Source organism: Thermoproteota archaeon (assembly GCA_030130125.1).
Lineage (GTDB): Archaea > Korarchaeota > Korarchaeia > Korarchaeales > Korarchaeaceae > Korarchaeum.
Map to the genome: position 1 here is coordinate 1 of JARZZM010000001.1, position 104,408 is coordinate 104,408.

The window sequence follows — 104,408 nt, forward strand, 5'->3', positions numbered from 1 at the left end:
CGTCAAGGACAGGAAGTGGAGCATAGGATTCCACGAGCTAATGGTTTACTACCTCCACGAATCGTTCAGGGGGCTTAACGAGGAGCAGAAGCTTGCCTTAGCTTCTCTCTTCGCCTCCGCTTACTTGGGTCAGTCCGTCCAGGAGGAGATGATGCTCCCCTACACGTTGGACCTCTACGATCTGGCCCACCGCTTCGATCACTCTAACTCGACCCTCATGACCTCAGGCGCGTTCCTCCAGGTGAAGGTGATACCGTATGTCCAACTGCTGTGGTGGGGGATAATTCTAATGGCCCTTTCAGAGCTCTACCTGATTATAGAGGGGCTGAGGAGATCTAGAACGACCTCAGCTCCCGAGGAACAGCAGACCGACTTGGGCCGGGAGCCAGAGGGAGATGGGAATGGTGAGCCCGGGGAGGGATCTCCCAGCCCTGTAAAGGACCCAGAGAGTCAGTAGGATACCCGCATTAAGGGCTGTCAGGGGTAAGATAGAGAGGTATATGGGAAGGGACCTGAATGAGACCGCTGCAGCCATGGAATAGCAGAACACATCCCCCATCCCCATGGAGACATCTCCGTAGAACACCATTAGGGGATCCAAGGGATCCTCTTGGGAGACCATCAGGAGCTCGCTCAACGGTCCCCTGAAGACCGAATAAGCATCGTATAGGGCGAGACCTCCGAGGAGAAAGTATATGAAGAGGTCATTAAAGAAGACCACGAAGAGGTAGGCTAGCGAAGCCGAGAGGAGCGACTTAGCCAAATTACCTATTAGGTCTCTGCGAAAGCTCAGCCAGGCGATTGCAACGGACAGGAGCAGCTCTAGGGTCCAGGGAAATGATATGAAGGCGCTTATAAGGGTGTCCAAGGAGACAAGCGTCGAATAAACGAAGAAGATACCGATCATTATCCGTATCAGCCGAACCATCTTCCTCCTGACTAGGTAAACCATCAGGACGGCCATACCGAATACCAGCACTATGTAGACTAGGGAGAGGCCAGCAGACTCTTGAACAGATAGTTCGACTTCCGGCTGGGGTCTGGTGCTTAACACCACTAGCCCAGCGAATACCTCGGCCAGAAGGGGCCAGAGAATAACAGAATACCTCTCCACCGCTAACCCTCCTTCCTCCCGATTACCTGTCCACTTGATGACCACAACTGGCCAAGAGGTTTAAATTTCTTTACAAGAGAGTAGGAGCCGACAGGGTGCTTAAAAATATGAAGGAGGAGGTAGTGGCTGCCGAAAACCTCAGAAAAAGCTATGAGACCTACCTTAGGAGGGGGCTGTTCAATAGGGAGAGGAAGGTCGTGGAAGCCCTGAAGGGAGTTTCCTTCCGCATATACCGGGGCGAGGTATTCGGGCTACTCGGACCCAATGGGGCTGGAAAGACGACCACCGTGAAGATACTTAGCACTCTCCTCCTGCCCGATTCGGGAGCGGCCACGGTCTTGGGATACGATGTCGTCAAGGAGGCCGTCGAGGTGAGGAGGAGGATAGGCGTCTCTTTAACGGTGGAGAAGGGTTTCTTCTGGAAGCTGACAGGAAGGGAGAACCTGATGTATTTCGGCATGCTTTACGGCATGGATGGAGCGGAACTCAGGAAGAGGGTTCAGAAGATGCTGGAGCTCGTGGGACTGGAGGAGCTGGGCTCATCGGATAAGCTCTACGAGGAATACTCCCTCGGCATGAAGGCTAGGCTGAGCATAGCGAGGGCCCTGCTCACCGATCCCGAGCTGCTGATACTCGACGAGCCCACCCTAGGGCTGGATCCCCCGTCAGCGCGGCTATTGAGGGAGCTCCTGATAAAGGTGGCCCATCAGGAGGGGAAGACGGTCCTGATAACGACGCACAACATGTTCGAAGCCGAGATAATGTGCGATAGACTGGCCATAATAAACGAAGGAGCTATAGTGGCCATGGACACGGTAGAGGGCTTGAAGAAGCTCGTATCCGATGAGATAACCCTCGAGATGCTGGTTGTGCTGCCAGCTAAGGTCAGCATCAAGCAGCTCAGGGAGGAGATATCCGAAGCTGTATCCAGCAGGGTCGAGGTCGATCCGACGGAGGAAGGCACTAGGATTAGGGTCGTCATGAGGTCCTTAGAGAAGGAGCAGGCCACTCAAGAGATGCTCAGGAGGTTACACTCCATGGGATGCTCGGTGAGGAGGATAGAGGTGAAGGAGCCCACCCTAGAGGACGTCTTCATCGAACTCACGGGGGGGAACTGAGATGAGGCTGTGGACCCTCCTGAAATCGGGACTGGTTCTGGACATATACTTCTTCAAGAACAACAGGGCCCAGCTGGTCTCGATGTTTGCCTGGCCCTACATACTCCTGGCGCTCATGCTAGGGATGGGGTTCCTATTCGGGTCCGCGGAGACCTTCAAGTCCAACGTGGGAGTCGAGGCGGATCCCGTGGTGTTCTTCGTCGCCTCCACGCTGATAGCAATGGCCTCCCTGTCGGTCATGTGGGAGGTCGGGGGCACAGTCCTCTACCACAGGTGGATAGGGACCCTCCCCTATGTGCTGATTGCTCCCTACAGGACATCCATAACGCTGGTGATGTCCTATATACCCAGATACCTCCTCTGGTCCTTCATGCAGCTCGCCGAATTCGTTCCCGTGCTCATATGGAGGGAGGGCCTGGTTGGAGGGCTGGCCGACACACTGATGATGGGCTTGGCCATCGTCATAGGGATGCTCCCCCTGCTGGGCTTCGCAGCGATATTCGGTTCCTTCCTCCTGACAATAAAGGAGGAGACTAATGTGCTCAGTTGGCTCAACCCCATAATCCTGATACTGTCAGGAGCCTTCTATCCTGCCTATCTATTCCCGATCTGGGCTAGGTTCCTCTCCATGCTCCTGCCGACCACCTATACTTTCGAACTCGCCCGTCTCTCATCACTAATCGGGGCGCCGAAGCTCGCTGAAATGACCTTCTTGATAGCCGTGCTGCTAGGAATGTCCTTCCTTTACAACGCTCTGTCGTTCACCCTCATGGGTAAGGCTGAGAGGAGGGCCCTGAAGAGCGGGGCGGTGTGATCCATGTGGGCGAAGGTGAAGGCGGTAATCTGGCTCCACACCTTGAGGCTGTGGAGGTACGGGATGAGCTTCATCAACATGATCCTCTCTCAAGTACTCTGGATCCTCCTCTTCATAATGGGCGTCCTCCTGTTCGTACCTCCCGAGCACCTGACCGTCGCACTGAGGATGGCCTACTGGACCATCGCAGCTTGGAGCGTCATATCCAGCTTCTCCTCACTGGTGGGGGGATGGACCTCCTTCTTCATTCTCATGGGAATGGTCGAGGAGCACCTGCTCAGGAACACCTCTCCCTTCACCACGATCATCGGGAGAGTACTCACAGGGACCACAGTTTCCTTCGCCATAATAATAGCAATGGGCTATGCCTTCAGCTGGATATTCGGTAGGGTGCTCATGACCGTCGAGCGGCCCTCTCTAATTCTCTCGGCCTTCGCTCTGCTCATCGTGGAGAGTCTCTCCTACGCACTCTCGATATCGGCCACCTCCATGAGGACGAGCATATCCGAGCAGTTCTTGGAGATACTCAACTTCGGAATAATAGGGCTGCTGATAATTCCCGTCAGTGTCCTGCCTGAGTATGCTAGGCTGATCTACCTAGCGATCCCGTATGTGGCGCCAACATACATGATCAAGGTTTCCGTGGGTGGTGAGAGCCCCATCCTCATGAGGGAAGCAGCCCTGATCAGCGTTATTGAGTCGATATTGATGGCCTTCATCGCGCTCAGACTCATAAGATCTGTGGAGGAGCATATAAGGAGGAATGGGGTTAGGGCGGTTGGTTTCTGGTGATGTAAACGTTTTAAATCCAAGATGGGTGACTGGATATGTCCGAGCTGACCGAGGGTTCTGAAGCACCGGATTTCTGCCTGCCCGATCAAGACGGACAGGAGGTCTGCCTGGGCGAGTATAGGGGTAAGTGGGTGATCCTGTACTTCTACCCAAAGGACAACACGCGCGGGTGCACTCAGGAAGCCAAGGACTTCACCACCCTAATTGAGGAGTTCGAGAGGCTAGGAGCCGTTGTGCTGGGAGTTAGCCCGGACTCCGTGAAGAGTCATAAGAGGTTCCAAGAGAAGCACGGACTGAGGGTCAGGCTTCTCAGCGATCCAGAGAAGGAGGTGATTAGGAAGTACGGAGCGTGGGGTAAGAAGAAAATGGCGGGTAGAGAGTACTTCGGGGTTATCAGGAGCACCTTCCTCATAGGTCCTGAAGGCAAGGTGAGGAAGGTGTGGCCCAAGGTGAAGGTGAAGGGACACGCTGAAGAGGTCTTAAACACCCTCAAATCCCTCATTTCCTAGCCACTAGGAGGTAACTCCCCATGCCCCCCTCCCTAGCCTCCTCTATCACCAAACCCAAGCCCTCAACTATATCCTTGATCTGATCTAATGAATAGAAGTCCGAGGAGATACCGAACAACCTCTCAACCACCCTCAACAGCTTAGTCGTAAGCTTGCTCCCGTCGAAATCGAACACCGCTAGCAACCCACCATCTCTGAGTACCCTCACTCCTTCCTTCAGGGCCTCGATCCTGCTGGGTATGTGGTGAAGGGAATCGAAGAAGTAGACCAGATCGAAATAGGAATCCCTGAAGGGAAGACTGGAGGCATCTCCCACGACGACGTGGACCCTCGAGGAGCCAAGTCTCTCCCATGCCTTCTCTGCCATAGCCCCCTCGATCTCTAGGAGGAAGGCCTCATCCACATAGGGGGATATCAGCTCTACTGCTATCCCATACCCGGCCCCGACGTCAAGGACCCTTCCCGCCCCCCTCTCCCTCACCAGTTCCACTAGGGGTGTGTATAATCCCTTCACCCTAGGCGTTGAGTAAACCAGCCTATACGCTAGGGGCTCCCTGTCTCTCATGACCCCACCACCAGAGCGCTAGCGAGGCTGAGGCGAACTCCCTGACATCGTCGTACGTTGGTATGCCCACCTCCTCTAGCAAGGACCTCTTCTCCCTCGTGTAGCGGCCGCCCGCTGCGAAAACCAGCAGGGGCTTACCGGCAGTATCGAACCGGGAAAGGACCTCCGCAAAATTGTCCTCCAGCGGGGAATCTTGGAAGACAACGAAGACTCCCAGTAAACCGACCTTCTCGGATTTCGCCAGTACCTCCAAGGCATTAAGGTAGTCGGAAGTGTTGGCGCTTCCTGTGAGGTCTATCACGAAGTCACCCACCAAGACGTAAGGAGGAAGCGAGCCTCTGAGCTCCTCCTTCGTGTCCTCTCTCAGCTGGGCTAGGGGAACTCCCTTCATCACGAGCTCGTCTGCGGCCATGACGCAGGGTCCAGCGCCGTTGGTTACCATGACGACCCCACCATCCTTCATCACCGGCTGCTTGGCCAAGGCCTTTACTGCGGCGTAGAGCTCACCGAAGGAGTCGACCAGCAGGGCACCTGCCTGTCTTAAGGCAGAAGACGCCACCTCGTGCTTGGCCACCATCCTGCCAGTATGCGATATTGCAGCCAAAGAACCTTTCTCCGTTCTGCTAGCCTTGTAAACGACCACTGGCTTACCAGCATCCCTCACCGCTTCCATGAGCTCCCTTCCTCTGGTGAAGCTCTCCACGTAAACCCCGATGACGTGAGTTTTCGGGTCCTCCGCGAAGTAGGATATGAGGTCGGCCTCGTCCACATCTGCCCTGTTCCCCAAGCTCACCATCTTGCTGACGCCTAGATGATCCTCGGCCGCCCAGTCCAAGAAGGTGGCTCCGAAGGTGCCGCTCTGGCTTAGGAAAGCCACGACCCCCGGGCCGGGTCTACCCATCCTCTCATGAGGCTGGAATGAAGTGTCTACCCTGCTGTACCCATCGAACACGCCTATGCAGTTGGGACCGATGATCCTGATCCCTCCCTCCTTGGCCAGCCTCACAACCTCCTCCTCTATTCTCTTTCCCTCCGGCCCGGCCTCGCCAAAGCCGCCCGATATTATGACCACGGCCTTGACACCCTTCTTCAAGCAGTCCTTCATCGCGTCGACGACTGAGCGAGCAGGTAACGTGATTACAGCCAGATCGACTTCATCCGGAACATCGAGGAGGGAAGGATATGCCTTAAGGCCTAGGATCTCGTCAGCTCTAGGATTCACAGGATAGATCTTTCCCGAGTATCCCGTCATCAGTAGGCTCCTCAGAGATTCGTGACCTATCTTGCCTGGCTTGGAGGAAGCCCCTATCAGAGCTACGGCCTTGGGCCTGAAGAAGCAGTCCAAGGAGGGGTCTGATCTTCGCATCATGTGATCGACCCGACTACACGTAAAAACGTAGCATCCGACGACTTCATGGGGATCTCGCAGGATTAAGGTTAAACCTTTCCTTGTTGATGTTTAGAGCGATCATATTTCATTTGAGATGCAGGATCACAATGTTGAGGAAACCGCAGTGTAGGCTCTAAGAACTATGAACTTAACACAAGGGTGGTTGACGAAAAAGGCACTTCCCTGTCCTGCACCGTCGAGATATCGATAAACGAAGTACTGGTCGGCTCGTATGGTGATGGAGATTCCCTGATAATTCAAGAGGGAGCTGAAGTCAAGGCATCTCCATCGGACTGCAGTGGATACTCGTTCGATCACTGGGAACTCGATGGAAACGAGTTGGATGAAACCAGTCCGACATTTACGATGACGGAGGATATGACCCTGAGAGCGATCTTCGCTAGATCTCCCACGAGGAGAAGCATCGCCCCCAAAGCCTGGTACGCGTCGATCTTCCCGGAGAAGTTCAGGTACGTGGCTGAGGGAGCGGATCTAGAGATAAACACGGATTTTCTCTCCAAGACAGCCGGACCGTCGCTACCGGGCCAGAGGAGCATGTTGATAATACTGGGAGGCCCCGATGTCGTTCCTTACAACTGGGGGGCTATTGGCGTGACCTATCGCTCGGGATAGAACTTCCTAGGGCGTTGCTCTCCGTACTCTCACTGCTATTGGTCTCCATGGCAAGAAGAAAGATTTCGAAGAGGGATGGGTCAGTACTCCACAATCCTCTTCAATTTTTTAGCAGCTAGCACCCATGAGGCTACCTGCTTCTTGGTTGGAAGCCTTCTAACGAGCTTTTTCTTCTCGTTAACCTTCACTAGCTCCTCATACAAGTTCTCCGGATTCCTCCTCGCTAGTTCGACCACTGTATCGACGCCAGCCTGCTCGAGGAGGTCAGAGTACTCCTCGCCCACCCCCGGAATTCTAAAGAGATCCGCCCTGTTGACCCACTCGAGGACCCTCTTCTCGGATACACCTAAGGACTTGGCGAGTCTCCTCCTGTCAGACTTCTTGGCCCCCGCCCTGAGTAAATCGTCAACGGTCTTAATCCCTATTTCCTTCAGTTTTTTGGCGTACACGTTGCCTATGCCCTCTATCGCCTCTACAGGGTAGTTCAATCGTCTTCTGGGCATGAGAACACCTGAAGGGTGAAGGCGGGTATACTAATAAAGTTTCCACACGGAAATCCCCATTGCTTCTAGAAGATTTTTCATCCAACATCAGAGCCACTAAAGTCGTTGGAGTGTGCACAGCTGCCGCAGGTCGACACGGATCGTTGTTCGCAAAGCAGTCACCTTTGGTTATCCAAGGGCTTTGGATTCCATCCTTACCTATACTCTCTAGGAGGTTGATGAAACTTTGAGACTAGGCTCGATTCTCAGACCGCTGAAACCTTTATCCTATCTGATGCCTCTTGGTTGTGGGACGGTATATTGAGGATCACCTACGACAGAGGAACCCTACTGATAGAGGGAGTCAGCAAGCTCCCGCACTGCAGGTATGATCCTAGGGTCGGTAAATTAAGGACTCTCGCCTACAGATACAGGGAATTGAAGGAGCTCCTAACTCATGCAACCGATCAAGTTCTCGATCTCCTTCCTCAACCTGATTTGACTGAGAAGGTGACTCTAAGACCCTATCAGGAGGACGCCCTTAACTCTTGGTTGCGGAAGAAGAGGGGGATAATAGTCCTCCCTACGGGGGCAGGCAAGACGTACATAGCGCTTAAGGCGATGGAAATACTGAGAGAACCGACTCTCATAGTCGTTCCAACCCTCCCACTACTCAAACAGTGGAAGGATTTGATAGAATCGATCTACGGTATAAAGGTCGGTGCGATAGGCGGAGGGAGCGAGGATCTGAGGTCTGTTACTGTGATAACGTATGACTCAGCTTACATCAGGGCCTCGGAGCTGGGAAACAAGTTTACCTTCTTAGTATTCGATGAAGTGCATCACTTGGCGGCTGAAGCGTACATAGAGATCGCTGAATATTCCGCGGCGCCCTTCAGGATGGGGCTGACTGCCACGCTGGAGAGGGAAGACGGGAGGCACGTACTTCTCTTCCCCCTAGTGGGCGGTGTGGTCTATCAGATCTCCCCCAAAGAGCTGGCTGGCGAGCACCTAGCTGAGTTCGACACGATCAGAATAAGAGTGGATCTGACTGATGAGGAGAGGGATAGATACGAGACATTGATCAAGGAATACAAGGAGGCACTCAGGCAGGCTGGGATAACCATGAGATCGCTTGAGGATTTCAGAAAGCTTGTCATGAGAAGTACGTCGAACAAGGCGGCTAGGAGGGCCCTGCTTGCATGGAACGAGGCTAGAAAAATAGCTATAAACTCCAAGAGTAAGCTAAATGTCCTTGAGAGCCTATTAGAGAGTCACAGGGACGACAAGGTGATCATCTTCACTGAATATAACGAGATGGCCGAGGAGATAAGCAGAAGGTACCTGATCCCCCTGATAACCCACAGGACGAGCCAGAGGGAGAGGAACCGCATCTTGGACTCCTTCAGGGCGGGTTCGGTCACGAAGATAGTTACCTCGAAGGTCCTAGACGAGGGTATAGATGTGCCGGACGCCAGGGTGGGTATAGTGCTCGGAGGCACTGGCAGCAGGAGAGAGTTCATACAGAGGCTGGGCAGGATACTCAGGAAGAGGGAAGGAAAGAGGGCCGTTCTCTACGAAGTGATATCAAAGGGAACGTCTGAGGTCAGGATATCCAGCAGGAGGAGGAAGGGATTGGGCTGATGCTTCCATCCCAGCTGTTGAGGGCCAGAGTCAGAGGATCGATGCTGTTTCCCCTCTGGGCGAGGGGTACCGACGAGGAGATCGAGCTTGCTAGGGAACTGATAGCCACGTTCCAGCGGGGAAGAAGGCTCAGCGAGATCCACGAGAGAGTCGAGGAGATAGAGGGGATGTACGAACTCTTGGGGGTGGACTATAGGTTTGTCAGGGGATTGGCCCTCCTCCTCGAGAGGATGAGCCAGTTCAGGAGGCCGGAAACCGCTATAGAACCGGAGAAGGCTAGAGAGGTGGTGTTTCGGCTGGTCAATGTCAAATACGGTGGTTTCGTAACTGAAGAAATTAGGGATCAGGCACTGGAGGAGGCTGCCCAAGAGTTGGGGATCTCCAAGGAAGATCTGGAGGGTAGTCTGTGGGCCGACTCCGACGACTTTCAAGTGCTGATCTCTGGGCCTGAGATATCCCCTGAGGATCTCCTCAGAGGATACAACCTCTCACTGCTCCAGACATCCCTCTTCAAGGCCCTACATCTCAAGATAGAGACTAGGGCTCAAGGATGGGAGGTCAAGGTGTTCCTCAGGGCGCTCAAGCGCCTAGGCCTTATGTACACGGCGGAACGGTTTGAAGGGGGCGTGGCAATAGAGGTCAGCGGTCCCGCCTCCATACTCAAGATGACCACTAGATACGGTACGTCCTTGGCTAAGCTGATCTCCTACGTAGTCTCGATGTCCCACTGGAGGATCTCGGCGGGTATCTCTAGGAACAAGAGGGTGCTCTCGCTTAGGCTTGATTCCAGAGCCAGGGACCTGTTCCCGAACGGGGGTGTTGAGGAGCCCCAGTACGACAGCTCCCTCGAGAGGAGGTTCGCCTCAATAGCCGAGGCCGGCGGTTGGAGGGCCATCAGAGAGCCAGAACCTCTGGTGGCCGGGCGTTCCATCCTCATACCGGATTTCTTATTAGTGAAGGGACCAGCTAGGGTTTACGTAGAGGTCATGGGCTTCTGGACCCCAGAATACATCGAGAAGAAGATCAAGAAGCTGTCCCTCCTGAAGGAACCCATACTTATCGTGGCGAGGAAGGACCTCCTCTGTTCTCGAACAGAGAGCCTGCCGAAAGATGTCTTCTACATCGAAGGGCGCATCGACAAGGTGGCTCTACTGAGGAAACTCAACGAGCTGGAGAGGAGAGCTATAGAAGAGATCGCACTATCGGATCGTGATCTCGAGGGAGATATCGTGGATCTCAGGTCTCTAGCGAAGGAGAGGGGTATGAGGATCGACCAGCTGAAGAGGGCCCTCTCGTTGGAGAGATATCAGGTATTGGGGGACTATGCGGTCCGGAAAGAGGTGCTGGAGTCACTTAAGACTAGGAAACTCCCTAGGAAGGTCAAGGAGCTGAAGGTAATGCTCAGGGAGGAGGGCCTGCCCGAGGATGTGGCCTTACCCTTGGCGTCGGCCTTGGGCTATGAGGTGGTGTGGCACGGGCTGGACGAGGATGAGGCCGAGCTGTACCCAGCGGATTGAGAGGAAACTTTTTATATGCACCATTTGGGTTGGGACTGTGATGCCCTTGGAACGGACTCCGTCCTCCTAGTGGTCGATCATCCCAGATTAGAGGAGAAACTCATTTACAGCTCCTTGAGGGAAAAGGGCCTTGAAGTAGGGATCCTTAACGTAACTTCGACCCCGCTGCCGATAAACGGGGTGAAGATCCCGAGAGTAGCTCTCATAAGGACAGTGGGGATGTTCAGGGGAGTCAGATCGTCCGCAGTACTGGAATCCATGGGTTCTCACTCCGTAAACAGCAGCTCGACGATAATGACCTGTGGGGACAAGGTGCTCACCTACTCAGCCCTCTCCAAGTTCGGGATACCGATCCCCAAGAGCGTGCTGGCGCTGGGGAGGGACGCGGTTCTTAAGGCCTACGGGGAGTTCCAAGGAGTGGTCGTGGATAAACCGCCCCTAGGTAGCTGGGGAAGGATGGTTTCACTCATTAAGAACGCGGAGATGGCGGTACAGATCGCTGACGCAAGGGGAATGATGCCCAGCAGCTTGAGGGGGCATGTCATACAGGAGTACATCGAGACCGGGGGTAGAGACATAAGGTGCCTCGTCTTGGGCGAAAGGACGATTGGGTGTATGGAGAGAATGGCATCCGTAGGCTGGAAGAGCAATGTGGCGCTGGGAGGAAAGGTGAGACCAATTAAAGCGACTAGCGAGATAGAAGAGCTCTCCTTGAAGGCAGCTGAGGCTGTGAAAGGGGAATTCGTGGCCGTGGATCTCCTTTCCAACGAGGAGGTTTTAGTGAATGAGGTTAATGGGGTCCCCGAGTTCAAGGGTTTCATCAAGGCTACCGGGATTGATGTAGCCAAAGAACTCGCCTCTTATACATGGGAGGTGCTGAAGTCTTGAGAGTGGCCGTATTCGGGGCTTCAGGCTATACCGGTGGGGAGCTACTGAGAATATTGATCTCCCATCCAGCCTTTACTGTGACAGTTATCACATCTAGGGAGTACGCAGGTAAGCCCGTCTACATAGCGCATCCCCACCTGAAGGGGCTGCTCTCGCTGAAATTCGCCAAGCTGGAGGAGGCCTTAAATAAGGAGTTTGATTACGCGCTTCTCGCCCTCCCCCACGGCATCTCTAAAGAAGTGGTTCCCTTCCTGCTTGAGATAGGGGTGGGAGTGGTCGATCTGGGGGCCGATTTCAGGTTGAAGGACCCTTCCCTCTATGAGACGTGGTATGGGTGGAAACACCCGAATCCTGAACTGCTGGAAGAGGCGGTTTACGGACTGCCCGAGCTGCACAGGGATGAGATAAGGAATGCAAGGCTTGTGGCCTCACCGGGATGCAACGCGACAGCCACGATTCTGGCCTCCGCCCCCTTGGTTAAGCTGGGGGCGAGGAGGGTGCTCGCGGACGTCAAGGTCGGCAGCAGCGAAGCAGGCTCCAAACCATCGAGGGGGACCCACCATCCCGAGAGGAGCGGAGTCATAAGGCCCTATTCACCCTCAGGGCACAGACATCAAGTGGAGGCGTCACAGGAGCTCTCCCTGCTAGCAGGGGAGGAGGTGAGGGTCAGCATGGTACCTCACTCCGTCGGTTCCGTCAGGGGGGCCTTCGCCAGCGCGCACGCGGAGCTGGAGGTGGAAGAGGGAGAGCTTTGGAGGGCATTCGCCAGGTTCTACTCCAAAGAGCCCTTCGTCAGGGTGATGCAGAGGGGATCCTACCCGAATGTGAAGAACGTGCTGGGGAGCAACTTCGCTGACGTGGGGTTCGCATCGGATCCCTCCCTTCCTAGGGTGTCGGGGTTCGCAGCGATAGATAACCTCATGAAGGGGGCGGCTGGGCAGGCCATCCAGTCCCTCAACCTGATGGCGGGCTTAGAGGAGACCACCGGTCTGATGCATCCCCCACTCAGTCCAGCGTAGGTGGTGGCATGATAGTTGTGAAGGTAGGAGGGAGGACCCTCGACAACTTCCCCTCTATAGCCAAGGACTTGGTGAGACATCAGCCGTTCGTGCTAGTCCACGGTGGTGGTGATCTGGTCACCGAGTACTCTAAGAGGATGGGAGTGGAGCCCAAGATAGTGGTATCGCCCTCAGGTATAAGGAGCAGGTACACCGACGAGGACGAGCTGGAGGTATTCACTATGGTGCTTGCTGGCAAGGTCAACAAGGAACTGGTCTCCACGCTCCTCGACTTGGGCATCCAAGCTGTGGGGATTTCTGGCGTGGACGGTCCCACATTGATCGCTAGGAGGAAGAGGAGGATAGTCATCTTGGAGAAGGGGAGAAGGCGAGTGATACCCGGGGGCTACACCGGGAAGATAGAGGAGGTCAGGGTGGATCTTATCAGCCTCCTCCTAGATTCGGGGTACAGCGCGGTCGTAGCCCCTCTAGCCAGGGGAACGGAAGGCGAGATGCTGAACGTGGACGGTGATCAAGCCGCTTCCAAGCTCTCTATCGCTCTGGAACCTGCGTACCTCATCTTGCTGTCCGATGTAGAGGGGGTAATGTGGGAGGAGAATGTCGTGAAGAGGCTGACACCCGTAGAAGCTGAGGAATTGGCTGCTAAGTTAGGGGCTGGCATGAACCGGAAGCTCATGATGGCCGCGGAGGTGGCGCGGTCTGGGGTGCGGGTCGCCATCTCCAGCGGCCTAGTGGACGAACCCGTTACTCATGCCTTAAATGGCGCTGGCACGCATGTCGTTCCAAGCTAGGAATTTTCCATTATTTTCCGATATTCGTCCTGTATAGTTCGAGGATAACGTTTATATTATGAGGTATTCGTATCACATGGTGCGAAGATATGGAGGCCGAGTGTCCTATATGCGGTTCCCCCGTGGAACTCCCCGACGATGTCATGGCGGGCGAGCTCCTCGAGTGTCCCTCCTGTGGAGCCACATTAGAGGTATACGAGCAGAATGGGACGTTTCTGCTGAAGGAGGCTGAGGAAATAGGAGAGGACTGGGGAGAATGAGGGTAGCCTTGGTCTATGAGAGGTTGAGGGAGGAGGAAAGGCAGCTCATAAGGGCCATTGAGGAGCTGGGGCACGAGCCAGTACGGTTGCACCTCAGCTCCAAATTCCTCCCGCTTGATCACGGGGAGACCTTCGAGGCCGAAGCGGCCCTGATAAGGGCGATCAGCGCCACCAAAGCGCACGCGTCGGCTGTGACCTTGTCAAGCTTGGGGGTAAGGGTGGTTAACTCGCCTGGGGTACTGTCGATCTGCGGGAACAAGCTGACAACGACGGCCAAACTTTCAGAGGCCGGAATTCCCACGCCAAAGACGGCGGTAGCGTTCTCGCTTGAGGGTGCCTTGGAGGCAGCGAAGTCCATAGGATACCCCTTAGTGATCAAACCCGTCAACGGGAGCTGGGGTCGACTGGTGTCCCTAGCGCAGGACGAAGAGGAGCTGAGGACCATACTGGAGCATCGGGAGGCGATTCCCTCCCCCTACTACAGGATCCACTATATTCAGGAATTCATAAGGAAGCCCGGGAGGGACATAAGGGCTTATGGAACCGAGGAGGCCTTCATTACGGCCATCTACAGGGTATCAGATCACTGGGTCACCAACACTGCAAGGGGTGCGAAGGCCGTACCGGCTGAGTACAGGGAGGAACTCGCTGATCTCGTTATTAGAACCGCTGAAGCGATGGGAGGTGGGTTCCTTGGCGTTGATATAGCTGAGGACGAGGAGAGGGGACTCGTAGTGATAGAGGTGAATGGCGTCACCGAGTTCAAGAACGCCGCCCGCGTGACAGGCGTTGACATCGCGAGGGAGCTCGTGAGTTACGCGGTGAGATGAATAGATGGTCTCACTGATCTCATTCTACGGGTTCAGAGGACTCAAGCTCGTTAAAGGGGAAGGCCAGTACGTGTGGGACTCGGAGGGTAGACGCTACCTCGATGCCCACACGGGTCACGGAGCTGCTTTCCTCGGGCACAGACCTCCTAGAGTGGTGAAGGCCATCCAGGAGCAGATGGACTCGATAATGGTGGTCACCCCTAGCTTCGTGAGCGAATCTATGGAGAGGTGCCTCTCCTCATTGGAGCGGGTTCTCCCCAAGGGATTGAACCATGTGTACTTCCAGAACAGCGGTACCGAAGCCGTGGAGCTGGCATTGAAGCTAGCCTTCAGAGCAACGGGTAGGAAAGAGGTGGTAGCCTTCACGGGGAGCTTCCACGGTAGGACTCTGGGTTCCCTCTCCGCTACTTGGAACCCGAAGTACAGAGAAGGCTATCCCTTAATCGATGTGAGGTTCGGGAGATTCAACGATTCTTCTTCAGCTGATCTGATAGATGAAGAGGTCGCGGCGGTCATAGTAGAGCCTATCCAAGGAGAGAGTGGCGTCAGACCTTCGACACCAGAGTTCCTCAGGGCGTTGAGGGAGGCCTGTGAGGAGCACAGCTCCGTCCTGATATTCGATGAGGTCCAGAGCGGGTTCGGCAGGACCGGCGAGATATGGGCCCACAGGACTAGAGGAGTCGAACCGGACGTCATGACCGCTGGCAAGAGTATTGGTGGTGGGTTTCCTGTCAGCGTGGTGGCAGCTAAGGAGTGGGTAATCGAATCCCTCAAAGGAGGAGAGCACGGTTCCACCCACGGAGGCAATCCACTGGCCTGCGCTGCTGTCTATGGAGGTGTATCCACCCTGCTAGAGTATGACGTACCCTCCAGAGCCGCCAAGATGGGTAAGGAATTGATTAAGGGATTGAAGGGCATTGAATCGCGCCTAATAAGGGACGTGAGGGGAGAAGGACTCATGATCGGGGTTGAACTCAGGGCTGACGTCGGACCCGTCCTCAGGAGGCTGCAACAGAGGGGGATCTTGGCCCTCAAAGCGGGGAGGACCGTTCTCAGGCTGCTTCCCCCTTATCTGATAACCGAGGAGGACGTTAGGAGGATCGTGGAGGAGGTGGAGAGTGCCCTCATCAACGGAATCGGGAGTCGATGAGATTCTGATCAAACTCTTGAGGGCTTACAGCCCTACCGGCCAGGAGGACAACGCTAGGGACGTAATAGTGGAAATCTGCGAGGATCTCGGATTGAGGGTCGAGATTGACGAGGTGGGAAATGTTCTCGCTAGTAAAGGAGGAGGTGGAAGGGTGTGGCTCGTCGGTCACTACGACACGGTCCCCGGGAGGCTTCCCGTCAGGAGAAGCGGAGGCGTGATCTCCGGTAGGGGAGCCGTGGATGCGAAGGGGCCCCTCTCAGCAATGCTGATGGCGGCATCCCTCTCCAAATCGCCCGTGATGGTCGCGGCCCTCGTTGGTGAGGAGGGGGACAGCAGGGGGGCCAGACACCTGCTTACTAGGGAGCTCCCACCTTTCGTGGTAATAGGGGAACCTTCTAACAAAACCGGCGTCATAATAGCCTACAGGGGAGGGGCGCACCTGACCTTGAGGTGTAAGGCGGAAGGAGGTCACTCATCATCTCCCGGAGTATCTGCAGTGGATCTGCTTGTGGAGTCTATCTCAAAAATGAAAGAGGTGGCTCCAGGCGAGAAGTACGATGTTCCCAGCATTACCACCACCATGATAAGCGGTGGAGAGGCGCCTAACGTTCTTCCAAAGAGGGCCGAGGCAGTACTAGACTTGAGGGTCCCTCCGGGGATCGATCATTCGATGGTACTCGATGAGATAAAATCTAAGCTCTCTGAAGGGTGTGAGGTGGCTGCCTTATGGGCTGTTCCACCTGTAGCGGTCAGACCTAGCGAACCAGTTCCTAGGGCGTTAATTAGGTCCATTATCTCCCTAGGAGGGAAACCCAGGCTCCTGAAGAAATATGGATCTAGCGATATGAACCTGCTTCACGGAAAGGTCTCGAGCATAGCGGCCTACGGTCCAGGCGATGGGAAGCTGGCTCACACCACCATGGAGTTCGTGAATACTAGGGACTTAGAGTTCGCTGTAGAGGTCTACCTAAAAACGATAGAGTACTTATCGAACCTATGACGTGCTGTGGAGCCCCGGAAAGTCACACAGTTTAGCGAGCTGACGCTTAAATTATAGTTTCGACTATTATAGTTGTGACTCGAAAATTCATCGATAGGGAGCCGGAGCTTTCTCTGCTGGAGGATAGTTGGGAGAGAGGGGATCGCCTCATAATAGTGTACGGGAGGAGGAGGATAGGGAAAACAGAGCTCTTGAAGCAATTCATAAGGGATAAGCCAGCCGTCTATTACCTGTGCTCTCTTAGGAAGGTCCCTTACAATTTGAGGAGGTTCTCCCACAAGGTATCCGAATTCCTAAGGATCCCCAAAATCCAGTTTTCGAGCTTTCAGGACGCTTTCGAGGCCCTAAAGGGAAGGGGCAGGTTAATCGTCGTGATAGACGAATTCGGCTACTTGGTCAGGGATGATCCAGGAATTCTGAGCGATTTCCAAGAGATAGTGGACGAAAAGTTGAGGGGTTCGGGGATCACACTGATCTTATGCGGATCCAGCATCTCCCTGATGGAGACGAGGGTGATGGGGGCGAAGTCCCCCCTCTACGGAAGGGCCGACAGGTATTTGAGGGTGAGACCCTTCAACATGAGGCAACTGACCTCCTGGTTCCCGAGTGCCGCCCCCGGAGACCTGATTAAGATATACGCGGTAACAGGGGGAGTGGCCAGATACCTGGAATTCTTTTCCGGAGTAGACGTGGAGGCCGAGATCGAGAAGAACTTCTTCGATCCCTCATCCTTCCTGTATATGGATGCCATGACCATGCTGTCAGAGGAGCTCAGGGACTATGCTACCTACCTACAAGTACTGGAAGCCATAAGCTTGGGGTATAACAAGGTGACGGAGATAGCTAACTACGCGTTCCTCCAACCCAAGGATGTTCACTTCTACCTCAAGGTGCTTTCATCTCTGGGCATAGTAAGGAGGATAGTCCCAGTCCTATCCCCTAGGAAAACTAAGAGGGGAGTATATGAGATAGGAGACAACTATTTCGACTTCTGGTTCGGGTTCGTGTCACCATTCCAGTCCGAGATAGAGTCGGGGTACAAGGGCCCGGTACTGCGAAACTTCAGGGAAAAATTCCCAGCTTACTTGGGCAGGGTGTTTGAGAGGGTGGTTCGGGAATTGATAAGGCCGCTCCTGCCGTACAGACCGATACAGGTGGGTAAATGGTGGCATAAAGACGTGGAGATAGATGTGGTCGCGTACGACGACTCGCACATTGCCTTCTTGGAGGTAAAGTGGTCTAATCTCTCGATCAGAGCTGCAAGAGGGGCCCTAACTTCTCTGAAGGAGAAGGCTTCGAAGGTAAAGTTCGATGGGAGGAGGTATTACGGCCTCGTAGCTAGAAATGTTGATAAGAAGGAGGAGCTGTTGAAAGAGGGCTTTATAGTCTATGATCTCGAGGATATTTTAGCCCTTGGAGACCGTGGCACTCGCGAAAGCACGTAGAGTCGTCAGCGGACTCTGGAGGGATCTATTTGCCTGAAGTGAGGCTATCTGAGCTGCTGAGGGTTAAAATAGCAGTAAGGGAGGAGTTAGCCTCTAAACTAGATAGAAAGGAGAGAAAGGAGGCTCTGGATGATAGACACGCCCACAGAGAGCCCAGACCCTGTGGGCTGACCGTTCATCCGGGTAGGGGATGCACTTACGCTTGCATCTATTGCTACGTGGAGGACATGGGTATGCCCCGGAGGCCGGAGCCGTCCCGCCTGTCAGGCTTGCAACTGGCCTATGCAATCGCTTCAAATCCATACACACTCCTCGGGAAGGGAGGGACATTTTTAGCGTTCGGTTCGGTCACTGAGCCATTTCTGCCAGCTATTAAGGGGAGGACCCTCGAGTACTTGGAGGCCGTATCCCGCTACTTGAGAAACCCGACCCAATTCTCGACTAAGGCCTACCTCAGCGAGGAGGATGCTGAGAGGATCCTGTCCCTCGATCCCTCAGTTAGCGCCTTGGTCACCATCTCGGCACTTAGGTGGGCGGAGAGGCTAGAACCGAAGGCCCCCTCTCCAGAACTTAGGTTCAGGACCCTCAGTAACCTGCTACAGCGAGGAATACATGCATCGCTCTTCCTACGACCTCTGATCCCGGGAGTGAGTGAGGAGGATGGTCCTCTGATACTGAAGAGGGCCGCCAGCTTGGGTGTGAGGGGAGTAGTGTTAGGAGCACTCAGGGTGACCCGTCGCATCCTTAGAGAGCTCGAAGCAGTGGGTCTGAGGGACCTAGCTAGCAAGATGGTCAGGGAACCGAGAAAACCCACTGATCAGGTGCCGCTGAACACAGGGGATCTAAAGAGAATGCTCTCATCGAGGGCAAGGGCCTTGGGCCTCAAGGTATTCCCCTCAGCCTGTTCTGCCAACGTGGATGCCCATGATCTCGGGTGTCACATGTGCGACATGGGTCCCTGCAACGGCCACCTGCCCGATTACGATCCTGAGGAGATAGAGCAGGCCCTAAGAGGTCTAGGAATAGAGGCTAGAATAATCCCAGAGGACAGGAAGATCCTCGCACTGGTGAAAGGGGGGTCGAAGAGAATGAGAAGGGTGAAGCACTTGGTCTCCACCGCTACCAAGAGGATGGTTACCGTTAGGTCGGTGAGGTAGGTATTGGAGGTGTGAGGGAACGACCATCGAACAGCTGCAGTTTGGGGACACATGCCTATTCGGCAAATCCCGTCCTCTTTATAGATCGATTCCGTTTCAATATCCTAGGTATACTTAGTTCCTCAACATCCGCCATGTCAACACGTTTTTCCTCGAGATCCTTCGTTGCATCCATCCCTTACTTATATGTCCATAACACTTACGTCCTTAATACAATAATGCTGAGCGTGAGGATTGGTGAGGACTTGAAGGAGAAGATGTCCAAATATAAGCACGTGAATTGGAGTGAGGTGATAAGGAGGAGCATTAGGAAGGAACTGAAGAATTTAGAGAGGAGAGATCTGGCCAGAGCTCTGTTGTTAAATGAAAGGTACCTAGTAAAGCCCGATGAGGGTTTCTCCAGCGTAAAGGAGATCAGAAAGTGGAGGGAGCTTGGATGGTCAAGAGGGCGATCCCAGATGCTTCTGTCGTAGCCAAGTGGTATCTGCTCGAGGAGGACAGGGAACAGGCATTGAAACTGAGGGACGATTACCTCAACGGCCTAGTACAGATCTCTGTTCCTAGTACATCCTTCATTTCGAGGTCTTGAATGCTCTGAGATGTGTAGCAGTAGGGAGATATCTGAGGAGCAGTTACGTTGAATAGCTAGGAGCCTATCACTCTATGGCTTCGAGGTATACTATCTATCGGATGAGGAATATGCTGACGAAGTAGCCAAATTATCTCTGATAAAGGGGATCTCTGTTCACGATTCAAGCTACGTAGCTCTCGCTAAGATGCTGAAAGCACGCCTACACACGGCAGATGAGAAGCTCCTCGAGAAGTTAGATGAGGAGAGATCTTTCTGCCATCACATACCTGATTACTGAGTATCGAAGGTCATCTCTACCTTTTCATTTTACTCCGTTATCACGCTCTTCAGATAAAACAATTAGCGGATTTATGCGCGCGCTTTGGGTAGGAACTCTTACCGCATATATGGGGTACCTTCCTGATTTGATGGTAAAGACAGATAGTGGACGCCGTTCTAGGCCCCGGTTACACACCTCCTATGGACATATGCACTGCGTCTCGGTTTGCTGTATCCACTAGTGTTATTGCTAGGATTTTGGTAGGATTGCGAATAATCTGCCAAATGTTTAGCGCAAACAACAATCAAACCCCATCATCAGGGTTATCCAAGAAAGTGGAGTTAGGGAACAATGTTCAGACGACAGCCCACTAAGCCCTCTTAAAGGCGATATTCACAATCATCTCGGGACTAGCTTCTTCAATGCCTCCACATTCCATGGATGGACAGTCTTCCTCCTCCTATCCACCGGTATTCCCTTTCTTCTCGCTTCTGTTATGGATATCCCAGCCTCCCTTAGCTCTCCTAGACTGAATCCTCTGCCCAACCTTTTCCTCTTTTCCCTTCTAGTGGAGGTCAGGACCAAGGGGCTCAGCGATCTCATAGGTCATCAGGTAGAGCTGAGAGTAATAAACCTAACAACGCGTCAAAGGGGTAATCTTCAAATAATATTTGATCCTTCCGATGCGAGGTGTGAAGGTAGAAGAGGATTCCCTGGTTTCAAGACTCAAAGATGTACTCCATCTGACGGAGTACGAAGCCAGAACATACCTAGCCCTGATCATGCACGGAAGCATGACTGTAGGAGAGCTAAGCAAGCTGAGCGGTGTTCCCAGAGCAAAATGCTACGAGACCTTGAGGAATCTCGTACGCAAGGGGATGGTGGTAATGGTCAGCAGTAAGCCAGCCAAGTACGCGCCTCTACCGGCAGAGGAAGGGATAGCTAACAGAATGGATCAGCTGAGGAAGGAGCTCGAAAGGAGGTTGATAGAGGCCGAGCAGCTCCTAGAAGAGATAAGAGAGGTAAGCGGCCAAGAATCCGTACGGGAGGTTCAGATGATGATCATCGAGAGCCACGAGGCCATACTCTCCAACTCTGTCAAGGATGCTGTGAACGCGGAGAGGGAGGTACTAGTAGCGCTCTCCAATAAACCTGCTAGGATAGACTGGAGTAAATACGTTAGGGATCTAGTTAGCTGCATGAGGAAGGGGGTGAAGTTCAGGTTCTTAGTGCCTTCCTTAAGTGTGTTCAGCAGTGAATTCAGGGAGGTACTGAAGGGGGACATGGTGGAACCTCCTTCATGGAGCGTTGAGGTTAAGGAAACAAGAGCTGTGAGGATACCTTTCCTAGTCATAGACAGAGACATAACCTATCTATACATATCAGATCCCGGGACGAACACTCTCAGGGCCGCTGTCAGGATAAGGGACAGCAGGATGGCGGATCAGATGAGGGAACTCTTCAACAGGTATTGGGAGATGAGTCGCTAGCTCTTGCCCTCCCGCTTCAGCCTGACGAGCTTGAAGACGACCGTCCCGCCGCATGTGAGTGGAGGTCCGGGATCGGGGCACTGCACGTGACCGATGTCTCCCTCACCTATCCCCAGTTGATCTGCAGGCACCCCGTGGGAGAAAGGGGACAGGAGGGTCACCATAGCAGTCAAGGCGTGGAGACAGATCCTCACACCTCCTGCTCCCTCTATGTAGAAGCCTCTCAGGGTGAAGGAATTGCCCTCGCGGTATCCAGCAGCGCAATGTCCTCGGACCTCCTCCACCTCTATCCTCACATCGTAAAGCAAGAGGCTCACCTCAGGAGTATCTCATCCAGCCTGACTAGGACAGCTCCCTCTCTCACCATCTCGTTCTTGGCCTCCTCCTCGCCACTCGGGTCTATGCCCCTTATCGCATCCTCCACGACGAAGACCTCGAACCCCAACTTCAGCGCATCTAGTACGGTGGCCCTAACGCAGTACTCGGTCGCGACACCTCCTATGAAGAGCCTCCTCACCCTTCTCTCTTTGAGGATCTCCTTAAGATCGGTCCCCTCGAATCCAGAGTAAGCGTCCTTATCTCTATCCGTCGCCTTAGAGACTATCACGGCTTCATCAGGGACAACCAAATCTGGATGAAACTCTGCACCTTGGCTTCCCTGCATGCAGTGAGGAGGCCAGGGACCCCCCCTCTGCTTAAAGGATATGTGGTCAGGAGGGTGCCAGTCTCTAGTGTAGACCACGGTGAAGCCTTTCTTGGCGAAGTGGGAAATCAGGGCGTTAAGGGGTGGCACGACCTCGTCTCCTCTAGGGACTGGAAGGGCGCCCCCAGGCATAAAATCCCTCTGAACATCCACCACTATGAGCGCTGGATTCCGGACCGTCGCTACTCTCATATGATGCATGTGAGTGTGGACCTCATAAACTTAGAAAGGTAAAGGTGAGAGAGGTATGGGGGATCAGACCTCCAGCTCATCTAGGAAGTCGGGAATCCAAGAGAACATGTCTTGAGAGACCTTGGCTACCATGTCCACACCAACTACCTCGCTTGGATAGACTGGGATGTAAGACCTCACTAGGGGCCCAAGGTCCCTCTCTATCTCGGCCATGTAACCGAGCTGCTCCTTGTACTTGTTCCTTACGTATTCGTTTGTCGTCGCCTCAGCTATGGCCTTCGGGATAACCTGATTCACGATGACACCGCCAACGGGTATGTCGAAGCCCTTCACCATCTTAATGAATCTCTTTACCACAGCTATTGGCAGGGACAGGGGCAGTGTGACGAAGAAGAACGCAGTGAGGTCCTCATTCAGCAAGATGTCCTTGACCCTGTTGAACCTGTCCTGCATCGATAGGAGGTCGGCCATGAGGGGGTCCTTCTTTATCTCCTCCATCACCTTCTCCTTGCGGAAGGAAAGCTTCACCCTGAGTGATAGGGCTTCTTTCCTGCTCTCGATCATCCTCTCAAGCCAGAGCCCGTAGATCTTGCTCAAACCTATCAGCCTAGCCGCGTTCGCGACTGCAGCGGTATCGAAGACCACTACATCATACTCCTCACCCTGCTGGAGAACCACATCCATCATCTTGTCGAACATGGCCGACTCTTGGAACGCCGGGTTCGTGGTGGCTATGTCGATGAAGGGCTTGGGATCCATGGGTATGTCCGCCCATTTCAGAAACTCCGAAAGCCTCTTCGCTATGTTCTGTTTGTATTTCTCTACCACGTCGTCTATCTCCACCTCTAGGGCGTGGAGGTTCTGAGCCCCCTCCACAGGCTTTATGACTCCCCCTCTAAGGTCTTGCCCGAAGAGACTTGATAGCGAGTGTACGGGATTGAGAGACACAAGGAGAGTTCTCTTCCCATCTTTAGCAAACCTGTAAGCCAAACCAGCAGCAGATATTGTCTTTCCGACTCCTCCCTTACCTCCGGTGAAGAGGAACTTGAGCTTGGGCTTCTGAGAGAGGAACTCTGGCATTAATACCCTCTCCTCCAAGTTCACCACCATAGTAGATCCCTCCTCGAGTGCATTAGGTCCTCAGCGACCTTCGCAATCATCCCTAACCCCTTTGGCTCCCTATCGTACATAGGAATGAGTGCCGCTACTAAGTCCCCGAATTTATCCCTTATTTCCATAAGATGATTCTCCTGCATCTCTATCTTCTTCCTCAGGAGTTCGGGAAGGTCGGGCTTGTCCAGCAGGTCCCTCGGGTATATCTGGTTGACCACCACACCGGACATCTCTATGTTCAGCTCCCTGAACATCTCCAGCGCGCGCTCCGTGTCCAGTATGGCCATCTTCTCCGGTACCATCACCATAAAGAAGGCCGTCTTCTCAGAGTTTGTCATCAGTTCGGTGAAGGTGGTCATCTTCTTTCTTATCTCCTCCAACTCCTTCAGAACCATGTCCTCGGTCTGCATCCCCCCTTTTAGGGTCGCTGCTACTGCCTCGTACTCGGCGGCCTCCTTTCTGGCCTCAGTTATCTTGTCCACCCAAGCGCTGAGGATCTCCGCCATCGCCACCATCCTGACCCCGTGACCGAATGGGGGCATGTCGAAGACATAGAGGTCGTACTCGCCTGACGCCACCAGATCTGCCATCGCATCGTAAGTTGCGGATTCGTACATCGCAGGCTCGGCGGAGGTGCTGTCTATATACTCCTCGATCTCCTTAGGAAGCTCCTCCAGTCCATACATGTCCAGTATCCTTTGCTTGATCTCCTGCTGATACTCTGCTATCTTCCTGTCAGCATCTATCTCAACCACGTAAAGGTTGGGCGCCACCTCCACTACTCCCTTACCGAAGAGGTCTCTCTCAAAGATGTCGCTGAGGGAAGCTTGGGGGTCTGTGCTGAAGCAGAGGACCTTCTTTCCCTCATTCACGGCCATATGGTAGCTAAGGGCAGCGCTGCTGGTGGTCTTTCCCAAACCGCCCTTCCCAGCGAACACCACCACCTCTATATTCGGCTTCCTCTCGAAGAATTCAGCTAAACCCACCATGGAACCACTCTCCCGCTCCTTAGCCGCTCAGCAGATCGGTGAAGTCCCTCTCCCTAAACAACCTCTCCTTCCACGACTTTATGTTGGGAACGACGTAGGGCAGGATCTTCAGCGAGTAGTAGGGTGGGATTATCGGGAAGCCCAGCATGTCGCCCAAAGTCATCAGCATGAAGAGGTGCTCCATGTGCATCCTAGTCTTCAGGGCCGCGGTAGCCGCCCCGTGGACAGCGAAGCCATAGAGCACGCCCTTAAGGGCCTCGGAAATCCCTTCCTCCTTCTCTTTCTTCTCCTTTCTACTAAATAAAGGGATAGAGATCACCTCCCAATCGAACATGAAAAAGGGAAATAAAAGGTTTAGGGAGAGACGGCCTTAGCCTCTACTTCTCCTTTTCTGACCTTAAAGTAGGCGCTCCAGAGGGCGTAGCTCATATAGATGCCCAGCACGAAGAGTATTATGCCTATGACGAAGAAGAGCGCGTTGAGGGCCCACGCTGCCCCGGGGTACTGGGTCAGCGGCGGCTTGGCCAGCGGCTTCTTTATACCGAAGGTGCTCAGTCCGAAGGTGTATGTCTCCCAGAGGAGGGCGGAGAGTGTAACAACGGTCATGAACGCGGCTGGCACGGCGGAGTACCACGAGGGCTTGTTCATCTTGGCCACGTAGAAGGCCACCAGCGTGAGGGCCATCGCAGCGAGCAGCTGGTTGCTGCCACCGAAGTATATCCACAGGTTTATCCAACTGCCAGTGAGCGCGAATATGATGGGCAGTATCAGACCTACCACGGTGGCCACATACTTGTTCCCGAGCCACTCCCAAGAGCCCTTGAAGAGCTCGGCGCTGAACACACGCCAATACCTTGTGACGAGGGCCTGCACGGTTATAGCGTAAATTACGAGGAATATCGAGAAGAATGTCAATAGATACGCCTTGGAAGCATCTCCTCCGAGGAACGGGGCGGTCAGCAGTGTGGCTCCGTTCACGAAGGCCGATATCTTACCCTTGGCTATGAGGTCCGGTGAGACCACCATGTAAGCGGCGAGGGCCGATGTGGCGAGCAGCCCCTCGGTGAGCATCGCCCCAGCTCCCACAGGCCTAGCATCGGTCTCCACATCGAGCTGCTTTCCCGTCGTGGAGGTGCTGACAAGGCTGTGCCATCCTGATATCGCACCGCATGCTATGGACACGAAGAGTATTGGGAATATTGGACCTACATTCTGGACATACCATCCCTTGAACGCTGGCTGGATGAGCTTTATGCCAGTGGCAGGAGATATAAGGGCCCCGAATATTATCAGGAGGACCCCTCCTATGGCTGGGAATACTGCCACGAAGTTCATCGGAGTGATGAACTTGGGAAGCGGGACTATGGCTCCGACGAAGAGTATTATCGCTAAGATTATCGACCACACCTGAATGGACCACGGGCCGAAGAAGTCCTTCGGCGGCCAAGCCACGACAGTACCTATCCCAACGCTGATCAACGTCAGCGCTATAGCCAAGGCCGTCACACCGAAGATGTTAGCCTTGTACTTGTAGAGGAGCTCTCCCACTATGAGGCCGGTTATTATGATGCCTATGGTGGCAATGAAGGATCCGGGGAAGACGTTCCAGAAGAGCGACACGAGGTAGATGAACACCGCCGAGATTATCAGCAGGTAGAAGAGCAAGTAAGCCAGCAGTATCTTCCTTCCCCTCTCTCCTATGGCGTTATAGACGAGAGGACCCATGGATCTGCCCTCGTTCCTGACTGTGAGCATTATGGTGCTGTAATCTTGGACCCAACCGATGAACATGTTCCCTATCACTATCCAAATGAGCGCTGGCAGCCATCCGTAGGCGACGGCTATGAACGGTCCCAAGATGGGCCCCAAGGCAGCTATGCTCTTGAACTGGAATCCATAGAGGACGTATCTACTTACTGGAAAGTACTCAACTCCATCTAAGTACATGTGAGCTGGTGTAACTCTCTTCTCGCTCACCTCCCAGATGTGCTCGTCGACCCACTTGGCGTACACGTAGTAGGCGAATCCATAAGCAACTAGGGCCCCGATTATCCAGAGGGAGGGGGTCTCCAAGAACGCTACCTGCATATTTACCCCCCTGAAAGTGACCTTTAAGTAGGTAGGGCTAAGGTTAGCTAATTAACTTTGCTATATACGTCTTTTGCTTATAGTATGGAAAGATCTTTCACAAATTGAGTGAATGGATTTTCATACGGTCTCCGGGACCTCCTCCGTTAAGTCCCTCTCCCTGAGCTGCCTCTGCTTCCAACCCTCTATCTCGGGCAACAGATAAGGGAGGAGCCTCAACATGATGGGTGTGGTCATAAGCGGGAGGCCCAGCAGTTCCCCCATGATCAGGAGGTTTACCGCGTCCCTCAGCTTAGCCGCCTCCTTTCTCGTCTCCCAATATAGGTCGAAGTAGAAGAGCCCGAAGAGGAACTCCTTGGCAGCTCTCTTAAACTCCTCCCATCTCATGGCAGAGAACACCCACATCTTCGAGTATCTTCATCACATCTAGATCTGACGGGCCCTTAAACATTATCTGAATGGTCCTATCCGTGACATCGCAGTAATGGACCGTGAACAGATGGTTCTTACTCCTACCCGTTATGATCCCCCTCCCCACGTAGTACGCGGCGGGATGGCCCCCCATCTCCGTTTCACCAGTCTTCTCTATCCTGATCCTAGGTCTCAGATCCTTCCTGCCAGGTCTGACTACGATCCTCATGTCCACGGTGTAGCTTGGGGTCGCTAGTACATGATAGCTCTCCCCGTAGGTCACGTAAGCTAGGTGGCCCCTCCTCTCGTACTGAGTGATGTCCGATCCGTAGGCCGTGGCCATGACCTCCGCCTCATCCGGAACGGTGAGTGTCAGGAAGTCCACCGTACCGAAGAGGGAACTGACTGCCCTTATGTGTGCCCGCTTCATCGCTCTAGCCTCATCGCGGGTAGGCTTTATCCTTTACTCGATGCACTTTGGGATGTATGTACGAAATCGAGGTAGTGATAGCAATATCGGCCGTGCTAGCTGGCTGGTATTTCTTGGGCTCCTACCAAAATAGGAAGCTAACCTCCAAAGTGTGGACCGCAGTGCTGGAACAGATGGAGGAATTCGCCTCCGAGATTACTGTCAGGGAGCTTGGGGGCTCAGCCTTCATAGCCGTGGCTAAGGGAACTCGATTCCCATTCAGAAGGATTGAGATGGCCTATACGAGCCTTCCGAGGGAGATCTTGATCAATTACCTCATATCGAAGGCGATGGGGAGGAAGGACCTCCTCACAGTGGTGGCCGATTTCAACACCACCCCAAAGGGCGAGAGAACCCTGAGGGACTTCCCAGATCTGGCAGTGGATGCGCTCTCCCTAAGGATTCAGTGGAGGAGCCCCAACCTCAGGATAATCATGTCGGCTGAGCAGGCAATGAACGGCTCCCTTAAGAGGGTCCTATCAGCGGTCAGGACGGTATGCAGCTCGGGCCTGTGCTGATCATTCGAGCTCAGGTATGAAGACCCTAACAGAACCCCTATCCTCATAGGAGCTGAAAATCTCTCCTGCTTTCCTTATCCCGCTCAAGATAGATCCGAAGAACTCATCAGCGCTCATTCCCAATCGATCAGCCGACTTGGCGACCTCCCCAGCTCCCCTGACCCAGAAGGTGACCATGCCGGTGTAGATGCCCAGCCTCAGGTGGGTGGGCACGGGACTCCCCATGGGGAGGAACGCGTAACCCTCGGCCCTCCTGCTGGGCAGAAACCCCAGTTTCTCCATTTCTCCCACTAACTTCGATATCAGACCCTCCAGATCCTTGGGATCTAGGTAAGCGTACATCTCCACTTTTATGAGGAAGCTCTCGTAATCCATCTCAATCTTGGATAGGGATGGGACCACCATAAAAATGCAGCTCAGTGGGGGAGGAGATCCAGCATGAGCCCGAATCCCAAGAGTAGGCTCACCACCAAGTTGACATTGAAGGCCTTGGCGTACTCCCCCCTCCTAGCGAGGTAGTGTTGATAACCAAGCAGCCCGGCCGTGAGGCCTATTGAGATCGCAGAGAACACGCCATTGATTGCACTCAACAGCAGGACCAAGACCGTACCCACATGTAAGAGGAGCGAGAGGTTGAGGGCTACTTTCTCCCCGAAGCACGCCGGAACCGATTTAATCCCCAGCCTCCGATCTATATCCACATCCTGCACCGCGTACACCATGTCGAATCCTGCTACCCACATGGCCAAAGCGATAGAGTAGCCCCAAGGCAGGTTGGACACACTGTTCGACATGGCTATCGCTCCCGCAAGCGGAACCGCTCCGAGTACGGCGCCTAGGTGGAAATGAGGGAAGCAGTGGATCCTTTTAGCGAAAGGGTAGGTTACCTCCGCGAGTATTATGGGAAAAGCTAGTAGGAAGGCTAGCCAGTTGAAGTAGAGTGCGCTAAGGGCGAATATGGAGGAGAACAGCACTATAAGTAGGACCACGGTCAGAGCCCTCGCCTCCCCGGTTACGAGGGGCCTGCTGGCCGTCCTAGGGTTCAGGGCATCCAAATCTCTGTCGAAGAGATCGTTAGACAGTAAAGCGACGGATCTAGCTGAGAAGAGGGCGACACCTATCATCAAAGCGTCCAGCCAGTCGCTCAGTCCGAACATCAGCGCTCCGACGTAAGCGAAGGGTAGGCTGAAGAGCGTGTGGTGAATCCTTAGCATCCTCACGTAGGCCCTAAATCCCAAGCTCGGACCACCTCTCATCCACTCTCCTCGCAACCTCTGGATCTGGGGCGACGGGCTCGGGCCAGTCCCTCCCAATCTCCTCCCTTAGCTTCCTAGTCGCATCCATTATCATCTTCCCCCCCATCCTAGGGGCAACGCTCGCGTGGTCTAGCTCGTCGGCGACGGCGTTCTCCACGATCTGCACATCCCTCTGGGGATCCACAGTAGAGGCCACCGCGTACATCACCTGATTCAAGTCGTGCACATCCACATCGTGGTCCACAACAACTAACATCTTGGTCAGGGAGAACTGCCCTAGGCCGAGTAGCCCCATCGCCACCTGCTTAGCATGGCCGGGATACCTCTTCCTGATGGACACTACGGCAATGCCGTGGAAGAGCCCGTACTCCGGTAGGTTCAGATCCACCACCTCAGGCATGAGCATCCTCACGAAGGGTAGGAAGATCCTCTCCACCGCCTTCCCTAGAACGGCGTCCTCGAGCCAAGGATAGCCCACAACAGTGGCGTGAAATATCGGGTTCTCCCTCGTGTACATCCTCCTCACCCTGAAAACCGGGAAGGGGGCTGGTGGAGTGTAGTAGCCCATGTGATCCCCGAATGGTCCCTCTATGCGGGTTTCGCTAGGTGGAACAGTGCCCTCCATTACTAGCTCGGCTGATGATGGGATTAAGAGCCCACTCTCTCCCCTAGCTACCCGTATCGACCTCCCAGCCATGACTCCAGCGAAGAGGTAGCTGTCTATCCCTTCAGGCACGGGTGCCACTGCTGCGAAGGCTACGGCCGGATCAACGCCCACAGCTACAGCTACAGGCATCTCCTCACCGTACTTCTCGTAGTAGGCTGCCCCCCTCTTGTGTATGTGCCAGTGCATCCCCGTAACGTCCTTCCCCATTATCTGCATCCTGTAAACCCCGAAGTGATGTATCCCCGTCTCCGGATCTCTAGTGATGACGATGGGGAAGGTGAAGAATCTTCCCGCATCTTTCGGCCATGTTCTGATTGCTGGCACCTTATTCAAGTCGGGCTCATCCCATTCATTGTCCTTCCATAGGGCTTTGGATATCTTAGGTAGATATCTGCCGAAGCTAGCGGCTTCCCTCAGGGTCCTGACCTTCTCCCCTAAGGTGAGAGGGGGCGGTCCCCTAGCTAGTCTAGTGAACCTCTCTCCAGCATCCTCCAGCCTCTCCACTCCCAGAGCAAGCTTCACCCTCTCTATCTTCGAAAACAGGTTGCCAGCGAGTCTCCAACCCTCGAAACCCTCGATGTTCTCGAAGAGGAGTGCCGGTCCACCTCGTGCGACTCTCCTCAGGATCTCCGCTATCTCCAGCTCCACACTGACCGGAGCTTTTACCTTTCTTAGCTCTCCTCTACCCTCAAGCCTCTCCAGAAAGCTCCTGAGGTCTTCCAACTTTCACTCCCACGGAGTAGTCTCACGTTAAATTAAGTGTTTGCCGATCCTTTCCCTCAGTTCTCAGCTTCCTCCTCAGGAGTATTTTAGCCATCTCGCTCAAATTCCACCTTCCATATCTGTTGTAGAGGACATAGTCCTCCCGGCTCAATTCCCTCAGGAAGGATGCTATCAAGGAATCTACGTTGATCCTGTCTATCAGCACCCTGTAGCCTAGGGCCAATCCTGAGAGGAATGTCCCAGGAGAGAGGTTATCCCTAAAATCACTCAAACCCATTACATGAACATCGATAGGGGGGAGACCTCTCCTGAGGGCCCGTGAGGATATCTTGTACTCGACCTCCATCTTTTCCTTGGGTCTCAAGGATCCTTTCACAACTATCAGGAGATCGACATCCTTGGCATCCCTCCAGTAGATCAAGCTCCCAAAGACAAGTGCCGCTAGGACCCTATCTCCCAGCTCCTCCAGTACGAGATCCTTCAAATCCTTATATAATTCCCTTCTTCGCGAGATACCTCCTCGCAACATCCAATACCTCCCTAGCTCTCTTAAGAGCCTCTTCAGCTACCTCCCTATCGATGAACTCGTCGGGCGACACAACCTCACCTCTTAAGAGGAACGGATACCTGCTCCTAGTGTAGTACTCAGTGAACCACCCTATTATATCCAGAACCCTATCGAACTCATCCCTCCACTCATCCGAGAACGCTTCCGAGAATGCGGTCCCCAGCATTGGCCCGTGATTGTACACGTATTTCTTTTTGGCCTCTATCATAGCCTTCACAGCCTTCTCAACGCACTGTTGCAGGTGGAAAACCGACTCTGAGTAGTCTTCGAACTCAATTGATCTTAAGGCTCTTTTAAGGTCTTTCTCCGCTTCTTCGAAGTACTTTCTGGCGAACTTCTCGTAGAATACCAAACGTGTCCCTTTCTTGTCAGATAAGGCTTCAAACTTATATTTATCGATCGCAGCGGGATGCCACCACCATTATTTTATGACAGAGTGAAGGGAAGGGAAGTGGGGAGAGCATGAGAAGGCTCCTCCACCTACTAGCTCTCGTCGTAATCGTCTTGATAGCCTACGCTCTGATACCCAAGCAGCGGAGCCCCGTCACAGCTGCCACCATACAGGGGGGAATCAGCACACTCGACCTGATGGAGGGCAAGGCCGAGTGGCTAAAGGTGATGAGGTTCGATAAACCCTTGGACGTGGCCCAGGCCCTGTCGAAGGGCGAGGTCGATGTGGCAGTCATAACCTCGGAGATGTACGCGAAGTTCGCCCTCTCCTCCAAGGGGGAGCTGAAGATAATCGCCGCTGAAATGCTGCAGAATCAGGCGGTGGTAGGAGTGAGTGACCTGAAGGACTTGGAGGGTAAGAGGGTAGGCGCCACAACGGCCAGCGGGACCTACGCGATGTTTCAGGCGTACACGAGGCTCGCAAGTGTGAAGGGATATGAGGTGGTGGACATGCCCCCACCCCAGTTAGTGGCGGCACTGGATAGAGGTGATATAGATGCGGCGGTGGTCTGGGAGCCCATGGCCTCCAAGCTCATCGCCAAAGGCTATGAGCACGTAGATTTCGTTGACCTCGCTGAGAGGCATGTGGGTAAACAGCCAATAATGCTGGTGTGGGTCGCCACGGAGGACTTCCTGAGGAAGACCGACGATGTGAAGGCCTTCCTCGAGCTGAGGGAGGAGGCGGCTCGACGGTGGGATGAGGAAGCCCCCTCGATCCTCAAGAAACTCTATGGCCTGAATGACGATGAGGTAAGCATGCTGATGGCGAGGGTGAGGCTGTGGACCGATGATCTAGAGGGGGCGAGGGAGGGCATAATCTCCGCTTGGGAACTGGCTCGTCAGGGAGGATACCTGAAGGTAAGCGAGGACGCCCTAAAGGAGCTCGCATCTAAGGCCTTCTGGGGAGGCTGATCCTTCGACCCCCTCCTCTTTCCCGACCAAATCCTTAAGAGCCTTCTCGATGGTTGCTCCCGTTGGTGAGAGGTCAGGCACCATGACTCAGGGAAGGAAGGGGGCCGGTAAGGGACGGGAAATCGCTTTCAGGACCGGAAGGATACTCGCTGGCCTCTTCGTCTTGGCGATATGGATCTCAGCATCAGCGACGGGCATGCTCCCTGATCCCGCGGAGGTGCTGGCATACCTCCTCAGCATGAAGCTGGAAGATGTTGCGCCTCAGGTGCTCAAGACGCTGTACAACAGCATTACCGGATTCTCCCTGTCTTTCCTGGCCTCCATGGTGCTAGGTCTCCTGTCCCACAAGCTTTCCTTGGTCAAGGGGTTCTCGGAGGCCCTCTCCGAGATATTCAACAGCACCTCCGCCTTGGTCTGGTCTTTGGTCCTAGTGGCCACCCTAGGCGTGTTAAGCCCCCTCCCACCGATACTAGTGGTCGCAGCCGTGACGCTCCCCCATGTACTCACAGCTACGGTATCGGCTCTGTCCTCGGCGGACCCGGGTCTGCTGGAGGCCGTCAGATCGGTAGGAGCCAAGCCCTCTGACGAATTCTTCGAGGTGATCTTACCCAGCTCCGTACCGCTCTTGGCCTCGGCCTCAAGGGTCGGGTTGGGGACCGCCCTGAGGATAAGCGTGGTGGCCGAGGCCTTCGGATCAAGCGGCGGAGTAGGCTACATGATAATCAGGAGCTACAACTTGGCTGATGCCTCGGGGGTACTGGCTTGGTCCATCGTGCTAATTGCTCTGGTCCTAGTACTGGATCAGCTGATCCTCAAACCCCTAGAGAGGAGGGCCAAGAGATGGCTAGAGTGATGTTAGACATCTCCTCGGTATACAAGAGCTTCTCAGAACCTGTCCTAGTTGATATAAGCCTTAACCTGAATGGAGGCGAGGTCTTAGGGGTCGTGGGACCCAACGGATGCGGGAAGACGACCCTCCTGAGGATAATGGCGGGACTGGAGTTGCCCGACAGGGGGAGCGTCAGGAGGGAGGGGAAGGTCGGCATCGTGTTTCAGGAGGACAGGCTCCTTCCTTGGAAGACCCTCTGGGAGAATGTGGCCCTAGGGCTGAAGTATCACGGGATGAGGGGGGAGGAACTCGCCAAGAGGGTTAGGGAGTACTCGAGCATGGTGGGGCTCACCGACTCCGACCTGTCACTCCACCCTAGGAAGGCCAGTGGCGGCACTAGGAGGAAGGCAGCCCTAGTTAGGGCCCTCGTCCTCGAGCCGGAGATACTCCTCTTGGATGAACCGTTCACCGGACTCGATGTCAAGGCTAGGGCCTCCTTGAGGGAAGCCCTCAAGTGGATCTGGGACGAGTACGGACTCTCGACGGTGATAGTCTCCCATCAACTGGAGGAGCTGCTGCTCCTAGCCGATAGGGTCTACGTGCTAACTCCAAAACCAGCTAGAGTAGCTGAGGAGATAGATTTGAGGGGCATGGATTTGGAGAGGAGGCTGGAGAGAGTGAAAGAGGCCCTCTTTCACATATTATCGAGATCTGGAACGGAGTGATCTCCTAAGGAACCACCAGATGACTGGAATGGTGGCTACGACTGTCATGCCGATTCCCGTGGCCATGAACTGGGAAGTACTGTCCTCGAAGGGGATGTAGGCGCCGCATACATCCATCACTGCATGCAGCATGGAAGGACCCGCTATGTTCCATCCGAAGTAGTAGTAAGCGGCCAGCACTATGCCCGCCGCGAAGACCGATAGCAGGTGCAAGCTTACCTCTCTAAGACCGTATTTAGCAACTAGAAGGTCTATTGGAAGGTGACTAAGGGCAAAGAGGAGGGAGCTGAGCGAGGCAGCGGTCCAAAACTTCCATCTCCCCTCATAATCCGAGGCCATCATGGAGAAGTAGTATCCCCTGTCCACCAACTCCTCCGCTGGACCAACGACGAGGAAGAGGTGGAGAGTGCCCAGCAAGTTGAGGTCGGGCTTACCCCCCATCGCCAAGTGTATCGAGAGCAAGGATACGGAACCTAGAGCAGCGAGGGAGAGGGATTCCCCTATACCCCTCCTAGAAACGCCTACATCCTCCCAAGAGTCATCGAACCATCTCAGGAAGAGGTAAACCAGTCCAAATGAGACTGCAAGCTTGACAACGGATTCCACAAGCAGGGGGAGCGGCTCTGGAGTCAGGACCCCCCAACCGAGCATCCCGGTCACATAGCGGTAGGGGGTCCATATCAGGATGAACGCAATGAAGAGTTTCAGGGACTTGACTAGGCCTTCTTTTCCCACAGGAACACCGGGAAATTTGATGGCATCATATTAAAACTGGTCCTGATCGATTTTTGGACGCTTTCTGGTGTAAGAGCATACAAGTATGCTTATATACAAGAACCCCTAGGTATCGTATGCCCTCCACTACCACAATCAGGATCAGCAGATCCACGCTAAGGATGCTGGAGGATCTAAAGAGGAGAAAAAGGGCTCGAAACTACGATGAACTAATTATAACGCTCATTCAAGAGCTCAGAAATAGGGAACTGGACGCTAACTTCGGGATAGACAGGGGAAAGATCTCGAGGTTCACCGAGGAGGATAGAGGGGATGCTAGGATCTAGACCACTTGTGGTGGATAGCTACGCGTGGATCGAATACTTCCTCGGCTCAGACAAGGGGAAAAAGGTGCTAGAAGAGTTAAGGAGGGCAGAGGAAGTGATCACACCTTCCGTAGTCCTAGCCGAACTCGCACACAAGTACTTCAGGGAGGGTATGGACAGGGCTCAGGTTGAGGAGAGGATAAACTTAGTGAGATCGGTCTCCGCAATCCGGGATCTAGATGACCAAGTCATCTTGGGGTTGAGAGAGGCGTACGGCGTGCTGCTGGATAATGCGAGGAGGCAGGGCATGAGACGAAAACCAGCTTTAAACGATGCAATAGTACTCTCAACCTCCTTGATCGTTGAAGGATCCGTCATAACGGGAGATAGACACTTCAAAGGGCTGAATAGGGTTATTTGGGTAGGAGATTAGCTCCCTCAGGGTACTCGCGGCTTATAAATCGAGATGAGTGTCTACATACCATACCCAGAATTAATTTAGATCCACTATAAGAACCTGATCTTCAAATGAGGGTCTTCGGGACATCGGGATTCAGGGGATACGTTAACGGGAAGCTTAATCCTCTGAATGTAATTAAGCTGGCTTTATCCTTCTCTTCATTCCTTTCGGGTGGCAGGATAGCGGTTAGAAGGGATGCTAGGCTGCGCAACAAGATCATCCACCCGACCTTCGTGTCCGGTCTCCTCGCGGGCGGTAGCGACGTGATCGACTTCGGTCTCACCTCGACCCCGGCCCTGCTCCACGGGATGAAGGGGAATAGCGAAGGAGCCGCCATGATAACGGGTTCTCACACTCCTCCGGACATACACGGGATCCTCCTCTTCAGGGGCGATACGGCGGAGATCTTCGGAGATGAAGAGAGGGAGATAGAGGAGATATTCGAGGGTGAGAGGTTTCGATTGGTCGGGTTGGAGGACTTGGGTGAAGTTGAGAGGGGAGATGCCCTCTCCAGCTACAGGGAGGACGTGAGAAGTGAGTTCCCTACCCTGGAGGGCAGGATAATTTTGGACTCAGGCCACTCCCCCGCGGTTAGGGACTTCCTCCATGTGCTGGATGATTTGGAAATGAGGGTTCTGAACGGAGAGATAAGGGGGGACTTCCCCAACAGACCGCCTGAACCGGATCAGAAATCACTGGGACTACTTGGAAGGATCGTCAGGGAGGAGAGTGCGATATTCGGGCTGTCGCTAGATGGAGATGGGGATAGGGCCATATTCGTCGACGAGAGAGGAGAGGTGGTCCCTCCCGATAGGTTGGGAATCCTGTTCGCCTTGGAGGAGGCGAGGAGCAGGGGCATAAGGAAGGTAGCGTGCCCTGTCAACACAACGGGAGCAGTGGAGATCCTGAGGGAGTACGGGATCGAGATTATCTACACTAAGGTGGGCCCGCCAGCGATGGCTGAGGCTATACTGAGGAAGGGAGCGGGTTTCGCGTTCGAGGAGTCGGGGAAGTACATCTGGCCGGGGAACATCCTTTACGGAGATCCCGTCTACGCCACCGCCAAGCTGTTACGGGTATTGGATGGAAGGTCCCTCTCGGAATCGCTCTCATGGATACCCGAGAGGTACACTAGGAAGGGCGCGATTCCCTGCCCTGATCACCTTAAGGGAAGGCTACTCTCCGAGATTGAGGCATTGGTCGAACCGCTCGGAGATCTGATCAAGATAGATGGCGTGAAGGTGATCTTGGACGATGGAAGCTGGATGCTCCTCAGGCCCTCTGGAACTGAACCTGTATTCAGATATCATGTGGACGCACCCACGAAGGGGAGGGCTCTAGAGCTCGAGAGAAAGGCCCTGTCGCTGATCAGGAGTGCAGGGAAAACTGCAGGACTTGAGAACCTTAATTAAGATCCAGTAGCCCTTAACTCGGTGGTCTGCTTGAAGGGTTACGGCCTAATACAATGGGTCGATCTCTCATCGGGAGAGCAAAGACGTGAACCCGTTCCCGACGATCTGGCTCTCAAATTCATAGGTGGTAAGGGTCTCGGAGCAAAGTTGCTTTACGATATGACCGACGAGGGGACCGACCCGCTTAGCCCGGACAACCCTCTCATATTCGCGATAGGTCCCTTCACCGGGACGGCCGTTCCGTACTCCGGTAAGGGGACTTTCATCTTCAGATCTCCCCAGACGGGGATCATAGGAGAGTCCGTCGTGGGAGGTACCTTCGGGGCCGCCTTCAGGTGGGTGGGCTATACTGCCTTGGTAATAACGGGCAGAGCGGAGAAGCCCGTTTACTTGGTCGTGAGGGAGGATGGCGTAGAGGTGAAGGACGCCAGCTATCTCTGGGGGAAGACCATATACGAGACCGAGGATACCCTAAAGAAGGAATATGGACGCAGCTCCGTAGCCTCAATAGGCCCTGCTGGAGAGAACTTGGTGAAGTACGCGGTGATAGGTAATGAGAAGTGGAGGCAGGCCGGTAGGACCGGTGGGGGAGCTGTAATGGGATCAAAGAAGCTAAAGGCCATAGTTATCGATTACGATACCATGAAGTGGGACGCAGCGGACCCGGACGGTGTGAGGAAGTACACCTCAGAGGAGATAATACCTAGGGCTAGGGAGGAGCTGAAATCGTACTTCGAGAAGGGGACGACGGGCTTAGTCGAACTAGCCAACGAGTGGGGGTTCTTCCCCAGCTACTACTGGTCGAGGGGCAGCGTAGAGGGATGGGACAGGATAGCCTGGGATGCAATTGAGAGAGAGGTATTCGTACACGCAAAGGGATGCTTCGGCTGCCCGACCCCCTGCGGAAGGTACAGCAAGGTGAAGGAGGGGAAGTACGCTGGAAGCGAGGTGGAAGTGGAATACGAGACCGTTTACTCGATAGGCGGCCTAGCTGCCGTCACCGACATAAAGGCCATAGTATGGTTGAATGACCTCATTGATGGGCTGGGCATGGACACCATCACAATAGGCAACATATTCGGCTTCGCAATCGAGGCGTACAAGAGGGGCAAGCTTGATCCCGGCTTCAAGCTCGATTACAGCGAGCCCGAATCCCTGTACGAGATCACCAAGATGATAGCTGAGAGGAGAGGAGTGGGAGACCTGCTTGCCGAGGGAGTTAGAGCTGCCGCTGAGAAGCTGGGCCTCCAAGATCTTGCGATTCACGTGAAGGGACTGGAGCCCGCGGGCTACGATCCCAGAACCCTGAAGAGCATGATCCTCAGCTACGGAGTCTCCTCTAGGGGCGCCTGTCACCTGAGGCTCACCGGCTACTTCGCCGACATAAAGGGACTTGGAGGAGACAGGAAATCTGTCACAAAGGAGAAAACTGAAGTGTTAGCGGATCTTGAGGAGAAGGGCGTACTAGAGGATTCCTTCGTGATATGCAAGTTCACCAGAACCCTGATAGACTGGGAGCAAATGGCCAAGTACTACACGCTCATAACCGGAAGGGAAACAAGCATAACTGACCTTAAAACTGCCGCTAGGCGCATAATAAACCTAGTGAGGATGTATAACGTGAAGCTTGGCGTGAGGAGGAAGGATGACAGACTACCTAAGAGGCTGTTCAGGGAGTCCTTCATCCACGAGGGAGAGGAGAGGAAGATAACTGAGGAGGAGCAGGAGAGGTTCCTTGACTATTACTACGAGCTCAGGGGATGGGACAAGGACGGAGTCCCCAAAGAGGAGACCTTGAAGGAGTACGACCTGATCTGATGGTCCTTCTTCACTCTTTTTAGTTCTCGAGAAGGTCTGGACATCCATCTCTACCTCCACTGGCAGGGTGGATCGGTTTGCAAACTGGTCACCATCGACCGTGCCTAGAACCCATTCGTTCCGAAAAATCCGAAGCTCGACTCAACGTAACGCTTCTTTTAATTTTACCTATATAAATCCCAGACAAGCTTATATTAATCAGATCGGAGTGTTCCTTCGCCCCAAAAGGGGGTGTCACAATGAGCGGAAAGGACTGGGGTATAGCGATAGTTCTACTTATTTTAGGCCTACTGATAGGCTATTTCGCAGTTGGACCGGGCAAGACGATCACTACCACCGTCACACAGACATCTGTCAAAACCGTGACGGTCACGCAAACAGCGGGCGCCCCTCCACCCAAGACCACGACAACCCAGACCACGCCACCCAAGAAATACGCTGACACCATAGTGATAGGAGTGACCGATAAGGTTTCCGACCTAGATCCGGCCAATGCATACGACTTCTATACTTGGGAGGTGTTCAACAACATAGGGGAGGGTCCGTTCAAGTACAAGCCAGGAACTACTGAGCTGATTAAGGGAATAATAGAGGACTACGAGGTCCAGGAAGGAGGTAAGGTCTACATACTGAAGCTCAGGAAGAATCTGAAATTCGCAGACGGGACTCCCTGCACCGCCAAGGACCTGAAGTGGTCCATAGATAGGGTGGCTAGGATAGAGGGAGACCCCGCGTGGTTCGTGCTCGACTTCGTCAACAAGACAGAAGTAATCGACGACTACACTCTAAAGATAGTGCTGAACCAGCCCGTGGCCTTCTATCCAGCGGTGCTGGCCGTCCCCACCTACTTCCCCATACCACCGGACAAGTATCCTGCCGATGAGATTTCCTCCGACAACACCGCTGGCAGCGTCGGTCCCTACAAGATAACCAAGTGGGTCAGGGATCAGGTCCTTATACTGGAGGCCAACCCCTATTACTACGGAGAGAAGCCCAAGACTCCCAAGGTTATAGTCAAGTTCTACAAGGACGCCACCACCCTCAGGCTGGCGCTGGAGAGCGGTGAGATAGATATAGCTTGGAGGACCCTGAACCCCACTGATATAAAGGACCTCACGAAGAAGCCCGACATCCAGGTGATAGAGGGTAAGGGCTCCTTCATAAGGTACATCGTGTTCAACACGAAGATAAAGCCCTTCGACAACAAGAAGGTCAGACAGGCCCTCGCCGCCGCCCTCGACAGGAAGGCCATAACCGAGAGGGTCTTCTTGGGCACGGTGGATCCTCTCTACAGCCTCGTTCCCATGGGCATGTGGAGCCACATAGACGCCTTCAAGGAGAAGTACGGGGAGGCCAACATAGAGCTGGCCAAGAAGCTGCTCAAGGAGGCTGGCTACTCCGTGTCCAACAAGCTCAAGGTTGAGCTGTGGTACACGCCTTCCCACTACGGCGATACTGAGGCCGATGTCGCTGCTCTGATAAAGGAGGCTTGGGAGAAGACCGGAATGGTCGAGGTGACCGTGAAGAGCGCCGAGTGGAGCACCTATCTGGAGCTCACTAGGAAGGGCCAGCTACCTGTGACCCTCTACGGCTGGTATCCCGACTACATAGATCCCGACAACTACCTGTTCCCGTTCCTCCACACCGGATCCAACAGGTGGCTCGGTGAGCCGTACAGCAACCCCGATCTTGACAAGATACTGGAGAGGGCCCAAGTATCCCTAGACCAGAAGGAGAGGGAGCGGCTGTACAAGCAGGCCCAGCAGATATTGGCTGATGATGCTCCTATAGTGCCCATATTCCAGGGCAAGCTCTACGTTGCTGCGAAGAAGAACGTGCACGGTATAGTACTCGACCCGATAATGCTGCTCAGGTACTACCTGATATACAAGGAAGCTGGTAGCTGAACCTCCCCTTTCCTTTTTATCTTTCCCGCTAGGGTGGATTCCAGATGTCACTAAGGGCCTACGTGATAACTAGAATTCTTATGACGATCCCCATGATCCTCATTTTGCTGACGTTGGTCTTCCTAGTAATGAGGGTCCTCCCAGGAAATCCTGTGATAGCCATAGTCGGGATGAAGGCCTCTCCAGAGTACATAAAGAAGCTGGAGCATCAGCTGGGTCTCGATAAGCCCCTTTGGCAGCAGTACCTCGACTACTTGGGGAACCTGCTGAGAGGAGACTTGGGAAGGTCGATGATATGGGGGAAGAGGCCCGTCATCCAAGAGATAATGGACCACTTCCCCGCAACTCTTGAGCTGACCATAGGCGGCTTCTTAGTCAGCGTCCTATTGGGCTTAGCCACGGGAATGCTTGCGGGGATAAGATCAGGTGGAAAGGTAGATGCATCCATGAGGATCTACAGCATCGTCGTGTATTCCCTCTTCATACCCCTGCTTGGAATGATGCTACAGCTCGTGTTCGGAGTCTGGCTCCACATGCTACCGGTAGGTGGGAGGATAGATCCGGGTATGGAACCTCCATCGATGACGGGCCTGTATGTCTTGGACTCGATCATAAGCCTGAAGATGGATAGCCTGCTCAACTCGTTGGCTCACTTGGCGCTGCCCTCACTCACCTTAGGGCTGGTCCTCTCCGGCATATACACTAGGTTGGTGAGATCCAGCCTGATGGAGGTGCTGGGTCAGGACTTCATAAGGGCTTGCAAGGCTAGGGGCCTCCCAGGAAGGGCCATCCTGTTCAAGCACGCGCTGAAGAACGCTCTCATCCCAATTCTCACCATGATGGGTCTTCAATTTGCTCTCCTGCTGGCCGGCGCAGTTCTCACCGAGACCACGTTTTCATGGCCGGGAATGGGCACCTTCCTAGTCGAGAGGATAACGTATAGGGACTTCACAACCATACAGGGGGCAATAGTGTTCTACGCCCTCTTCGTGGCCTTGGTCAGCCTGATCGTTGATCTGGTGTACGCGTACGTCGATCCTAGGATAAGGTACTGAGGTGATTTGATGAGGACGTTCAACCTCTCTCGCTTCCTCAGCTCTGTGAGGGATGCCGGGCTGGACGGTTACATGATGGTAGTCGGTCTGATTATGGTGCTGACCGTTTTAGTGATGGCCGTATTCGCCGAGTTCATAGCGCCCTACGATCCTGTCAAGACCGTGGGCATGCCCGTAACCCCTCCGTCCCCCGAATTCCCTTGGGGCACCGATACCATAGGAAGGGACGTATTCAGCCGCGTCGTCTACGGTTCTAGGACCATAATGGTGGTGATACTCATGTCCACCGCCCTGTCCATGGTGGTGGGCATACCTCTGGGCCTCATCTCCGGATACGTCGGAGGCCCACTCGACAGGGTATTCTCCCTAGTGATGGACAGTATATACGCCTTCCCTGGGCTCATACTCGCCATTGCGGTGGCTGCAATGCTCGGGCCCGGTATATACAACACGTCCATATCACTGGCCGTGGTATACATCCCCACTTACTTCAGGATGGTGAGGGGGCAGGTCCTCTCGCTGAGGGAGCAGCTCTTCGTGGAGGCAGCTAGGGCCTTGGGTGCGACTGACTGGAGGATACTCCGCAAATACATATTCCCCAACGTGTTCTTCATCATAGCGGTGGTGTTCTCCCTGAACGTGGCTGATGCCATCCTGACCGAGGCGGGTCTGAGCTTCCTAGGACTTAGCGTCCCGGCCCCAACGCCTGACTGGGGATTCGACCTGAAGAACGGCCAGAGGTACTTCCTATCGGGCAAGTGGTGGCCCGTCGTGTTCCCGGGAACCATGATAATACTGCTGGCCTTGGGCTTCGGTCTCCTCGGTGAGGGACTCAACAGGATGCTTGGGCAGAAGGAGGTGAGATGAGTGCTCTTGGAGATAGAGGACCTCCATGTCTACTACTTCACCAAGAGGGGCGTGGTCCGGGCGGTCGAGGGGGTCTCCTTCGAACTCGACAGGGCCGAGATACTGGGGATAGTGGGTGAGTCGGGAAGCGGGAAGAGCACGCTCGGACTGGCGATAATGAACCTAGTCCCCTCCCCAGGGAAGATAGTTAGAGGGAGCATCAGGCTGGACGGGAAGGATCTGACCAAGATGAGCGAGAAGGAGCTAAGGGATATCAGGGGCAAGGAGATAGCTATGGTCTTTCAGGATCCAATGACCTCCTTGGACCCCCTCATGAGGATAGGCGATCAAATAGTGGAGACTATCTTGGCCCACGAGGATGTGAGCAAGGAGGAAGCTAAGAGGAGAGCCCTTGAACTACTGGAGGAGGTGGGGATCTCCAGGGATAGGTTCAACGACTATCCCCATCAGCTCAGTGGAGGGATGAGGCAGAGGGTGATGATAGCAATGGCCATCTCCCTGAGCCCCAGGCTGATAATAGCTGATGAGCCCACTACGGCCCTCGACGTTATAGTGCAGGATCAGATAATGGAGTTATTCTCTAAGTTGAGGGACGAGTTCGGCGTGGCGATAATCCTAATATCCCACGATCTAGCTCTAGAGTTGGAGGTATCTGACAAGATAGGGGTGATGTACGCCGGGTGGCTCATGGAGCTCTCGAAGTCGGAGGAGCTAGCTAAGAAACCCCTGAACCCATACGCTAGGGAGCTGCTAAAGGCAATACCGAATGTGGAACTTGAGGAGCAGGAGCTCGTGTCCATCCCTGGGTCCCCACCAGATCTCCACGATCCTCCAAAGGGATGTCGGTTCCACCCTAGGTGCCCTGATGCGATGCCTATCTGCTTCAAGGAGGAACCACCCACCAAATCGATTGACGGGAGGCTCGTGAAGTGCTGGCTGTACGGAGGGTGATCGCATGCTGCTAAAGGTGGAGAATCTGAAGAAGTATTTCCCGGTCGCTAAGACCTTCATAGAGCGGCTCCTCACGAGGGAAGAGAGGTACGTCAGGGCGGTGGACGGGATAAGCTTTCACATAGAGGAGGGAGAGGTCTTCTCACTAGTCGGGGAGTCGGGAAGCGGGAAGACCACAACTGGTAAAGTGGTGCTGAGGTTGATAGAGCCCACCTCCGGGAGGGTCATCTTCCAAGGGAGAGACATAACCTCCTTGGGCAAGAAGGAGCTCCGACTGATGAGGAGGCACATGCAGATAATATATCAGGACCCATACGCGTCCCTCAACCCTAGGATGAGGGTCGGAGAGGCCATAATGGATCCCCTGCTCATCCACAAGATAGCTGAGGGGAGAGAGGCCAAGGAAATGGTGCTGGAGATGCTCGAGAAGGTGGGACTCACGCCCCCGGAGACGTTCTTCAACTCCTATCCAGCTTACCTCAGCGGGGGACAGAGGCAGCGTGTCGCCATAGCTAGGGCCATGATCACCAGACCCAAACTGGTGGTTGCTGATGAGCCAGTCAGCATGATCGACGTCTCACTGAGGGCTTCCATCTTGGATCTGATGATGGATCTCAGGAAGGAATTCGGCGTCGCCTACCTCTTCATAACCCACGATTTGGCCGTAGCCAAGTACATCTCTGACAGGATAGCCATAATGTACCTTGGCAAGATAGTCGAGCTAGGAAGGACGAAGGACCTATTCAAGAACCCCCTGCACCCCTACACCAAGGCTCTGCTGAGCGCCATACCCGTCCCTACCCCGGGCAAGAGGAAGGAGAGGCTGAGACTGGAGGGTGAGATCCCTTCAGCTATAGACATCCCTCCTGGATGCAGATTCCACCCGAGATGTCCCATGAGCTTCGAACCGTGCAATAAGGAGGAACCCGAGCTCATGGAGGTGGAGCCGGGTCACTTCGTGGCCTGTCACCTGTACACGTAGAAAAATTTAACACTCCTTTTTTGAAGTAGCTAGCTGAGAGTAAAGCCATTTTGGGATAGTTGAGGCTTCCTAGGATGGCCATCGATCGCCAGAATGAATCTCCCCCCTAGAGTGAAATCCTTGGTGACCTATGCTGTAGCTGCATGTGAACCCTAACTTCTCATCCCTCACTGACCGCTCCGTGTGGTTTCCTTTCATTTGTAAGACCTCAGATATTAAATCCTCAAGATTCACCTTCGCGGCCAACAGGATCCATACCAGACGCTCTCGGCAGCCACTATATATAAACCCCCAGAAAGGTTTAAGAGCCCTAAAATTGATGGAAAAAGAGGAGGTTGAGTGAGAAAAACGGTAAGATCACTCGATGAGATCAGGACCATCCTCAAAAAGCATGAGAGCGAACTGAGGGAGAAGTACGGTGTGAAAAGAATCGGCATCTTTGGATCCATTGTCAGAGGAGAAGCTGGAGAGGAAAGCGATGTCGATATACTCGTCGAGTTCGAGAGGCCTATAGGACTCCTCAAATTTCTCGAGTTAGAGGAGTACATGAGCAACTTGATAGGTATGAAGGTTGATCTCGTATCTAAAAAGGCGCTTAAACCCCACATTGGGAAATACATCTTGGAAGAGGTCGTTATGGTGTGAAGAGGTCTTATAGGGACTACATCCTCGACATTCTCACATCTATTGATGAGATCGAAGAATTTACCGAGGGCATGGATTTCGAAGAGTTTATCGGAGACAGGAAGACTATAAACGCTGTTATCAGAAGCTTAGAAGTCATGGGAGAGGCCGCTAAGAAAATTCCACGCAAGATCAGAGAGAAATATCCAGATATTCCTTGGAAATACCTCGTAGGTATGAGGGATAAACTGATTCACGAGTACCATGGAGTAGACTTGGGGATCGTTTGGGAGGTCGTCAAGACCGAAATCCCCCCTCTGAGGCCGAGGTTTGAGAGGATTTTGAGAGAACTTGAGGAGTAACCTCACTGCTCTCGTGATCTATTTCCTTCTATTCTCTCCCTTGCGCGGGACATCCTCTTGCGGGAATGAGGAGTCAGCTTTCAGGCTGGAGGGAAGTACCGCTGGGAACTCAAAAGATAAGAGGGCTGGGCTCAGTGTTCGCCCTCCCTTCTACCCTCCTTGGAGAGCCAGTCCTTCACGATCTCCATCAGCTCCATGGGTATCAGGAACTTTGTAGCCTCGGAGGAACCTATCACCTTCAGCCCATCCAAGTACTGAAGCTTCATGGTCTTCTCATCCAACGCCTTCGCGACCTCGTCTATGGTCTTGAGGGCCAAGGCGTAGCCCTCAGCCTTGAGTATCTGGGCCTGCCTCTCACCCTCGGCCTTCAGTATGGCCGCCTGCTTTTCGCCCTCAGCTACCCTTATTGCCGCCTCCTTCTTTCCCTCAGCCTCTGTTACCATGGCCCTCCTGTTACGTTCAGCAGCCATCTGCTTTATCATGGCTTCCTGGACCGTTTTAGGAGGTAATATCTCCCTGATCTCTACGTTAGTTATCTTGACGCCCCATCGCTCGGTCACCTCATCGAGCTTAACTCTCAGGATGTTGTTTATCTCATCTCTCTTTGCTAGGACCTCATCAAGCATCATCTCACCTATGACCGCTCTCAGTGTGGTGGTAGCTATTCCTATTGCCGCCCCCTTGAAGTCCGACACGTTGAGGACGCTCGCCATGGGATCCACCACCTTGTAGTAGACGATGAAGTCTATATCGGTGGGGGCGTTGTCCTTCGTTATGCAGGTCTGATGCGGCACATCGAAGTAGCTCTCCCTCAGGTCTATCCATATTATTTGGTCAATTATAGGAACCCTGAATACTATACCGGGCCCTTTCACCCCTAGAAACCTGCCCAGCCTCAGAATTACAAGCCTCTTGAACTCAGGCACTATTTTAATTGCCGAAGCTAGGAACAGGATCAGGATAAAGACGACAACAGCTATAAGGAACTCTGACAGACCCAAAACTACAGCTTGGATCATTCTCTCACCACCTTGACCTTAAAACCTTCAATATCAACTATCCTCACCCTCTCCCCCTCCTCTATGCTCTCATTTGAAACGGCAGTCCAGAGCTCAGAGCCAACGAGTACCACCCCCTCTCTATCCGGCCTTATAGCGACCTTAACTACTCCTGTTTTACCTATTACGTTTTCTGGACTAAGGGGACTTGTTCTTTTAGACAGGATCTCCCTTATCTTGTACAGATAGAACCCGACAAGTCCGGAGAAAACAACTAGAGATACAATCACGGCTTCGACACTTAAGGTGGGTGCTATCAGTGGTCCAGATTCGTACACAAGCAGCAGGCCAATAGCGGAGATCACAGCACCCGTCAGGGCTAGGAAACCGTGACCGGTCTTCAACTCGAGGAATATGGTCGTCGCTCCCATCACCATGAGTATTATAGCCGCTAGACTCGCCCCGATAAGGCCGAACGCGTAGAGGCCCAGCACTATCATTATGGTTCCACCGGCCTCCATCACGAAGGTCGGGTGCGTCAGTCCAAGCAGCACGAGTATTATGCCCAGAATGAATATGACCCAAGCGTTCAGCGGATCCGTTATGACGAGGAGGAGGGATACCCTTACATCCGGGTAATATTCCTCTGTATCTCTGGGCCAGCCCATCCTCTCCAGCGCTTCTAGAGAATTCTTCGCCGTGCAGTCCGCTATTCCGTACTTCGAGGCCTCCTCAGCGGTCAGAGCCAAATTCTCCCTAACGAACAGTTCCGCAGCCGTTGAGTTCTTACCTGAAACCTCAGCTAAGCTCTTCATCCAGCTGGAGAGGGCGTTCACCACCTTCTCATCTCTCGGTCTAGGTTCAGCCGCCCCTATGGAAGATCCAGGTCCCATACATATCTTATCCGCGGACAGTGCTATGAAGGCGCCAGCCGAGAATGCCCTCCCACCGGATGGGATGTAGACGGCCACCCTCACCGGTGAAGAGCTGATTGTCCCGACTATCCGCTCAGTCGGCTGGAGGAACCCTCCATCGGTGTTGAGGACTATGAGCACATCCATGTCCCTGCTCTCAGCAAGCTTCACTCCGGACGCGATGTACTCCGCCACGCCCTCTGTGATGGTACCTTCTATCCTCAGTAAGAGGGCTCTACCACCACTGGAGGCCTGCAGGAGAGGGGGAAGCATGAGTGAGAGCATCAGTAATACGGTAAGCTTTGACCTTCTCATGGCTCTACTCATGAACAGTAAGTATGGAAATTTAACCGTTGTTTTTTGGAGAGCTCCTGATACCACGAGTTCTCCTTAAAGGGACGGGAAGCGTGGATGACACTTAGACACCTAGCTGCGCTAATTCTATGTTACTATGTCGAAAACCTGTCCTATTGATAGAGGATCGTCGATAGATGTATGGAAAGATGGATCTCTCTGAGGCGTACGACCCCTCCCTCGAACCGGAAAAACTTTTTGTTGAAAAAGGGAAAAATACATGATCTATCCAAGCCTGTGCTCCCCTATCTGAGGTCAAGATTTATATTTGTCAGATTTTAGGGCTTATCTAACCACACTGGGTGTTCTAGATGAGTGGGAAAGATTGGATAATCGTTATAGTCCTCCTGATCGTGGGGCTCCTCATAGGGTATTTTGCCGCGGGCCCCGGTAAGACAACCACTGTCACCGTGACACAGACCTCTGTCAAGACCGTGACCGTGACCCGGACTGCTGGCGCCCCTCCAGCTCCCACCACGACTAAGACGACCACCACCCAGCCCAAGGCCCGGATGAAGACCCCCGCTGATACCCTGATAATAGCTATGGATACCAGCGATGCGGTCTCTATGGATCCGGCTAGGGCTTATGAGTTCACCTCATGCTTCGTTGTCAACCAGCTTTATGATAAGCTTGTGGATTTCGAGCTTCCTGATCTGGTCAATGTTAAGCCCGAGGTCGCTGAGAAGTGGGAAGTCAGCGAAGATGGCAAGGTTTGGACCTTCCATATAAGGAAGGGTATTAAGTTCGCTAGCGGTAATCCCCTCACCGCCGATGATGTCGTTTACTCCCTCCAGAGGGTAATCAAGCTTAAGCAGACCGCTTCTTGGGTTCTTACCCAGTTCGTCTCCACTCCCGAGCAGATAGAGAAGATCGATGACTACACCGTCAAGATAACCTTAGATAAGCCAGTAGCTCCGAGCTTCTTCCTCGCTACCCTGACGTTCACGACTTCCGCAGTCGTAGATAAGCAGGTGGTCGAGGCCCATGCGAAGAACGGGGACATGGGAAGCGATTGGATGACCGATCACAGCGCCGGTAGCGGTCCGTTCGTCCTAGAGAAGTGGGATAGGGAGGCCGAAATAGTCCTTAAGGCCAACCCATACTACTGGAAGCCAGGTCAGCCAGCTGTGAAGAGGGTGATCATAAAGCATGTTCCCGAGCCCACGGATCAGCTCCTCCTGATAAAGAAGGGGGATGTTGACATAGCAACTGACTTGACCGCAGAGCAGGTCAAACAGGTTGAGGGTACGCCCGGAATAAACGTGATAAAGGTGGAGAGGACTCACATAGTCTACTTGGGAATGAACGTTGCCGTGAAACCGTTGGACAAGGAAGAGGTTAGGGATGCGATCAGGTACTGTATAGACTATGACAGCATAATAAACGACATCCTGCTTGGAGCAGCGATAAAGTGGCAGACTGTCATTCCAAAGGGTCTGCTCGGAGCGAACCCGAAGACCCCCTACAAGAAGGATGTGGCCAAGGCCAAGGAACTCTTAGCTAAGGCCGGTGTGGCCAATGGATTCACCATAGAGCTGACCACGCCGCCGACCTATCCTCAGATAGACATAGCAACCAAGATACAGGCAGACCTGGCCGAGTGCGGCATCAAGGTGAAGATCGTGCAGATGACCCAGTCCGAGATGTACGAGAAGTATAGAAAGCAAGGTCTTCAGCTTGTGCTCGCAGGTTGGGGATCTGACTATCCGGATCCGGACAACAACGCTAAGGCCTTCGGTGACTACAGGGTGAAACAGCTCGCTTGGAGGAACTCTTGGTACGATGACCACGCCGCCGACCTCGCTGAGAAGGCGGCCGTGGAGTTCGACAACAGTAAGAGGAAGCAGATGTACCTCGAGCTCACTGACTACATACTCGACCACGGACCCTACGCGATCCTCTACCAGACCCTCGCCCAGCACGTAGCGAGGGACTACGTGAAGAACTATCTGCCCGATCCGACGTTCTTCCTCGAGGACCTCTCTAAGGTGTCAAAGGCTGGAGGGAGCTGAGACTCCCCTTCCCTTTTTCTCTTCCGGGGGGTAGCTGTTGGACCTTAAGACGTACATATTGAGGCGTCTGGCCCTAATGTTGTTCGTCCTATTCGGAATAATTGTGATTACGTTTATCGTGTCTCATGTGATTCCTGCTGATCCGATAGGGGCCATTCTGGGACCTCAAGCTCCTCCCGAGCTTATAGAGAAGGTTAGAAGGGAGTGGGGATTCGATAAGCCCCTTCCCGAGCAGTTCGTTGACTACATGGTGAACTTACTCCACGGTAACTTAGGCAAGTCCATAAGAACGAATAAGCCGGTGGCAGAGGACCTCATGAAGTTCTTTCCCGCGACGATCGAACTGGCGACGGCGGCGATGATAGTTGCCATAGTGATAGGGATACCCCTCGGTATAATCTCGGCCGTGAAGAAGGACAAGTGGCCCGACCACATCTCCAGAATATTCGCCCTTATGGGAGTGAGCATGCCCGTCTTCTGGCTGGGTCTCATCCTGCTCTTCGTCCTCTACTACCAGCTGGGGATATTCCCAGGGCCTGGTAGGCTGGATCCAGGGATAGAGACCCCACCCAGAATAACTGGTATCTTAACACTCGATAGCCTGATTACCGGGAACTTCGAGGCGTTCACGAATGCCGTATGGCATCTCATACTCCCCTCATTCGTCTTGGGCTACTACGCATCTGCATCAATCACTAGGATCACTAGGACATCCTTACTCGAGGTCATGACCCAAGACTTCATAAGGACGGCCAGAGCTAAGGGCCTGTCCGAGAGGGTCGTGCTGTTCAGGCACGCCCTGAGGAACGCGCTCATACCCACTACGACCGTCATAGGGATGGCTTACGGAAGCCTGCTAGAGGGTGCGATACTCACGGAGACCATATTCGCTTGGCCCGGATTGGGGAGGTACTCAACAGGTGCGTTCCTGTCCGTGGATTTCTTGGCGGTTATGGGGTCCACCTTGCTGATAGCGGTGATCTACTCAGTGGCCAACTTGGTCGTGGACATACTCTACGCGTTCCTCGATCCGAGGATAAGGTACGCCTGAGGAGGTGCTCTCATGAACGTAGGGGAGAAGATCAGAGGTCTGATGGAGTACTTCAGATCCGAGGACTTCAAGATAACCCTTATACTGGTGAAGAAGAGCCCTCTCACGGTCTTGGGACTCGCTCTGACCATATTTCTAGTGTTGGTGGCGATTTTCGCACCCTTCATAGCACCCTACGATCCCATAAAGCAGGACCTCAAGAACAGGCTCCAGCCCCCCAGCTGGGAGCACCCCTTCGGCACCGATCAGCTCGGAAGGGATATATTCAGCAGGGTGGTCTGGGGATCTAGGATCTCACTGTTTATAGCCCTTATAGTTGTCGCTATCTCATTCACCGTCGGAACTACCATAGGCATAATCTCCGGCTACTTCGGGGGTAAGGTCGACGAGGTTCTTATGAGGATCACGGACATGTTCATGGCATTCCCCAGACTGGTACTCGCCTTGGCCGTGGCTGCCGCTCTAGGACCCGGGCTCTTCAACACCATGCTCGCCATAGCCTTCGTCTCTTGGGTCTACTACGCCAGGCTGGCTAGGGCCAGCACCCTCCAGATAAGGGAGGAGGTGTATATAGAGGCAGCTAGGGCGATAGGGGCCAGCGACAAGAGGATACTATTTCTCCATGTCCTCCCGATGGTCATCGCGCCGGTAGTAGTTCAAGCCACCCTTGACATGGGCGGGACCATCCTCACCGCAGCCGGCCTCGGTTTCCTCGGACTGGGTGTCCAGCCCCCCACCCCGGAGTGGGGAGTCATGGTCAGCGAGGGGAGGAGGTTCATAACTGAGCAGTGGTGGGTTTCCACATTCCCCGGTTTCGCGATACTCTTGGCAACGCTGGGCTTCAACCTGCTGGGCGACGGGATAAACGACATACTGAATGTCAGGGCGAGGAGGTGATTGAGTGAGCGGCAACGGGAAAGGAGAGAATCTCTTGGAGATCAGGGATCTGTACGTTCAATTCCACACCCTGAGAGGCATAGTCAAGGCCATAGATGGCGTCAACTTGGAGGTGGGACATGGCGAGGTCTTGGGTCTCGTGGGGGAGACTGGCAGCGGCAAGACGGTGACGGGCCTCAGTATACTCAGGTTACTGGAGCAAAACGCCGAGATCACCGGAGGGGAGATAATATTTCAGGGGAGAGACCTGCTCAAGCTGCCCCTCAAGGAGATCCTGAAGATAAGGGGGAGAGATATCTCAATGATTTTCCAAGAGCCGAAGGCCGCCCTGAACCCGGTCATGCAGGTGGGTGATCAGGTGGCCGAGTCCTTCCTAGTGCACGAGGAGATCTCCAAGAAGGAGGCGAGGGAGAGAGTCCTAGAGATATTCAGGAGGGTGGGCCTCCCCGACCCCGGAAGGGTGTACAAGAGCTATCCCCACGAGCTCAGCGGGGGAATGGCTCAGAGGGTCGTGATATCGATGGCGCTCGCCCTGAAGCCGAAGCTGCTCATAGCCGACGAACCTACCTCCGCTCTGGATGTGACCATACAGGCCCAGATAATGGATCTCTTTCGCGAGCTGATAGATGAGATGGGAACCAGCGTCATCTACATAACCCACGACATGGCCCTAGCTGCGGAGATAAGCGACAGGATCGCGGTGATGTACGCCGGTAGAATAGTGGAGGTGGCCGACACTGAAACGATATTCGAGAATCCCCTACATCCCTATACCCAGGGGCTGCTGAAATCCATACCCAAGCCTAGATACAGGGGGAAGCTCTTCTCGATGGAAGGGGAGATACCCCCCCTGATAAATCCGCCCTCGGGCTGCAGGTTCCATCCTCGCTGCCCGAAGAGATTCGAACCGTGCGACAAGGAGGTGCCCAAGCTGATAGAGGTAGAACCGGGGCATAAGGTGGCCTGCTTCCTGTTCGGGGGTGCGTCCAAATGATGCTGGAGGTTCAGGATCTCAGGAAGTACTTCCCCGTCCGCGGTGGCGTGATGATGAGGGTGATCGGTCACGTGAAGGCGGTAGACGGGGTCTCCATATCCATAGAGAAGGGAGAGATCTTCGGCCTGGTGGGCGAGTCGGGAAGCGGTAAGACGACCTTGGGCAGGACGGTCCTCAAGCTGACCGAGCCCACTGGTGGTAGGATAATCTTCGATGGGAGGGACATAACCGATCTCTCGGGCAAGGAACTCATTCCCCTGAGGAGGGAGATGCAGATAGTCTTCCAGGACCCGTATAAGGCCCTTCATCCGAGGAAGAGGGTGAAGGACATAGTTGGTGAACCCCTGATCATACACGAGGGGGCCAGCGATACGGAGGTGAGGAAAAGGGTAGCGGAGATACTCAAGCTGGTGGGACTGAATGTAGAGCACATGGACAGGTACCCGCACGAGTTCTCGGGAGGGCAAAGGCAGAGAATAGTCATAGCTAGGGCCCTGATCCTGAGGCCCAAGTTCATGGTGCTCGATGAACCTACCTCTGCCTTGGATGTGAGCGTTCAGGCTAAGATACTCAACCTGCTGAGCGATCTCAAGGAACAGTTCGACCTCACCTTCCTGCTGATAAGCCACAACTTGGCAGTAGTACAGCACATGAGCAACAGGATCGGCGTGATGTACCTCGGGAAGCTCATGGAGGTAGCTTCCTCGCAGGAACTCTTCGAGAAACCGCTTCATCCCTACACGAAGGCCCTGATATCGGCCATCCCAATACCCGACCCTAAGCTGGCCAAGAAGAAGAGGAAGATGACCCTCAGGGGAGAGATACCAAGTCCCCTGCACCCGCCCTCAGGCTGCAGGTTCCACACTAGGTGCCCGTTCGCCGAGGAGATCTGCGAGAGGGAGGAACCACCTCTGAGGGAGGTGGAGCCAGGCCATTGGGTGGCGTGTCACTTCTGGGATGAGTTGAGGGAGGTGGAAGTGTTAAATGCCTGAGGATGGGGATGAGGAGGTTGAGCTCGAGTGGAAGGATTACTTAGCCTTCGTGATCGCCCTCTTAACCACAAACCTCCTCCCCCTCATTCTGATAGGGATCCTAATGGTGATCCTCTCGTACTTCATCGTTCAGCTCTTCGGCTGACCTCCTCCAACGACTTTTCGATTATGGAGAGGGCCTCCTCCACCTGTTCAGCCGTTATCGTTATCGGTGGCGTCAGCTTGATCACATTGTGATGCCTGCCCACGGTTATGGCCAGCAAGCCGTTTCTGAAGAGGGCGTCCTTCAGCTCAGACGCTAATCTCTTCGAGGGCCTCCCACCCTCCAGTATCTCAATTCCCTGCACGCATCCGATCCCCCGGGCATCGGCTACATGATCGTATCTGCTGACGAACTCCCTCAACCCTCTCATCATCTCTTCTCCTCTTCTCAGGGCATTTTCCAAGAGATTTTCCTCTCTGATCGCCTCTATAGTCGCTAAGGCGGCCAAAACTCCCAAGTAGTGGCCAGCGTATGTGCCGAGGCTGCCGCCGCTACACAGATACCACTCCTCCACGAGATCGCCCCTGAAGGCAATAGCCGCTAGGGGAAGACCACCTGCTATTCCCTTGCCCATGACCACGATGTCGGGCTCCACTCCGTGATGCTCTATCCCGAACCACCTACCCGTCCTTCCGAAACCCGTGTAGACCTCGTCGACTATGAGTAGAGCGCCTGTCCTCTCCGCAATCCCCCTGAGACCCCTGAAGAAGCTGGAGGGTGGGAATAGTATACCCCCATGAGACTGGAGCGGTTCCACTATGATCCCAGCCAAGTCCTCGGGTTCCACGGCCCTACCGAGGACCTCCTCCTCTATGAAGTTCAGTACGGCATGAGAGCACTCCTCGCAGTTATCAGCCTTTAGAGGACATCTGAAACAGTTAGGGTAGGGCGCATACACAGCTTCAGAGGTCCGAGGTGCGACCCGCCTCATCCCCTCCGTGGGAGAGGATTGCAGAGCATATCCAGTGAGCCCGTGATAGGCACCGTAAAAGGAGAGGATGACCTGCCTTCCGGTGACGAACTTGGCCAGCTGAATAGCGAAATCACTCGCCTCGCTTCCAGTGGTGGCATACGCTATGGAAGCATTCTCGACGGGAACGAGAGACCTGAGTTCCTCCCCGAGCTCCAAGAAAGGCTCGTTCGGGGCCAGTAAACCTGAGAAACCCGTTATCTTCCCCACCCCCTCCTTCACTTTCGACACTACTTTGGGGTGGGCTTGACCGAGGGAGGTAGCTGCCCCGCTGAAATCCAAGAACCTCCTCCCTTCTCTCGTCCATATTTCCGCCTTAAACCCTCTTTCGACGACGATTGGAAAGGAGGGAGGGCACTTGAATACCCTCGGGTAGAAATCTTCCAGCATAAGGATACGCGATCCTCATTCCTAAATACCTTGAAGGGATTCAGCCTCCGGCCATGTAGATGGCCTCCTCAGCTATCTGGACCGCGTGGTCCGCCATCCTCTCGAGGTATCTGAGGATGAGTGTCATGGCCACAGCGCAAGCTGGGACCTTCTCAACACCAGTCAGGACTCTTTCTCTCAGGTAAGACTCGTAGGCCCCATCCACCTTGTCATCCATCTCCATAACCTTCTTGGCCAACTCTATATCCCTAGTCTCCACCGCCTTCAGGGCCTCCTTCACCATGGTCTCAGTTATCTCAGCTGGCTCAACCACGAGTTGGATGTCGCATTGGCTCATGTCCCTGAACAGGACTAGGGTCTGGGCTATGTTCCTAGCGTACCTGCCAAGCCTGACCAGCCCGTAACTTATCTCCATGAGGGATATGAGGGTTCTCAGGTCCGACGCCATAGGCTGGAACCTGGCTAGGATCTCACTTATCTTGATTCTTAACTGTCCGTGGGTGAAGGACAGGATCTGGGCTCCCCTATCAACCTCCTCCAAGACGGTAGTAGGATCTGCTCTGCCTAGGAAGGCCTCGACGCACTTCTTGGTTAGTGAGAGGGATAACTCGCTCGACTTGACGACCTCGGAGAAGGCGGATTTTATCTCGGCATCCAGTAACGCCATTTTCACATATCCCTTGGACGAACTTACCCGCCCGATTTTATTATGTTTCCGCATGCTCAGGTAGGGGATCGATATGAGCGAGGAGGGATCTTCTGGCTTAGTATTTGTGGCCTTCATGTTCATAGGAATGGGCGTAGGTTATCTGCTCGGGAACATAGCTGCCGGGCTCTTCGTGGGGATGGGGGTGGGGTTCTTGGCCATGGCCTACCTCAAACCTAGGGAGAAGGGGATGGACCTGAGGAAGGAGCCTTGGGGCTCGGTGGCACTTACTTTGGTGGGCTTGGGCTTCATCTTGGGTGGGGCATCGCTGCTTCTGGGCTTCGAGATACCTTGGGATAAGTTGGGAGGGATGTTCCTCATACTGATGGGGTTGGCCTTCCTGGCCATGGCTCTGGGAAGGAGGGGTTAGAGCTAGCCGAATATGGCCCTACCGAAGCTTTCCCTCTCCCTCAGTAGCCTGTATCTGCCGCCCTCAAGGGCGACGACCGCTGGTAACGGTCTGAGGTTGTATCTGCTGGCCATGGAGAACCCGTAGGCCCCGACATCGGCAATTACCACGAGGTCCCCCTCCCTGACTCTCGGCAGGTCGTACTCGCCGAAGAAGTCCGCTGACTCGCAGACAGGACCGGCGATCAGCACTTTCTCCTCAGGACCCTCGGACTCCACCAGAATCCTATGTTTGGCTCCATAGAGCGCGGGCCTGAGGAGGTCGTTCATTCCAGCATCCAGCAAAACCCACTTTCTCCCACCTATCTCCTTTACGTAGTTCACCCTAGCAACGAGATAACCCGCGTCTCCAACTATGTACCTGCCGGATTCCACGAATATGTGAACCCCTAACTCCCTAGACGCCTCACACACGATTTCAGCGTACTCTCCTAGGGGGAACTCTCCCGACCCTTCATAGGATATGCCCAAACCGCCTCCCAGATCAAGCACCTCCACCCCACCGAACTGCTCAACTAGGGATCGGAGCACATCCAACGCGTTGATAAAGGGTTCAACGCTCATTATCTGACTCCCCACGTGTGTGTGAAACCCCCTCGTATTCATATCACCTCTCAAGGACCTGAGGAGTGAGAGGGCCCTTTCAGGGGGGAGACCGAACTTCGTTCCTGGCCCCGCCGTCACGAGGCTCGGATGAGCCCCAGCTCCCAGTCCGGGGTTCACCCTCACCATGACATCCACTCCTCCCACATCTCTAAGGGTTCTAGCCTCGGATTCGCTCTCGAGTGAGACGGTGGCTCCATAGCTAGCCGCTTCCGCGAGGTCCTGCCTTGAGGGGCTCGGACCCACGAGTACCACCTTCTCAGGGGGGACACCAGCCCATCTGGCGAGCATCACGCCGTAACCGGAGGGAACGGTGGCTCCAGAACCTAAGGAGGAGAGCATCCTCACGAGCTCCGGCTCGTGATTGGCCTTGTATGCGTATGCAATCGTATGGGGGCATTTCAGAGCGTCATTCAACCTCAGGAAATTCTCTCTAATCCTGTCCATGTCTAGCAGGTAAATGGGGGTCCCGAACTCCTCCACCACATCTCTAACATCGATCCCGGATACTCTCAAGGGCTCACCCTACGGCACAGAAACGTACCTGTACCCGTTAATTATCCTGATCCGTCGACACGCCTCGTCCACACCGACACTTCACCCTTTATATGTTGGTGGGGAACCCCTCCCCCGGTGGTCCATTGAGACTCAACGTCAAGGTCATAGCACCAGTGATCATGGCCGCCATCATGCTTATCGGAGTGATCAGCATGAGCTCCCCACCCTCCCCCTTGGGGGGTGAGGAGTGGCCCCTCCCCCCAGCAGACACGCCTCTCGAGAACATAACCTCCAACATGAACATCTCCAATTTCGTCTTCTTCGGGGGTCAGCCCGTAGCGAGCTTGGGAACTGGGTTGGACTTCCCGCTGGGGAGCACGGCCTTCTACTACGTTGGAGCTTACAAGAACAATACCTTCGTGGCATTCGTTGTGGCCAAACTTCCAGATCCGCAGTACTCGGTTCAGTTTGGCGGAAGGGCCCTGAACTCCCTGAAGGAGAACCTCCCTGAGGAGAATGTGAGGTACTTGGTTACCAACGAGGGAGGCTTCTTGCAGTACCAAGGCACCAATCAGACCCTAGTGCTGTGGTACGGTCACTCTTGGTACTTCGAGATCATGGCGGGAAAGGGAGGGGACTTGGGGAGGGAAGCAGTTCAGGCGATTAAGAGGGCCATCTACGAGGCTATACAGAAGGTTCAGAGGGCCTGAACCTTACCTCCCTCCTCGAAAACTGCCTTCAGCTTGAGCTTCTCCTCCTTCACCTTGAGATTACCCAACCCGGGCCCATCCGGCACTGTCCTGTACCCGTCCTCGTAACCGGCTCCACCCTCGACGAAGTCCTCCTTGAGCGATATGTCGGAGTCCAGATCCGTCGTTACCAAGTTCCTCGTGGCCGCAGCGAAGTGGACTCCAGCGGTTATACTGACCCCTCCCTCCATCATGCACCCTATCATGTTGGGTATACCTGCCGCCTCGCTTATCGCAGCTATCCTCCTAGCCTTGAGGAGGCCTCCCGCCTTCGTCAGCTTTATGTTGATGTAGTCGGCGGCTCCCATCTCCACAACTTCGAGCGCGTCCTCAGGGGTGTGCACGGACTCGTCAGCCATTATCGGGATTGGGCTCATACTTGTGAGAACGGCCATGCCCTCGAGGTCATCCCACCTAACGGGCTGCTCCGCCAGCTCCAAGTCGTACCTGTCCATCTCGGTGAGGGCCCTCATGGCCTCTTTGACGGTCCATCCCTGATTAGCGTCTATCCTCAGCCTTATGTCCTTCCCCACAGCGTCCCTCACCGCCCTGACCCTGGCCACATCCTCCTCCACTCCGGTTCCCACCTTGAGCTTGATGACCCTGAACCCCCTCTCAACTATCCTCAGAGCCTCCTCGGCCATCTCCTCCGGGCTCTTTATCCCTATGGTGAAGTCCGTCTCGACCCTGTCCCTGTACCCGCCCAGCAGGTCCCTCACCGTGACTCCGAGGATCTTCCCCTTGAGATCGAAGACAGCCGTTTCTAGGGCGAATTTCGCTGAATTGTTACCCAAGATTGCCTTGTCCATCTTCTCCTCTATTCTCTCGACATCCATTGGGTCCTCCCCTATCACCGCCGGGGCTAGGGTGTGCATGGCAGCTACTATGGTGTGCTCGCTCTCACCGATTATCCTCCTCGCTGGTGAGGCCTCGCCCCACCCAACTCTGCCCTCATCATCGAGTACCTTTACAACTACATCCGTGCTGCTCGTGGAAGTGCCCAGCGAGATGGTAAACGGCTGTAAGTAGGGAAGATCGACGGTATAGACCTCTATCCTCTTGATGGACATGAGACCCCCTGAGGAATCACGCTCGTTAGGGATAAAGTTACCCGCTCCGTCAACTTTCCCGTAGGAGAACCTTTAATCCCGCGAACTTCCCGATTCATTGATGGCCAAGAAGTGTCCCGATGATAATCCGTATCATGTGGTGGCCGAGCTTCAAGAGCCTCTAGGAGATGGAAGGGTTAGGTGCCTGGCCTGCCCAAGGAAGTGCATAATCCCACCGGGAATGTACGGCCTGTGCAAGACAAAGCTCAATGTGGACGGTACGCTCTGCGAGGTGAACTACTCTAAGGTCAGCAGCGTGGCCATGGATCCCATAGAGAAGAAGCCCTTCTTCCACTTCATGCCGGGCAGCTATGCCTACAGCATAGGCACGGTGGGCTGCAATCTCTTCTGCGAACACTGTCAGAACTGGGTGATAAGCCAGTCAGATCCCGAGAGCTTCCGCTACCTCAGAGACCTGCCCCCAGAGGAGGCTGTCAGGGAAGCTGTGGAGCTTGGAGCATCAAGCATAGCCTTCACCTACAACGAGCCCACCATAGTGAGCATGGAATGGGTCGTCGACGCGGCCAAGCTGGCCAAGGACTTCGGTCTCGCAACTCTCAGCGTGACCAACGGTTACTGGAGTGAGGAGGCTAGGGAGAGGTTAATCCCCCTGATAGATGCCGCCAATGTGGATGTCAAGGCATTCACCGACGACTTCTACAGGAAGGTGACCAAGGCCCCGTTCCTGAAGCCCGTCTTGGACACTGTACTCGCTCTTAAGAGGGCTGGAAAGCATGTTGAGGTGACTTACCTCATAATACCCACCCTAAATGATGGGGAGGAGGAGATCAGGGCCTTCACTAGGTGGATAGTTCAGGAGGTCGGAGACGACACTCCTGTTCACTTCTCACGTTTCTACCCGCATTTCAGGATGAAGAACCTACCCCCGACCCCGATCGAGACCATAAAGAGAGCTATCAGGATAGCTAGGGATGAGGGTGTTAAATTCGTTTACTCAGGGAATGTCCCGGGCGATCCAGACGAGAACACCTATTGTCCAAGGTGCGGCACTCTACTGATAAGAAGATACGGATTTACCATAGAAAAGTGCAATCTTTCTGAGAACTCGAGGTGCCCTGAATGCGGCGAATCCATACCCATAGTGGGTCCTTGCACCGAATCCGGGGGCTGGCTCGGTTACTTATGATCGGTTGATCATTTTGCCAGTTGACACGGGTTTCACCGAAAGCCTTTTTAAGCAATACCCTTAATGTCCGGCGGCCGGTGAGATCCTTGGAGACAATCGTGGAGGCCGGCGTCGATATATTGGGGAAGATCCCTTGGAAGGACGCGCCTTTTGAGGAGAAGGTACAGGCTCTGAACGAGATGTGGAAGGAAGGAGAGCAGATTAAAAAGCTACTAGAGGAGAGCACTGATCTAGAGGAGGCAAGGAAGAAAATCTATGACTACTTGGCATCGCTCGAATGGGAGCTCAGGGTAGGCAGGATAAAGCTTCATAGGATCGATTACTGGCTTGCATTGGAGGCCATAAAGAACTTCAGGAACATAATCTCACCAGAGAATGAGAAGATAGCCACCTTCAGCACCTTGGAGTATCTGTGGCGGCTAGCGAAGGAAGGAGAGAGGCTCCTCGACAGGGTAAGCATGGGCTTCATCCTCGAGTTCAAGTACCTTTTCAAGGCCATCCACGGGAACTCTAACTACGCCAAGGGATGGATCCACGATCTCTTGGGCGAGGAGAAGGCCAGGATAGTCCACGAGTTCCTGAGGATAGGCGGAAGGGAGGGCGCCATCCTCAGGTCTGAGTACCTCGATGAAGTGGCCAAGCTGGTGAAGCAGTATTTTGGCAGGTTCACCTTCGGCCTAGATCCCAAAGTCATAGAGAAGAGGGAGCAGAACATCCAGAAGATCCTCGACTACTTCGGAGCCACTAGAGACGACTGGATGGACTACAAGTGGCACTTCAAACATGTGTTCAAGAGGCTGGAGCATGTGGACATGCTGAAGGAACTGGTTCCCCTGACAGAGGAGGACGTCGAGAACATAAAGATGGCCATAGAGAACAGGATACCCTTCGGCATCACCCCATACTACCTGCACCTCTTCGACTTCGAGAGGGCCGACAGGAAGTGGGATCCCCAGGTCAGGGCTCAGGTGATCCCGCCAAGGTGGTACCTCGAAGAGATGATCAAGCACAGGCAGGACAGGAACTACGTATTCGACTTCATGAAGGAGCACGATACCTCCCCGCTGGAGCTCGTTACTAGGAGGTATCCGATGATAGCCATATTGAAGGTGGCCGACACGTGTCCGCAGATATGCGTCTACTGCCAGAGGAACTGGGAGATAGAGGAGGCCTTCAGTCCGGTGGGCATACCGCCGAAGGCCCTAATAGACAAGGCCATAGAGTGGTTCGCCAACCATGAGTCCATGATGGATGTGCTCCTCACCGGCGGCGATCCGGCTGTCCTAAACGACAAGTATATGGAGTACATAATGAGCCGCCTCGCCGAGATCGACCATATAAAGAGCATAAGAGTAGGGAGCAGGATAGTAGTCACCGTCCCCATGAGGATAACCAAAGAATATGCTGAGATGCTGAGCAGCTTCATAGAACCCAACAAGAGGAACGTGATGTTCGTCACCCACGTGGAGAGCGCAGAGGAGGTCACCCCGTACATGGCTCAAGCCGTGAAGACCCTAAGAGACCACGACATCTACGTGTACAACCAGCAGGTATACCAGTTCGCCACATCTAGGAGGTTCCAGTATGTCCTCACTAGGATAGCCCTCAAGATAATAGGTATAGATCCGTACTACAACTTCTATCCGAAGGGCAAGTTCGAGCAGAGGGACTTCCTCGTTCCCGTCGCGAGGTTAGCTCAGGAGAGGAAGGAGGAGGCTAGGCTCCTGCCCGGTCAGTACAGGACCGACGAACCGGTGTTTAACGTCCCTGCTCTTGGAAAGAACCACATAAGGGCTTGGCAGGATCGTGAACTCATAGCCATAATGCCGGAGACTGGAAGCAGGATATATGTGTGGCATCCGTGGGAGAAGGGCATAGCTCCGGTTGATCCTTGGCCCTACGTGGATGTCCCCATCTACGACTACCTGATGAGGCTTAAGGAGGTCGGGGAGGACATAAAGGAGTACGAGAGCATCTGGTACTACTACTGATCCTCCCCCTCCCTATTTTCCCTAACATTTTTGATGGAATCGCCTCAGGCTAGTGGTATGAGGAAAATCCTAGCCATAGCTCTCATCTCATTATTTCTGACTCCCCTCGCGCACACCTTAGCGCAACCCATAGCGATAGCCGAGCTACCCGTAGGATCCAAGCTTACATACAAGTTGGGAGGAGTTTACGTCGGTAACAAGACCTACGAGGTCTTGGACTGGTCTTCCTCCCAGGGCAGGAGATGTAAACTGGTCAAAGTTAGTCTCTCCGTTAACGCCTCCGGAAGCTTCTTCTACAGGGGGATAAACTCCACTTCCGAGTTCTGCTACGACGAGAGGGGAAGACCCCTGGAAGAGGTCCTGTACATCCCACAGGAATTCAACTCGTCCTACACGAGGGTCGAGATAACCTATTGGTGGGAGGACGAAGAGGTATTTCCTCACAGATCTTTGATAAGTCTGATAGGTGAGAAAAGGGAGAACTATGATGTGCTTCTCAGTGAGGGACTCGTGATCAAGGAATCAGGTGGAAAGACTGAGAAGTTCAGGGTGAGCAGCAAGAATCTCTCGAAGGTACTGCCTTTTGTTCCCGAGAGGCTAACGGAACCATACGTCGACCTGTCATCCATCAGGCTGAAGGAGGGTTACGCGAGGAGGTACGGAGACTTCGAGGTGAAGGTGCTCTCCCTGGAGAATGTTCAGACTCCAGCTGGTCTGTTCCCTTGTTATAAGGTGCTTCTCTCCGGTTGGACCGAGGACGGCCTTCCATATAACTCGACAGTTTACGTCACAGTGAAAGAACCCAGATTCACCACCTACTATATTACCAACATAATTGGGATAAAGCAAACTGGATACGTGGTTGAGGTCAATATCCCCGAGCAGGGGTTGAATCAGTGGATAATCTATCTCGTAATGGTACTGGTGTTCGCGGTACTCGCGTTCTCACTCAAAAAGAGGAGGAAGGCGGGAGAGAAACGAGTTACTTCTTAGAAACTTCCTCCTCTATTTTCAGCTCCTCTCCCACGTCCCACTCGCTAGATTTGGAGAGCTCTAAGGCTGGTGTCTCTACCGGACCCTCCGGTATGGCGCCCTGTGGCCTGAACATCAGGACGAAGATTATTATCAGCCCTATTATGATATATTTCATGTAGGTCACGTCGAACTCAACCCTTATTCCCAAGAGGCTCAGGAAAGACGGCGAGATGAACTGGTCCAAGGCGGTCATTATCAGGGTTCCCACGATCACTCCCTTGTTGTTGGCCATGCCACCCAGTATCACCATGGTGAGGACCAAGAAGGTTATCAGAGGCTGGAAGTCGTCAGCAACTACTCCCTGTATGTAGAAGGTCCTGAGGACACCAGCTATTGCTGCTAGGGCGCTTCCTATGATCATCACCTCTCCCCTCACCCTAGGTACCACCTTGCCTAGAGCCATCGCTGCAAGGTCATCGTCCCTCACCGATTTGAGCAGCCTTCCGAACGGGGATTTGGCCAATCTCTGCACATACACGTACGCCAAGACTGCGAAGGCTACCACGACCACCGTGTAAGCGAGGCTCCTCATGTGCACGTCCTTTATGAATGAGAGAGGATTAGCTATCCCGGTGAGGCCGGTAAGGGCGCAAACGATCCCCTCCTCGTTTCTGGCTATGATCCTCCCCATGTCTCCTATGAATATGAGGGTTATCGCTAGGAAATCCTCCTTCAGCCTCAGCGCGGGATAGGATGCGGCATATCCGAACAGACCTCCCACGAAAGCTCCCAGCACGAGAGAGGCCACAAAGAGACCTATGGCTTCGGCTGGATGAGAGCTCAGGTACTCAGTCCTCAGCACGGATGCTTGCCCTGAACAGTATCCTGCTTTAATCCCGGCTATGTAATCCACCACCCTAGCCGTGAGGACGCCAGCCATGTAGGCTCCAACCGATATGAAGAATACGTGGCCAAAATTGGGTATCCCGCCGTAGCCGTACTCCATGTTCAGGCTTAGCGCAGCTATAAGGTAGATGGCGAACAGCACAACGAAGGATGTGAAGATGGGTACGTACGACAATAGGAACTCTATCTGCACATCATTCACCTCCCTTGCTCATCTTCTCCTTTATCCACCCGATCACATCGATACCGGCGAAGCCCGTCGGCTTGAGCAGCAGGACTATGACGAGTATTACGAAGGATATCAACGGCCTGTAGGCCGTGCTCACGTGGAAGTACGTGTTCATGAAGGTGATGCCGAAGTTCTCAGCGAAACCGACTATCAGACCTCCAGCTATAGTCCCCCAGAAGCTGACCAGCCCTCCAAGTATGGAAGCCGCGAATATCCTCAGCAAGGCGTACCATCCTATTTCGGGGGTTATCACGGAGTAGGCTGACCAGAGTCCGCCAGCTATACCGGTTATCCCACCCGCGATGAACCACATGAGCCTCCTGAGCGTGTATATCTTAACTCCAGAGACCCTAGCAAGGTCCTCATTGTCGGCCATGGCCCTCAGAGCCTTCCCTGGCTTGGTGTAGTGGAACATAAGGTGCAGGAGCACGACGCTCGCTATGGTGATGGGGAACACCCATAGGTGTATGGTTGTTATGCCCGCTCTACCGAACCTCCCTATCAGCTGGACATTCGCCTTCGCTTGTACGGTAATCACCGCATTGAGATCCGCGTAAATGAATAGGATGTACCTGACCAGCAGACCTATGCCAATACTGGCGACTAAGAGGAAGAGCGGCCTCGATCCCCTCTTGATCATGGGCTTGAAGACTCCCTCGTCCATCGCGACCGCAAGCAAGGCGGAGGCGAAGAAGGCAGCTATCAAGGACTCTCCCAGTCCGTATCCCATCCAGTTCACGAGCAGGGCCGTGACGTATCCTCCGATAGTGACCAGCTCGGCGTGAGCGAAATTCGCTATCTTCGTGACCGAGAAGGACATGGTGAGGCCCAAGGCCATGAGGGTGTACAAGCTCCCTAGGGTCAGGGAGTTCATCAACGGAACCGACAGATCCATAACGTCACCTCCTAATCACTTCTTACCCAAAAATGCCTCAACGAACTTCTCGTCCGCTAGAAGATCCTTTCCTGGGCCCTTCATCACTATCCTACCACTGGAGAACACGTAGCCCATGTCGCAGAAGCTCAACGCCCTCTTCGCGTGCTGCTCGACCAAGATGACCGTGACACCCGTATCGACTATGTCCCTTATCTTCATGAAGATCTGAGTGACCACCTTGGGAGCTAGAGCTGCAGCTGGCTCATCCAAGAGGAGTAAGGTAGGCCTGCCCATCAGGGCCATCGCCATGGCAAGCATCTGCCTCTCTCCACCGCTCAGGGAGCCAGCTTTCTGCTTCTGCCTCTCCCTGAGAATGGGGAATATGTCGAGGATCTCCTCCATATCTTTTCTTATCTCCTCCTTGTCCTTCCTAGCATAGGCGCCCATTTCCAAGTTCTCCCTGACTGTCAGGTTGGGAAATACGTTATTCACCTGAAACACGAATCCCAGACCTTTTCTAGCCCTCACCTCAGGCGGGAGCTTCGTGATTTCCTCTCCATTGAATATCACACTTCCGTTGAACACCCTAGTCAGGCCGAAGAGTGTTTTGAGGAAGGTAGATTTCCCAGACCCGTTTGGTCCAACTATGGCCGTGATCTTACCCTTCTCGGCTTTGAAGTCTACGTCTTGAATAATTACGGCCTTCCCATAACCAGCAGTTAGATTCCGGGTCTCCACAATGTACTCAACCATTTTCACTCACCTAGATAGGCGTCTATCACCCTAGGGTCTTTGTAAACGCCGTCAGGATCCCCGTCGTATATTAGCTCTCCGTAATTCATCACTAGAACCCTCTCCACATAATCGAACAGAATATCTAGCCTGTGCTCTATTATCAGGAATGTCAACCCATACTCGTCCCTTATCCTGACTATGTGGCTGAAGATCTCCCTAGCCAGCTTGGGAGCTACACCGGCCGCGGGCTCATCCAATAGGAGAACCCTAGGCTCGGACATCATGGACCTAGTGATCTCAACGAGCTTCATCTGTCCGCCACTCAGCTCTGTGGCCCAGTTGTTCCTCACCCTAGAGAGACCAAACTCCCTTATCGTCTCCAAGGATTTCCTAGCGTAATCCAATTCTTGCTCCCTCCATAGGTGGTGGAAGGGAGCGATAATCGGGTTCTCACCCCTTTGATTCCTGTGGGCCACCATTACATTTTCAACGACGAGCATCTTCTCAAATAGCCTCGGCACCTGAAAGCTTCTGACCACTCCCTTATGGTAGATGTCCCATGGATCCAGCCCTGTTATGTCCTCTCCCCTGAAGAAGACCTTCCCCCTGTTAGGCTTGTAGACGCCCGATATCACGTTGATAAGCGTGGTCTTCCCGGACCCATTAGGTCCAATCAGACCAACTATCTGACCCTCATTCAAGTCAAAAGTGACGCCGTCAACGGCTCTAATACCACCAAAATACTTAGCAACATCTCTAACCTGTAGGATAGCAGTCATATTATCACCAAAAAGGGAGGAGGGGAGAAGGTTCAGGGCTGTTCGTAGAAGGTCGTGGCCTTGGTAGTTCCATCGTACTTACCTATGGTCTTGAAGGTCCACTGACCATCCACGACCCTTGGGGCCACTATGTCGTATATAGGCACTGCAGCGTCACCGTACTCGTCGAGCAGCTTCCATCCGGTCACTCCGTAGAAGTGTTTGCTTATGTAAGGCACCAGTTTCTGGAAGACCCTGCCGTCGTACTTGTGGGCCACTAGTACGGTTAAGCCAGCGACCCAGGCGGCATCATAAGCATAGAACGCATAGGTGCTGGCCTCAGGAGACTCACCGAACCTCTTGGTGTACTTCTCTATGAACTCCTTCACTAACGGGTTTTCCTTGGATCCCACTGCCGGAGTAGTGGCCATGAAGTGCACGCTCTGCAGGAACTTGGCTATGTCCTCCTTGGCCTTGGGAGGCAGGAAGGTGGCCCTCTTCATGGAGTCAGGTCCGAACCACCTGACCTTGCTGAGCGTCGGGTCGAGCCTAGCAGCCTCGAGGATCTTTATTCCGTCATCGTCGAAGGCTATTATGACGACGCCAGTCTCAGCATCGGCTCCGAAGTCAGCCACGGCTGCGCTAGCCCTCTCCACATCAGCAGAGAGGTCAGGCTGGGTGTGGTCATATATTATCTTAACGACTTGACCACCCAGTTTCTTGAAGTTCTCCTCTATCAAATCGGCGAGGCCCTTGCCGTAATCGTCGCTCCTAGCCATTATGACCAGCTTCTTGATTCCCTGGTCCCATATTATTTTGGCCAGAGCGGGACCTTGGTACTTGTCAGGGGACGGCATCCTGAAGCAGTAATCGTTCTTCACCATGGCAGCAGTTCCGGTGCTGCTTGGGCTTATGGCGGTCATGTGGTGGGACTTGGCGTAGTCGAGAATGGCCTTGCACTCGCTGGTGGCGAGAGGACCGACGACCATCTGCACGCCAGCGGATGCAAGCTTCTCATAGGCGGCTATAGCACCCTCGGCGGAGGTCTTGGTGTCCTCGTGGATGTACTTGAGTCTGACAGGGGATCCAGCCTCCTCCAGCATGGCGTTTATCTCCTCTATGGCTAGGATTGCCGCGTTTCTCCTCCTAGGACCGTCCACCGCGTAACCTCCGGTGACAGCGATGGCCAATCCGATCACATATTCCTTCTGCTCAGGCGCTGCAGCAGTTCCCGTCACGGTGACTGTCTTGGTGATAGTCTGGGCGCCGGCACCGCCCACGGTGACGGTGGTGGTGGAGACGCTCACCTTACCAGGGGCGGCCACGTAGCCCAACAGGATTCCTATGATGAAGAGGGCAATAGAAATTACTCCCCACGCTTTCGAACTCATTTACTCACCCCTTACAGGGCTTCTTAGGGAGCCTAGCGGTATCCCCCATTCTGATACTCTTAAAATTTACGGTAAAAGTATGAATGAGGCCATAAGCAGGCTCCTCCTATAAACGGATTAAAATAAATTGAAGAGACCCCCCCATTCAAAAATTACGTTTACATCTTCATCAGCGACTTGGAGACGACGTCATTAAGTCCCAGAACGGCTGTTTCCATGGTAGGACCTTCAGGGTACTGTAATACCCTAATTCCCTTCAGAACTAATGTTAATTGTCTCGTATACATACGCCAAGGCGAAATTGGAAGGGGCTCCAATTTACGACATGTTGACGATGCTTTAGGGGGTCTGGGAGAGTCCCTCTCCCTTAGGTAAAAATAGTTTCATTACTCGCTTGTATTATTTTTACACAAAGGATCAGGGAGTCTCCGCTTGATTAGTGTGAGATTTAAGCCTTTTGTAACCGATCCAAGCCAAGGACGCGACTAGTAAGGGTATCGCTAGGAAAGCGGTCCCGACTACCAAGATATATATGGAGCCCATCAGGGCCCTGCCCGCATCCTCGATTACCTTATCCCAGAAGCTCTTTTCCTTCGTACCAGCCCCTCTCTTCTGGAGATCCACGTTAACGGTGGCGTAGTCCACCCTCTTACTCATGCTCTCTCTCATCGCCTCCAGCCTCTCTATTCTCTCCCTGACAGCTGAGAGGCGATCCTCTATCTCGAGTATATCCCTCACATTCTCCGCCCTGTTCAAAAGATCCAGTAACCTCTGCTCCTCCGACCTAGCGTTCCTCAACCTAGCCTCCAGGTCAACGATAGCATCCGTCAGATCTACTGTGTTTATCTCCTCCAGTTTCACCTCACCCAAGGACCTCAACTGAGGGATCGCAGCGTTTAAGTTGCTCTTAGGTACCTTGATGGTGAGATACCCCCTGTCCTTAGTCACACTGGAGTGCTTAACGTAACCACCAAGCGAGTAGGCCAATTGTGCCACCTTATTTGCCGCATTCCTCACATCCTCTACTTCTAAAACCATGGAAACCGTGATAGAGATCTCTCTACCGACCTCAAAAGTTCCTGGGATGAAATCGGTCCCAGCAGAGGACTTGTCGTACTCCCCAGCGATAGCAGTCGTTCTGACTGTCTCTGGCTGGGGAGTCACGGAACCATAGCCACCTTTCCCTTCTAACATTTCTCTGGTCCTTACTCTTGGGAATTCCCTCTCTGTTTCCGGATAGTAGATATATCCCGCCACGATCAGCGTGAGAAAGGTTAACACCGCCACCAAATACCTCTTATTCATGTAGCCCCCAAACATAGGCAACTCATCCAACCTAAAAAAGGAGGGGGAAAGGTTCGATGAGGATTGAACCATTCTATTCCAGTATATTTGGATGGAACAAGAGGTGATCGGCCGCAACGGTCAGGACCCTCCCCCCGTACTCCTTCAACACCTCCTTAGCTACCTTGTAGTGAGCACCTGTTGACATTCCTCCGAGCACCCCCCTCTCCACTAACCTCCTCGCCCATAAGATAGCCTCATCAGGACTGACAGCCCTCACTTCATCCACTATAGACAGGTCTAGGTTCTCGGGTATGTGGAAGGAGTCGTAACCATCGATCTCACCTCTAAACTCCCCCTCTATCCCGAACTTCTTGGCGATCTCCGAACCTACCGGCGTAACTGCAATTATTCTGGTATCATACTCCTCCTTGAGTATACGGCCGACGCCCGTGATCGTCCCACCAGTTCCTACCCCCATGACGAAGACATCTATCTTCCCGATCTGTTCAATTATCTCCCGGGCCATGCTCTCCTGTCCCCGAGGGTTCGCAGGATTTGAGTCCTGCATGAGGAAGTGAGCATCTCTTTCCCTCTGTATCCTCTCGGCGACGGAGAATATACTTCTAGGATCATCAGGAGGGACGTTGGGGCAGAGGGTGACGTGAGCACCTAACCTCCTCATTAGGGATATCTTAACGGGGCTGGCAGTTTCCTTAGCCACTATGTAGACCTCAAATCCCATCAATTTACCGTAAAGGGATAGAGCAACACCTGTACTCCCACTTGTGGCCTCTACTATTGCTCCCACTCTCCCCCTCCTGTCAACAAGATCTAAGAGCATGGACACGGCCATCCTGTCCTTGTGACTACCTCCTGGATTCAGGTACTCAAGCTTGAATAGGATGCCATCCACCTCAACAACCGGGGTGTTTCCGATCTGCTCCCAGAGTTCAGCCATAACAGGTCCATGTCGATATGATACGGGCGGAAAAATAAAAGGGAAGGTGGATCTCCAGCCTCCTCAGAACGAATATGGCAATTAGCGCTAGGATCACAAAGAGCGGAATGGCTACGAGTAGAGCACTAACCCTTCTCCTCCTGTCTCTGTAGTCGTTATTTCGGCGACTGGGATACCCCGACTTAGCTGCTCCAGTTCTGGATTTGGTAGTAGTCGAGGGACCAGCAGCTCCTGTGGTTTTGGCGGTAACAGGAGCACTTGAGGTAATTTGGGCCTGTTCACCTTCCAAGACCTTTATTCCCAGTGGCAGATTGGTTTCATACACGCCCCGGGCCATCAATAAGAGGGTATTATCGGGGGTGCATCAGCAGAAGCCCTGATGGTTACCTCTGTCTCGCGCGCTGATAATTCTTAGGCCCAAGGTACTTGCTAGGACCTAGAATGATCAAGGTTCCACGATTGGGGACTCCTCCCCTCACTACTCGCGTGCGGGATTAACTCACTAGTCTTCTTCATATTACACCCGCCTCGGAGAAGGGAGTTATCTCGTCATCGAGCATAAAACCTGTCAACTAAGCTGAGTCCTCACTGTATCGTCCTCTCGAGAACTGCCAAGCTAACAGCGAGAGCTGCTAGATTGGATTCCGTTCGAGATTCACCCAAGCCGATCACCAAGAGGTCGCCATCAGATGGGTGGAACGCTTCCCTGATGAGGGATTCATCCGTCGATTTGTACTTCTCTAACGGTTCCATGGTATCAAGGAAGAGTAGGTGTCCGCCCTTGGATATGAGAATTATCGCGCCTCTCCCCCCAGCCCTAACCGCCTCATCCCTGAGATCTACGACATTAAACTCTAATCTGTAAGGAATCCTCACCAAGAACACTATTACCTTGCTCCTGACTAGATCCCGAAGATTTAGCTCCACGGGACCTTTCAGAAACTTCCTCAATTCCTTAACTTCTCTAAGGCCCTTCTTCGTCAGATAGCATCCATCTCGATCGACCTTCAAGTACCCTGCCTCCCTGAGCCTCCTTATGAGGCTCCTGACACTACCTTCCCCTATATCTATGAGATCTGCGAGCCTTTTCCTACCTATAGGGCCTTCCTCAAGGAGCAGAATCATCATAACCGCATGTATGAAATTAAAGCTAGGGGTAGGTCCGGGTAGTCTTTTAACAGCACTTTTTAGCCCCTTTAGCACTTTCAATTCGATCCGAGGATCATCAGCAATCTTTATTAAATAGCTTTTTGGATGGATAATCCATCCAAGGGTGACTGATATGAGCGAGAGAGCTTGGAAGATAATATCGATTCTCCTCCTCACTTGGGCCGTGTCTGTGACGGCTCTTTACGCGAACAGCCGCCTCAGCACCACGAATTCCGGTAATTCTGGATCCACGATCACCGTGAACATAGGTATCAAGTACAAGGGAGGGAACGTGGAGTGGTACAATTCAACAGAGGTACCAGCGGGAGCTACACTATTGGGTGCGACCGAAGTGGTGGCCGATGTCAACTACACCACCTATCCAGGGATGGGGGCCTTCATCAACTCAATAAATGGGGTTGAGAACGAGAAGCCATACTACTGGATTTGGTGGACGTGGAACCCCTCAACGGGCTGGACTTTTGGTCCCGTGGCCGCGGATAAATACGTCCTGTCTGATGGAGAGACGGTGATGTGGTACTACGAGGACACGAGCAAATACCCCCCAGAAAAACCTTGAGGAGGTTGGCCAGAGACCCCTCCTCTAAACCGAGAAATAGCATGGATTTAGGGTGGGAGCTAATTAACCCTACCGTGAAAGTCTCTAATGATCCAACCTCCCGCGCGATTACTGCTCTTAATTGAAAATAATCTCACCCATTCAAGTTCCCCAGTGCCGAGTGCTACCGTAGTTAGGGCGGATCCCTAAAATCCCTCATGAAGCGATCAGAAAAGCCAATAATCCAAAGATAGCAGCCGTTATACCGCTTAAAAGATGTACCAGTCTGACGTAGTGGAGTATGCGCCTAACCCTCCTTGGGGACAACAGGAGGATCAGGCCACTCATCATCGTGAGAGTTCCATATATTACAGCCAAGTAGCCGAGGCCGTGATGATCGAGTACGATCCACCTGAGAATGTCAAGGTTTATCATGGTTTCTTCCCTAATGGAAATATGTATAGGGGGTCCTCCCTGCATCCAATGATTTCCTTGACCTTATCATCATAGAAGGCTCCCACGGCCACAGTCCCCAATCCCAGCGCAGTGGCTTCGAGGTAGATGTTCTGGCCGATGTGTCCAGCCTCCATGTAAACGTACCTAATCCCCCTCTCTCCATATACGGACGTCGTCCTTTCAAAGTTGGCCGCTATAATAAGACATACCGGAGCTTCCTTCACCCACTCTTGGTCTAAGGCGGCTTTACCAAGTTCAGAAGAGTAGTCTCCCTCCTTCAAGAGGTGGAGGGCGTGGTCAAACGGGTCGTAGAGGTATATACCCGGAGCTAGCCCTTCGACACCCCCCTCTCTCACTGAGACGTATATGATGATGGGGTAAGTGGCTCCCGCGCTAGGCGCCGCCCTAAATCCCCGCCTAGGTAAGGTTATTCCCTGAGCCGACCAGAGAACCTGACCTAATTCGCTTAGAGTGAGGGGTTCCGCTGAGTATTTCCTGATAGACCTCCTCCTATAGATGGCCTCCTCCACACTCATCCCACCAGTGAGAGCTGGCTCTGGCAAGGTTACGGTACCTTTCACGCCACTGATCTGCTTGCTGGGGGCTAAGTAGTCGATAGCGCCCACGTAGAGGGATAGCACTAAGCAGGAGAGCACGAATATCGCAGCTATAGTGAGGCTCTCTCGCATTGGGGGATATCTCATCTTCCACATAATCTGGGTAGCAGGGAAAAACGTGCCTACCCAAACTTTTTAACTTCCCACCGCATGGGGGATCGGTGCTGCCCATGGGTGACGGCCTTTGCTGAGATAAGGGTCTATAACACCTTGTCCAAATCGCTTGAGAAGTTCGTCCCTCTCCACGGTAAGAGGGTCTTCATGTTCGTGTGTGGTCCCACAGTATACGATTACTCTCATTTGGGACACGCTAGGACTTACGTGTTCTACGATACACTAGCTAGGTTCCTGAGGAAGATGGACTATTCGCTCTTCTACCTCCAGAACATAACTGATGTGGACGATAAGATCGTGAACAGGGCTAGAGACGAGGGCAGACATCCTCTCGAGCTGGCTAGAGAGTTCGAAAACTACTACCACGAGGACATGGCTGCCCTAAATGTTACAAGCGTCAATCTCTACGCTAGGGCCTCCGATTACCTGCCGGAGATATTTGAGCAGGTAAGGGCTCTCATAGAGAAGGGACATGCTTACGTTACCGAAACCGGCGTGTACTTCGATATAACGACCTTCCCTGACTACGGGAAGCTGTCCGGTCAGAAGCCAGAGGAGCTGCGGGTTCACAGGATAGAGCCCGACCCGACCAAGAGGAACCCCGGCGACTTCGCCCTCTGGAGGAACAGGCCAAGGGAGGAGTTCGGGTGGGAATCCCCTTGGGGCTATGGGAGGCCCGGATGGCACATAGAGGACACTGCGATCTCGATAAAGCACTTTGGGAAGCAATACGACATCCACGGTGGAGCGATAGAGCTTGCCTTCCCCCACCACGAGGCCGAGATAGCCCAAGCGGAGAGCTACACTGGGGTGAAGCCCTTCGTCAAGTACTGGATCCACACAGGTCTGCTTACAGTCGAGGGGGAGAAGATGTCCAAGTCCTTAGGCAACTTCGTGACCATAAGGGAGGCCTTGAAGGAGTACGATCCCAATGTGCTCAGGATATTCCTCCTATCGAGGCACTACCGTTCCCCCATCGACTTTAGGTGGGAACTCTTGGATCAGGCGAAGAGCAGCTACGAGAGGATATTGAACGGATATGGAAACCTCATGGACATGGGTATCGTGGAGGAGGCGAATGAACGTGAAGCTACCTTTTTGGAGGAGGTCGGCAGGATTAGGCGTGGATTCTTCGGGGCGATGATGGACGACCTGAATACAGCTGAAGCTTTGGCTCAGCTCTTCGAGCTGGTGAGGGCCGTAAACTCCTACTACGAAGAGGGAGGTCAGATCACAGCTGTGGGTAGGGCAAAGGTGATAGCGGCCTTCACAGACATGTTCGATGTGTTGGGGCTGAGAATAGGAGGGGGCTACGACGAGTCAATGCTCCGCGATCTCGTCAGCATCCTGATAGATGTGAGGGCCGTCCTCAGGAAGAGGAAAGAATACGATCTCGCGGATGAAATAAGGGCCAGACTTAGGGAGATAGGTATAGAGCTACAGGATACCCCAGAAGGGACGAAGTGGAGGATAAAGAAGAGTTAGAGCCATGTCATCTCAGGAAGAGGGCTGCCTTCTTCAACTTCCTCTTTTGCTCTAGGAACATAACTATGGCGTCTGCGGAGAGCATTCCCACTACCTTTCCCTTCTTCGGATCTATCACAGGGAGGCAGCAAACCCCGAACTCGTACATCTTATCCAAGGCGGTCATGAGGTTATCATCGGGTTTGAGGAAATCCACCTTCCTCACTATGTCTATCAGCTTCACCCTATCCCACTCAGAGGTGGGAATATTGTTCACGTCCCTCAACGCGACGACTCCCACGATCCTTCCATCCTTGGCCTTTACTGGGAAGACGAAGTGATCTCTGTACTTGAGGAAGTACCTGTTGAAGAACTCCTTGATTGTCAGGTCGTCCCTCAACACAGGCGGTGGAGAGACCATCAGCTCCTTCACCCTAACCCTCTCCAATTCCTCTATCTTGGTGGTCTCCACTATTTTCTGGTTCTTGGGCAGGGAATACTTCCCCGATACTATGTAGGCAACGGCCGAAGCCACTAATCCGGGGATCACGTAAGCCTCGGACCCTGTGGTTTCAGCAACGAAGGATACCGCTGCTAGAGGAGTCTTGAACGCGGCGGCCAGGAAGGAGGACATCCCTAATGCTACGAAGAGGCTCGTGACGCTCGGATCCATGGTACTCATCGCTGACCCGAGGGTGGCGCCTATCACTATGGAGGGGATGAAAACACCGCCGATTCCGGCACTCCCTAGGGTTAGGGCCGTGGCGATCATCTTGAGTACCGCCATCCCGAAGAAGAAAGTCGCATTACCCCCCCTGAAGGATAGCCTGACCAGATCATAGCTCAAACCGAATGGGTACAAGGTCTTCGTGGTAATTAGGGTAGCGGTTGCAAGCAGGCCGACCGAAGCTCCTCCTACAACTCCCCTGAGTGTGTAACTCTTCCCTTCCATGATCATTTCAACTAGGGAGACCGTCCTCACGAAGATAACTGAGAAAAAGCCCATGGCTAAACCCTCTAGAAGACCTATGCTGAGGATGTAAAGGTCGACCTCGCCAAAGGGCTTGAAGGCCTTGAATATAGGTTCAGCCCCCAGTATGGATATGAGGGTGAGGTAGGAGACCACAGACGATATGAGCGCGGGGACCACCGCCTGATGAGCCATGTCATCCTTGTAAGGAACCTCTAGTGCGAACATGAGTCCGGTCAGGGGAGCCTTGAAGATGGCGCTCATTCCCGACGCTGCTCCCGTCAACAGCAGGATTCTTCCGTCTTCCTCTATTCCCAACCTGTCCATTAACCTCTTCACAGCAGCCCCAACTGCCCCTCCTATGTGGATGCTGGGTCCCTCCAGACCGGCGCTACCTCCCGACCCCACGGTCAGAACGGCTCCCAACGTCTTTACAGGAGCGTCTTTGAGTACCATCTCACCGTCCCTGTAATGATAGGCTTCCAAGACCTCCTCAGTCCCGTGGAAGTGAGGCAGCTTGGTCAGCTTTTCTCTTAGTATTCCCGTGACTGAGATTCCGACAAAGGGGACTATAGGGATGAGCCATAGATACTCACTTTCGGCAATCCTCCTCAGCATGAGCTCGGAGGCATCGAGAACAGATATCTCTAGCAGGGAAACGAGCAGCCCCGTTAGGAATCCCACTATTGAGGATACTGTTACCCACTTCACCAGCATCTTGTAGAGACCAGTGGATGGCCGGCTCACCCTGACCATTTTTCCCTCCTCTCGGCCCTCCATAGCAAAATAAAAAAGGAATTTGGACCCGAAGGCTTTGAAGTAACCCGTGTGGAATAAGTTAATTAGCAAGAGGCCGGTCCTCAACGAGAAGGGGGCGTGTGAGCATGGCGTTGGCTGATTCCCTCTCGTTCATTAAGAGGGATAACTACTTGATCATGTCCTTCCTGATGGGGTTCATCGTTGGTCTTATTCCAGGGATAGGGGTTCTGGGGCCCCTAGTTGGAGGCTTCCTTTACTCGTACTTCTCCATCTTCTACGGCGAGATACCGAAGGATCAGGGAGAGGTCATAAAGAGAGGCGCCGTGATGGGTGCTATACTGTCACTGGTGGACTTCGTAGTGGGTCTGCTCTTCTGGGGACCAATCCTCCCCATGGGAATGATGACCTTTTCGGCCCTCGTGTTAATAAACGCCTTCGTGGTCGGCCTCATAATAGGAGCCATACTGGGAGGGATAGGGGGCTTCCTCTCCCTTCATGTGGAGTAGTCTCCCCTCTCTTATCATTTATCACCCTTAACGGTTTATTTTAATACAGAGGATTCCAGCCCCCTTGGTGTCTTGAGTGAGCTGGTCCGTCCTCGAAGCCCTGAGAACGAACCCTGATGTCCTCAAAGAAAGCCTGAAGAAGAGGTACCTGCCCACGGATCTAGTCGACAGAGCATTGGAGCTCGATGCTAGGTGGAGAGAGGCCGTAACCGAACTCAACAGGTTAAGGGAGAGGAGGAACGAGATAAACAGAGCTATTCCTCGTGCAAGCCCTGATGAGAGGCAGGAGCTGATAAAGAGATCAAAGGAGCTCGGAGCCAAGGTCAAAGAACTGGAAGAACTAGTAAAAAAGCTCTCTGAGGAGAGGGACGCCATCTTAATGTCTCTTCCGTCCATAGTGCACGAGTCCGTGCCCGAGGGCCCCGATGATACCTATAACGTCCCTACGAGATTCTGGGGGGTTCCCAAGGTCCCAAGGAGCAAACTCGAGAGGTTCAAGGAGGAGACCTCGGGTTTCAATGTGGAATACGAGCTGGTGGATTGGGAGCCCAAAGGACATGCTGACGAGTTAGAACTGGTGCTTAAGCAGGGAGACACCCTCAAGGCCGCCCAAGTATCGGGAAGCAGATTCTTCTATCTCTTCAGGGATGTAGTCTGGCTGGAGCAGGCCCTAGTCATGTTCGCACTCGATCACATCACTAAGAAAGGCTTCATTCCAGTTTTGCCCCCCTACATGATGAGGGAGCAATACTACTTGGGCGTGACGGACTTAGAGACGTTTAAGGACAGCATCTACAAAATAGAGGGCGAAGACCTCTACCTCATAGCCACATCTGAGCACCCCCTCATAGCCATGCATGCTGGAGACACCTTCACTGAGGACGAATTGCCCCGTCTCTACGTGGGATTAAGCCCTTGTTTCAGGAAGGAGGCCGGAACTCATGGTAAGGACACAAAAGGCATATTCAGGGTACACCAGTTCACCAAAGTGGAGCAGATCGTCTATTCAAAGCCAGAGGAGAGCTGGAAGTGGCACGAGCGTCTCATCAGGAATGCGGAGGAGATATATCAGCAGCTCGAGATCCCCTACAGGATTGTAAATATAGCGGCTGGCGATTTGGGCGCCTGCGCAGCCAAGAAGTACGACCTAGAAGCTTGGTTCCCCGCTCAGGGCAGGTACAGGGAGCTGGTCAGCTGTAGCAACTGTGTGGATTGGCAGAGCTACAGGCTCAGGATAAAGCTGGATAGAAAGGGGAGAAGGGAATTCGTGCACACGCTAAACAGCACGGCCCTAGCAACTACCAGAACCATATGCGCCATACTGGAGAACCACCAGCGCGAGGACGGAGTCGTGGAGATACCTAAAGTCCTAAGGAGGTACTTGGAGCCCTTCGAGGCGGCTCCAAAAGAGGTAATAGAACCAATAAAGAAACTGTTGAAGGAGTGAGGTCAGAACCACAGCTTCCCAGGATTCATTATGCCGTTGGGATCCAGTAGCTCCTTTATTCTCCTCACGACCTCTAGGTAGCCCTCGCCCCTGACCGCCTTTATCTCCTCTAGGAAGAGCTCCTTCTTCGCCAAGCCTATGCCATGCTCACCGCTTATCGCACCTCCCAGCTTTATAGCAAGCCTTCCTATCTTGACGAACATCTCCTTGGCCTTCCTTAGCTGCTCCTCATCCCTCGGGTCGAAGCATATGGTGGGATGGAGGTTCCCGTCGCCAGCATGCCCAAATACAGGCATTCTCAACTCATATTCTTTTCTCAGATTCTCCAGCTCCCTCAGAGCTATCATGAGCTTGCTCAGCGGCACGGTTATGTCCTCCAGGAGCACGCCCGGATAAGCCCTAGTCACGGCAGCGTAGGCCCCCTGCCTCGCCAAGTAGAGCTGCTGCATCTCCTCCGGATTATCGCTAGCTCTAGTTCTACCTCCGCTCTCCTTCATGACCTGCTCCACTTCCCCGGCCATCCTCCAGACCGCCTCCCTCGGCCCATCAACGTCAGCCACGACCATGGCCTCGGCCACCTCAACATCGTACCCTAAGACCTCGTTCACTATCTCTATGGTCTCCTTGTCCAGCAGCTCCAGCATCATCGGGACGTAGCCCCTCCTCCTTATCTGGGAGATGGCCCTTCCGGCGTCTTCAAGCCTGTCGAAGGTCCCCATGACCCTGACGACCTTCTCCGGGAGGGGGTATATCTTGAGCCAGGCCCTCGTTATCACCCCCAACGTCCCCTCGGACCCGATGAAGAGGGAGAGCAGGTCCGGACCCCACCTCCACTTGTAAACTGGCTCTCCTATCCTTAGCTTCCTTCCTCCCGCTAGGTAGACCTCCATCGCGAGGACCCAGTTTTTCATCACCCCGAACTTGGCGCCTCTCAGCCCACCTGCGTTCTCAGCCAGCGCACCACCTATGGTGGCCACCCTAGAGCTCGCTGGATCGGGAGGGAAGAAGAAACCGTACTCCCTGCACGCCTTATCCACCTCCAGAACCGTCGCTCCTGCCTCAGCCATCACATAACCGTCATCCACGTTAACTTCGACCCTGTTCATGGGTGTCAGGTCCAAGACGATGGACTCTGGACTCGTGGGCACGGGAGCTCCGGTGAGAGAAGTGCCGCCCCCCCTAGGAACCACGGGAACGCGCTCCCTATCCGCCACCTCCAGCACGACTCTCACGTCCTCCTCGGAGCTGACTCTCACCACGGCGCCGGGAGCCTGCTTGAACTCCGTGCTAGCATCCAATGAGTAGGCGTACACATCCTCGGGCTCCGTTAGAACTTTCTCCCTCCCTATCCTCTTGGATATCTCGGAGATCGCTTGGGAGAATCCCATGACATCACCACCCATCATCAGGTTACACCGGCCTTCCCGGAGTATATGGCATAGGCCCTGCCATAAACTATGAGCTCTTGGACGTGAAGCCCCACCGGACAGGCTTTGGAGCACTGTCCGCAGAGAACGCACGAGTAGAGCCTATCCAGAACGGCCTTGGGCCTTACGGGATCGCCCTTCACTAGGGAATTTATCAAGGTCATCCTGCCCCTCGCCGACCTGCTCTCCAGCCTGTCCAATGCTTTGGCCGTGGGACACTCCACATTGCAGAACCCGCACTTCTTGCATTTGTCCGTTTCCCACTCGAGCATCTCCGCTAGGTCCTTCAGCTCTAGGCTCTTGGGCTTGGGGCTTGGCGGGAACACCCTGTACCTATTGAAGTGCGGTTCCTCCGGCATCACCTCCTCGATGCCGTTCCTCATCGCCTCGGCTACCAAGGATGCGAGATCTTCGACGCTGATGTTCACGCTAACGGAATCGAAGCCCGTCCTGAGCATCATTATGCACGCCGGACAGGAGGTGAAGACCATCTCAGCCCCAGTACTCTTCAACTCCTCTATCCTCTCATAGGAGACCATCCTAGCTAGGGGAGGTTGCGTGAGCTCCAGCCCCCCGTCACCGCTGCATCCGGTATTCACTCCGTGCCTGGGAGGCTCCACGTACTTCACACCATCGATCCTGCTTAGGATGAATCTGACCTCGTCCACCACTCCCAGAGTCCTCGCCAAGTAGCAGGGATCGTGATAGGTGACCCTAACCTCCCTGCCCAGCCTCAGGCGCACGCCCCTCTTGGCCATCTCCCTCGCGACGACCTCGACGAAGTGCAGGGCCTCCACATCCCACCCCTCGACGAACTCCGGGTAGTAGAGCCTGAAGGCCGTCGCAACTATCGGGTCCAGCGTGATCACCCTCTTCACGCCCAGTTCCCTGAACCTCCGGTGGACCCACTCCGCGTGCTCTTTGAACTCCCTCAGCAGCCCGTAAGTGTGCAGCGCTACGCCTGAGGGAGGTTCGTCCTCGAAGAGGTAGCCGACCTCAATTCCGAGGTTCTTAAGCACGTAGATAGCGTCTCTCAAACCCCTCTCATATTTCTCGTTGACTCGACCCCACAATGCCTTGGCACCAACGGTGTATATCCCGAGCTTCCTCATGATTGGCCCGACCTTTGCTAGGGAGTTGATGTCCATGAAACCCTCCAGCCTCTTCAAAGCCCTGAAGGCCCCCTCCGCGTATCCCATCACTGGGTACATCTCGCCAGCGTAGAACACCGTGCCGTCCACTGGGCCTTTGGGAAGCAATCCTCTAGCCCACCCCGTCCTCTGATCCGCGCCCAATCCCAAGACGTCGCCAACGGAAGTGGTATTTTCCGCGGCGAACCTCACTATCTCCGGGACGGCCGTTCCCTTCACCCGAGGACTTACTCCCTCCGCTTACTTATTAGTGGAATGGATCCGACCCGGAGAATCACCTACTTCCCCTAGATCCCGGACATCAGCCGAGGGATCCAGATACCTTTATAAATTGAAAATCGAGTGATGGCGGAGAGGTGATCTCGCTGAGGAGGGATCGAGAAACTTCTCCCACGCCGTGACCCCCTCCTTGATCTCTCATTACTGGGGAGAGATCGCATCGCCAATCCCCTGAGGCGAGACCCCGTCTCCTTGAGGAGGTGTCTACCATGGTCAAGCTGAGATTGCCGGATGGGAGGGAGCTGGAGGCCAAAATAGGCGAGAGCATACTCGAGCAGATCCCCCCCGAGTCTGGACTTGTGGCTAAGGTGAATGGCAGGCTCGTGGACCTCACTTGGATCGTTCGCGAGGGAGTAGGGACGATAGAGGTGCTGAACTTCAACTCCCCCGAGGGCAGGGAGACCTATTGGCACACCTCTTCCCACATACTGGCCCAGGCGGTGAAGAGGCTCTTCCCAGAGGCGAAGCTGGGAATAGGCCCTGCTATAGAGGAGGGCTTCTTCTACGACTTCGATCTCGGAGGAAGATCCTTCTCTTCAATGGATCTGGAGAGGATAGAGGAGGAGATGAGGAGGATTGTGAAGGAGAACCTTCCAGTGATCAGGGAAGAGATGGAGAGGGAAGAGGCCATCAAGCTATTCAGGAGCATGGACGAGGTGTACAAGGTGGAACTCCTCGAGGAGATGGACGAAGATATGGTCTCGGTCTACAGGCAAGGGGAGTTCGTGGACCTGTGCAGGGGACCTCATCTTCCCTACACCGGTTACGTGAAGGCCCTCAAGGTCCTTCATGCCTCCTCGGCCTACTGGAGGGGAGATGAGAGGAACCCGGTGATGCAGAGGGTCTACGGAATATCCTTCCCCACAGAGGAGGAGCTGAAGCGCTACCTGAAGATGAGGGAGGAGGCGAGGAAGAGGGATCACAGGATCGTAGGCCCGCAACTCGACCTCTTCTCCATGCCCTCCGAGTTGATAGGGCCAGGTTTAGTGATCTGGCACCCCAAGGGGGCCCGAATAAGAAGGGTGATAGAGGACTTCTTGGTAAGGGTCCACCTGAAGTGGGGTTACGAGCTCGTTTACTCACCCCACATAGCCTACACCAACCTCTGGAGGACCTCAGGTCACCTCAACTACTACAGGGACTTCATGTATGTCTTCGAGAAGGAGGGGATAGAGCACGCGGTCAAGCCCATGAACTGTCCTTTCCACATACTCGTGTACAAGTCCAAGAGGAGGAGCTACAGGGAGCTCCCAATGAGGCTGTTCGAGCTCGGCACGGTGTACAGGTACGAGAGATCCGGAGTGTTACATGGCCTGCTCAGGGCTAGAGGATTCACCCAAGACGATGCTCACATCTTCACGACCCCGAAGAAGCTGGAGGAGGAGATATTCAAGGTCATAGAGCTGGACGAGTACCTGATGCGATCCTTCGGCTTCGAGGAGTTCAAGGTGGAGATCTCCACGTGGGACCCGAGGCGTCCCGATGAGTACATGGGAAGCGAGGAGGACTGGAACAGGGCTCAATCAGCTTTGGAGGAGGCTCTAAGGAAGAAGGGATACGAGTACGAGGTGATGGAGGGTGAGGCCGCCTTCTATGGACCCAAGATAGATGTGAAGCTCGTGGACTCCATAGGGAGGGAGTGGCAGCTGAGCACCATACAGCTCGACTTCAACCTCCCCAAGAGGTTCAATGTCACTTACGTAGACGCCGACGGGAGTGAGAAGACCGTCATTATGATACACAGAGCCCTCCTAGGATCTATAGAGAGGTTCTTCGGCATACTGCTCGAGCACTACGCCGGGAACTTTCCCCTCTGGCTAGCCCCGGTTCAGGCGAGGGTATTGCCCGTAGCGGAGAGGCATCTGGACAGGGCGAGGGAGGTTCTAGATCGCCTGCTCAGTGCTGGGATAAGGGCTGATCTGGACGACGCTAGAGGGACCCTTGGGTACAGGATAAGGGAGAGCGAGCTGGAGAAGGTACCGATCCTCCTAGTGATAGGTGACAGGGAGGTAGAGTCTGGTAAGGTGGCGGTGAGGCGCAAGGGCAAGGGGAACCTTGGGTCCATGGATCTGGAGGAGTTCCTCAGGGAGTTCACGGAGGAGTTCTTGCCGCCGGATCTGAGGGGAGGCTCCTCAACTTTTTAGCCTCTCCCCGCTCCTTCCGTATATGAGGTTTAAATCCTTGGTTCTAGGAGTAGGGGCATTCGCGGTTCCACTGTTCCTTGTCTTCCTCTCGATAGCCTTTTCCCCTTGGTTTCGGTGGGAGGCTAACGCCCTCAGCGATCTAGGTCACTCCCTAAAGAGCCCCGTGGCTCCTCTGTTTAACGTGGGCCTCGTCACGGGAGGACTCTTGATGATTCTCTACTCCGTCCTCTACATGATTAGGAAGTACCCCCATACTTCGAAGCTCATGGCAGCATCTGGCTACTTCCTGATGCTGGTAGGGACCTTCGACGAGGTATACGGGGGGCTCCACTTCCTAGTATCTCTGTTCTTCTTCTTGGGGATCGCCATAGCAGCTATAATTTACAGTTGCGAGGGGAGGAAGAACTACCCAGTGATCTCCACCGTAGTGATTGCGGTCTCTTGGGCGCTGCAACTGTCCGGGGCCTGCCCGTGTGGCGAAGCGGTTCCCGAGATGATCTCGATTCTAGTGACCCTTCCGTGGTACTTGGACTCGTTGAGGAATGTGGAGAGGAGTCTTAAGTGGTAGTGGGGTGGTGGATACGGAACTGCAGCGGAGGGAGGTCTACAAAGCGATTATCCTGTTTGGACTCGTGAGCCTAGTGGGGGATGTGATCTATGAAGGGGCTAGGGCGGTAGCCCCATCCTATTTGGGAGCTTTAGGTGCTACCGCCCTAGTGGTGGGACTGGTCTTCGGCGTCTCCGAGTTCGTTGGACTGTCCCTAAGGCTTGTCAGTGGTGTGTTGGCCGACATCACGGGCGCTTACTGGGCCCTCTATCTCTTAGGCTACGGCCTAATAGTATCGATACCCCTCCTCGGCCTGACCAACCTGTGGCCTGTGGCCGTGGCCCTGATCTTCGCTGAAAGGGTCGCTAAGGGACTCAGATCTCCAGCGAGGGATGTCCTAATCTCTGCAGTGTCCAAGGGGGTTGGCGCCGGGAAGGCGTTCGGCTTGCACGAACTCATGGATCAGGTAGGTGCCATCGCTGGACCGGCGCTGCTGGGCACGATTTTACTCCTCCGACCCAACGACTACTCCTCGGCCTTCCTCTCGCTCCTGATCCCCTATCTCGTCCTGTTAACCTCGATCCTCTACATCTACTACAGGTTCAGGGCCGTGATCCCCTCGGGGAAGAGGACCAAGTTCAGCCTATCTGACCTCCCGACTAACTTCTGGATATACACGCTAGCGGTCTTCCTGAACACGGCCGGTCTGATTCATGTCTCCCTAATTGTGCTTACCTCCAGCGAGGCCTTTTCCCCTTGGATGGCCGCCTACCTCTATGTACTCATGCAGGCGGTGGATGCGATCTCCGCTCCGCTGGCGGGCCTCGCCTACGACAGGATGGGGAGGAAGGTGCTGTACCTGCCGTTCCTGCTCTCGCCAATACCATCCATAGCCACCCTGATGGGAGGAAGCAATGTGCTCTTGGCGGTGATCTTCTTCGGAGTGATATATGGGATGCAGGAGTCCATCTACAGAGCAGCAGTGTCAGATCTAGTCTCAATGGAGGTGAGAGGAACGGCTTATGGTATGTTCAACACAGCCTACGGCCTCGGTTTTCTAGTGAGCGGCTCACTCTTCGGCTACCTCCTCTACACCGGGGATGTGCTCTCGGGTACAGTGTTCTCAGTTGCCGCTCAGGTTGCAGCGGTCACCGCCCTCTACAGGTCTCTACTCGATTGAGATTCCCACCTCCTCTAATACCTCCCTTATCTTCGCCCTAACCTCGGCGGATTCTACCATGAGAGGGGGCCTGCACACCTCCTTTACCGGAGCTCCTAGTATAGACAGGGCAGTCTTTATCGCGGTCGGGAACGAAGATGCGAAGTCATATATCTTAGCAAGACTCGCGAGTTTTCTGAACCCTTCCACGGCGCCTTTGAGATCTCCGGAGAGCCACGACCGGTGTATCGACAGGTGGATCTCGGGGGCAACATTGGCTAGGGCCATGATCCCGCCGTCCCCTCCAAGGGCTAGGGTGTTGAGCAAGTGGTCATCCATCCCGGTCAGCACCGAGAAGTCCAGTCTGACGGATTTCACCCTGACCACGAGGTTGCGCATGTATGAGACGCTGTCCTTTGTCACCTTCGCGCCTACCACGTTGGAGAACTCCTCAGCAAGCCTGACGTAGACGCTCACGGGGATGTCATTCCCAGTGAGGGACGGTATGTTGTATATGATGAGCGGTAAATCCAAGGAGTTGGCTATCCTGCTGAAGTGGTGAAGAAGCCAGTCCTCCTTGAGCTTGAAGAAGTAAGGGGGCATAACCACGGCGCCGTCTGCCCCTAGGTCTTTCATCTCCCTGCCGAGCGAGATGGCCTCCTCCGTGTAATTTGAGCTTATTCCAGGAAGTATCTTGGGTCCCTCAACAGTATCCAGACTTATCCTCACTATGTCGAGCATCTCGTCCCTTCTCAGGTGAACGAATTCCCCTGTAGTCGAGTTGACGAAGATGCCGTCAACTCCTTTCTCGCTTAGAAATGAAACGAGCCATCTCAGGGCCTCTTCATCGATGGAAAGGTCCTCATTGAAGGGGGTTATCATCGGAACTATTACTCCGGAAAATCCCTTCATACGAATGAGAGAGGGAGGAGATCATATAATCCCTAGGTGGTGAGGGACCTCTGCAGTCCCTGAACGTACTTGGCAAGGAGGTAGGCCATGGCCAAGTTAGTGGTGGCCATGAGTATGCCGACTCCTCCGTCGAATCCCATCAGGGTCAGCACCAGCCCTACATGGTAGGCGAGAGCGTTACCCACCATCAATCCGAAGATTCTCAAGGCCACCACCGCAGATCCCTCCACCAACGTTATAAATACAAATTGCTTGATATCGTTTCATAACGTTTCAATAGGATCGTCAGGACCCTTCCAACTATTTCAATCCAGTAGAAGGGAGAACTAGGGGTAACTCCATCCGAGAATATAGTTCAGTGTAAGGTAAAGACTTTAGAGATCGGGGAGTAAGGTATCTGGAGTTAACATGAGGGTGTATTTGGACAACGAACTCTCACCCAGGCCCCCGGACGAGGTCGTAGAGTTCCTCATCCCCTTCTTCAACAAGAAGGCCTACGGATCCCCAAAGGTACCGCATGGACCTGGTCTGGAGGCTTATCAGTTCATCCAAGAGGTGCTGGAGTACCTGAGCTCCTTGCTTAACTCCGATGGCGATTTTACGATAGTGGGGAGTGGAACGGAAGCCAATAACCTAGCCTTGAGGGGCATCATCAAGTTCCTCGGTAAGAGGGGCAATCTGGTGACTAGTTCAGTTGAGCACAGGAGCGTGCTCGGTCTCCTAGAGGATCTATCCCAGGTACTTGAGGTGAGGACGGCTCCAGTCGATGAGGACGGTCACGTAAGGGTTGAGGAACTCGAGAGGCTAATTGATAGGGAGACGATTCTGGTCAGCGTCCAGATGGTGAATCAGGAGACAGGTGCGATCCACGATCTGGACGCGATCTCTGACATAACTAGGGATAAAGGAGTTCTCCTGCACGTGGATGCCTGCGATGCTTTGGGAAGAGTTCTCATAGACCTATCTAAGGTGGACCTCCTCTCCATCAGTGGAAGCAAGATCTACGGCCCGAGAGGGGTTGGCCTCCTCTACGTCAGGGAGGACTTGGATCTGGAACCCATAATGTCTGGAAGCGCTGGGATACAACTGCTAACTCCTGTCGATGTAAATATACCTGCTTTGGCAGGTTTCCACAAAGCCTTACAGCTGTTCGGATCCCCCGAAAAATGGGAGGAGGTGAAGAGGATGAGGGACAGGATATCTAGGGAGCTGGAGGGCACTGATGTAGTGATGAATAGCCCACCGGACTCGGTGGATACAATCAACTTCTCAGTGAGGGAGGGGGCCGGAGCCCTTATACTAGAGGCGAGCTCACGCGGACTCTACATGTCACAGGGCACCTCCGAGCCAGTGAGCTATGTGCTCACCGCCATGGGGAGGACCAAGGAGCTAGCCGCTAACAGCCTCATGTTAAAACTTCATCCGTATATGAAGTGGAGGGAGGTCGACTTCACGATAGAAGTACTGAGCGACTTGCTGGGTTGAGAAGAAGCGAGAAGAAGCCGAGTTCTCGCGGACCATTTCACACATGAAAAAAGGAAACTATTTCAAATATACTTTGAACTGAACCATGGTGCTTCATATGTCCGAGCACAAGCCGACTGTTGAGGAGCTTCTTAAGAAGGCTGAAAAGCCTTCTAAGCTAGCCCTCGCATATCACCCATTTTACGAGGGCAAGGTTCAGGTCATGCCCAAATGCGTTGTCAGGGATGTGGACGACTTCGCCATTTGGTACACACCTGGCGTTGCAGCCTCGTGCAAGGTGATAAAGGAGGATCCTGAGCAATCCTTCTACCACACCAACAGGTGGAATTACGTTGCCGTCGTGAGCGACGGCACCAGAGTTCTGGGCCTCGGTAATATAGGTCCGGAAGCAGGTCTACCCGTGATGGAGGGTAAGGCCCTCCTGTTCAAATACCTAGGGGGGGTTGATGCCTTTCCATTGGTTGTTAGGGCTCACAAGCCGGATGAGATGCTCAAACTCTTGGAATGGATCGAACCCAACTTTGGAGGGATCAACCTAGAGGATATCGAGAAGCCGAAGTGCTATTACGTACTGGAAGAGGCGAGGAAGAGGCTTGAGATCCCCGTTTGGCATGATGATCAGCAGGGTACTGCAACTGTGGTATATGCGGGTCTCAAGAACGCCTTTAAACTAGTTGGTAAGGACATGAAGCAAGCCAAGATAGTCTTCTACGGTGCGGGCGCGTCCAACGTGAGGGGAGCGATAGTCCTGATAAAGGCGGGAGTGCCTCCAGGACATATCGTGATGATAGACAGTAAGGGGCCCCTCTATCGCGACAGACCTGATATGGACGAGATAAAGGAGAAGGACCCGTGGAAGTACGATCTGGCCATGAAGACCAATGATGAGAACGTTAAAACTATAGAGGAGGCCTTCAAGGGGGCCGATGCTGTCATAGGAATGAGCAGACCTGGACCCGGTGTTATTAAACCCGAGTGGATCAAGCTGATGAACGACGATGCCATAGTGTTCTCGTGCGCCAATCCCGTCCCTGAGATATGGCCTTGGGAGGCCAAGGAGGCTGGGGCTAGGATCGTCGCCACTGGAAGGAGCGACTTCCCCAACCAGGTGAACAACAGCCTCGGATTCCCCGCTATCTTCAGAGGTGTTCTCGATGTGAGGGCGAGGACCATAACCGACGAGATGTGTATAGCCGCTGGAGACGCCCTAGCCAAGTTCGCCGAGGAAAAGGGAATACACGAGGAGTACATACTCCCGACCATGGACGAATGGGAGGTATACCCGCTGGAGGCGGTAGCAGCGGCTGAGCAGTCCATCAAGCAGGGCGTGGCTAGGAAGATCCTCAGCAGGAACGAGCTCTACGAGAGGGCGGTGAATATAATCAAGAATGCCAGAGAAGCAACTAAGCTTCTCATGGAGAAGGGCCTGATACCCTCACCGCCTCCCGAGGAGGAGGTCTTGGAGAGCTACGGCCCGTAATTTCTCTCCTATTTTTCGAGCCCTCTAAGTCTAGGGAGTCCTGCCAGCTGCATACAGTTCACTTTTTAACGCTGGCTGCTCCTCTAACCTATGCGACTAATCTTCGCAGCATTACTCCTGACGCTCTTGCTTGCATCACAAGCCCTCCCAATCCAAGCATCCCCGCAGAAGCGTAAGGTCCTCATAATAGCCAATGAGTTCGATTCCAAGGCCGCAGATGTATTGAAGGCGGCCCTCTCGGAACTTGGCATGAAAGTGGAGAGGTCCATTAAGCCTTCCGATGGTTACGAGCTCTACTTCGTCCTAGGTGGGCCACTCGCTAAGGGTGCGGGACACCTCTCTAGGAAGCTGCTACCTCGAGAGGAGTCACAGGCTCTCATGAATGTGAGGGGATACTGGACTTTCGTCCTCTCTTCCATTGATGGGAGGGACGCTCTGGTCATCTCGGGTCACACTAGGAAGGAGACCCTCCAAGCCGTCAAGTCCCTCCTAGACAAAGGGATTGCGGACTTCGTGGTTGATAGGGAGGTGAGGATAGCACCCCCTCTCTCTGAAAAAGAGAGGAGGAATACTACCTCGCTCCACTTCAAGTGGAGGTTCCCCCCCAAGGTGGGCAAGGACTACGAGTTCTCTCTAGATGTTCCCTTACCTCTAATAGACTTCCTCAGAGTCAAACCGAGGATGAAAGTGGTTGAGTTCAATGAGAGCAGGGAGACCCTGATATTCACATGGTACTTGATGGTCAGGACGCCCCACGATGATCCTTACATCTCCAAACTAGTAGAAAAGCTCGAATCCATTGCAGAGAGCGAGGGAATGGACGAGTACAGGAAGCTCTGGTTCGTCGCCTCCTTCATCCAGAGCCTGAAGTACTCGTTAGCAAACGAGTTCTCCCCCACCGGGGATTACCCCAGCTACCCGTTAGAGACCCTTTACAGGGGTAACGGCGATTGTGAGGACCTGTCAATACTCCTCATATCCCTCTACGAGCAGATGGGCTACAAGTCAGCTCTTCTGATAATGCCCACTCACGCTGCGGCCGCTGTATACATGAATCCTGAGCTGGTGAGGTGGCCTCGCGTCAAGGCTGATGTGATAGACTTTGAAGGGGCACCAGTGGTTCTCGTTGATCTTCTGGATCTCCAGAGAAAATTGGGGGAGGGACCCGCTTCCTTGGAGTTCGAGCTGGATGGGGCTAGCTACTTCTACATGGAGACCACGAACTTCTTCATGCCGGGCGAAGTTCCCGATCTGTCGTGGCTGACCGATCAAATAGGCTGGTATTACAGCGACTTCCCACTCTTCGTCGTGAGCATGGAGGGGGTCCCCGTTCCCCTAATAGCCAACTATACCATAGCCACTAGGAGGATAGGGGACGGGTATGGGGTTACAGTTATAGCCAAGGTAACCAACGTGGGCGATAGGGAAACGGTTCCCCTCAAATTGGAAGCTCAACTCTCCCCCCTAAGCCAAGTGAAGGTTGGAGGGAACGATCCCCACCTCGTGAGACTCGGGGAAGCTGGCGATAGGTTGACCTTGGACAGGAAGGTCGAGCTGGTGGATGTGGACACCCTGCAGCCAGGGACTGTGAAGACCATTGTAATTAACTTCTACACCCTGATCTCAAAGATGGGAGCGAGTATCGCTCTGAAATATCAGGACTCCGATCTAGATTTCGTCAGGATAAGACCTTTCAATCCGTGAGGTGATCTGATGGCTGGGGACGTGCTGGGCAGGGAGCTGCGCCTGATATCCTTCGGAGAGAGCCATGGGGACGTGGTGGGAGCCGTTGTGGAGGGAGTTCCCGCCGGGCTTCCGCTGGATGAGTCTGATGTGCAGGAGCTGCTCGATCTAAGGAGGCCTGGCCAGTCCGAGTACACCACTAGCAGGTCGGAGGCGGATAGGGTGAGGATCCTCAGCGGGGTCTTCAGGGGGAGAACCACAGGTGCTCCAATCGCGATGATAGTGCGAAACGAGGACATCGTTTCCTCCTACTACGAGGAGTTCCTGAGGACCCCAAGGCCCGGGCATGCTGATTACGTGGCTAGACTCAAGTACGGGGGCTACAACGATTACAGAGGTGGAGGTAGGTTCTCAGGTCGAATGACCATCTCGATGTGCATGGGGGGAGCTATAGCGAGGAAGCTCCTTAAGAGTATCGGGACGGAGGTTATAGCTTACTCGCTGGAGATAGGGGGCGAGAGGGCATCAGACTTCACGCTGGACGAGGCTAAGGAGTACAGGTATAGGAACCCAGTTAGGGCCCCCAACGAGGAGAGCTACAAGAGGATGGCCGAAGCCATAGAGAGTGCCAGAAGGGAGGGGGATAGTGTGGGAGGGGTGGTTGAAGCCGTAGCTCTGAATGTGCCACCCGGTTTGGGCGAACCTCTCTTCGATACCATAGAGGGCGATGTGGCGAAGGCCATGTTCTCCATACCGGCCGTCAAGGGAGTGGAGTTCGGCTCTGGCTTCAAAGCGGCGAGGATGAGGGGATCGGAGCACAACGATCCGCTGGTAATAAGGGATGGGAAAGTCGCCTACGCCAAGAACGATCACGGTGGTGTCATAGGCGGCATTACCACAGGAGAGCCGGTCGTGGTCAGGGTCGCCTTCAAGCCCACCTCGTCCATAGCCAAGCCACAGCGTACCGTAGACCTTGAGGAGATGAGGGAAGTGGAGATAAGGGTTAAAGGGAGGCACGATCCATGCATTGTGCCGAGGGCTGTCGTGGTGGTCGAGAGCATGCTGGCCTTCGTGCTCGCCGATCACGCGATCAGGGCCAGCCTCATACCCAAGGTGCTGAGGTGAAGTTGATGGAGGACCTGAGAGCGAGGGTGAGGGAGGTAACCCTCGGATTAGTGGAGTTGTATGCCGAGAGGATGTCCTTGGTCAGGCGGATAGCTGAGTTGAAGAGGGAGAGAGGCCTTCCAGTCAAGGACGAGGCCGTAGAGACTAGGCTTTGGGATGAGGTTTCAGCCAAGTGTAGGGAGAGGGGGCTGGATCAGCTGGATTGCAGGAGGATCTTCAGCTTCCTGATCTCCTCCTCCATCAGGGCTCAGATCCCGGAGGGTGGCGGAGCAGGACCGCACGTGGAGGTCTTCAGGAGGGCCAAGGAGATCGAGAGGTCCGGCACCAGGGTTTACCACCTCGAAGTGGGTGAGCCTCCATGGTCCTTCCCGCCAGCGGTCTTGGATTCCTTAGTGGAGGCTATAAAGAGGGGGGAAACGAGGTACGGCACCTCAACTGGCACCTTCAGGTTCAGGGAAGCTGCCAGCGAGTGGCTCTCACGCAGGGACGGCATTGACGTCAATCCGGAGGAGGTAATACCTACGCCGGGATCCAAGTACGCGATCTTCTCTATACTGTCCACCTTCCTCAGACCGGGTGACAGGGTGGGAGTGCTGCTCCCTGCTTGGCCTGCCTACAGGGGAATGGCATCCCATCTCTCCTTAGAGATGGTCGAGATCGATTCAACTGAGGAGGTCGAGAAGCTCGAGGGAGTTAGAGCCTTCATCCTCTGCTCTCCCAACAATCCCGACGGGAAGGTGTGGTCCAAGAAGGAACTTGAATCCTTGGCAGAGGTTTTGAGGGAGACGGATGCACTTCTAATCAGTGACGACGCGTATGCGGAGTTATCGTTCTCGGAGAGGGTTCCCCCCTCCAAGGTGTACGAGAACACTATATCGGTGAACACCCTGTCGAAGGCTTTCGGCATGACCGGCTTCAGGCTGGGATACGTGCAGGGGGACGAGGAGAAGGTGAGGAAGCTGGCCAAGTTCATCGGCCTGACAATCACGAACGTCCCTGAGTTCATCCAAGAGGCTGGATCTTCGGCCTTGGAGTCAGCTGGCGACTGGATCCCGAGGGTAATGGGGCACATGATCTCCTACCTTGACTTGGCTATGAGGAAACTTGAGGGAGCTCCTCTCCAGATGAACAGACCTGATGGAGCGCTATATCTCTTTCCAAGGGTGGAGCTTGATGACTTCGACTCAATGGACTTCGCATTCAGACTGTTGGAGGATAAGAAGATAGCTGTCGCACCTGGATCGGGGTTCGGTCCCTACAACGACAGGCTGAGGATCACTTACGCCAGTCCCGATGCAGATCAGGGATTGAGACTCCTGAGGGAGGCCCTCCAGTCTTGGAAGTCCTAGTTGTGGGAGCTGGGGCCTTGGGCAGCGTCTTGGCAGAGTACTTGGTTAGAGAGCACTCGGTCTCAGTGTACGATGTGGATAAAGGGAGGTCCTCTCGACTGGCTGATCGGATAGGGGGTAGACCTATAGAGAGCTTGGGAGGTCCTCTCTTGTACGATGTGGTGGTCATCTCCGTTCCTATATCTGCTACCCCCTCGGTGATTCGAGATGTATCCGCCAAGATGAATGGGGGAACGATAGTCGAGGTCTCGTCGGTCAAGTCGCATGTGGTTCCTTCGATGAGGGAGGCCAGTGAGAGAGGCATAGAGACTGTATCTATACATCCTCTCTTCGGACCCGGGCTGAGGGATCTATCTAAGGGGAGAGCAGCCCTTATCCCTATCGTCAACGCGGAGAGGGAACTGGAGATATCATCCTCCCTCTTTCCATTTGAACACGTGATTGTAAGCGTCGAGGATCATGATAGGGCCATGGCATGGCTCGCCCTCATTCATCTCATCCTGCACGCCTTCCTCTCATCCTCCGAAGGTGAGGCCGATGTAATCAAGTCGCTCGAGACCACGACCCTCAGGTGGTTCCTCAGGCTGGGAGCTTCCTCACTACTCCAGAGTGAATCCCTGACGGAAGACCTCATTAAGGAGAATCCGTACTTTCAGGAAGTGCTAGATCGCTTCCTAAGCTCGATGAGCGAGGACGTGGGGCAGCTCAGGAAAAGGCTGAGGAGGTGGATAGACCTCCTCGATCTCGAATCGTCCTACAGGTCCCTTTACGGATGAGGGTCACTCACTCCTCTATCTCGGCGGGATTATCATCCGTGCTCGGCTCTACTTCCTCCTCCAGTATCTTCTGAACGAACACAGGATGCTGGAACAGGGAATGATGCATCTCAGGTGAGTAGAACTTGGTCCTCCCCTCCAATCCCCTCTCCCTGAACCTCCTCGCCAGAACCTCGGTCCCTACATCTGGAGGTACCACGTAGTCGGATCCGAAGGAAAACGTCCAATCATCGGTGAATGATGGGATGTAGGCTCTCGCCAAAGCGTACTTGAGGAACGCCTCCCTTACGGCCCTGTACACCCTCTGGAAAGCCAACCTGTTTATGTGCAGTCCGGTGCTGTGAGTCACCATGAGGCCGCCCTCCCTCAAGATCTTCCTCACCTTTCCGTAGAACTCTCTAGTGTATAGTCTAGCGGCCTGTCCGTAAGGGTCAGTCAGGTCGAGGATGACCACATCGAACTTCTCCTCCAAGCTTTCCACGTAAGCCCTCCCATCACCGATCACGAGCTTCAGCCTGTCGTCATCGAAGGCACCAGCTGGTACCTCAGGTAAATGCCTCGTCACCAGATCTATGACCGATCTGTCCAGTTCCACCATGGTGACCTCCTCAACGGGATGCTTTAGTACCTCCCTCAGGGCACCTCCGTCTCCACCACCTATTATCAGGACCCTCTCAGGCCTCTCAACAGATAGTAAGGCCGGATGAACGAGGGTTTCGTGATAGATGAACTCATCGTACAGGGAGAGCATCACTATGTGCTCTATGAAGAGCGACCTCCCGTAGAAAGGGAAATCAACTACCTCCACCAGCTGTCCCGCTTTGCTCTGCTCGGAGGAGACGACCCTCTCCACGGGCGTCAGAGTGGCGAGGTTGGGGCCAGCGTGCTCCAAGTAAAGGAGGATCCCATCAATGGTGCGCAGCCCGGGCTTCGGCAGCTTGGGGGACATAGGACTCCTTATCCGGCCGGACTTAAAAATATGGTCACTAGAGGAGGGATTTGGAGAGGAGCTCGGCTATGGAGTCTACGTATTCCTCATCTATGAACCCCTCCTCCTGCAGGATAGCCAGCTCACCGTAAACGATCTCCCTCAGGTCCTCAGACAGGAGGTTACTCCCCCATTTTATCCTATCCACCCTGAGTATTGAGGAGAGCCTCCTGTTCACCTCGGTCTCGTCGAAGAGCGAGTCGAACCTCCCCAGGAGGTCCTTGATCCTGTGAGTCAGTCCCGGGGTCTTGAACCTGAGATTGGATACTAGAAATCTCCTCCTAGCCTTCCCCTTTGTCTCCACCAGATAGACCGGTAGGAGAATCTCTCCTATGGGGGGCGCGGATCTCAGCGTGCTGACCAGTTCCTCGTACGCCCTCGCAGCGCCTTCTATCCTCGAAATCAGGGAAGAGCACGCTCCCTCTATTCGACTCCTCTCGTGCTGATACTCCCTCCTGAGGCTCGAGTCCGGTGGATACCTCTCAATCCACGAGTCCAACTCCCTCACCATCTCGTCGCAGGAGAGCCTCACCTCAGACGCGAGCCGAGTGAGCCTCTTAAGGAAGGACTCCAGCTCGTCCAACCTTCCCATCAGGGACCTCACCTCTCTGGAGGAGAGGGGATCGCATTCGCGGCCGACTTGGATGCACAGGTCAACTTCGGTCGTCCTAATCAGCAGAGGGAACAGGAAGCTGGGGGCGATTCCCTCCAATCTCACCTCCTCACTGGGAGGCCTGAAGGAAGATAAGGCGGACACCCTAGATGCGAAGGTCCTGTGATCTATGGCCGTTCTCAGCGTGGAGAGGGTTGACTCCCAAGCTCCCACATCCTCTAACCTGTAAACAGGTTCTAGGGAGCAGGCCCTGTCTATCACCACTGAGAGCCCGTCCACTGAGGCTCCCTTCAGGGGAACGTACCCCAACCTAATGGAGTCGAGGACCTCCTCTTTCCTGCTGAACAGACCTTTCTTCTTCCTCTTCTCCTGTATGAAAGAGAGTATGGCCGTCAAGTGAGCCGCCAGATTATGTCTGGGATAATCCAATAGTATGTTCACGACCTCGGCCATCTCGATCTCTCCTCCAGTACATCCAGTTCCCTCACCAGCTCATCGGGTATCCTCCATCCAACCGATCCAGCTAGCTCCTCTACATGATCCACGCGGGATGCCTTCGGAATTGCCACCACCATCGGTTTGGATATGAGCCAGTTTATCGCCACCTGAGCCGGGGTCTTCCCCAGCCTAGCAGCTACCACCTTCAACTTCTGAGGTGGTCTCTTCGCCAGTCTCCCCCTGTCTAGGGGGCTGTACGCCATGAGGGTTATTCTCTCCCTCTGACAGTAGGGAAGCAAGTCCTCCTCAGCTTCCCTCACTCTAAGGCTATACTCCACCTGATTGGTCACCACGTCATTATGCTCCAGCAGTTCCCTAGCTCTCTTCAGCAGATCCAGTGAGAAGTTGCTCACCCCGATGTATCTCACGATGCCCTCGCTAACCAGCTCCTCCATCGCCCTCAGCGTTTCCTCGAGCGGGTAGGATGGATTCGGCCAGTGGATGAGGTATATATCGATGTAGGTACCGAGCCTCGCAGCGCTGGCCCTAGCAGCTCTCTTCACCGACTCGTAGGCTAGGTTGGTCCCCCATACCTTGGTGACGATGGTGAGGGACTCCCTGTCGAAAGGTTTTATGGCCTCGCCAACCAGTTCCTCAGCCTTTCCCCACCCGTACATCTCCGCGGTGTCTATGAGCGTCATTCCCAGTTCGATGCCCCTTCTAAGCGCAGCTATCGCCTCCTCCTTAGGAGCTGCTTCTATCTGGTAAGTGCCGATGCCCACCTTAGGTATCTTAACGCCTGTACCGTCAAGCTCCTCGTATTCCACGGGGATCACCTGCCAAAAGCTCCTGAGCTAAGGGAATACCGTTACCATTGAGGTCAAGTTGAAGGAGCCCGGAGGTCTTATACCTATCTGCTCCGGCCACTACGACCACTAGGGTATCGCCTTCCAAGCTCACGTGTACGACCTGCCCTCCCTCTATGAGGGAAGCCTTCTCGGCGCCGGATAGCAGAGAGGCGGCGATGTTTGAGGGCATGTTACTGTCGGTCGGAGCCTTGTGACCACCCAGCACGACGACCACATCGTAATTGCCGAACTCGTCCGTGGAATTTATCCTGTGGAGGGTAACTCCTGAGGAGTTCGCAGCAGATATCAGGTCCTCGGATGAGAGGTTCCAGTCTATGTCGTTCGAGTAGACGGCTACCCTCCTGACGCGGGTGGTCACGTTGATCTCGTAAACCTTGTTCCTAGCTCCAGTGAACACGAGGGAGAGGACGCCTGACGCCTCTATCCCGTGGAGGGATGTAAGGGAGAGCGTGACATTGAAGGGCGGGGTGCCGGACCGGGGAGAGAGGGACACGTTCAGCCATTCGGGGGAGCCTAAGATCCCAGCGGATACTTCACCGCTGAAGTTCCCCGTGGGCACGACCCTCAGGGACACATTCCTCCCCAATCCGCCGACTAGATCTACTCGGGAGGGACCCACCACCGAGAAGCCCTTCCTCTCGAGGACCGTGAGGTTAACCGGAGCTGAGGCCTCCATGACGCCCTCGGCCCTTATGACCACCGTGTACTCCCCCCCGGGAGCGGTGTCCTGAACCTCCAAGTTGAGGGTGCTGTTGAACGGAGGGAACCCCTGTTGAGGGAAGAACTCGTAGGAGAGGAAGTCGGGACCCTCCAAAGACAGGTTTATCGGTTTTGAGAGGTGGCCCGTCACGTACACCCTCATGCTTATGTTCTTCCCTTGAGTGACCACCACCTCGGGGGCCTCGAGAACGATGCCCAGCGAGGCGGCCTCATACTCTATCGTAAGAACGGGCCCGTTTGACCCACTTACCTCCGAGTAGAACTCATAGTAGCCCTCTTGTCCCTCGGCTATCTTGATAAGGAGCCAGCCACTGCTCTCCAACTCATTGTCGACGGCAGCTTGGACGTATGACGTCAGATTTATCACGGCTTGGGGGAAGGAACCAGCTCCTTCACCCCACTTCTCTATGAGATCTCCTCCCGGGCTGCTCCAAGGGAGGCCCGATCTCACACTGTTCCAGGTCGTTCCAAATATGTCTGGTTCTCCTCTCACGTCCCAGACCTCAATAGTGGGATTAGACGTGTTATATGTGGTCAGCACTAGACTAGCGTTGAGTATCTTGGAATATTGAGGTATGTGCGATCTTATCTCACCTATATCGAACCTTAAAAGAGCTCTAGCTTCCACGGTGTCGTTGCCTACTGCGGTTCTGGATACTCTGAGGACTTGGGAGCTAGCGTGAGGGGTGTCAGGCTCCCAGCTGGCTATGTAGCAGTCGACGTATGACCTGACCGTAAGGGAGTCACTCGCCTCCATCAATGAGACGGGGATGATCAGGAGGACCATCGAAAGGATGGACAGCGATCTAACAGAGACCCTCATAAAATTCAGGCCTCCTGTCCCCGAATATATCGTTCAGCTCATTTATCTTCTTGCTATCAGCGAGCTTAGGATCTATCTCCGCCACCATCACGTGCTCCCCCTCCTTAGGGGCTTGGACAAGCACTTTCATGCTGGGATCCACGATGAGGGATCTACCCTCATACTCGAACCTCTTCCCTCCCCTCTCCTCCACCCCGCTCCTGTCCGAGAGGATGATATAAACCCTATTCTCGACGGCCCTAGCTAGGTCTACTGTGGGTGCAAAGGGGAGCACGAGGTTGGAGGGGTGGGCTATGACTTGGGCGCCTTTTAGGGCTAAGGTCCTCGCTGCCTCCGGGAACCTCCAGTCATAGCATATCATTACCCCTACCCTCATACCGGCCACATGGAACACCTGGAAGCCGGTATCCCCGGGCTCGAAGAACAGCTTCTCCTCGAAGAACAAGTGGGTCTTCCTGTAAACTCCCCTTACATCACCTTTTTCGTCGATGACCACTGCAGAGTTGTAGAATTTGTCGCCATCCCTCTCCGCGAAGCCGGCGACCAAGGCAGTGGATGTCTCCTCGGCGAACTCCCTCAATTCACTCACGGTGTGTCCCTCTAGATCCTCAGCTAGCTTCGAGACCTCTTCCTTACTCAGGAAAAGGTAGCCGGTATTGAACAGCTCGGGAAAGACTAGGAGATCGGCCTCCACCTTGGAGGCGAGCTCTAGGGCCCTCGCTACGTTTCTCTCGACTTCACCAAATAAGGGATCGTTCTGGACGAAGCCTACCCTCTTCATGAGCTATCCAAGCGAGGCCTACCATCGTGCCTATTAACCTTCACGGGATGAGCTCCATAAGGATGAGCAGGATTATACCAGCTAGGATAAGCTTCCTACCTTTATACGTGAATATATCGCTCGCCCATAGCACCACTCCCAAGGCGATGAGTGTTCCAGCAAGGACCCTCCCTATAGAGATCGCGGACTCCTTCAACACGTTGAGTATGTTTATAATGCTCTGAGTCAACTCGTTTATTGCGCTCTCGAAGCTGGAAAACGGATCTTGGGCCTTGACCGCTAGGGGAGTAATTAAGAGCAATACTACAAGAGCTGAATAGATGAGCGCCTTCATCGCTTCAACCGGGGGTTATGGGATAAGGAGGAGAATAAACGCGCTAACGATTGGAAACTTTCACGATCCCCTCACTCTGATCTCCCACTCCCTTATACAGGAGAATCCCCTCCTCAACCTTCCATCTCGTATTATGATCGCCTCTTCGTCGAAGACAACGGCCTTGAAGGCGATGGCGATCTCCTCTCCAGCGAACTCGGTGGTGTAGGTGAGCCTGAGGCTTATCCCCTCATCGGTTAGGTTCCTCCTCAGGTACCTCACGAGGGAGGCCAGTTCCTCCCTCATCTCTTGGAGGGCTGCGGTGACGTTCTCCTCACTCGAGAAAGCTTCCCTGACGATACTTATGGTCCGGTGTCTTAGATCAGTGAGGACCTCCCTGATGAGGAAGTAAGCAGTGGGCTGGCAGGCCTCGATACCGAAGTACCTCCTCGCCTTGATGCCGAGTAAATCATCCCTGATCGTTAGCCTCGATGATGCAATGACCTTTATCCCTCCATCCCTGCAGTAGCCTCCGAAGGCCTTATCTGAGGCATCGCCCTCTCTTGACTCGCCTATTGAGTAACGAAGATCTCCCATCACGGAGAAACCCTTACTCGTCATGTCCTCCCTCAGGAGTTGAACGAACAGACTTCCGTTCGGAGGTAGGGGGAGCTCCTCGCAGGCCGTCGCGTTTACTTCTGCGAGCCACCTATCAACCCAAGACCTAGCGAAGATCAGGGATCGAGCTTTGAGCGTGTCGGCCTCCGCACTTATCTCATACATCCTCAACTCCCCCATGTAGAGGAACCAGTCCTCATCGGAGCGCGGCACGCTGACTAAGAAGGAGGCTACGAGGAGTGCGATAAGGATAAGGATAAGCTCCTTCATGGTGAACCAACCCTCATCTTCTTAGACGGCGAGGTTCCGGGTATCAGAACGCAGTAATAGATCCCCTCCTCTCCTCCACATGCGCTTACGAGCTCCCCCTGCCCCGATTGACCAAGGAGGACCCTGTACCCGAGCTCGTTCACCGTCCTCTTGAGGTCACTGCATGCCCTAGCTTTCCACTTCACCTGCCAGCCGGGATGAACTCTAGTCGGGATCACCAAGGCATAAGACACGATGAGAATTGAGATTAACGCAGCAAGTGGCCATTTCAACCTAGAGCACCTGCCAAAGCCATCAAGAGTAAGACCACCAAGAACATGGTCAATAGTGCCTCTAGGAACTCCTCTAACATCCCACGACCCTCTTCAGATAGTCGGAAGCGTCCAAGTCCAGTGAGTCAGCGAGTTTCCTTAACTTCTGCCGAGCCTCGACCATCCTATCACAGCTGTAGCTCTCGAGAGCAGGAATGAGGGAGGACAGGACGAGTAGCACGATTAATAGGAGCGCGATCAGTGATAGGAGGGAGAGGGAGGCGCTCAATCCTTCCTCCATGCTCCCGCCCATCCCAAGGATACGTACTGCTCCCGCCAAACGCTGACGAACCTGCCGAGACCCACAGCTTCACTATGGCACCTGATCTCGAAGGGATACCTGAGGCTGGCGGAGGCGTTTCCCGAGCTCACCTTGACTAGATGTCCGCTGCAGGAAAAGCTCACCTTACACGGGAGGTACACGTAAGTCTCCGAGAGTCCTCCCCCTAGCGAATTGGTTATGGCCAAATCTATGGATCTGATGGCTGTGTTTACGCAATTTATGGATCTCTTCTCATCTAGTGATTTCATGGCCCTGCTGACTGGTCCATTGATCGAGTAAAGTATGAGGGCCAAACCCGCCGCCATTAGGAGGGCCCTCTCCATGGAAGCTCTCATCTCCCCATCCTCCACCACGCCAGTAGGTACACTGCTGCGGCTGCTATCGGGTAGAGAGCAGGATCGATCATTAGGGAGGCAGCCAGAGCGGCAGGAAGCAGGACCAGAAGGAACACTCCTCTCATAGGACCTCCCATTTATTATGAGAGGGAGGGATAGTGAACGATCGAAAATCGCGTTAAAATGGGAAAAATTTCAGGAGGCCGGCCATTTCCTCCTCCTGAACTTGGTGAAGGCGAAATAGGCTACGAGAGCGACCACTATTCCAATTACCAGTCCCCAATACGGTGAAATCCCTTCACTGGGTGCCGGAAAGTCGACGGCGACAGCAGCAGAGGCGACCGCCACCCCATAGCTCAGCACCGTGACGGTGTAGTTGCCTGGGCTCACTCCCTTGAACACTATCAGTTGACTGGAGCTAGGATCCAGTGTGACGGAGCTGTGATCGATCTCCTCTCCCTCCCTGAGCAGGACGATATCAAACGTTCCAAGCACGCCGCCGACGTTAGTTAGGTTGACCTCTATCGTCCCGTCGGAGGGCGAGGCTGACAGGGAGACTGGGAGAGGCATGACTTGGAACGAGAGCGAGTGATCGTTATCCGCCCTGTCCACATCCACCCCATCTAAGGGTATAAGAGAGACCGTTAACGTGTGATTCCCGACCGCCAGCTCCAAGGTTGGGATCTCCACATCGGCGAAGCTCTCTCCCTTGGGAGGTAAGGTATCGAGAAGCTGGGAGTCGATCAGCATGTCGTCCACGTACACGGAGACATTGACTCTAGAGGGAGATGGACCCTCGTTCGCCACCCTGATCTTACTAGAGAGAACCTCGCCCCTCTGAACCCTCTTAGGGATCGAGACCTCCTTGACATGGACATCACATGACGGTTTAACGTGCACCTTGGCTGAAGCTTGGCTGTAAGGCCTCTCCCCCCTCGTTATCAGGGCAGTCAATTTGAAGGTCCCAGCTGACGGAGGAGTGAAGGGGAACTCAGCCATAGATATGGATTTGGGGGGAACGTAGATTCTCTGTGCTCCTATCTCAGTATCGTTAACGAACAGCCTCACTCTGAGATCGAGCGCGTCGCCCGAAGGGTTCGGGATGTAGACCTTCACGAAGTATTCCCTTCCTTGGATCATCTCCCTCTCTACATCGATAAATGCCTCGACCAGCGGGATTACAGAGAACTTCATCCTATAGGTGTTGTCTTCGGGAAGCGGGTCCCCGTACTCCTTAGGTTCCACAGTCACCTTCAGGTCATGCACTCCTACGGTAAGGTTCGAGGTCGGGACCCTCGTAGTGACGGTAGTGTATCCCCCAGCCGGAATCGGAATGGACCCTTTGGATAAGTTACCTATTTCCCAAAACTCCACGACCTTAAGGCCCTCATCCACGAAAACGCTCACCTTGACGATCCCGGAGAAGACCTTGGACTCCTTGTTTCTGATGTAGATAGTGAGGGTGAGGGGCTGTCCCTGCTGCACCTCTCCGTTAAGAGGTAACACCGTTATCCTGTCTATAGAGAGGTCCCAGTGCTGCTGGGAGGTCGCATGGGCCAGCGGCATCATGAGGAGAGGGAGGATCAGTAGCAGGGTCCCCGACTTAGACGACATCTCTCACCTCTCCCTCCTCCAATTAAATACGTTTGTTCGATCTTAGCCTATTCCCCCCACGACCGACAGGATTATGAGTCTGGAGAGGAGCGATGTCCTGGTGCGATCATGACAGAGCTGCTCTACATGGATGACTCCTACCTGAAGGAATTCGAGGCAGAGGTCGTCGAAGTATCGGGGGACAGGGTCGTGCTTGATAGGACGGCTTTCTATCCCGTAGGCGGCGGATTACCTAGCGACACGGGCGTCCTGTTGAAGGGAAGCGAGGAGTACCGGGTCGAGGAGGTGAGGAAGGAGGGAGGCAAGGTCTGGCACATAGTCCCCGGACACTCACTCTCGCCGGGAGATGGAGTGAGGGGAGTGATCGACTGGGACAGGAGGTACAGGGTGATGAGGATGCATACAGCACTCCACGCCCTCATAGCGGTGATGAACCAGAAGTTCGGGGTACTCGTGACCGGAAACAAGGTGGCTCCAGATAGGAGCAGGGTTGATGTCAATCTGGAGAAGCCAGATAGGGAGCTAGTGGAGAAAGTAATTGCCGAAACGAACGAGGAACTGGCTAAGGGACTTCCGGTCAAGATATACTACCTTCCTAGGGAGGAGGCCATGAAGATACCCGGCATAGTGAAGCTGGCCAGAGCTCTCCCTCCAAGCGTTCAGAAGCTCAGGATAGTCGAGATAGAGGGACTGGATATTCAGGCGGACGGCGGTCCTCATGTCTCTAATACGAAGGAGGTAGGGAGGATAGTTTTCCTGAGGTTGGAGAACAAGGGGAAGAACAACAGGAGGATCCACTTCACCCTCGAACCCTGAGGAGAACGACAAAAAGCTCAAAGGATTTATCCGTGCCCCGAGGTGTCACCTCTCATGAAGCTTCTTGGCGAACTACTATCGAGGATCAGAGGGAGCAAGGGGGAAGAGAGGAAAGAGGACATAGAGGATATCTTGGAGAAAGCCCTGAGAGGTGAGGTTCTAGAGTTCGAGGAGGCCATGTCCTTCCTTGGAGCCGTCGAGGCCAAGCTGTCGAGGGAACCCCAGATGAGGAGGGTCAGGGGAAAGGTGGTGTTCATTGGGGACACCCATGGTGACCTCGACTCATCCAAGGAGGTCCTCAGAAAATTCAAGGACCACAAACTCGTGTTCCTCGGCGATTACGTGGATAGGGGGAAGAAGCAAATAGAGAACGTTAACTTCCTCCTAGCCCACTACTACAGAGATCGGGATAGGGTGATACTGCTCAGGGGAAACCACGAGTCCCCCGTGGTCAACCTGAATTACGGATTCATGGAGACGCTCTATCACACGTACGGCTCGGAGTGGCCCTTCCTGTTCATGAGGTATAATGAGGTGTTCGCCAACCTTCCGTACGCTGCTGA

114 protein-coding genes are annotated in these 104,408 nt (G+C 54.0%); 61 read left to right on the plus strand and 53 right to left on the minus strand.

What is annotated here, in order from left to right; genetic code table 11:
• Positions 1-457, plus strand: a 457-nt coding sequence (locus QI197_00005) for a hypothetical protein (protein MDK2371760.1), incomplete at its 5' end; no start/stop codon positions are given.
• Here the strand turns inward: QI197_00005 and QI197_00010 are convergent.
• The gene (locus QI197_00010; GenBank protein ID MDK2371761.1) at positions 347-1,114 is read right to left on the minus strand and encodes a hypothetical protein; all 768 of its coding nucleotides are present in this window, start codon (positions 1,112-1,114) and stop codon (positions 347-349) included. The two genes, QI197_00005 and QI197_00010, sit on opposite strands and share 111 nt — an antisense overlap.
• 107 nt (positions 1,115-1,221) lie before the next feature.
• Between QI197_00010 and QI197_00015 the strand changes: the two genes are divergently transcribed.
• Genes QI197_00015 through bcp form a run of 4 tightly spaced genes read left to right on the plus strand, consistent with a single transcriptional unit; the run spans position 1,222 to position 4,347 of the window.
• Positions 1,222-2,232: an ABC transporter ATP-binding protein gene (locus tag QI197_00015; protein ID MDK2371762.1), complete on the plus strand. Its 1,011-nt coding sequence runs from the start codon at positions 1,222-1,224 to the stop codon at positions 2,230-2,232.
• Position 2,233: 1 nt separating this feature from the next.
• Positions 2,234-3,046: an ABC transporter permease gene (locus tag QI197_00020; protein MDK2371763.1), complete on the plus strand. Its 813-nt coding sequence runs from the start codon at positions 2,234-2,236 to the stop codon at positions 3,044-3,046.
• 3 nt (positions 3,047-3,049) lie between these two features.
• The gene (locus tag QI197_00025) at positions 3,050-3,838 is read left to right on the plus strand and encodes a hypothetical protein (GenBank protein ID MDK2371764.1); all 789 of its coding nucleotides are present in this window, start codon (positions 3,050-3,052) and stop codon (positions 3,836-3,838) included.
• 35 nt (positions 3,839-3,873) lie between these two features.
• Positions 3,874-4,347 (plus strand): thioredoxin-dependent thiol peroxidase, encoded by a 474-nt coding sequence (gene bcp / locus QI197_00030; GenBank protein MDK2371765.1) that lies wholly within the window; start codon positions 3,874-3,876, stop codon positions 4,345-4,347.
• On the opposite strand, the gene QI197_00035 is transcribed toward bcp, so the two are convergent.
• On the minus strand, positions 4,337-4,912 hold the full coding sequence (locus QI197_00035; protein ID MDK2371766.1) for a class I SAM-dependent methyltransferase: 576 nt from the start codon (positions 4,910-4,912) through the stop codon (positions 4,337-4,339). The genes bcp and QI197_00035 overlap by 11 nt on opposite strands.
• The gene (locus tag QI197_00040; GenBank protein ID MDK2371767.1) at positions 4,884-6,278 is read right to left on the minus strand and encodes a CoA-binding protein; all 1,395 of its coding nucleotides are present in this window, start codon (positions 6,276-6,278) and stop codon (positions 4,884-4,886) included. Before QI197_00040 ends, QI197_00035 begins: the two co-directional genes overlap by 29 nt.
• 183 nt (positions 6,279-6,461) lie before the next feature.
• Between QI197_00040 and QI197_00045 the strand changes: the two genes are divergently transcribed.
• Positions 6,462-6,935, plus strand: a complete 474-nt coding sequence (locus QI197_00045; GenBank protein MDK2371768.1) for a hypothetical protein — start codon at positions 6,462-6,464, stop codon at positions 6,933-6,935.
• Positions 6,936-7,015: 80 nt separating this feature from the next.
• On the opposite strand, the gene QI197_00050 is transcribed toward QI197_00045, so the two are convergent.
• On the minus strand, positions 7,016-7,438 hold the full coding sequence (locus QI197_00050; GenBank protein ID MDK2371769.1) for a DUF4332 domain-containing protein: 423 nt from the start codon (positions 7,436-7,438) through the stop codon (positions 7,016-7,018).
• A gap of 300 nt (positions 7,439-7,738) precedes the next feature.
• On the opposite strand from QI197_00050, the gene QI197_00055 reads away from it, so the two are divergent.
• The 13 genes from QI197_00055 (at position 7,739) to QI197_00115 (ending at position 19,707) form a co-directional block, all read left to right on the plus strand.
• Positions 7,739-9,061, plus strand: coding sequence for a DEAD/DEAH box helicase family protein (locus QI197_00055; GenBank protein MDK2371770.1), 1,323 nt, complete (start codon positions 7,739-7,741; stop codon positions 9,059-9,061).
• Complete coding sequence (locus QI197_00060; protein ID MDK2371771.1) at positions 9,061-10,578, plus strand: DUF790 family protein; 1,518 nt, start codon at positions 9,061-9,063, stop codon at positions 10,576-10,578. Before QI197_00055 ends, QI197_00060 begins: the two co-directional genes overlap by 1 nt.
• A 24-nt stretch (positions 10,579-10,602) precedes the next feature.
• Complete coding sequence (locus QI197_00065; GenBank protein ID MDK2371772.1) at positions 10,603-11,466, plus strand: RimK family alpha-L-glutamate ligase; 864 nt, start codon at positions 10,603-10,605, stop codon at positions 11,464-11,466.
• Positions 11,445-12,485: an N-acetyl-gamma-glutamyl-phosphate reductase gene (argC, locus tag QI197_00070; protein ID MDK2371773.1), complete on the plus strand. Its 1,041-nt coding sequence runs from the start codon at positions 11,445-11,447 to the stop codon at positions 12,483-12,485. The genes QI197_00065 and argC overlap by 22 nt, the downstream gene beginning before the upstream one ends.
• An 8-nt stretch (positions 12,486-12,493) precedes the next feature.
• Positions 12,494-13,276, plus strand: a complete 783-nt coding sequence (locus QI197_00075; protein MDK2371774.1) for a [LysW]-aminoadipate/[LysW]-glutamate kinase — start codon at positions 12,494-12,496, stop codon at positions 13,274-13,276.
• A gap of 89 nt (positions 13,277-13,365) precedes the next feature.
• On the plus strand, positions 13,366-13,536 hold the full coding sequence (gene lysW/argW, locus QI197_00080; protein ID MDK2371775.1) for an alpha-aminoadipate/glutamate carrier protein LysW/ArgW: 171 nt from the start codon (positions 13,366-13,368) through the stop codon (positions 13,534-13,536).
• Entirely contained in the window at positions 13,533-14,366 is an 834-nt protein-coding gene (lysX, locus tag QI197_00085) for a lysine biosynthesis protein LysX (protein ID MDK2371776.1), read from the plus strand. The genes lysW/argW and lysX overlap by 4 nt, the downstream gene beginning before the upstream one ends.
• A 4-nt stretch (positions 14,367-14,370) precedes the next feature.
• Entirely contained in the window at positions 14,371-15,516 is a 1,146-nt protein-coding gene (locus tag QI197_00090; GenBank protein ID MDK2371777.1) for an aspartate aminotransferase family protein, read from the plus strand.
• Entirely contained in the window at positions 15,485-16,516 is a 1,032-nt protein-coding gene (locus QI197_00095) for an N-acetyl-lysine deacetylase (GenBank protein ID MDK2371778.1), read from the plus strand. Before QI197_00090 ends, QI197_00095 begins: the two co-directional genes overlap by 32 nt.
• A gap of 74 nt (positions 16,517-16,590) precedes the next feature.
• Positions 16,591-17,961: an ATP-binding protein gene (locus QI197_00100; GenBank protein MDK2371779.1), complete on the plus strand. Its 1,371-nt coding sequence runs from the start codon at positions 16,591-16,593 to the stop codon at positions 17,959-17,961.
• 38 nt (positions 17,962-17,999) lie between these two features.
• A complete protein-coding gene (locus tag QI197_00105; GenBank protein ID MDK2371780.1) occupies positions 18,000-19,118 on the plus strand; it encodes a radical SAM protein in 1,119 nt (372 codons plus the stop codon).
• Between the two features lie 245 nt (positions 19,119-19,363).
• Entirely contained in the window at positions 19,364-19,591 is a 228-nt protein-coding gene (locus QI197_00110; GenBank protein MDK2371781.1) for a hypothetical protein, read from the plus strand.
• Positions 19,555-19,707 (plus strand): hypothetical protein, encoded by a 153-nt coding sequence (locus QI197_00115; protein MDK2371782.1) that lies wholly within the window; start codon positions 19,555-19,557, stop codon positions 19,705-19,707. The genes QI197_00110 and QI197_00115 overlap by 37 nt, the downstream gene beginning before the upstream one ends.
• A gap of 661 nt (positions 19,708-20,368) precedes the next feature.
• Here the strand turns inward: QI197_00115 and QI197_00120 are convergent.
• Entirely contained in the window at positions 20,369-20,572 is a 204-nt protein-coding gene (locus tag QI197_00120; GenBank protein ID MDK2371783.1) for a ribosomal protein L13e, read from the minus strand.
• A gap of 89 nt (positions 20,573-20,661) precedes the next feature.
• On the opposite strand from QI197_00120, the gene QI197_00125 reads away from it, so the two are divergent.
• Positions 20,662-21,459, plus strand: a complete 798-nt coding sequence (locus QI197_00125; GenBank protein MDK2371784.1) for a helix-turn-helix domain-containing protein — start codon at positions 20,662-20,664, stop codon at positions 21,457-21,459.
• Here the strand turns inward: QI197_00125 and QI197_00130 are convergent.
• The 8 genes from QI197_00130 to QI197_00165 all read right to left on the minus strand — a co-directional run bounded on the left by QI197_00130 (position 21,456) and on the right by QI197_00165 (position 27,385).
• Positions 21,456-21,767 carry a TIGR04076 family protein gene (locus QI197_00130; GenBank protein MDK2371785.1) on the minus strand — a complete coding sequence of 104 codons (312 nt, stop codon included), beginning with the start codon at positions 21,765-21,767 and terminating at the stop codon, positions 21,456-21,458. The genes QI197_00125 and QI197_00130 overlap by 4 nt on opposite strands.
• 5 nt (positions 21,768-21,772) lie before the next feature.
• Positions 21,773-22,354, minus strand: a complete 582-nt coding sequence (locus QI197_00135; protein MDK2371786.1) for a nicotinamidase — start codon at positions 22,352-22,354, stop codon at positions 21,773-21,775.
• A 63-nt stretch (positions 22,355-22,417) separates the two neighbouring features.
• Entirely contained in the window at positions 22,418-23,434 is a 1,017-nt protein-coding gene (locus tag QI197_00140; protein ID MDK2371787.1) for an ArsA family ATPase, read from the minus strand.
• 20 nt (positions 23,435-23,454) lie between these two features.
• The gene (locus QI197_00145; protein ID MDK2371788.1) at positions 23,455-24,456 is read right to left on the minus strand and encodes an ArsA family ATPase; all 1,002 of its coding nucleotides are present in this window, start codon (positions 24,454-24,456) and stop codon (positions 23,455-23,457) included.
• Between the two features lie 19 nt (positions 24,457-24,475).
• Entirely contained in the window at positions 24,476-24,775 is a 300-nt protein-coding gene (locus tag QI197_00150; GenBank protein ID MDK2371789.1) for a hypothetical protein, read from the minus strand.
• A gap of 35 nt (positions 24,776-24,810) precedes the next feature.
• Positions 24,811-26,544, minus strand: coding sequence for a carbon starvation CstA family protein (locus QI197_00155; protein MDK2371790.1), 1,734 nt, complete (start codon positions 26,542-26,544; stop codon positions 24,811-24,813).
• Positions 26,545-26,664: 120 nt separating this feature from the next.
• Entirely contained in the window at positions 26,665-26,931 is a 267-nt protein-coding gene (locus QI197_00160; protein MDK2371791.1) for a hypothetical protein, read from the minus strand.
• The gene (locus tag QI197_00165) at positions 26,912-27,385 is read right to left on the minus strand and encodes a hypothetical protein (GenBank protein ID MDK2371792.1); all 474 of its coding nucleotides are present in this window, start codon (positions 27,383-27,385) and stop codon (positions 26,912-26,914) included. Before QI197_00165 ends, QI197_00160 begins: the two co-directional genes overlap by 20 nt.
• Before the next feature lie 56 nt (positions 27,386-27,441).
• Between QI197_00165 and QI197_00170 the strand changes: the two genes are divergently transcribed.
• Positions 27,442-27,942, plus strand: a complete 501-nt coding sequence (locus QI197_00170; GenBank protein ID MDK2371793.1) for a hypothetical protein — start codon at positions 27,442-27,444, stop codon at positions 27,940-27,942.
• Here QI197_00170 and QI197_00175 read toward each other — a convergent pair whose 3' ends face one another.
• The 5 genes from QI197_00175 to QI197_00195 are packed head-to-tail and all read right to left on the minus strand — an operon-like array spanning position 27,943 to position 31,508.
• On the minus strand, positions 27,943-28,347 hold the full coding sequence (locus QI197_00175) for a hypothetical protein (protein ID MDK2371794.1): 405 nt from the start codon (positions 28,345-28,347) through the stop codon (positions 27,943-27,945).
• 11 nt (positions 28,348-28,358) lie between these two features.
• The gene (locus tag QI197_00180) at positions 28,359-29,198 is read right to left on the minus strand and encodes a 4-hydroxybenzoate octaprenyltransferase (GenBank protein MDK2371795.1); all 840 of its coding nucleotides are present in this window, start codon (positions 29,196-29,198) and stop codon (positions 28,359-28,361) included.
• Positions 29,170-30,588, minus strand: coding sequence for a UbiD family decarboxylase (locus QI197_00185; GenBank protein ID MDK2371796.1), 1,419 nt, complete (start codon positions 30,586-30,588; stop codon positions 29,170-29,172). Before QI197_00185 ends, QI197_00180 begins: the two co-directional genes overlap by 29 nt.
• Before the next feature lie 22 nt (positions 30,589-30,610).
• On the minus strand, positions 30,611-31,072 hold the full coding sequence (locus QI197_00190; protein ID MDK2371797.1) for a hypothetical protein: 462 nt from the start codon (positions 31,070-31,072) through the stop codon (positions 30,611-30,613).
• 4 nt (positions 31,073-31,076) lie between these two features.
• Positions 31,077-31,508 carry a HEPN domain-containing protein gene (locus QI197_00195; protein MDK2371798.1) on the minus strand — a complete coding sequence of 144 codons (432 nt, stop codon included), beginning with the start codon at positions 31,506-31,508 and terminating at the stop codon, positions 31,077-31,079.
• Between the two features lie 110 nt (positions 31,509-31,618).
• Here QI197_00195 and QI197_00200 point away from each other — a divergent pair, with 110 nt between their 5' ends.
• The 3 genes from QI197_00200 (at position 31,619) to QI197_00210 (ending at position 34,072) form a co-directional block, all read left to right on the plus strand.
• A complete protein-coding gene (locus QI197_00200; GenBank protein ID MDK2371799.1) occupies positions 31,619-32,518 on the plus strand; it encodes an ABC transporter substrate-binding protein in 900 nt (299 codons plus the stop codon).
• 82 nt (positions 32,519-32,600) lie between these two features.
• Complete coding sequence (locus QI197_00205) at positions 32,601-33,371, plus strand: ABC transporter permease subunit (protein MDK2371800.1); 771 nt, start codon at positions 32,601-32,603, stop codon at positions 33,369-33,371.
• Positions 33,359-34,072 carry an ATP-binding cassette domain-containing protein gene (locus QI197_00210; GenBank protein ID MDK2371801.1) on the plus strand — a complete coding sequence of 238 codons (714 nt, stop codon included), beginning with the start codon at positions 33,359-33,361 and terminating at the stop codon, positions 34,070-34,072. Before QI197_00205 ends, QI197_00210 begins: the two co-directional genes overlap by 13 nt.
• Here the strand turns inward: QI197_00210 and QI197_00215 are convergent.
• Positions 34,049-34,807: a CPBP family glutamic-type intramembrane protease gene (locus QI197_00215; protein ID MDK2371802.1), complete on the minus strand. Its 759-nt coding sequence runs from the start codon at positions 34,805-34,807 to the stop codon at positions 34,049-34,051. The two genes, QI197_00210 and QI197_00215, sit on opposite strands and share 24 nt — an antisense overlap.
• A gap of 116 nt (positions 34,808-34,923) precedes the next feature.
• Between QI197_00215 and QI197_00220 the strand changes: the two genes are divergently transcribed.
• From QI197_00220 to QI197_00270, 11 genes are all read left to right on the plus strand, one after another.
• Positions 34,924-35,133: a hypothetical protein gene (locus QI197_00220; protein ID MDK2371803.1), complete on the plus strand. Its 210-nt coding sequence runs from the start codon at positions 34,924-34,926 to the stop codon at positions 35,131-35,133.
• Complete coding sequence (locus tag QI197_00225) at positions 35,120-35,545, plus strand: PIN domain-containing protein (GenBank protein MDK2371804.1); 426 nt, start codon at positions 35,120-35,122, stop codon at positions 35,543-35,545. The genes QI197_00220 and QI197_00225 overlap by 14 nt, the downstream gene beginning before the upstream one ends.
• A gap of 95 nt (positions 35,546-35,640) precedes the next feature.
• Positions 35,641-36,984, plus strand: coding sequence for a hypothetical protein (locus QI197_00230; GenBank protein ID MDK2371805.1), 1,344 nt, complete (start codon positions 35,641-35,643; stop codon positions 36,982-36,984).
• Between the two features lie 30 nt (positions 36,985-37,014).
• On the plus strand, positions 37,015-38,802 hold the full coding sequence (locus QI197_00235) for an aldehyde ferredoxin oxidoreductase family protein (protein MDK2371806.1): 1,788 nt from the start codon (positions 37,015-37,017) through the stop codon (positions 38,800-38,802).
• Positions 38,803-39,041: 239 nt separating this feature from the next.
• Positions 39,042-40,709, plus strand: a complete 1,668-nt coding sequence (locus QI197_00240) for an ABC transporter substrate-binding protein (protein ID MDK2371807.1) — start codon at positions 39,042-39,044, stop codon at positions 40,707-40,709.
• A 44-nt stretch (positions 40,710-40,753) separates the two neighbouring features.
• Positions 40,754-41,764, plus strand: a complete 1,011-nt coding sequence (locus QI197_00245) for an ABC transporter permease (protein MDK2371808.1) — start codon at positions 40,754-40,756, stop codon at positions 41,762-41,764.
• Between the two features lie 9 nt (positions 41,765-41,773).
• Positions 41,774-42,631 (plus strand): ABC transporter permease, encoded by an 858-nt coding sequence (locus QI197_00250; GenBank protein MDK2371809.1) that lies wholly within the window; start codon positions 41,774-41,776, stop codon positions 42,629-42,631.
• Entirely contained in the window at positions 42,632-43,582 is a 951-nt protein-coding gene (locus QI197_00255) for an ABC transporter ATP-binding protein (protein ID MDK2371810.1), read from the plus strand. It begins immediately after the preceding gene.
• A 4-nt stretch (positions 43,583-43,586) separates the two neighbouring features.
• Positions 43,587-44,564 (plus strand): ABC transporter ATP-binding protein, encoded by a 978-nt coding sequence (locus QI197_00260; protein MDK2371811.1) that lies wholly within the window; start codon positions 43,587-43,589, stop codon positions 44,562-44,564.
• A gap of 339 nt (positions 44,565-44,903) precedes the next feature.
• The gene (locus QI197_00265; GenBank protein ID MDK2371812.1) at positions 44,904-45,209 is read left to right on the plus strand and encodes a nucleotidyltransferase family protein; all 306 of its coding nucleotides are present in this window, start codon (positions 44,904-44,906) and stop codon (positions 45,207-45,209) included.
• Positions 45,206-45,550, plus strand: coding sequence for a DUF86 domain-containing protein (locus QI197_00270; protein MDK2371813.1), 345 nt, complete (start codon positions 45,206-45,208; stop codon positions 45,548-45,550). The genes QI197_00265 and QI197_00270 overlap by 4 nt, the downstream gene beginning before the upstream one ends.
• A gap of 131 nt (positions 45,551-45,681) precedes the next feature.
• Here the strand turns inward: QI197_00270 and QI197_00275 are convergent, their stop codons facing one another.
• Both QI197_00275 and QI197_00280 read right to left on the minus strand, forming a co-directional pair.
• Complete coding sequence (locus QI197_00275) at positions 45,682-46,569, minus strand: SPFH domain-containing protein (GenBank protein ID MDK2371814.1); 888 nt, start codon at positions 46,567-46,569, stop codon at positions 45,682-45,684.
• Positions 46,566-47,777: an NfeD family protein gene (locus QI197_00280; GenBank protein MDK2371815.1), complete on the minus strand. Its 1,212-nt coding sequence runs from the start codon at positions 47,775-47,777 to the stop codon at positions 46,566-46,568. The genes QI197_00275 and QI197_00280 overlap by 4 nt, the downstream gene beginning before the upstream one ends.
• Positions 47,778-48,127: 350 nt before the next feature.
• On the opposite strand from QI197_00280, the gene QI197_00285 reads away from it, so the two are divergent.
• Genes QI197_00285 through QI197_00310 form a run of 6 tightly spaced genes read left to right on the plus strand, consistent with a single transcriptional unit; the run spans position 48,128 to position 53,910 of the window.
• Positions 48,128-49,831, plus strand: coding sequence for an ABC transporter substrate-binding protein (locus QI197_00285; GenBank protein ID MDK2371816.1), 1,704 nt, complete (start codon positions 48,128-48,130; stop codon positions 49,829-49,831).
• A gap of 37 nt (positions 49,832-49,868) precedes the next feature.
• On the plus strand, positions 49,869-50,882 hold the full coding sequence (locus QI197_00290; protein MDK2371817.1) for an ABC transporter permease: 1,014 nt from the start codon (positions 49,869-49,871) through the stop codon (positions 50,880-50,882).
• A 12-nt stretch (positions 50,883-50,894) separates the two neighbouring features.
• Positions 50,895-51,779, plus strand: coding sequence for an ABC transporter permease (locus tag QI197_00295; protein ID MDK2371818.1), 885 nt, complete (start codon positions 50,895-50,897; stop codon positions 51,777-51,779).
• A gap of 4 nt (positions 51,780-51,783) precedes the next feature.
• Positions 51,784-52,773, plus strand: a complete 990-nt coding sequence (locus QI197_00300) for an ABC transporter ATP-binding protein (protein ID MDK2371819.1) — start codon at positions 51,784-51,786, stop codon at positions 52,771-52,773.
• A complete protein-coding gene (locus QI197_00305) occupies positions 52,773-53,765 on the plus strand; it encodes an ABC transporter ATP-binding protein (GenBank protein ID MDK2371820.1) in 993 nt (330 codons plus the stop codon). Before QI197_00300 ends, QI197_00305 begins: the two co-directional genes overlap by 1 nt.
• The gene (locus tag QI197_00310; protein ID MDK2371821.1) at positions 53,758-53,910 is read left to right on the plus strand and encodes a hypothetical protein; all 153 of its coding nucleotides are present in this window, start codon (positions 53,758-53,760) and stop codon (positions 53,908-53,910) included. Before QI197_00305 ends, QI197_00310 begins: the two co-directional genes overlap by 8 nt.
• Here the strand turns inward: QI197_00310 and QI197_00315 are convergent.
• Together QI197_00315 and QI197_00320 are read right to left on the minus strand one after the other, a co-directional pair.
• Positions 53,888-55,168, minus strand: a complete 1,281-nt coding sequence (locus QI197_00315; protein ID MDK2371822.1) for an aspartate aminotransferase family protein — start codon at positions 55,166-55,168, stop codon at positions 53,888-53,890. The two genes, QI197_00310 and QI197_00315, sit on opposite strands and share 23 nt — an antisense overlap.
• A 40-nt stretch (positions 55,169-55,208) precedes the next feature.
• Positions 55,209-55,835: a PhoU domain-containing protein gene (locus tag QI197_00320; protein MDK2371823.1), complete on the minus strand. Its 627-nt coding sequence runs from the start codon at positions 55,833-55,835 to the stop codon at positions 55,209-55,211.
• 73 nt (positions 55,836-55,908) lie between these two features.
• Here QI197_00320 and QI197_00325 point away from each other — a divergent pair, with 73 nt between their 5' ends.
• Positions 55,909-56,244, plus strand: coding sequence for a hypothetical protein (locus QI197_00325; GenBank protein ID MDK2371824.1), 336 nt, complete (start codon positions 55,909-55,911; stop codon positions 56,242-56,244).
• A gap of 2 nt (positions 56,245-56,246) precedes the next feature.
• On the opposite strand, the gene lysA is transcribed toward QI197_00325, so the two are convergent.
• Complete coding sequence (gene lysA / locus QI197_00330) at positions 56,247-57,401, minus strand: diaminopimelate decarboxylase (protein ID MDK2371825.1); 1,155 nt, start codon at positions 57,399-57,401, stop codon at positions 56,247-56,249.
• Positions 57,402-57,526: 125 nt separating this feature from the next.
• On the opposite strand from lysA, the gene QI197_00335 reads away from it, so the two are divergent.
• On the plus strand, positions 57,527-58,093 hold the full coding sequence (locus QI197_00335) for a hypothetical protein (GenBank protein MDK2371826.1): 567 nt from the start codon (positions 57,527-57,529) through the stop codon (positions 58,091-58,093).
• On the opposite strand, the gene QI197_00340 is transcribed toward QI197_00335, so the two are convergent.
• Positions 58,081-59,202, minus strand: coding sequence for a dipeptide epimerase (locus QI197_00340; protein MDK2371827.1), 1,122 nt, complete (start codon positions 59,200-59,202; stop codon positions 58,081-58,083). The genes QI197_00335 and QI197_00340 overlap by 13 nt on opposite strands.
• Before the next feature lie 100 nt (positions 59,203-59,302).
• Between QI197_00340 and amrS the strand changes: the two genes are divergently transcribed.
• The 3 genes from amrS to QI197_00355 all read left to right on the plus strand — a co-directional run bounded on the left by amrS (position 59,303) and on the right by QI197_00355 (position 63,372).
• Positions 59,303-60,388, plus strand: a complete 1,086-nt coding sequence (gene amrS / locus QI197_00345) for an AmmeMemoRadiSam system radical SAM enzyme (protein ID MDK2371828.1) — start codon at positions 59,303-59,305, stop codon at positions 60,386-60,388.
• 86 nt (positions 60,389-60,474) lie between these two features.
• Entirely contained in the window at positions 60,475-62,379 is a 1,905-nt protein-coding gene (locus tag QI197_00350) for a KamA family radical SAM protein (GenBank protein ID MDK2371829.1), read from the plus strand.
• A 57-nt stretch (positions 62,380-62,436) separates the two neighbouring features.
• On the plus strand, positions 62,437-63,372 hold the full coding sequence (locus QI197_00355; GenBank protein MDK2371830.1) for a hypothetical protein: 936 nt from the start codon (positions 62,437-62,439) through the stop codon (positions 63,370-63,372).
• Here QI197_00355 and QI197_00360 read toward each other — a convergent pair.
• The 9 genes from QI197_00360 to QI197_00400 all read right to left on the minus strand — a co-directional run bounded on the left by QI197_00360 (position 63,362) and on the right by QI197_00400 (position 71,620).
• On the minus strand, positions 63,362-64,453 hold the full coding sequence (locus QI197_00360; protein MDK2371831.1) for a branched-chain amino acid ABC transporter permease: 1,092 nt from the start codon (positions 64,451-64,453) through the stop codon (positions 63,362-63,364). The two genes, QI197_00355 and QI197_00360, sit on opposite strands and share 11 nt — an antisense overlap.
• A gap of 1 nt (position 64,454) precedes the next feature.
• The gene (locus QI197_00365; protein MDK2371832.1) at positions 64,455-65,384 is read right to left on the minus strand and encodes a branched-chain amino acid ABC transporter permease; all 930 of its coding nucleotides are present in this window, start codon (positions 65,382-65,384) and stop codon (positions 64,455-64,457) included.
• Between the two features lie 15 nt (positions 65,385-65,399).
• Positions 65,400-66,119, minus strand: coding sequence for an ABC transporter ATP-binding protein (locus QI197_00370; GenBank protein ID MDK2371833.1), 720 nt, complete (start codon positions 66,117-66,119; stop codon positions 65,400-65,402).
• Positions 66,120-66,121: 2 nt separating this feature from the next.
• A complete protein-coding gene (locus tag QI197_00375) occupies positions 66,122-66,880 on the minus strand; it encodes an ABC transporter ATP-binding protein (GenBank protein MDK2371834.1) in 759 nt (252 codons plus the stop codon).
• Between the two features lie 32 nt (positions 66,881-66,912).
• Positions 66,913-68,250: an ABC transporter substrate-binding protein gene (locus tag QI197_00380; GenBank protein ID MDK2371835.1), complete on the minus strand. Its 1,338-nt coding sequence runs from the start codon at positions 68,248-68,250 to the stop codon at positions 66,913-66,915.
• A gap of 417 nt (positions 68,251-68,667) precedes the next feature.
• Positions 68,668-69,555: a DUF4349 domain-containing protein gene (locus tag QI197_00385; protein ID MDK2371836.1), complete on the minus strand. Its 888-nt coding sequence runs from the start codon at positions 69,553-69,555 to the stop codon at positions 68,668-68,670.
• A 73-nt stretch (positions 69,556-69,628) separates the two neighbouring features.
• Complete coding sequence (locus tag QI197_00390; GenBank protein MDK2371837.1) at positions 69,629-70,495, minus strand: pyridoxal-phosphate dependent enzyme; 867 nt, start codon at positions 70,493-70,495, stop codon at positions 69,629-69,631.
• Positions 70,488-70,832: a hypothetical protein gene (locus QI197_00395; protein ID MDK2371838.1), complete on the minus strand. Its 345-nt coding sequence runs from the start codon at positions 70,830-70,832 to the stop codon at positions 70,488-70,490. The genes QI197_00390 and QI197_00395 overlap by 8 nt, the downstream gene beginning before the upstream one ends.
• 248 nt (positions 70,833-71,080) lie before the next feature.
• Positions 71,081-71,620, minus strand: a complete 540-nt coding sequence (locus QI197_00400) for a DUF4443 domain-containing protein (protein ID MDK2371839.1) — start codon at positions 71,618-71,620, stop codon at positions 71,081-71,083.
• A 157-nt stretch (positions 71,621-71,777) separates the two neighbouring features.
• On the opposite strand from QI197_00400, the gene QI197_00405 reads away from it, so the two are divergent.
• A complete protein-coding gene (locus tag QI197_00405; protein MDK2371840.1) occupies positions 71,778-72,224 on the plus strand; it encodes a DUF4430 domain-containing protein in 447 nt (148 codons plus the stop codon).
• Positions 72,225-72,419: 195 nt separating this feature from the next.
• Here the strand turns inward: QI197_00405 and QI197_00410 are convergent, their stop codons facing one another.
• Positions 72,420-72,638, minus strand: a complete 219-nt coding sequence (locus tag QI197_00410) for a hypothetical protein (GenBank protein ID MDK2371841.1) — start codon at positions 72,636-72,638, stop codon at positions 72,420-72,422.
• Positions 72,635-73,348 (minus strand): SagB/ThcOx family dehydrogenase, encoded by a 714-nt coding sequence (locus QI197_00415; protein ID MDK2371842.1) that lies wholly within the window; start codon positions 73,346-73,348, stop codon positions 72,635-72,637. The genes QI197_00410 and QI197_00415 overlap by 4 nt, the downstream gene beginning before the upstream one ends.
• A gap of 102 nt (positions 73,349-73,450) precedes the next feature.
• Here QI197_00415 and cysS point away from each other — a divergent pair, with 102 nt between their 5' ends.
• Positions 73,451-74,875 carry a cysteine--tRNA ligase gene (gene cysS / locus QI197_00420; protein MDK2371843.1) on the plus strand — a complete coding sequence of 475 codons (1,425 nt, stop codon included), beginning with the start codon at positions 73,451-73,453 and terminating at the stop codon, positions 74,873-74,875.
• A 7-nt stretch (positions 74,876-74,882) separates the two neighbouring features.
• Here the strand turns inward: cysS and QI197_00425 are convergent, their stop codons facing one another.
• Positions 74,883-76,580, minus strand: a complete 1,698-nt coding sequence (locus QI197_00425; GenBank protein MDK2371844.1) for a chloride channel protein — start codon at positions 76,578-76,580, stop codon at positions 74,883-74,885.
• A 128-nt stretch (positions 76,581-76,708) separates the two neighbouring features.
• On the opposite strand from QI197_00425, the gene QI197_00430 reads away from it, so the two are divergent.
• Complete coding sequence (locus QI197_00430) at positions 76,709-77,089, plus strand: hypothetical protein (protein ID MDK2371845.1); 381 nt, start codon at positions 76,709-76,711, stop codon at positions 77,087-77,089.
• 76 nt (positions 77,090-77,165) lie between these two features.
• The gene (gene serS / locus QI197_00435; protein ID MDK2371846.1) at positions 77,166-78,536 is read left to right on the plus strand and encodes a serine--tRNA ligase; all 1,371 of its coding nucleotides are present in this window, start codon (positions 77,166-77,168) and stop codon (positions 78,534-78,536) included.
• A 2-nt stretch (positions 78,537-78,538) separates the two neighbouring features.
• Here the strand turns inward: serS and QI197_00440 are convergent, their stop codons facing one another.
• Entirely contained in the window at positions 78,539-79,924 is a 1,386-nt protein-coding gene (locus QI197_00440; GenBank protein ID MDK2371847.1) for an FAD-linked oxidase C-terminal domain-containing protein, read from the minus strand.
• A gap of 17 nt (positions 79,925-79,941) precedes the next feature.
• On the minus strand, positions 79,942-81,333 hold the full coding sequence (locus tag QI197_00445; protein ID MDK2371848.1) for a (Fe-S)-binding protein: 1,392 nt from the start codon (positions 81,331-81,333) through the stop codon (positions 79,942-79,944).
• A gap of 269 nt (positions 81,334-81,602) precedes the next feature.
• Here QI197_00445 and thrS point away from each other — a divergent pair, with 269 nt between their 5' ends.
• From thrS to QI197_00460, 3 genes are read left to right on the plus strand one after another with little or no spacing between them, the layout of a single operon-like run.
• Positions 81,603-83,537, plus strand: a complete 1,935-nt coding sequence (gene thrS / locus QI197_00450; GenBank protein ID MDK2371849.1) for a threonine--tRNA ligase — start codon at positions 81,603-81,605, stop codon at positions 83,535-83,537.
• Positions 83,538-83,574: 37 nt separating this feature from the next.
• On the plus strand, positions 83,575-84,105 hold the full coding sequence (locus tag QI197_00455) for a DUF998 domain-containing protein (protein ID MDK2371850.1): 531 nt from the start codon (positions 83,575-83,577) through the stop codon (positions 84,103-84,105).
• 7 nt (positions 84,106-84,112) lie between these two features.
• On the plus strand, positions 84,113-85,264 hold the full coding sequence (locus QI197_00460; protein MDK2371851.1) for an MFS transporter: 1,152 nt from the start codon (positions 84,113-84,115) through the stop codon (positions 85,262-85,264).
• On the opposite strand, the gene QI197_00465 is transcribed toward QI197_00460, so the two are convergent.
• Both QI197_00465 and QI197_00470 read right to left on the minus strand, forming a co-directional pair.
• Positions 85,253-86,155, minus strand: a complete 903-nt coding sequence (locus tag QI197_00465) for a dihydrodipicolinate synthase family protein (protein MDK2371852.1) — start codon at positions 86,153-86,155, stop codon at positions 85,253-85,255. The two genes, QI197_00460 and QI197_00465, sit on opposite strands and share 12 nt — an antisense overlap.
• 32 nt (positions 86,156-86,187) lie before the next feature.
• Entirely contained in the window at positions 86,188-86,361 is a 174-nt protein-coding gene (locus QI197_00470; protein MDK2371853.1) for a hypothetical protein, read from the minus strand.
• 202 nt (positions 86,362-86,563) lie between these two features.
• On the opposite strand from QI197_00470, the gene QI197_00475 reads away from it, so the two are divergent.
• The 6 genes from QI197_00475 (at position 86,564) to QI197_00500 (ending at position 94,053) form a co-directional block, all read left to right on the plus strand.
• Positions 86,564-87,640 carry an aminotransferase class V-fold PLP-dependent enzyme gene (locus tag QI197_00475; protein ID MDK2371854.1) on the plus strand — a complete coding sequence of 359 codons (1,077 nt, stop codon included), beginning with the start codon at positions 86,564-86,566 and terminating at the stop codon, positions 87,638-87,640.
• A 97-nt stretch (positions 87,641-87,737) separates the two neighbouring features.
• Positions 87,738-89,120 (plus strand): NADP-dependent malic enzyme, encoded by a 1,383-nt coding sequence (locus QI197_00480; protein MDK2371855.1) that lies wholly within the window; start codon positions 87,738-87,740, stop codon positions 89,118-89,120.
• 90 nt (positions 89,121-89,210) lie between these two features.
• Positions 89,211-90,824: a hypothetical protein gene (locus QI197_00485; GenBank protein ID MDK2371856.1), complete on the plus strand. Its 1,614-nt coding sequence runs from the start codon at positions 89,211-89,213 to the stop codon at positions 90,822-90,824.
• Positions 90,825-90,833: 9 nt separating this feature from the next.
• Positions 90,834-91,928 (plus strand): chorismate synthase, encoded by a 1,095-nt coding sequence (gene aroC, locus QI197_00490; GenBank protein ID MDK2371857.1) that lies wholly within the window; start codon positions 90,834-90,836, stop codon positions 91,926-91,928.
• Positions 91,929-91,933: 5 nt separating this feature from the next.
• Positions 91,934-93,277, plus strand: coding sequence for an aminotransferase class I/II-fold pyridoxal phosphate-dependent enzyme (locus QI197_00495; protein MDK2371858.1), 1,344 nt, complete (start codon positions 91,934-91,936; stop codon positions 93,275-93,277).
• A complete protein-coding gene (locus QI197_00500; protein MDK2371859.1) occupies positions 93,265-94,053 on the plus strand; it encodes a prephenate dehydrogenase/arogenate dehydrogenase family protein in 789 nt (262 codons plus the stop codon). Before QI197_00495 ends, QI197_00500 begins: the two co-directional genes overlap by 13 nt.
• Positions 94,054-94,060: 7 nt before the next feature.
• Here the strand turns inward: QI197_00500 and speE are convergent, their stop codons facing one another.
• The 12 genes from speE to QI197_00560 all read right to left on the minus strand — a co-directional run bounded on the left by speE (position 94,061) and on the right by QI197_00560 (position 103,029).
• Positions 94,061-95,002, minus strand: coding sequence for a polyamine aminopropyltransferase (gene speE / locus QI197_00505; GenBank protein ID MDK2371860.1), 942 nt, complete (start codon positions 95,000-95,002; stop codon positions 94,061-94,063).
• Between the two features lie 37 nt (positions 95,003-95,039).
• The gene (locus QI197_00510; GenBank protein ID MDK2371861.1) at positions 95,040-96,107 is read right to left on the minus strand and encodes a hypothetical protein; all 1,068 of its coding nucleotides are present in this window, start codon (positions 96,105-96,107) and stop codon (positions 95,040-95,042) included.
• The gene (locus QI197_00515; GenBank protein MDK2371862.1) at positions 96,092-96,919 is read right to left on the minus strand and encodes an aldo/keto reductase; all 828 of its coding nucleotides are present in this window, start codon (positions 96,917-96,919) and stop codon (positions 96,092-96,094) included. The genes QI197_00510 and QI197_00515 overlap by 16 nt, the downstream gene beginning before the upstream one ends.
• Positions 96,900-98,504, minus strand: a complete 1,605-nt coding sequence (locus QI197_00520; GenBank protein ID MDK2371863.1) for a DNRLRE domain-containing protein — start codon at positions 98,502-98,504, stop codon at positions 96,900-96,902. The genes QI197_00515 and QI197_00520 overlap by 20 nt, the downstream gene beginning before the upstream one ends.
• Positions 98,488-99,285 carry a nitrilase-related carbon-nitrogen hydrolase gene (locus tag QI197_00525; protein MDK2371864.1) on the minus strand — a complete coding sequence of 266 codons (798 nt, stop codon included), beginning with the start codon at positions 99,283-99,285 and terminating at the stop codon, positions 98,488-98,490. Before QI197_00525 ends, QI197_00520 begins: the two co-directional genes overlap by 17 nt.
• A gap of 40 nt (positions 99,286-99,325) precedes the next feature.
• Positions 99,326-99,619, minus strand: coding sequence for a hypothetical protein (locus QI197_00530; protein ID MDK2371865.1), 294 nt, complete (start codon positions 99,617-99,619; stop codon positions 99,326-99,328).
• A gap of 60 nt (positions 99,620-99,679) precedes the next feature.
• The gene (locus QI197_00535) at positions 99,680-100,486 is read right to left on the minus strand and encodes a hypothetical protein (GenBank protein ID MDK2371866.1); all 807 of its coding nucleotides are present in this window, start codon (positions 100,484-100,486) and stop codon (positions 99,680-99,682) included.
• Positions 100,483-100,758: a hypothetical protein gene (locus QI197_00540; GenBank protein ID MDK2371867.1), complete on the minus strand. Its 276-nt coding sequence runs from the start codon at positions 100,756-100,758 to the stop codon at positions 100,483-100,485. Before QI197_00540 ends, QI197_00535 begins: the two co-directional genes overlap by 4 nt.
• A gap of 73 nt (positions 100,759-100,831) precedes the next feature.
• On the minus strand, positions 100,832-101,038 hold the full coding sequence (locus tag QI197_00545; GenBank protein MDK2371868.1) for a hypothetical protein: 207 nt from the start codon (positions 101,036-101,038) through the stop codon (positions 100,832-100,834).
• Positions 101,023-101,415, minus strand: coding sequence for a hypothetical protein (locus QI197_00550; protein MDK2371869.1), 393 nt, complete (start codon positions 101,413-101,415; stop codon positions 101,023-101,025). Before QI197_00550 ends, QI197_00545 begins: the two co-directional genes overlap by 16 nt.
• Positions 101,412-101,540, minus strand: coding sequence for a hypothetical protein (locus QI197_00555; GenBank protein ID MDK2371870.1), 129 nt, complete (start codon positions 101,538-101,540; stop codon positions 101,412-101,414). The genes QI197_00550 and QI197_00555 overlap by 4 nt, the downstream gene beginning before the upstream one ends.
• Before the next feature lie 70 nt (positions 101,541-101,610).
• The gene (locus QI197_00560; GenBank protein ID MDK2371871.1) at positions 101,611-103,029 is read right to left on the minus strand and encodes a hypothetical protein; all 1,419 of its coding nucleotides are present in this window, start codon (positions 103,027-103,029) and stop codon (positions 101,611-101,613) included.
• A 108-nt stretch (positions 103,030-103,137) separates the two neighbouring features.
• Between QI197_00560 and alaXM the strand changes: the two genes are divergently transcribed.
• Both alaXM and QI197_00570 read left to right on the plus strand, forming a co-directional pair.
• Positions 103,138-103,845: an alanyl-tRNA editing protein AlaXM gene (gene alaXM, locus QI197_00565; GenBank protein ID MDK2371872.1), complete on the plus strand. Its 708-nt coding sequence runs from the start codon at positions 103,138-103,140 to the stop codon at positions 103,843-103,845.
• A gap of 54 nt (positions 103,846-103,899) precedes the next feature.
• Positions 103,900-104,408, plus strand: a 509-nt coding sequence (locus tag QI197_00570) for a metallophosphoesterase (GenBank protein ID MDK2371873.1), incomplete at its 3' end; no start/stop codon positions are given.

Excerpts from the sequence above, each read along its gene's own strand:
- QI197_00015 (MDK2371762.1), top strand. The coding sequence starts at position 1,222 with ATGAAGGAGGAGGTAGTGGCTGCCGAAAACCTCAGAAAAAGCTATGAG.
- QI197_00020 (MDK2371763.1), top strand. The coding sequence starts at position 2,234 with ATGAGGCTGTGGACCCTCCTGAAATCGGGACTGGTTCTGGACATATAC.
- QI197_00025 (MDK2371764.1), top strand. The coding sequence starts at position 3,050 with ATGTGGGCGAAGGTGAAGGCGGTAATCTGGCTCCACACCTTGAGGCTG.
- bcp (MDK2371765.1), top strand. The coding sequence starts at position 3,874 with ATGTCCGAGCTGACCGAGGGTTCTGAAGCACCGGATTTCTGCCTGCCC.
- QI197_00035 (MDK2371766.1), bottom strand. The coding sequence starts at position 4,912 with ATGAGAGACAGGGAGCCCCTAGCGTATAGGCTGGTTTACTCAACGCCT.
- QI197_00040 (MDK2371767.1), bottom strand. The coding sequence starts at position 6,278 with ATGCGAAGATCAGACCCCTCCTTGGACTGCTTCTTCAGGCCCAAGGCC.
- QI197_00050 (MDK2371769.1), bottom strand. The coding sequence starts at position 7,438 with ATGCCCAGAAGACGATTGAACTACCCTGTAGAGGCGATAGAGGGCATA.
- QI197_00060 (MDK2371771.1), top strand. The coding sequence starts at position 9,061 with ATGCTTCCATCCCAGCTGTTGAGGGCCAGAGTCAGAGGATCGATGCTG.
- argC (MDK2371773.1), top strand. The coding sequence starts at position 11,445 with ATGGGAGGTGCTGAAGTCTTGAGAGTGGCCGTATTCGGGGCTTCAGGC.
- QI197_00075 (MDK2371774.1), top strand. The coding sequence starts at position 12,494 with ATGATAGTTGTGAAGGTAGGAGGGAGGACCCTCGACAACTTCCCCTCT.
- lysW/argW (MDK2371775.1), top strand. The coding sequence starts at position 13,366 with ATGGAGGCCGAGTGTCCTATATGCGGTTCCCCCGTGGAACTCCCCGAC.
- lysX (MDK2371776.1), top strand. The coding sequence starts at position 13,533 with ATGAGGGTAGCCTTGGTCTATGAGAGGTTGAGGGAGGAGGAAAGGCAG.
- QI197_00090 (MDK2371777.1), top strand. The coding sequence starts at position 14,371 with ATGGTCTCACTGATCTCATTCTACGGGTTCAGAGGACTCAAGCTCGTT.
- QI197_00115 (MDK2371782.1), top strand. The coding sequence starts at position 19,555 with ATGGTCAAGAGGGCGATCCCAGATGCTTCTGTCGTAGCCAAGTGGTAT.
- QI197_00120 (MDK2371783.1), bottom strand. The coding sequence starts at position 20,572 with ATGAGATCGCTGAGCCCCTTGGTCCTGACCTCCACTAGAAGGGAAAAG.
- QI197_00135 (MDK2371786.1), bottom strand. The coding sequence starts at position 22,354 with ATGAGAGTAGCGACGGTCCGGAATCCAGCGCTCATAGTGGTGGATGTT.
- QI197_00140 (MDK2371787.1), bottom strand. The coding sequence starts at position 23,434 with ATGCCAGAGTTCCTCTCTCAGAAGCCCAAGCTCAAGTTCCTCTTCACC.
- QI197_00145 (MDK2371788.1), bottom strand. The coding sequence starts at position 24,456 with ATGGTGGGTTTAGCTGAATTCTTCGAGAGGAAGCCGAATATAGAGGTG.
- QI197_00155 (MDK2371790.1), bottom strand. The coding sequence starts at position 26,544 with ATGCAGGTAGCGTTCTTGGAGACCCCCTCCCTCTGGATAATCGGGGCC.
- QI197_00160 (MDK2371791.1), bottom strand. The coding sequence starts at position 26,931 with ATGAGATGGGAGGAGTTTAAGAGAGCTGCCAAGGAGTTCCTCTTCGGG.
- QI197_00165 (MDK2371792.1), bottom strand. The coding sequence starts at position 27,385 with ATGAAGCGGGCACACATAAGGGCAGTCAGTTCCCTCTTCGGTACGGTG.
- QI197_00170 (MDK2371793.1), top strand. The coding sequence starts at position 27,442 with ATGTACGAAATCGAGGTAGTGATAGCAATATCGGCCGTGCTAGCTGGC.
- QI197_00175 (MDK2371794.1), bottom strand. The coding sequence starts at position 28,347 with ATGGTGGTCCCATCCCTATCCAAGATTGAGATGGATTACGAGAGCTTC.
- QI197_00180 (MDK2371795.1), bottom strand. The coding sequence starts at position 29,198 with ATGAGAGGTGGTCCGAGCTTGGGATTTAGGGCCTACGTGAGGATGCTA.
- QI197_00200 (MDK2371799.1), top strand. The coding sequence starts at position 31,619 with ATGAGAAGGCTCCTCCACCTACTAGCTCTCGTCGTAATCGTCTTGATA.
- QI197_00205 (MDK2371800.1), top strand. The coding sequence starts at position 32,601 with ATGACTCAGGGAAGGAAGGGGGCCGGTAAGGGACGGGAAATCGCTTTC.
- QI197_00210 (MDK2371801.1), top strand. The coding sequence starts at position 33,359 with ATGGCTAGAGTGATGTTAGACATCTCCTCGGTATACAAGAGCTTCTCA.
- QI197_00220 (MDK2371803.1), top strand. The coding sequence starts at position 34,924 with ATGCCCTCCACTACCACAATCAGGATCAGCAGATCCACGCTAAGGATG.
- QI197_00225 (MDK2371804.1), top strand. The coding sequence starts at position 35,120 with ATGCTAGGATCTAGACCACTTGTGGTGGATAGCTACGCGTGGATCGAA.
- QI197_00230 (MDK2371805.1), top strand. The coding sequence starts at position 35,641 with ATGAGGGTCTTCGGGACATCGGGATTCAGGGGATACGTTAACGGGAAG.
- QI197_00240 (MDK2371807.1), top strand. The coding sequence starts at position 39,042 with ATGAGCGGAAAGGACTGGGGTATAGCGATAGTTCTACTTATTTTAGGC.
- QI197_00245 (MDK2371808.1), top strand. The coding sequence starts at position 40,754 with ATGTCACTAAGGGCCTACGTGATAACTAGAATTCTTATGACGATCCCC.
- QI197_00250 (MDK2371809.1), top strand. The coding sequence starts at position 41,774 with ATGAGGACGTTCAACCTCTCTCGCTTCCTCAGCTCTGTGAGGGATGCC.
- QI197_00260 (MDK2371811.1), top strand. The coding sequence starts at position 43,587 with ATGCTGCTAAAGGTGGAGAATCTGAAGAAGTATTTCCCGGTCGCTAAG.
- QI197_00275 (MDK2371814.1), bottom strand. The coding sequence starts at position 46,569 with ATGATCCAAGCTGTAGTTTTGGGTCTGTCAGAGTTCCTTATAGCTGTT.
- QI197_00280 (MDK2371815.1), bottom strand. The coding sequence starts at position 47,777 with ATGAGAAGGTCAAAGCTTACCGTATTACTGATGCTCTCACTCATGCTT.
- QI197_00285 (MDK2371816.1), top strand. The coding sequence starts at position 48,128 with ATGAGTGGGAAAGATTGGATAATCGTTATAGTCCTCCTGATCGTGGGG.
- QI197_00295 (MDK2371818.1), top strand. The coding sequence starts at position 50,895 with ATGAACGTAGGGGAGAAGATCAGAGGTCTGATGGAGTACTTCAGATCC.
- QI197_00305 (MDK2371820.1), top strand. The coding sequence starts at position 52,773 with ATGCTGGAGGTTCAGGATCTCAGGAAGTACTTCCCCGTCCGCGGTGGC.
- QI197_00310 (MDK2371821.1), top strand. The coding sequence starts at position 53,758 with ATGCCTGAGGATGGGGATGAGGAGGTTGAGCTCGAGTGGAAGGATTAC.
- QI197_00315 (MDK2371822.1), bottom strand. The coding sequence starts at position 55,168 with ATGCTGGAAGATTTCTACCCGAGGGTATTCAAGTGCCCTCCCTCCTTT.
- QI197_00320 (MDK2371823.1), bottom strand. The coding sequence starts at position 55,835 with ATGGCGTTACTGGATGCCGAGATAAAATCCGCCTTCTCCGAGGTCGTC.
- QI197_00325 (MDK2371824.1), top strand. The coding sequence starts at position 55,909 with ATGAGCGAGGAGGGATCTTCTGGCTTAGTATTTGTGGCCTTCATGTTC.
- QI197_00340 (MDK2371827.1), bottom strand. The coding sequence starts at position 59,202 with ATGTCCATCAAGAGGATAGAGGTCTATACCGTCGATCTTCCCTACTTA.
- amrS (MDK2371828.1), top strand. The coding sequence starts at position 59,303 with ATGGCCAAGAAGTGTCCCGATGATAATCCGTATCATGTGGTGGCCGAG.
- QI197_00355 (MDK2371830.1), top strand. The coding sequence starts at position 62,437 with ATGAGGAAAATCCTAGCCATAGCTCTCATCTCATTATTTCTGACTCCC.
- QI197_00365 (MDK2371832.1), bottom strand. The coding sequence starts at position 65,384 with ATGGATCTGTCGGTTCCGTTGATGAACTCCCTGACCCTAGGGAGCTTG.
- QI197_00370 (MDK2371833.1), bottom strand. The coding sequence starts at position 66,119 with ATGGTTGAGTACATTGTGGAGACCCGGAATCTAACTGCTGGTTATGGG.
- QI197_00375 (MDK2371834.1), bottom strand. The coding sequence starts at position 66,880 with ATGACTGCTATCCTACAGGTTAGAGATGTTGCTAAGTATTTTGGTGGT.
- QI197_00380 (MDK2371835.1), bottom strand. The coding sequence starts at position 68,250 with ATGAGTTCGAAAGCGTGGGGAGTAATTTCTATTGCCCTCTTCATCATA.
- QI197_00385 (MDK2371836.1), bottom strand. The coding sequence starts at position 69,555 with ATGAATAAGAGGTATTTGGTGGCGGTGTTAACCTTTCTCACGCTGATC.
- QI197_00390 (MDK2371837.1), bottom strand. The coding sequence starts at position 70,495 with ATGGCTGAACTCTGGGAGCAGATCGGAAACACCCCGGTTGTTGAGGTG.
- QI197_00395 (MDK2371838.1), bottom strand. The coding sequence starts at position 70,832 with ATGGCCCGGGGCGTGTATGAAACCAATCTGCCACTGGGAATAAAGGTC.
- QI197_00400 (MDK2371839.1), bottom strand. The coding sequence starts at position 71,620 with ATGATTCTGCTCCTTGAGGAAGGCCCTATAGGTAGGAAAAGGCTCGCA.
- QI197_00405 (MDK2371840.1), top strand. The coding sequence starts at position 71,778 with ATGAGCGAGAGAGCTTGGAAGATAATATCGATTCTCCTCCTCACTTGG.
- QI197_00410 (MDK2371841.1), bottom strand. The coding sequence starts at position 72,638 with ATGATAAACCTTGACATTCTCAGGTGGATCGTACTCGATCATCACGGC.
- QI197_00415 (MDK2371842.1), bottom strand. The coding sequence starts at position 73,348 with ATGCGAGAGAGCCTCACTATAGCTGCGATATTCGTGCTCTCCTGCTTA.
- QI197_00425 (MDK2371844.1), bottom strand. The coding sequence starts at position 76,580 with ATGGTCAGGGTGAGCCGGCCATCCACTGGTCTCTACAAGATGCTGGTG.
- QI197_00430 (MDK2371845.1), top strand. The coding sequence starts at position 76,709 with ATGGCGTTGGCTGATTCCCTCTCGTTCATTAAGAGGGATAACTACTTG.
- QI197_00440 (MDK2371847.1), bottom strand. The coding sequence starts at position 79,924 with ATGGGATTCTCCCAAGCGATCTCCGAGATATCCAAGAGGATAGGGAGG.
- thrS (MDK2371849.1), top strand. The coding sequence starts at position 81,603 with ATGGTCAAGCTGAGATTGCCGGATGGGAGGGAGCTGGAGGCCAAAATA.
- QI197_00465 (MDK2371852.1), bottom strand. The coding sequence starts at position 86,155 with ATGAAGGGATTTTCCGGAGTAATAGTTCCGATGATAACCCCCTTCAAT.
- QI197_00475 (MDK2371854.1), top strand. The coding sequence starts at position 86,564 with ATGAGGGTGTATTTGGACAACGAACTCTCACCCAGGCCCCCGGACGAG.
- QI197_00480 (MDK2371855.1), top strand. The coding sequence starts at position 87,738 with ATGTCCGAGCACAAGCCGACTGTTGAGGAGCTTCTTAAGAAGGCTGAA.
- QI197_00485 (MDK2371856.1), top strand. The coding sequence starts at position 89,211 with ATGCGACTAATCTTCGCAGCATTACTCCTGACGCTCTTGCTTGCATCA.
- aroC (MDK2371857.1), top strand. The coding sequence starts at position 90,834 with ATGGCTGGGGACGTGCTGGGCAGGGAGCTGCGCCTGATATCCTTCGGA.
- QI197_00495 (MDK2371858.1), top strand. The coding sequence starts at position 91,934 with ATGGAGGACCTGAGAGCGAGGGTGAGGGAGGTAACCCTCGGATTAGTG.
- speE (MDK2371860.1), bottom strand. The coding sequence starts at position 95,002 with ATGTCCCCCAAGCTGCCGAAGCCCGGGCTGCGCACCATTGATGGGATC.
- QI197_00510 (MDK2371861.1), bottom strand. The coding sequence starts at position 96,107 with ATGGCCGAGGTCGTGAACATACTATTGGATTATCCCAGACATAATCTG.
- QI197_00520 (MDK2371863.1), bottom strand. The coding sequence starts at position 98,504 with ATGAGGGTCTCTGTTAGATCGCTGTCCATCCTTTCGATGGTCCTCCTG.
- QI197_00525 (MDK2371864.1), bottom strand. The coding sequence starts at position 99,285 with ATGAAGAGGGTAGGCTTCGTCCAGAACGATCCCTTATTTGGTGAAGTC.
- QI197_00530 (MDK2371865.1), bottom strand. The coding sequence starts at position 99,619 with ATGAAGGCGCTCATCTATTCAGCTCTTGTAGTATTGCTCTTAATTACT.
- QI197_00535 (MDK2371866.1), bottom strand. The coding sequence starts at position 100,486 with ATGAAGGAGCTTATCCTTATCCTTATCGCACTCCTCGTAGCCTCCTTC.
- QI197_00545 (MDK2371868.1), bottom strand. The coding sequence starts at position 101,038 with ATGGAGGAAGGATTGAGCGCCTCCCTCTCCCTCCTATCACTGATCGCG.
- QI197_00550 (MDK2371869.1), bottom strand. The coding sequence starts at position 101,415 with ATGAGAGCTTCCATGGAGAGGGCCCTCCTAATGGCGGCGGGTTTGGCC.
- QI197_00555 (MDK2371870.1), bottom strand. The coding sequence starts at position 101,540 with ATGAGAGGAGTGTTCCTTCTGGTCCTGCTTCCTGCCGCTCTGGCTGCC.
- QI197_00560 (MDK2371871.1), bottom strand. The coding sequence starts at position 103,029 with ATGTCGTCTAAGTCGGGGACCCTGCTACTGATCCTCCCTCTCCTCATG.
- alaXM (MDK2371872.1), top strand. The coding sequence starts at position 103,138 with ATGACAGAGCTGCTCTACATGGATGACTCCTACCTGAAGGAATTCGAG.